The following is a 113,829-nucleotide window of genomic DNA, read 5'->3' as shown; positions in this document are numbered from 1 at the left end:
TTTATTGCTTGTTTGGGGGAAGTATAGGGGCTGCCTAATGCACCGTGCGCGGCGATTCCTGCATCATCAGACCGCTGGTGTCCGGCGCCGGTGAAGTGTGGTGTACCAACAGTTGCCAGCCACGTGGGCCGCGGGTGTAAACGTTGGTCGTGATCAAAGGCGGGGTCATGGTGTCATCCCCCTCCACGCTGACATGCTGGAGCAGGCTGTGTACTGCTACCAGGGCTGAGTGGGTCTTCACCACGCTGCTGGTACGTACCTGGAATTTCATGCCGGTTTCGAAGAGCTGCTTCCAGGATTCGCGGATGGCAGCCAGGCCGGTGAAGCGCGAGCCACCCGGATGCACGCAGACGGTTTCTTCGTCTTCGCTCCAGACACTCATCATCGCCTCCAGATCGCTGTGCGCGAAGGCGTCGTAGAACGCCTGTTCGGCGTCGTCCGGACTCGGGTAGGTGGAGGTTGGCGCGCTCATGGTCGGGGTGGTCATGGAATGCGCAATCCTACACCGTCAGGGCGACGAACACGCCATCCAGACGAGCGGCGACAACTCCGCCGCTGAGCACCTCGACCTGCAGGCTCAGCTTGGCACGGCCGCGTTCGGCAAGTCGGGCCTGAAAAGCAGGCCAATCGGCATCTGCCGGGAAATGCACCCGGGCCGAAAAAGCGCCCGGGATCGGCCGCATGAACTCCATGGTGTTGCGCTGGATCACAAGATGAGGCAAGGGTTCCATGCCATCGAGGCGTACGCGTAGCAGGCTCCAGCCGGCCAGGGTGGCGAGCGTGGCGATGCTGCCGCCGAAGGCGGTGCCGCGATGATTCACGTTGGGCGCGAGCGGCGCATGCAACTCGATGTATCCCGGCGTGGCTTCGCGCACTTCGACTTGCATGGCGGCCGAGAGCGGAATATGGGCGTGCAGGTAGGCCTGCAGTTCGGTGTTGTTCATCGCAGCGTACTGGCCACGCGTTCGGGCGTGATCTTGTTAAGGCAGTCGAGGTGGCCCAGCGGGCATTCGCGCTGGAAGCAGGGGCTGCATTCGAGTCCGAGGGAAATGACCTGCGCCTTCTCCGACAGTGGCGGCGTATAGCCGGGGCTGGAAGAGCCGAACAAGGCGGTGAGCGGCGTGCCCAGTGCGGCAGCCACATGCATCAGCCCGGAGTCGTTGGTGACGACGTGACGGGCGATCGAGATCAGTTCCACTGCCTCGGCAAGATTGGTGACGCCGCACAGATTGCGGGCTGCACCTGCCGACAGGCGCAAGATCTCCTCGCCGACGGCCGCGTCCTTCTTCGAGCCCAGCAGCCACACCGGGATGCCTTGCTCGAACAGGCTGCGGGCCAGTGCGGCAAAGTGTTTTTCAGGCCAGCGCTTGGCAGGACCAAATTCGGCGCCGGGGCAAAACACCACGGGGGCCGGTACCGCACTCAGGTCTAGGCGTTGCAGCGTGGCGGCGACGGAACCGGCGCGGAGTCGGGGTAAGGGATAGGGGCGGGGCAGGGGTTTGCCTGGCGGCTCGGCGAGGATGGCGTAGCGTTCGACCTGCAGCGGTGTGGCAATGCTATCCAGTGTGTGGCGAACATTGATCAGGCCATAGCGCGACTCACCGGTGAAACCCACGCGCTGGGGGATTCCGGCAAAGAAGGGGATCAACGCGGATTTGAGCGAGTTGGGCAGTACGTAAGCCGCGTCATAAGCGCGCTGCTTGAGCTCTCGTGCCAGCCGCCAGCGCTCCTTCAGCCGCAATTGGCCGTGGGCGAAGGGGTTGTCGATGATCGCGCCATTGATCTCGGGCATGGCACGCAGCACGGCGGCCACCCAAGGCGGCGCCAGCACGTCGATCACTGCGTACTGGTGGTGCTCGCGCAGGCGCATGAAGAGAGTCTGGGCGGCGACGGTATCGCCGATCCACGATGGAGCAATGATCAGGATGCGCATGAGGCGATCAAATGAAAACGGGCCCGGAGGCCCGTTGAGGGAAAGGCTCAGTGGCCCTTGGGGGCTTCGCCGTGCAGCACGTAATGGGCTCCGCAGTAGGGGCACTTGGCTTCGCCACTGTGGGCTACGTCGAGGAACACGCGCGGATGGCGTGCCCACAGCGGGGCATCCGGCTGCGGGCAATGCAGCGGCAGATCTTTCGCTTCGACGGCGATGGGCTGGTCTTTGTGGGTGTTCTCGGCCATGGGGCTTCTCCTTTGGGGTAGGGCGGAGTGCCAACTCCGCCATCTCGATCATTGGCCCGGAGCGTGGTGCGGTTTGCACCGCACCCTACCCGGCTACATCAAACGTAGTGCAGCCAGTTGTCGTGTTCGGGCAGCTTGCCGCCGACCAGATCAAAGAAGCGGGCCTGCACGGCGGCCGTGACCGGGCCGCGCTTGCCTTCGCCGATGGCGCGATTGTCCAGCTCGCGTACCGGAGTAATTTCGGCGGCGGTGCCGGTGAAGAAGGCTTCGTCGGCGATGTAGATGTCGTCGCGGGTCATGCGGCGGGTGCGCACTTCATAACCCAGCTCACGCGCCAGGGTATGCACCGTATCGCGGGTGATGCCGGTCAGCGCCGAGGCGATCTCGGGTTCGTAGATCACGCCGTTCTTCACGATGAAGAGGTTCTCACCGGCGCCTTCGGCCACGAAGCCTTCGGTGTCCAGCAGCAGGGCTTCGTCGTAGCCGTCCTGGGTGGCTTCGAGGTTGGCGAGGATCGAGTTGGCGTAGGTGCTAGCAACCTTGGCGCGGGCCATGGTCACGTTCACGTGGTGGCGAGCGAAGGAGGACGTCTTGACGCGGATGCCCTTTTCAAGACCTTCGGCGCCGAGGTAAGCGCCCCAGGGCCAGGCAGCGATCGCCACATGCACGGTGGCGCCGCGCGTGGAGATGCCCATCTTTTCGGAGCCGTAGAAAGCGATCGGGCGCAGGTAGCAGGATTCGAGCTTGTTGGCGCGCACGACTTCCTTCTGGGCTTCGTTGATCGTTTCCTTGTCGTACGGCATCTTCATCATGTAGATGTGAGCCGAGGTGAACAGACGATCAGTGTGCTCCTTGAGGCGGAAGATCGCGGTACCGCGATCAGTCTTGTAGGCGCGCACGCCTTCGAAGACGGACACGCCGTAGTGCAGGGAATGGGTCAGCACATGGGTGGTGGCATCGCGCCAGGGCACCAGCTTGCCATCCATCCAGATGAATCCGTCGCGATCAGCCATCGACATGTCAGGAACTCCGAAAACCGTTAGGGGAAGCGACTGATTTTAGCTTAAGCCGCTCTTGCTGCCCACCGCCCTCCGGATGGTGCTGCGTTGATCCGGGCTACAATCCGCCCTTTGTTGCACTGCATTGGCTGCCATGTCGATCTGGAAACCGCACGTTACCGTTGCCGCCATCGTGGAGCGCGAAGGGCGCTTCCTGCTGGTGGAAGAGCACACCGCTGATGGCGTGCGTCTGAATCAGCCGGCCGGTCATCTTGATGAAGGTGAATCGCTGGAAGCAGCTTGCGTTCGTGAGGCGCTGGAGGAGACGGCCCACCATGTTGCCGTTGACGCGCTGGTGGGCATCTATCAATGGACGCGCCCGAGTGGCGATATTACCTATCTGCGCTTTGCGTTTGCCGCGCAGGCGAGTGGTTTCGAGGATGGACGCAAGCTGGACGAGGGCATCATCCGCGCTGTGTGGCTGACGCCCGAGGAACTGGCGGCTCAGCCCGAGCGCTGGCGCAGTCCGCTGGTGATGCAGTGCATTCAGGATTATCTGGCCGGCCAGCGCTATCCGCTGGGCGTGATCCGGCATTACGGTTGAAGGATTGGAATCCATGAAGATCGATGGAGAAGGCATGAAGGTTGTCGTCGGCATGTCCGGCGGGGTGGACTCGGCGGTGGCGGCCCTGCTCTTGAAGCAGCAAGGGTATGAGGTGACCGGCCTGTTCATGAAGAACTGGGAAGACGATGACGACGACGAGTACTGCTCGACGCGGCAGGATCTCATCGACGTGGTATCGGTATGCGATGTGCTGGGCATCGACCTGGAGGTCGTGAATTTCAGCAAGGAGTACAAGGATCGGGTGTTCGCGGATTTCCTGCGCGAATACGAGGCTGGTCGCACGCCGAACCCGGACATCCTGTGCAACAGCGAGATCAAGTTCAAGGCCTTCCTGGATCACGCGGTTGATCTGGGCGCGGACAAGATCGCCACCGGTCACTATGCCGGCGTGCGCGCTTTCGAGAACGACGGGCGTACCGAGTTTCAGCTCCTGAAGGCTGATGACGGCACCAAGGATCAGAGCTACTTCCTGTATCGCCTCAATCAGTCGCAGTTGTCGAAGGCGATTTTCCCGCTGGGCAACATCTACAAGCGCGAGGTGCGCGAAATTGCCGAGCGTGCCGGCCTGCATGTGGCCACCAAGAAGGATTCCACCGGCATCTGCTTCATCGGTGAGCGCCCGTTCCGTGAATTCCTGATGCGCTACCTGCCGACCAAACCGGGCGAGATCCGTGCGCTGGATGACAATCGCCTTATCGGCGAGCATCAGGGCCTGATGTACCACACCATCGGCCAGCGCAAGGGTCTCAACATCGGTGGCATCAAGGGCAATGACGTGGCGGGCGAACATGAGGCCTGGTACGTGGCCGGCAAGGACATGGCCAGCAACGTGCTCTACGCCGTGCAGGGCCACGCCCACCCGGCGTTGCAGCGGGAGCGTCTGATCGCTGCGGATCTGAACTGGATTTCCGGTCGTGATCCTCACACCCACTGGGTGTATGCCGCCAAGCCGCGTTATCGCACTTCGGATCAACCCTGTGAGATCGACGCGCTGACGGATGGCCGCGCCGAGATAGCCTTCGCCGCGCCGCAATGGGCGGTGACGCCGGGGCAGTCGGTGGTGGTGTATGAGAGCCGCGTCTGCCTGGGCGGAGGGATCATTTTGTAATTGATCATTCCCATGCTCTGCGTGGGAATGATCGAAAGCAAAGTTGAAGGGTTTGAGGCTGGGCTCTGCCGCAGGCTTCGACTTCTTCACTTTGCTCCTGCAGCCTGTTCTGAGCTTGCAAAAGGGCTCAGTACGAACGGCTTGAGAGGTAAGTAGCTCCATGCACACCCGTTTCTTTACCCGTCGCTCCGTCGTCTTCGCATTGGCTACCCTGTGTTGCCTGCTGTGGGGGAGTGCCTATCCAGCGATCAAGAATGGCTACGCCCTGCTGCACATCGCGGCGGATGACATCCCCGGCAAGCTGCTGTTTGCGGGCTGGCGTTTTTTATGGGCCGGCCTGCTGTTGCTGGTGTTTGCGCATTTCTCGGGCAAGTCGCTGCGCCTAGCTTCCGCCCGCGCGGCGGGCGAGGTGTGTCTGCTGGGGCTGACCCAGACTGCGCTGCAATATGTGTTCTTCTACCTCGGGCTGGCCTACACCACTGGCGTGAAGGGGTCGATCATGAATGCCACCGGCACCTTTTTCTCAGTGCTGCTGGCGCACTTCATCTATCACAACGACAAGCTCAGCGCGCCGCGCATCACCGGCTGCCTGATCGGTTTCGCCGGTGTGCTGGTGGTGAATTTCAGCCCCGAACTGCTGGACTTCCATTTCAGCTTGCTGGGCGAGGGCAGCGTGGTGCTGGCGGCCTTCATCCTCTCGGCCGCCTCGATCTACGGCAAAAAACTCTCGCAGCGTATCGATTCGGTGGTGCTGACCGGCTGGCAGCTCTTCATTGGCGGGCTGGCCCTGCTGGCAGGGGGCTGGGCGCTGGGCGGGCAACTGGAGACCTTCTCGCCGGCGGCGTTGGCCCTGATGGCCTACATGGTGCTGCTGTCGTCGGTGGCCTTTGCGCTGTGGACCATCCTGCTCAAGTACAACCGTGTCGGTCTGGTGACGGTGTTCAACTTTCTGGTGCCGATCTTTGGCGCAGGCCTGTCGGCGCTGTTCCTTGACGAGCGCATCCTCGAGTGGAAGAACCTGCTGGCCTTGCTGCTGGTATGCGGCGGGATCTGGCTGGTGACCCGCGAAGCATCAGCCAGCAAGGCTTGATTCGCTGAGGATGGTTTGAACGCTGCAGCTAACCTCACTCGCCAGTAATCAGCGCCACGATGCGGGCCTCTTCGGCCTGCCACCATGGCAGCACGGCTTCGCCCGGCATCGGCCTGCCAAGCAGAAAGCCTTGTACCTGCTGGCAGGACAGGCTTTGCAGCAGACGGAGCTGCTCTACGGTTTCCACGCCTTCGGCTAGCGTGCTGAGCCCCAGATCCAGACTCATGCTGATCATTGAGGCGAGGATGGTGCGCAAGCTGGGTTTGCCCGGCGCATCGGCCACGAAGGAGCGATCGATCTTCAGTTCGGTGAGGGGCAGGCGCGAGAGTTGCTGGGCGGTGGAAAATCCGGTGCCGTAATCGTCCATCGACAGGCGGAATCCCTTCAAACGCAAGCGCCCAAGGGCGCCGAGGCCGGCGCCCAGATCGCTCATCAGGGAGGACTCGGTGATTTCCAGAATCAGGCGATCGGGTGGAATGCCTGCGCTCTGGGTACGGCGGATCAGGTCATCACAGAAGTAGCGGTCTGCCAGGGAGCGGGTAGAGAGGTTAACCGCCACATGCGGATGGAAGCCTTCTGCCTGCCATTGCTGCATGCGGGTCAGCACGGCATCGAACATCGCGCGGGTGAGGTCATCAATCAGGCCATGCGCTTCGGCCACCGGGATGAAGGCCACCGGTGGGATCGGCCCGAAGTGTGGGCTGGTCCAGCGGGCGAGCGATTCGAAGCCTTCCAGCTTGCCGCTCACGAGATTGAGCTTGGGCTGGAAGTGCGGAAGGATTTCCTGGTGGGCGAGTGCGTCAGCGAGGACTTCTGGTGAAACCTTGAGGCCCGCATCGACCGCTGGATGCTCGCGGACCTCGACCATTCGGCTGAAGCCTTCCAGCCCCTGCTGAAGCTGGATTCGGGTGAGCGGCTTGGAGAAGGCGCCGAGAATCGGCAGGCCCAGTTCCTGGCACATGGTTTCGATCGAGCTGAGCAGGTTCGGCTGCTGGCCGCTGACAATCAGGAAGGGCGGGCGATAGTTCTCGTTGGCCAGAGCCTGCAGCATTTCGATGCCGTCCATGCCGGGCATTTCGAGGTCGACGATGAGAAAAGCGGGGGGTGGCGTCTGGTTGCGGATCAGATCGAGCCCGGCGTGACCATCCGCTGCTTCGAGCACCCGCGGCACACCGGCGCTCTGCAGCAGGTCCACGGCGTTCATGCGCTGCACGCTGCTGTCATCGACAACCAGTGCGCCGTAGAGCTTGATTGGGCGGGGCAGGCCGTTGCGCATGGGAGCTGTTCAGCGTCCGAAAGACTGCATCACGGTGGGGAGGGCTTCGAGACCCATCACGTCGCGCGCGCCGCCGTGCTTGATGGCTTCCTTGGGCATGCCGAACACCACGCAGCTGGCTTCATCCTGGGCAATGGTGCGGGCGCCGGCATCGAACATTTCCTTCAGGCCGCGTGCGCCATCGTCTCCCATGCCGGTCATGATGATGCCAAGGGCATTGGCGCCGGCCGACTTCGCGACTGAGCGGAAGAGCACGTCCACTGAAGGGCGGTGGCGAGACACGAGCGGTCCGTCGACGACCTCCACATCGTATTGCGCGCCATTACGCCGCACCACCAGATGCTTGCCGCCCGGGGCGATCAGGGCGTGGCCGGCGAGGATGCGATCACCCGTTTCGGCTTCCTTGATCTTCATCGGCGAGCGTTCGTTGAGCCGGGCCGCGAAGCTCTTGGTGTACATCGGCGGCATGTGCTGCACTACAACGATACCGGGGGTGGTGGCCGGAAGGCAGCCAAAGAGGTATTCGAGGGCCTGGGTGCCGCCGGTGGAGGTACCTACGGCGATGAACTGGTCGGTGGTGCGGGCCATGGCGCTGCGCCCGGAGGGCGGCGCCAGCACGGCATCGGCTGTGAGTTTTTCGTTGGCACGCTCGGCGCTCAGACTGGCCCGTGCAGCCGGGGTGCTGAAAGGCGGCGTGGGCGGTGGCGGAGGGCGGCGCAGGGCTTGGGGGCGCAGGCGGGCGCCGGCGGCTTCGCGGATTGCGGTGAGAAACTCGTCTTCGTAATCGCGCAGGAATTCGGTGAGTTTTACCGTGGGCTTGGTGATGATGCTCACCGCGCCGGCTTCCATGGCCTGGATGGTGGTTTCGGCCCCGGCTTCGGTGAGCGAGGAGCAAATCACGGTGGGCGTGGGGTGCTCGGCCATGATCTTCTTCAGGAAGGTGATGCCGTCCATGCGTGGCATTTCCACGTCCAGCACGATCACGTCGGGCCACTGTGTCTGCATGCGTTGCAGGGCGAAGATAGGGTCAGGCGCGGCGCCGATGACCTGGATGCCGTGATGCTTCTGCAGGATTTCCTGCAGTACCGAGCGGACGACCGCCGAGTCGTCGATGATCATGACTTTGATCACAGTGCTCTCCTCATTTTGTGGGCTGGGTGCGACGGAAGACTGCGGTACCGGTCTGTTGCATGCCGGCTGGCAGGGCGGTAAGGGTTTCGGATTCGCCCAGATAGAGGTATCCGCCGGGCTGCAGGCAGGCGACGACATGGGCGAGGATGCGGCTACGCCGGGGGGCGTCGAAGTAGATCAGTACGTTGCGCAGAAACACGACATCAAATTCGCCCAGGGCGCTGGCAGGCTCCAGCAGGTTGTGCTGCTGGAAGCGCACGCGCTGGCGCAAGGCGGGGGCGATCAGGAACTGCCCGTGGTAACGTTCCAGACCCTTGCGACACCAACGGTGCAGCGTGCGCTCGGGCATGTTCTGCAGGCGCTCGAGCGGATACAGGCCGCGCGCGGCGTGCTCCAGTACCTGGGTGGAAATGTCGCTACCGGTGAGCTCCCAGCCATGCAGGCCGAAGTGCTCAGCCAGCTGCATGGCCAGGCTCCAGGTTTCTTCGCCGCTGGAGCAGGCGGCACTCCACACCTTCACCGGCTTGCGCTTGAAGCCGGGCAGGGCGGTCTGTGCAAAGTGCTCGTGCTGGCGTGGCTCGCGGAAGAAATAGGTTTCGTGGGTGGTGAGTGCGTCGAGCATTTTTTGCCGCTCGGCTTCTTCGGCGGGGTCGCGCAGCAGTGCGCAGTAGGCATCGAAACCCGGCAAGCGACGGGCTTCGAGGCGTTTCTGCAGCCGGCTGATGACCAGCATCTTCTTTTCGGGGCGCAGCCGGATGCCGCTGGCTTGTTCGAAGTAGGCCTGCAGCCAGGCAAAGCTCTGGTCGGAGAGCGGGTGGGGAAGCCGGGGCATGTGCATGTCCACGCGCTTCTCCCGCTCAGACGCTGGCAGGCTCGGCTTGCGGGTTCATCTCGGTCTGGTCGATGAGGCGGCGCAACTCGTGCGAGTTGAGCACCTTGTCGATATCCAGCACCACCACGAACTTGCCGTTGCGGTTGATCATGCCGGCCACGAATTCTGTGCGCAGCACGGTACCAAATTCGGGGCGTGGCTCAACCTGGGCGGGGTCAACGTCCAGGACGTCGTGCACCGTGTCGACCATGATGCCGAGAAGCTGATGGAGGCTGTCTTCGCTGCTCGCTTCGAACACGATCACGCAGGTGCGCCAGGTGATCTCCGAGGGGCCGCGGCCGAAGCGCGCGGCGATGTCGATGAGGGGCACCACCGAGCCGCGCAGGTTGATCACGCCGCGCAGGAATTCGGGGGCCAGCGGGATTTCGGTGACGGCCGGATACTCGATGATTTCGCGGATCGGCCCCACCGGCACCGCGAACACCTCCTTGTGTAGCGTGAAGGTGAGGTAGCGGCGCGGACTCTGGTCATTGCTGCTCATGATGCACCTCAGAATCCGGTGAACAGGGATTCATCGACTTCGCCGGGCTTGACTCTCTTGCTGAGGTTCTCGCTGGCGCCGCGCGGTATGTCGATGCTCGATTCCGGTTCGATGAAGCTTGAGGCGTCGTGGCGCAGCTTGAAGAACTTCACCGCCTGCTGCAGCTCGACGGCCTGGCTGCTCATCTCTTCGGCTGTCGAGGAGAGCTGCTCGGAAGCGGCCGCGTTGGCCTGGGTAATCTGGGTGAGCTGGTTCATGGCCATGTTGACCTGGGCCACGCCATTTTGCTGCTCGCCCGAGGCAGCGGAGATTTCCCTGACCAGATCGGAGGTGCGGGCGATCTCGGGCACCATTTCGCCCAGCAGATGGCCGGCGCGTTCGGCGAGGCCGACGCTGTTGCTGGCGAGCGAGCTGATTTCCTCGGCGGCGGCCTGGCTGCGATCAGCCAGCTTGCCGACTTCGGAGGCCACCACGGCGAAGCCCTTGCCATAGTCACCGGCGCGGCCGGCTTCGATGGCGGCGTTCAGCGCCAGCAGATTGGTCTTGTAAGCGATGCTGTTGACGATGCTGATCTTCTCGGCGATCTGGCGCATTGCCGCAACGGTATCGGCGACCGCATCGCCACTGAGCTTGGCGCCATCGGCGGACTTGGCGGCAATGGTGTCGGTGACCTTGGCGTTCTCGGCGTTCTGCGACACGGTGGCGGAGATTTCTTCCATCGAAGCGCTGGTTTCCTCGACACTGGCGGCCTGGTTGCCGGAGTTCTGTGCCAGCGAGGAGGAAGAGGCTGCCAGCTCTTCGGAAGCCGAAGCCAGGGCGTCAGCCGAGGAGCGTACTTTCTGCATGATCACCGAGAGGCGATCAACCATCAGTTTCATGGCCCCGAGGGCGCTGTTCTTGTTCTTGGCATTGACCTCTACGGCGAGATTGCCTTGGGCCACCTGGCGCGCGATTTCGGCCACGTAAGCGGGTTCGCCACCGAGCGAGCGGAGGGTGCTGATGGTGACGAAGGCGCCAATGCCGAAAACGGCCAGCAGGCAGATGCCGGTTACCAGGATGGAGATGTTCTGTGCGCTTTCGCGCACCTTGAGCGCTTCGGCCGCCATTTCCTTGCCGGTCTGGGCGTTGTCGTTGAGGATCTCTTCAAAGGCCTTGGACAGTTTGGCGGTGTAGGTGGCGTGCTCCTTCATCAGGGTGACGAGCTTGTCAGTCTTGTTCAGGGTGTCGGCATTGGTGGTCTTGACCTGCTCGACAACCTTGTTCTTGAAGCCGAAGTATTCGTCGAAGGCGTCTTTCAGAGCCTTGTGCAGCCTGGCATCGTCGTCGTTGGAAATGACTTTCTCGTAGTCAGCCAGTGCCTTGTGGATCTGTTTTTCGTTGGTGAGCATGTCGCTCTGCAGTTTTTCACGATCCTTGGGTTCGGTGGAGATGGCCAGGCGCCACAGCAATACGCGGTTCTTGGCATAGGGATCGATGGCGTCGTTCAGGATCAGTAGCGAGGGCACCGTGTTTTCGTTGGCGAAGTTGGCGCTCTCGAAGACTTTGGTGGTCTCCTTGCCGGCGAACCAGGCGAGGAAGACGAGGCCTGCAAGGGCCGCGACGACCAGAAGCAACATCTTGTGGATCAGTTTCATGGCAAATCTCCTGGTTCAGGACAGCTGGATGGTGCGGGGGGCGCGCTCGCCACCCTGTTCGGCCAGACGCACGCGGCTGGCTTCGACCTGCGAGGTGCGGTCGAAGAGGGCCGGTACATCGAGAATCAGGGCGACCTTGCCGTCGCCCAGGATGGTGGCGCCTCCGAGTCCGTGAATACCGGACAGGAGGTAGCCCAAAGGTTTGATCACCGCTTGCAGTTCGCCGACAAGGCGGTCGACCAGGATGCCGGCGCGGCGTCGCCCGCTCTGCACGATCAGCATCGAGCGGTATTCGCCGCTGCTGTGAGCGGGAATGCCGAACACATCGGAGAGCTTCACGAAGGGCAGCGGCTCGCCGCGCAGGTTGATGATGTCCTGTGCGTCCGGTTCGTCCTCGATCTCGATGCACTCGAGAACCAGTTCTAGCGGAATCACGAAGTTGCGCTCGCCCACCATCACGCGGAAGCAATCGATGATGGCAAGGGTGAGGGGCAGGCGGATGCGGAAAGTGCTGCCCTGACCGAGCACCGACTCGATCTCGATGGCGCCGTGCAGTTCGTCGATATTGCGGCGCACGACATCCATGCCCACGCCGCGTCCGGAAAGATCGGTGACCTGTTCGGCGGTAGAGAAGCCGGGCTTGAAGATCAGGCCGAAGGTCGCCTGTTCGTCGAGCTGGGCATCGGGCGCAATCAGGCCGTTCTCGATGGCCTTGGCACGGATCCTGGCCGGGTTGAGGCCACGGCCGTCGTCGCGCACCTCGATCACGATGCCACCCGAATCCTGGAAGGCATTCAGGCTCAGCCGGCCCTCGGCGGGCTTGCCGGCTTCGAGGCGCTGCTCGATCGGCTCGATGCCGTGGTCGATGGCATTGCGCACGATGTGCAGCAGCGGATCGGCGAGTTTCTCGATCATGGATTTATCCAGCTCGGCTTCGGCGCCGCTGATCGAGAGCTCGATCTTCTTGCCCAGATCCTTGGAGACGTCGCGCACGATACGCGGGAAGCGCTGGAAGATTTCCCCGATTGGCGTCATGCGTAGATTGAGGCTCTTGTTGCGGATCTGCTCGACGAGCTTTTCGATCTCGCCCATCACTTCACCCACGGCCGAGAACTGCTGCTGGCGCACGAAGAGCTGGCCGCTGGCGGCGGCAATCACCAGCTCGCCGACGGTATTGATGAGTTCATCGAGCTTGCGTGCCTCGACCTTGACGAAGGTCTGCTCGCCCGCGGCACGACGCGGTGCACGCGGGGCACTGGCGCCGGGGGCGGCGGGCTGGGCGGTGGTTTCGCTGGGGCCGGGCTGTGGTGCCGGCGCCTCGATGCGCTCGATGCGGATGTCGCTGCCCTCCGCCACGAAATCGAAAGTGGCGGAAATTTCCTGTTGGCTGGCAATCGAATCGAGCAGGATCGAGAAGCGCAGGTAACAGCATTCAGGATCCATGTCGGCAAGTGCCGGCAGGCTGTCGCTGTCGGTATGGATGGCCACGATCTCGCCTAGGCGCGCGAGGTAGTGGATGAAGGACAGAGGATCCATGCCATCGCGCAGCACTTCGGGATAGAAGCTGAGGCTGATGCGCCAGTGGTGCAGTGCGTTGGCGGAGCTGACCGGGGCGTTGCCGGTGGCCGGGCTGGCGCTGGCGGCCGGTTTGCCGAGGCAGGTGTTGAGGGCTGTGAGCAGATGCGCGCGCTGGGCCGGGTCCGGCTCGCTGTGCTCATGGCCTTGTTCGAGTTCGTCGATCAGGCGGCTGATGTAGCTGCCGCAGTCGAACATCAGCGAGAGCAGTGCGGCATCGGCATGCAGCGTGCCCTGACGGACCTGCACCAGCACGCTTTCCATCACGTGGGTGAAATCCACGATCAGTTCGAGGCCGAAGAGGCCCGCCGAACCCTTGATGGTGTGCGCTGCACGGAAGACGGCGTTGATGTCCTCCGGGTCCGGTCCTTCCTGCTCCATGCGCAGGAGTGCCGCATCCATGGCGGCCAGAAGTTCGCGCGATTCTTCGATGAGCGCGGCGCGGGCGCGGTCCAGATCGATCATGCGAGGGCCTCCTGTTGGCAGGCGCTGCGCAGCGGTTCGAGCTGCAGCAGTTCAACGGTCTGCACGAAAGCTTCCGAGGGGGCCGTGATGCGCACCGGATGGGATTCATGCAGCAGGGCGGTGAGGATCTGCAGGCCGGCTACGTCAATGCTCTCCAGGCCGGAGAGATCCAACTCCAGTTGTTCGGAGGTGGTGAGTGCCAGCGCCAGGGCGTCGCGCAGTTCGGCGGCGTCGGCGATGCTGACTTCGTCGGCCAGCGCGATGCGCCGCTGCGGGCCCGGATCAAGAATCGTGAGTTCCATCGGGGCTTCTCCGGTCAGGGGGCGATCAGTTTGGAGACGGCATCGAGCAGGGCCGGCGGCTGGAAGGGCTTGACCACCCAGGCCCGCACGCCGGCAGCCTTGCCATCGGCCATCTTGGCCGGATCGCTCTCGGTGGTGAGCATGATGATCGGGGTGAATTTGTAGGCGGGCAGTTGCTTGGCGGCTTTCACGAAGGTGAGGCCGTCCATGTTCGGCATGTTCACGTCGGAAACGATCAGGTTGTATTTGCGACCGTCGAGCTTGGTGAGCGCATCCTTGCCGTCGCAGGCTTCCACCACTTCGTAGCCGGCACCCTTGAGGGCGATGGCGAGCGTGATGCGCAGGCTGGAGGAGTCGTCGACAATCAGGATGGTTTTGGCCATAAGCAGGGGTCCTCAGAAAAATGTGATCGCCGGCGCGGCAGTGGCGGCTGCCGGGCTGGCCTCGCCGCGGTGCACGCGGTGTTGATCGAGCATGGTGTAACTCTTGGAGAGCTCGGCCTGCCACTCCTCCAGCGAAGGCATGTCGACGGCCTGGAATCCGCGTGCGGCGATGTCTTGCGAGACTTCGTCGAAGCGGCTCATATCGATGCACACGTGATCCATCACCTGGTTGATGCGGTCATGCGTCTGCATGCGCACCAGCACTTCTTCAACATGTCTGCGCACGGTGTTGCGCTCTTCCTGCAGGGCCTGCATGGAAGCCTGCATGCGCGAGGTGACGGCGTTGAATTCCTCGACGATGTCGTGCGCGGTGGCCGCAGATTCCTTGCGCATCAGCTCTTCCTGAGTCGCGGCCTGTTCGGAGAGCTGCATCGCGGTACTCATGGCATCGTTGATGGTCTGCACGGTGCCGGCAATCGATTTTCCGGTGTCGGCCGATTGGGTCGACAGCTTGCGCACTTCGTCGGCCACCACTGCAAAACCGCGCCCGGCTTCACCCGCGCGTGCGGCTTCGATGGCTGCATTGAGGGCGAGCAGATTGGTCTGGTTGGCAATTGCGCCGACCTGGGCGGCCATCGAGCGCAGCCCTTCCATATGGCTGGCTACGCTGGCGATTTGGTTGATGAGGGCAGTGGTGATTTCGTGTTCTCGATCGATGGTGCTGCTGATCTGTCGCAGGCCGCTCTCGGCGCGCTGCACGGCGGCAATTGCGGCCTGGCTGTCGTCTGCGCCGCTGACCTGGCCCAGCAACTGGCTGATACCGGAGAACTGACTGGCGAGCTGGGCGGAGGCTTCATCGAGTTGCTGGCGCACCGACTGGATATGACGCAGCCACAGCGGCACTACGCCATGGGCGACGGCGAAATAGCGCTCGCGCACATGCTGCTCGGGCTCGCTGCGTGGGCTGCTGACGAGCGGCTCACTGAAGCTCAGTGGCTGGGCGGGGCTGGTTTGATCGGCGCCGGCGAGCAGCCACAGCATCAGTGCGCCCATCACCAGGCCGACCATGAGGCCCAGCCACCAGCTGCTGGCAAGCAATGTCATGGCCAGCAGATTGGCGCCGGCAAGGGCGCGGACGCGCATACTGGCTGTTGGAGCGGACATGCTTTCCCCCGATCAGATCAAGTCCGCACGCGGCAGAAAGAGTCCGCCCGTGCAGGAGCCATAACGGTTTTCCTGCCTTGTGGCTTGATGGACCATGTACTTTTGGGCGGGGCTTTTGCCTGGCCTGTATCAGTCTTTTACGAAGTGGCGTCTGAAGCGCTTTGTGGCGGCGCAGAAGTGTTTTCGGCAGGGCCAGAAAACATAAGCCGGGCCGGCAGATTTGATCGGGCAGAATCCCGCCTGCCAATGAATGGCAGGGGGAGACCACTATGAAAAAACTGAATCCATTGCACGCTTGGCAGCGCGTGGCGGCAGGCTTGCTGATTACCACCGGAATGGGGGCCGGGGTGGCCCGGGCGGGCGAGGCGCCGGAGCTGGCTGCACAGGTGGCAGCGGGGAAGTTGCCGGCGCTGGCCCAGCGTTTGCCTGAGAAGCCGGAAGTGATCAGCCAGGGCAAGCCCGGCCAGTACGGCGGAACGATTCGCTCGGCCCTGCGCGGCAATGGGGATGGCAACGCGATCCTGCGCATGATCGGGGTGCAGGGGCTCGCCCGCTGGAAGCTGGATTTCTCCGGCGTGGTACCGAATCTGGCCGAAAGCTGGAGCACCAACGCCGATGTTTCCGAATACATCTTCAAGTTGCGCCGTGGCCTGCGCTGGTCGGATGGCGCACCTTTCACCAGCGACGACATCCTGTTTGCGGTGAACGATCTCCTGGCCAACAAGCAGTTTCTCAACGCGATGCCGGCGCAATACCAGATCAACGACAAGCCGATGCAGGTCGACAAGATCGACGAGCAGACTGTGCGCTTCAGGTTTTCCGGCACCTATCGTCAGTTCATCGAGCAACTGGCAACGCCCTTGGGCCAGCATCCGGTGATGTTCCCCAAGCACTACTGCAGCCAGTTCCACCCGAAATACAACCCGAAGGTGGATGAGCTCATCAAGGCGGCCAGTGCCAAGGACTGGAGCCAGCTTTTGCGCATCAAGTGTGGTGAGCCCGAGGCGCCCACGCGCTGGGGCAATCCCGACAAGCCAACGCTGGATCCCTGGGTGATCAAGGAGCCCTACAGCGGCGGAGCAACCAAGGTGCTGATGCAGCGAAATCCGTACTTCTGGCAGGTGGATAGCAAGGGCCAGCAATTGCCTTATGTGGACAAGGTCCAGTTCCAGGTGATCTCCGAGATTGAAACCATCGTGCTGGCCGCGATCAATGGCCAGCTGGACTTTCAGGTGCGCCATATCGACGCGATCCAGAATCGGCCGCTGCTCTCCGAGAACGCCGCAAAGGGCAAGTACGCGATCATGAATCTGGTACCCACGCCGACCAATTCGGGTGCCCTGTTCCTGAACTACACGACGAAGAACGCCAAGCTGCGCGAGCTGATCCGCACCCGGGATTTCCGCGTCGCCTTGTCGCTGGCGCTCAATCGCAAGGAGATCAACGACATCGTCTATCTGGGCCAGGGCGAGCCCTGGCAGATCGGGCCGCTGCGCCAGCATCGGCTCTACAACGAGAAGCTGGCCAAGCAATACACCGACTATGACCCCAAACAGGCCAACGCCCTGCTCGACAAGCTGGGCCTCGCCAAGCGGGATGGCGATGGTTTCCGTCAGTACGCCTCGGGCGGGCGGGTGAGCCTGTACCACTCGGTCATGGTGTCTTCCAGCCAGGCCATGGAAAATTCGGAGCTGATCCGCAAGCACTTCAAGGATGTAGGCATCGAACTGGTGATCCGCCCGGCCGAGCGCACCCTGCATTACGACCGCGCCAAGACCAATGATTACGATACGGTGATCGAAGGACTCAACGGCGGCATGGATCCGACGCTCGACCCGCGTGGTTACGTGGCCGTGCATGCCACCGAATCACGCCAGGGCCTGCCCTGGGTGCGCTGGTACGAAACCAATGGCAAGGAAGGCGAAGCGCCGACCGAAAACATGCAGAAGCGCCTCAAGCTCTACGACCAGTGGATTGGTGCCCGATCGGATCGCGAGGCTGACGAGCTGTTCCGCCAGATCCTGGCCTTGTGTCAGGAGGAGTTCGAGATCATCGGCACGGTGCGCAATCCGCCCACCACCGGTATCCGCAACGCGAAGCTGATGAATGTGCCCGAGCGCTTCCCTTACGGTTGGACCTACGCTTCACCGGGCGCCACTCTGCCGCAGCAGTTCTATTACGTGAAATAGGGCCGGGCAGCGCACATGAAAATGGCGACCTGCGGGTCGCCATTTTTGTCGCTCAGGTGTGCAGGGCGTTGTGCAGGCGTCGCCCTGGTCGCAAGCCTGCTGGCTCAGCCCGGCAGATCCGCCAGATACAGCCCCGGTTTGCCTTCGCGGTCGCTGCCGAAGAGCACCTGCTTCTCGTCTGGCGTGAAGGAGGGGTGCGGATGGGTGGCCTGGGTGTTGCCCTTGTATTCGGCCCAAGTGCTGTCGTGGCGACAGATCTTGCGGTGGCTGCGACTGGCCATGTCGAAGAGGTGGATGTAAGGATCGGCCTCGAAGGCGTGGCCGTCCTTGTCGGCCACGTCACCGAGCTGGCCGGCGCCGTCGCCCACCAGCAGGCTGCCGTTGAAATTGCTCATCAGGTGCGCGCAGGGCGGCATCGCCATGATGTTCTCATTGACGAGCGTCACCGGGTCGGCGGCGCCGATGAAGCGATCCTGATCGCCCTTGGTGTAGCTCACATACATGAGCCTGGAGCCATCCGGCACCCAGAATTCGTGCATGCAGGATTCGTGCGGCGCGTGCTCCTTCACCTTGCGCAGGTTCGTGCCGTCGGAATTGATGAACCACATGCGCGCATCGACCAGATCGTGCGGGCCTTCGTGGCAGAAGCCCATGATGCTGTCGTCGAAGGGGCGGAACATCGGATGCCCCATGTGGCGGCGCTGGTCCAGCACCACGCGGGCTTCGCCGGTGGCGATATCGATATCCATCAGGCGCTGGCGCGGATTGACCTCGAACTGCTTGCGAAAACGCTCCCAGCCACTCACGCCGGTCACCACATCGGCTTGCAGGATTTCCATTGCTGCGATGTGCGTACAGGCGGAATTGGGCACCCAAGTGCCGGCGCCTTTCCACTCCGGCGGCACGGTATAGATGATTTTCTCTTCGAGGGTGGCGAGATCCACGCGGCGATGCTCGCGCCCGCTCTTTGTGTAGAAGAGATACTGATCGTCGGGCGAGAGATAGGCGCCGTGATAGTTATCGCCCGTGCCCTCGGTGATCTGGCGGGCGAGGCCCGTATCCAGATCCAGCATCCAGATGTTGAACACCCCGTCGAACTCGCCACCGAAGTGCAGTTTGCGACCATCGTTGGTGAAGCACTTCTGATAGAAGTAGTTGCGCGGGCAGGCTACGTCGGGCGGTGAGAGGCGGGTCACGCGTACGCCGGTGTCGGGGTCGCGGAATTCGTGGAAGTGAAACTGGATGCTGCGGCCTTTAGGCATGAAAGACTTCCTCCAGAGATGAAGGGGGCATTCTACCCTTGTCTGCCAAGCTGTTTTTTGAGCGGGGCTGCTACGGAATTTTCTGTACTGCCATGAAGAACGGGCGGTTCTCCGTAAGGAGACCCGCCCGCTCTGAATGTGTGAAGTGATCGATCTACATCATGCCCAGCGTTTTCGGCAGCCATAGCGTCAGTGGCGGCCAGTAAGTCACCAATACCAGGAAGCCAAGCATGGTCAGCAGCCACGGCCATACGGCGACTGTGAGCTCAGTGATGCCCATCTTGGTGATCCCGGAAGCTACATACATGTTCAGGCCTACCGGCGGATGGCACATGCCGACTTCCATGTTCACCGTGATCAGGATGCCGAAGTGGATCGGATCGATGCCCAGTTTGGTTGCGACCGGGAACAGGATTGGCGCCATGATCAGCACGATGGAGGAAGGCTCCATCACGTTGCCGGCGACCAGCAGCAAGACGTTGACTGCGAGCAAAAAGGCTACCGGGCCAAGGCCCTGGGCGAGCAGCCAGTCCGCCAGCTGTTGCGGGATGTTCTGGTCGGTCATGATGAAGCTGAACATCACTGCGTTGGTGATGATGTAGAGCAACATCGCGCTCATGTTTGCGGAGGAGAGCAGCACGCGCGGCACATCCTTGAGGCCCATGTCCTTGTACACGAACACTGCCACGAAGAAGGCATACACCGCGCTCATGGCGGCGGCTTCGGTCGGTGTGAAGATGCCCGAGTAGATGCCGCCCATCACCACGATGATCAGCAGCAGACCCCAGATGCTGTTCCAGTAGGCGCGCCAGACTTCGAGTGCCTCCCACATCAGTTCGAACTTGAAGGTGGGTGCGATCTTCGTATAGCTGCCGCAGGCCTGGATCAGGCTGAGCCAGCCGAGCATCACGGCCACGGGGATGAAGCTTGCGTAGAGGGTGGGCAGGCTGCCGAAGGCTTCGATCAACTGGACGCTGACGAATACGGGTACGCCCAGCACGATCAGGCCGATATAGACGAAGCGCGTCACCCACTTGTTCTTCGTGCTCCAGGGTGCCAGCGCCAGCCAGAAGACGCCGGCCAGGAAGTAGGCAAAGCCGGCATTGGGAAGAACCTTCGCGAGCAAGGTGCCAACAATCACGGGGGGGATGGCCGTGAACATTAGTGCGTAGAAGGCACCGAAGAGACCGCCAATGGAGGCTTGCAGGCTGTTACGGTCCTTGAACAGCATCACGCGCGGATAGTTGTACTTGCGGGCGCGATACCAGGTCGTAAGGCCCAGCAGGAAAGCCAGCAAGAGGCCCGGGATCACACCGGCCATGAACAGCGATCCGACCGAGGTGTTGGTGGCCACTGAGTACATCACCATGACGATGCTGGGCGGGATCAGGATGCCCAGAGCGCCGGAGGTCGTAATCACGCCGGCACCGAAGCGGTTCGGGAAGCCTGCCTTGACCATAGCCGGCATCAGGATCGAGCCGATCGCCACTACCGTGGCCGGGCTGGAGCCGGAGAGTGCTGCAAACAGTGCGCAGGCCATCACGCCTGCCAGACCCAGGCCGCCGTGCCAGTGGCCGACCAGGGAGGTGGCAAAGTTGATCATGCGCTTGGCCACGCCGCCGTGAGTCAGGAAGTTGCCGGCCAGGATGAAGAAGGGAATGGCCATGATCTCGAACTTCTCAATGCCGGTGAACAGCTTCATCGCCACGGATTCGATCGGCACCTGGGTCATGGTGTAGAGGAAGGTCAGCACCGTGAGGCCCAGCGAGATCGAGATCGGCATCCCGGTGAGCATCAGGGCCAGCAGCAGGCCGAAAATGATGGCGGCGTTCATGCGCGGCTCCCTTCAGCGCGGGGTGCGGTTTCTTCGTCGTCCAGGCCGTCGACCGCAGCGTGATCGTGATGCGGCAATTCGCCTGTGTGCCAGAAATTCCAGGCCACTTGCAGGAAGCGGAAACACATCAGCGCCGATCCGAGCGGCACAGCGAGGAAAACCGCCCAGGTTGGCCATTCCAGATCTGGGGTGACAGGCCCCTCCGGCACGAATTCGGTACTGCCGATGAGCAAGTTGTATTCATGGTGCAAGCCGTTGCCCCATACGAGCATCCAGCCCAGGGTACACACGATGGCAGTGAAGCTGGCGCCGGCCAGCAGGCCGAAGAGCACAAAGCGCGCACGGATGCGATCAGGCATCTGGTTGATGGCAACGTCGACGCCGACGTGGATCCCGGTGCGCACGCCGTAAGCGGCACCGAATTTGGCCATCCATACGAAGAGGATGATGGTCAGCTCCTGAGCCCAGCCCAGATGCAGGCCCAGCAACCAGTCCTGCAAGCCGGGAATTTCCAGTCCGGCGAGATAGCGGTGGACCACCGCGACAAAGATGATGAGGGTGGCTGCACCGATCAGACTGGCGATCAGCCACTCTTCAAGATGATCGAGGATTTTCATGCGAGGCTCCTGAGCAGGGGCGAAGGGAAAAGCACGAAGGGGGCTTGCGCCCCCTTCGTACTATGCGGCTTGATCAGGGCTTGGCCGGATCGAAACCGGTTTCCTTGTAGACCGACTTGATCAGCTCGGTGCCGATGCGCGATTCCTGCTCTTTGTGCACCTTCACCATGACCTTCTTCAGTTCGCTGCGCTCGGCTGGCGAGAGGGCCACGACCTGAGTCTTGCCAGAGGCCTTCACCGCATCAGTGGCGTCGGCGTTTTCCTTCAGGGCAATCGCGTTGGCATAGCGGGTGGATTCATCCATGGCGCTGGAGACAATCTTCTTCAGATCAGGCGAGAGTTCGTCCCAGAATTTCTTGTTGATGATCACCGCGTAGCCCAGGTAGCCGTGGTGCGATTGCACCATGTACTTCTGCACCTCGTGCATCTTCTGGGTGTAGAAGTTCGACGGCGGGTTCTCCGTGCCATCCACCACGCCGGTCTGCAGTGCCTGATAGACCTCGGAGAAAGCCATCACCTGCGGGATCACGCCGAGGCTGCGCATCTGCGATTCGAGCACCTTCGAGGACTGGATGCGCATTTTCAGCCCTTTGAAGTCCTCGGGCTTCTTGGTCAGCCTGTTGGCCGAGAAATCCTTGAAGCCGTTGTCCCAGTAGGCGAGGCCGACGATGCCCTTGGGCTCGAGCTTCTTGAGCAGACTGGCACCTACCGGGCCGTTGGTGATGCGGTGCAGCGCGTTGTAGTCATCGAAGATGAAGGGTAGGTCGAAGAGTTCGAACTCGCGTACACCCAGCGGGCCGAACTTGGCCAGCGACGGAGCCAGCATCTGCACAGCGCCAAGCTGGATGGCGTTCATCTCCTCGCCGTCCTTGTAGAGCTGGCTGTTGGGATAGACCTCGACCTTGAGTTTGCCGGCGGCGCGTTCATTGACGAGCTTGGCGAACTGGTCGGCCGCCTTGCCCTTGGGCGTGTCTTTGGCCACGACGTGGCTGAACTTGATGACGATGGGTTGCTGTGCGAGGACCAGCGGACTGGCGGCAAGAGCCATGAGGCCCAGCAACAGGGTGCGGCGGATGTTCATGGTGTAGTTCTCCTCTGTGGGGCAGGCTAAGAGCCTTCCCTTGTTTATATGCAATGCGGGCAGACTTGCATAACGCAGCTGCAGCAAGGCCTGCCGTGGGGGTGACACAAGGCTTGATGGCAAGGATGGCTGCCAGCCCGCTTGTGCGCGGCACTTCGGACGTTGAGCGTACGAATGCGCGCAGTGTGCTCTGTGACAGATGCCGCGTGGCATCGGGGTTTTCCTGACGTGTCCCTGGTGTCACGTACGCGCGCCAGGCGAGGTGGGCACAGAACTGCCTGTTCAAGCGGCGGGCCAGGAAGAGTGAGTGGCAAGCGCACAGGCTGCGCAGGAGCCGGGCTGCCAAGCGGGCTGCTGGGACGGCTTGGTGACAAAGGGCAGGGGGCGCTGAAAGCCTTTCCGTCAGGGCTGTTTGCGCGCTTTTCCGGTAGCCTGGAAAACATCCTGGGCCATGCTCAGCGCGGAGCGCCGCGCTCGTTCGAAAATGCTTTTGTCCTGAGTGTGGCTGCCCTTCTGGCCCGATTCTGGTGGCCTGTTGAGCGCCGTATCGGAAGCGGGCGGGAGCCGACTGTGCGTGGGGCCGCAACATTTGTTGACGAATCTTGCCGAGTACGAGTGCGCGTGCAGGACGAGAAGGCTGCCTGCCAAGCACCTCGCAGGGGGCGGGTGTCTTCTATGTCCTTTCGCAACGAGACCTTGATCGAGGCCTTGCAGGAAGTAATGGTCGAGCGTCGTCTGTAAGACCGACTCTTACGTACAGCTTCTGGTTTTCTCCCCAAGCCGGTGCGTGGATGCACCGTTGAGGGGTGAAAAACGCCCATTGGTGGCGTGTAAATCGCCGTCTGGCAAGGTTTGTGGCGTCCGGGCCTGAAATTTGCACTGTCCCGGTGCCGGCACAGCTGGCCATAAACGGAGACAGAACAATGCAAACCCCCAAACGCGCCGAGAGCCTTCTCGGCAAGTACCGCGAAATCGTGCTCGCGGTCGCTTTCTTTCTTGTGTTCGACCTCGCAGTTCTGGTCCTCAATTTCTACACCTCCTATCAGATCGCGGCGGATGCCGTGGCCATCAACCTTGCTGGCCGCCAGCGCATGCTTTCGCAACGCATGGCCAAGTCCGCCCTGATGCTGGAGGCCGGGCGTCGCGAGCAGAGCATGGAGGTGGCCGTGGCGCGCGAACTGGGCGATGCGGTGGCGCTCTTCGAGCAGAGCCTGAACGCCTTCGCTGCAGGTGGTGCGGTGAAGGGGGCGGATGGCAAGACGGTGCGCCTCGATAAGGTGAGCGATATCGATGGTCAGCGCATTCTGGGTGAGGCCAGGGCGCTGTGGCAGCCATATAGCCAGGTGCTGCGCACGGCGGCCGATACCTTGGGCGAGACGAGCGTGATCGCCGCTGCCAGTCAGGCCCGCATCCACAATGCCCGTCTGCTGGGCCTGATGAACGAGCTCACGGTACGCCTCGAAGCCGTGGCCTCGCAGAAGGCCCAGTGGCTGCGTGAGGTGCAGACGGCCGGCATCATCCTGGCCCTGCTCAACTTCGCCTTCATCCTGGTGAAATTCATCCGCCGCCTGCGCGAGAGTGATGCGCGCTCTGCAGCGGCCGAGCGCGAAACCGCTGAAATCCTTGGCACAGTGCGCGAAGGCCTGATCCTGATTGACCGCGAATTCCGCATCGGCGGCCAGTTTTCGGCCTCTGTTTCGGGCCTGCTAGGGCGCACGGTGAGCGAGGGCGATGACTTCCGCATGATCCTGCGCGACATCCTCAGCGTGGATGACCATGAGCAGGCCATTCAGTACGCCCGCCTGCTGCTCGGGGATCGCGTCAAGGAAGCCTTGGTGCGCGAGCTCAATCCGCTGCGCGAAGTCGGGGTACTCACCGACAAGGGGGCGCGCTACCTGAACTTTGAATTCACGCGCGTGATGGTTGATGGCAAGCTGATCCATCTGCTCGTGACGGTGGCCGATGTGTCCGAGTTGGTGGCGCTGCGCGGCGAGCTCTCCACCGCGCGTAGCCATGCCAACGAGCAGCTCAATGTGATGCTGCGCCTGGTGCAGATGCAGCCAGCCACCTTGATGGGATTCATTACAGAGGCGGAGGGGGGGCTGCTCGAGATCAACGATCGCCTCAAGGCCGTAAATGGCGGCCCCGGTGACTATCGCAAGCTCACCGCGCAGATCTTCCGCGTGGTGCATTCGATCAAGGGCAATGCCTCGATGCTGGGGCTCGATTTTGTGGTGCGGGATGCCGATCAGTTCGAAGACTTGCTCGCTCGTCTGAGGGGGCGCGACGAGCTGTCTGGTGATGAACTGATCGGCATCTCCGTCGCCCTGCAAAAGCTCTTCGAACGCATGGGCTGGCTGCGCGGCATGGCGTCCAAATACGCCGAACAGCCCGAGCAGCCACCGGCCGACTTCTGCGCCACCATCGAGGATCTGTGTAAGCGCGTGGCCAATGCTTACAGCAAGGCCGTACAAGCGCGCGTTCATCTCGATCCGCTGGACATGCTGCCTCAGCAGGCGGCCAGCGCGCTGCGCGTGATTGCCGCGCAGCTGGTGCGCAACGCGGTGGTGCACGGCATCGAAAGCCCGTCTGAGCGCGCGGGTGCCGGCAAGCCCACCGCCGGTGAGATCCGCATTGAGCTTTCCACCAATGGTTCCGAGCAATTCACTCTCTCGGTGCGTGACGATGGCCGCGGCCTGTGTGCCAAGCGCCTGCGCGAGCAGCTCGAATCCAGCGGCCAGCTATCTTCTGCCGAGCTCGCCGAACTCTCCGACAAGCAGGTCATCATGGCCATCTTCCGGCGCGGTTTTTCTACTGCTGACAAGGTCGATTCGCATGCCGGGCGAGGCATTGGCCTGGATGTCGTCAATCATGCCGTGCAGCGTATCGGCGGACGCCTGCGCCTGCTCACCCAGCCCGGGCGTTACACCGAGTTCCGTGTGGAGTTCGCCGCATGATGAAACTGCTCGTCGTGGATGATTCTTCAGTGATCCGCAACCGCATCGCCCAGCTCGCCACCCATCCGGATCTGCCGCGCCTCGAACTTGTGGGTACTGCCCGCCATGGCGTCGAAGCCCTGGAGCTGGCGCGCAAGCACCTGCCGGACGTGGTCACCATGGATCTGACCATGCCCAATATGGATGGCGTCACCTGCATCAAGGGGCTCGTCAAGCTCTCGCCCGAAATGCGCATCCTCGTCGTGTCTGCCCTGGGGGATCGCAAGACGGCGCTACAGGCCATGACCAACGGTGCGCACGGCTATCTGCACAAACCCTTCACCAGCGAAGAGCTGGTCGAGGGGCTCAAGGAATTGTTAAGGGACTGAACATGCGTGCCATCCAGGAACAGGAACTCAAGGCTTTCGTCGAGTCCGTCGCCCACTACTTCAAGCACTCTACCGGCGACCGCGCCGAGGTGCGCTCGGCCTTTCTGGCAGATACCGATCAGTACCTGCCTTTCTTCGACTATGCCGGCATCGTCGACGTGAGCGGTGACTGGAGCGGTAGCCTGTGCTTTGCCGCCCCGCGCGGCATGCTCTCGCACCTTCTGGTGGCGAGCGGCATGGATACCATCACGGATGCCGATCACCTCGATCTGGTGGGCGAGATCGCCAACATGTTCTCCGGTCGTGCCCGCAAGGAGCTGGGGGAGGGTTTGGAAATCTCGGTGCCGCGCCGGGCGGCCGGCATTGCCTTCAAGCCGTCCAGCGAGCCGCGTCCTTATGTGGTGCCGCTCTCCTGGCATGGTTTTGACGCGATGGTGGTGGTGGATCTGAAGACCGGGCGTCAATGAATTGACGTCGCCTCAAAGGGCAAGGGTAATCCCGATGCTTTAAAAGCAGCGCGTGTGTCCGTTAAAGCAGAAAGGTGCTCCGCCGAGCGCTGATCTGACAAGGACGCTTTTCATGCCCGATGCCCCATGTGCAAATCCAAGCTCGCCGGTATGGGTCCGTCTGGTCGGTTGTATTGGCCTGATGATCCTGTTTGCTTGGGCAGTGAGCATCTACTGGACGCATGCCGAGCAGCAGGCCATGGCTCAGCGGCAGGCCGAGAAGTTTGCCGAAAGCGTGCATCAGATGACCATGGCGGCACTCACTGCCATGATGATTACCGGCACCGTGGGGGAGCGTGCGGCTTATCTCGATCAGGTTGCCAATGCGCGAGATGTGAGCCGTCTGCGTGTTATCCGGGCGGATGCGGTGGCCCGGCAGTTCGGGCCCGGCACTGCTACACCCCTCAAGCCTGACGCAGATGAGGCAGCCGTTCTTGCTAGTGCTCAGCCGCTCTACCGTCACGATCCGGCGGCGGAGGAGCTGGTGGCAGTGCTGCCCGCCATTGCGCAGCCTGATTATCTGGGCAAGAACTGCCTGAGCTGTCATGCATTGGCCAAGCAGGGGGAGGTGCTTGGGGTGGTGAGCATGCGCATTTCTCTTAAAGAGGCTGGGCATACCGCGAATCTCTTCACCGCCAAGCTGATTGGGCTCGCTCTTTTGCTGGGTATTCCCGTTCTGGGGTTCGTCTATTACTTTGTACGGCGCGTGGTGAGTCTTCCGCTCGCGGCCATGACCCAAGGCCTGAACACCATCGCCAGTGGGGATGCTGATTTGCGGGCACGCCTGCCGGTAGGGCGAGAAGATGAAATCGGCCGGGCCGCACTGGCTTTCAATCAGCTCATGGAAACTTTTCAGGGCTTGATCCGCTGCACCGGAGAGGTCGCCGGGAAGGTCTCGCAGGCGTCGCGTGACTTGGCTAGTCACGCTTCAGACCTGATGGATGCGGCGCATGCCCAGAACGAGCGCTCTCAGGAGGCGGCCAACTCGGTCGAGCAGATCACGACCCAGGTCGAAGTCGTGTCTGCCAGCGCGGATCGTGTGAGGCAGGATTCGTTGGCGAGCCAGACCGAATCCCGTCAGGGCAATCAGAGGGTCCGTACCCTGGTTCAGGATATTCGTACCGTTGAGCATGCGGTGAGCCAGATAGCCTCTGCTGCAGATGAGTTCGTGACCAGTACTGATGCAATCACCCATCTCTCAGGTGAGGTCAAGGAAATTGCCGAGCAGACCAACATGCTCGCCCTCAATGCTGCGATCGAAGCGGCACGCGCCGGGGAGCAGGGGCGCGGCTTTGCTGTGGTGGCCGATGAAGTGCGCAAGCTGGCCGAGAAATCGGCCCATGCGGCTTTTCAGATCAACAAGGTGGCAGGCGGGATTGCTGAGCGTTCAGGCACGGTGCGTGGCTCCATCCGTGACGGAGGCGCGCGCCTGGCCAGCAGCGTGCAGGCTCTGGATCAGGTGGCTGCGGCGCTGGCTACCGCGAGTGAAGGGGTGGATCGTGTGTGCTCGGGGCTGAACGAGATCTCCGCCGCATCCCATGAGCAGCTTGCCGCATCGCAAGCCATCAACCAGGTCATGGATGAGATCGCCTCAAGTGCCCGCAACAACGATCAGTCCATCGCGGATACGCTGCGCGAGACCCGGACACTGGAAGTTCTGGCGGGCCAACTGCAAGGCGAAATCGGGCGCTTCCGGTACTGAGCGGTCATCACGAGCAGCTCTGCCGGATTGCCGGGCCAGCCTTCCGGGCTACAATCGGCAGCCTGATTCACCCCCTGCTGCGCTGTGCCATGAGCCTCCCCATCGACCAAGAACCCGACATGTTTGCAGACGAGCCTGTTCAGGCGCCTCATGCTGAGGCCCCGGCCGAGCCCGCCGCACCGCCTCCGCCGCCAGCCCTGCCGACACTCGCCGAGTTGCCGGACGATCACCTGCCGATCGCGGCCTTTGCCGAGCGTGCCTATCTGGCTTACGCCATGAGTGTGGTGCGTGGCCGTGCCTTGCCGCAGGTGGAAGATGGTTTGAAGCCGGTGCAGCGGCGCATCCTCTACACCATGCACCGCATGCGTTTGGCTCCCGGCTCCAAGCCGGTGAAGTCCGCCCGCGTGGTGGGGGATGTGATGGGTAAATTGCACCCGCACGGCGATTCCTCGATCTACGACGCTTCGGTGCGCCTGGCACAGGATTTCTCGCTGCGTTATCCGCTGATCGATGGTCAGGGCAACTTCGGCTCGCGCGATGGCGATGGCGCGGCAGCGATGCGCTACACCGAAATGCGTCTGACGCCGCTGGCCGAGCTGCTGCTCTCCGAGATCGAGATGGGTACGGTGGATTTCGTGCCCAACTACGATGGCGGCGACGAGGAGCCCAAGCTCCTGCCGGCACGCCTGCCGATGCTGCTGCTCAATGGCTCCTCCGGCATTGCGGTGGGCATGGCCACTGAGTGCCCGCCGCACAACCTGCGTGAAGTGGCCGCGGCCGCCCAGCTGCTGATCAAGAAACCTGAAGCGACGCTGGACGAGATCCGCGCCGTGCTGCCAGCGCCGGATTTTCCCGGCGGCGGCCAGATCATCTCGCCGGATTCGGTCATCCGCGATGCCTACGAATCCGGTCGCGGCTCGATCCGCATGCGCGCGCGCTGGCGCGTCGAAACCCTGGCGCGTGGCGCCTGGCGCGTGATCGTTGAAGAGCTGCCGCATGGTGTGTCGAGCTCGAAGATCCTGTCCGAGATCGAAGCGGTCACCAATCCGCAGCCTAAGGCTGGCAAGAAGGAAGTCAGTCAGGACGAGAAGAACAACAAGGCGCTGCTGCTCGGTGTGCTCGATGCCGCGCGCGACGAGAGTTCCGATCTCGCCCCGGTGCGCCTCGTGCTGGAGCCGAAGACGCGCACCCAGACGCCCGAGGAAATGATGCGTGTGCTGCTCGCGCATACCAGCCTCGAAGCCTCTGTGTCGATGAACTTCACGGTCATCGGGCTGGATGGCCGCCCGGCGCAGAAGGGGCTGCGCACCCTGATCCGCGAGTGGATCGAGTTCCGCTTCACCACCGTCGAGCGCCGCACGCAACACCGCCTGGGGCAGGTCGAGCGCCGCATCCACATCCTCGAAGGCCGCCAGATCGCCTGGCTGCACATCGATGAAGTGATCAAGGTGATCCGCGAAGCGGACGAGCCTAAGGCCGAGCTGATCGCGCGTTTCGGCCTCTCCGAGATGCAGGCTGAGGACATTCTCGAAATTCGCCTGCGTCAGCTCGCCAAGCTCGAATACATCGCTATCGAGAAAGAGCTCGCCGGTCTGCGTGATGAAAGCGCCGGTCTGCGCGAGATTCTCGAGAACCGCAGCGTCATGACCCGCCTGATCCTCAAGGAGATCAGCGAGGACACCAAGAAGCATGGCGACGAGCGTCGCACCCTGGTTGAAGCTGCCCTCTCCGTGGCCGCTGTCGAAGCCCCGGTGCTGGATGAGCCGGTCACCGTGCTGTTGTCGAAAAACGGCTGGGTGCGTACCCGTCAGGGTCACGGCATTGATCCGCAGACGCTCTCCTGGAAGAGTGGCGATTCTGCCTTCCTGGTGGCCGAAGCGCGCACCCCCTGGCCCTTGATCCTGATCGACACGACCGGCCGGGCCTATTCTGTGCGCATCAGTGATCTGCCTGGCGGACGGGGGGACGGCGTGCCGCTTACCACCCTGATCGAGCTCCAGCCTGGCGCCCGCGTGGCTCAGGCGATTGCTGCCGATCCGGCGAGCGACTGGTTCTTCGCCAACTCCGGCAGCTACGGCTTCATTGCCAGACTTGAAGATCTTGTCACCCGCCAGAGGGCGGGCAAGGCCTTCATGACGCTCGAGGACAAGGAAAGTGTGCTCGTTCCGGCACGCGTCGAAGGCGACTGGCTGGCCGCTGCTTCCGGCAATGGCCGGCTGCTGTATTTCCCGCGTGCCGAGATGAAGGTGATGCCGCGCGGGCGCGGCATGATCGTGATGGGGCTGGATGAGAAGGAAGAGCTCTGCGCCATCGCCTGCCCGCCGACCGACGCCGTTGTCGTGATCGGCTCCGGTCGCGGTGGCAAGGATGTCGAGCTGTTGGTCAAGGGCGTGGCGCTCGAGGCCTGTCGTGGCAAGCGTGCGAGGAAGGGTGGCACGCTCACGCCGAAGGTCAAACCGGTCGCGCTCAAGAACCCCGCCTGAAGCCGCTTGTGCGTCACCGTGCCGCTCGCAGCTCCCGGTTTCTTGCAGGGGGCTGCGGGCGGTTTTTGCTGGAGTGGCCCGGTCTTGCGCTCACGCCATCCGGGGATGGCGCGCGGCTTTCACATCTCCTGGCAATGTGCCAGCCGCAGGCAGTTACGGCCTGCTTGTTTGGCGCGGTAGAGGGCGGCATCGGCCAGTTTGATCAGGTCTTCCTGCGAATTCTGGCGTGAGGCCCTGAGACTGACGAGCCCCAGACTGACCGTGACGATGCCGGTCGGCATGCCGACATGGGGCAACGCCAGCGTCTGGATGGCGGGCTGGATGCGCTGGGCGATCTGGGTGGCTTCATGCTCTTGGGTGTTCGGTAACAGTACGACGAATTCTTCACCCCCGTAGCGGGCGACGAGATCGCCGGCACGCTGCACGGTTTCGGCCAGGGCATGGGCCAGCGCTTGCAGGCAGGTATCTCCGGCTTGATGGCCGTAGTGATCGTTGAATTGCTTGAAGTGATCCACGTCCAGCATGATCAGGGCCAGCGGTGTATTCGCACGCTGAGCGCGATGCCATTCCTGCTCGAGCGTACGGTCGAAGCTGCGGCGGTTGGCTATGCCGGTCAGCCCATCGGTGTAGCTCAGCGCTTCGAGCTTGTTGTTGGCTTCTTCAAGCGCCAGGGTGCGCTCTTCGACGAGTGCCATCAATTCACGGTTGCGTTCGCCGAGCCCCTGCAGCGGGTAGACCTCGCCGTCCTGAACCAGATGGTAGGGGATGGATATGCTGCTATGCACGATCTTCCAGTCGCGGTCTTCCTGCCGGAAAACCAGCGTCAGCCGGGCAGTTTTGCTCGACAGGATGTGCTCCGCGAAGGGCAGGTGGATGTGGAAGAAGGCAGTCACGGTGACGACCTCGGGGGCCAGATCCTGCAGGCTGAGGTCGAGCATTTCGATGCGGATGCGGCCGGGAACCTGGGCGAAATCCTGCAGCGTGATCCTGACCCATTCGGCCTTGTCGGTCACGAGCTCGTCGCCTCCCCCGGTGTAGCCGCTGAAGTTGTCACTGAAGCGGGTGATCAGGCGTTCGTCGCGGGCCGCGTACAGTTCGATGTACTCATCGAAGAGTGCGCGGATCAGTTTTTGGCGAGCTGCAGGCATGAGGCATGGGTTTAGCGGGGTAACCTTTTCGATGCTAGGGCTTTTTGTCGCAATGACAAGGCTGCTTACGGGTAGTTGCGGCATTCCGATCGTGATGCGTCGTTTCTGCGCGGTGTCTGCCAGCGAGGGATGCAGCGTTGCCATGCGGCGGGGCTGGCGTGTGGGAAAAAGCGCTCGCCCGCTGTCCTTGAATGTCTGCTTGCCAAAGTCTGATGGACCGCTCAGAGTCGGTCCTATCCTTCCTGCATAGCCGATCTTTCGCCATGACTCTCGCCATCGCCATCTACCTGTTTGCGGACGCTGAAGTGCTGGACTTCGCCGGGCCATATGAAGTGTTCACGACTGCCAGCCGCGTGCACAAGCGCCGTGTGCCGGAGGCTGAAGAGTTGTTCCGGGTATTCACGGTGGCGGCCACGCCGGGCCTGGTGCGGGCGCGGGCCGGCATGGAAGTGAAGGCGGATTTTGGGTTAGACACCCATCCGCCGCTGGATCTTCTGATCGTGCCGGGTGGCGTGGTGACGCAGGAGCTGGAGCGCCCCGGTCTCACCGAATGGATCCAGCGCAACCATGCCACGACCCGGATTACCGCTTCGGTGTGTACCGGGGCCTTCCTGCTCGCCCAGGCCGGCTTGCTTGAAGGCTTGCAGGTGACGACGCACTGGGAGGATGTAGCCGATCTGCGTGCGATGTTCCCGGCGCTGCAGGTGCTGGAAGGGCCGCGCTGGGTGGATCAGGGGCGGGTGGTGACTTCAGCCGGCATTTCGGCCGGCATCGACATGAGTCTGCATCTGGTCGAGCGCCTGGCGGGGCGTGAGCTGGCCCTGGCGACGGCGCGGCAGATGGAGGTGGATTGGTCTCAAAACTGAGTCTTCGGGTTTTACCGGATAACCCGTATGGGTATGGTTCCCGGTAACACCTTAGTTCGGACAGGCTTTGCCCGACCAGTGGTGCGTATGGGCCTGTTGGCTCCCGACGAACTGCGGCTGACAGGCTGATCTGCCTTGCTAGGATGCAGGGCCGCTTTTTCTCCGGCAACGAAGTGGAGGGCGAAGTGGCGCAGCACAACAAGACTGAGCATCAGCTTCCGCATTTCTTCAGGAGACAAACCATGCACGTTTCAAAACTTGCGCTGGGCTTCGCTGCCTTTGCGCTCATCGGTACGGCTTCGGCCGCCAATCGCCCGAGTGGCTATGTCACGATCTGTTCCGAGGGCAAGACCTGTTCCGTGGACACGACGACAAACGTGGCTTTCGGCCGCGCGGACAAGTTCTTCTACAAATCCATCAGCGGCAGTTTCGCGTGTAACGAGGCCACTTTTGGCGGCCGTATTGCGGGCGGCGTGAATGAGTGCTCGGTACCCTCCGGCTCCGCCTCCAGTTCGAGCAAGTCGAGCGCAGCTTCGTCAGCCAGCTCATCTGTCGCTTCCAGTGCCGCCTCTTCGGCCGCTTCGAGCAAGTCCAGCGTCGCTTCGTCGGCAGCCAGTTCCGCCACTTCGAGCAACGCTTCGGTGCCGATCCCGGGCTGGACCGGCCCGGTCAACGTCTGTGAGCCGGGGGCGCTGGTCTACAACACCACCCTGGATTGCGGCGGCAAGCGCATCGGCCTCGCCTGTGCCGGCAGCAGTGAGACTCAGCCGGCGGTGATGACCGTGATCAATGCCACCCTGAAGAATGTGGTGATCCCGGCAGGCGGCGGCTCGGACGGTATTCACTGCGGTTGGGGCAGCCTGGGCAATGGCCGTGGCACCAACGTTCAGGGCGGTACCTGCAACCTCGAGAATGTGGTGTGGGAAGCGGTGTGTGAGGATGCAGCTTCGATCGGCAATGGTCAGAAGGGCACCGTAATGAACATCAAGGGGGGCAGTGCGGCCAATGCGAGCGACAAGGTGTTCCAGAACAATGGCATCAACTCGACGCTGAACGTGGATAACTTCACCACCACCGGTTCGATCGGCAAGCTATCGCGCGCTTGCGGTGATTGCACCGATAATGGCGGCCCGCGTTTCTTCAACATCAACAACGTGAAGATGGAAAAGGTCTCCACCGTGATCGGGGTGAACAGCAACTATGGCGACAAGGCCACGCTGCGCAACATCCAGATCAAGGGCTACAAGGCTGGCAGCCCGAAGGTGTGCGTGACCTATGTGGGTGTGCAGAAGGGCAATGGTTCGTCCTCAAGCATCGGTGAAGAGTGGAACAGCGCTTCCTGCGATGTCTCCAAGACCGATGTGACCTCCTACTGAGCCTTGCCGCGTGCGGGTGATCCGCTCACCCGTTTGCAGACAACCCCCGGCTCATGTGAGACGGGGGTTTTTCTTTGAGGGGAAGGCTTGATGATCTGTTTGCGTGTTGCACTGGCCATGTTGATGGGCTGTTTGCTGGCACCTGGCATCGCGCAGGCCGAAGCCGTCTTCAACAGTCGCCCGGTGCTCAATCCGTCCTTGTTCACCGGCTTGCCGCTGGTGCGGAGTGGCAGCCTGCTGATTGCCGGCAGCGATGGCAGCCTCCTGCGCAGTGCCGATGGTGGTCAGCACTGGCAGGCAGCGCAGCGTCCGCCACTGAGCGAGGCCATCGTCAGGATCGCGCAGGACAAGGCTTCTGCAATCCTGATCGCGGCGGGCGCGGCCAGTGGCATGTTGCGCTCGACGGATGATGGCCGCAGCTGGGCCTTGCAAGCGGTGGCGCTGCCGGCGCGCATGCGTGCCCTCGCGCAATCGCCCCGCACCGGAAGCTGGATTGCGGTAGGCGAGGGCGGGGCGATCCGTTCTGCCGATGGCGGCCTCCACTGGCAGCGTCTGCCTTTGCCTCGGCCGGAAAAACTCGGTGAGGTGCTAGCCTTGCCGGAGGGCAGCTATCTCGCAGGGGGCGAGAACGGAGTGCTGCTGCGCTCGGTAGATGATGGCCTGAACTGGCAACTGGTGCGGGGGGGAGGTCAGGCGGCGGTGGTGAGCCTGCAGCATGTGCCGGCCTTGCGCACTACCCTGGCCCTGCTGGCCGATGGCAGCGTGCTGCTGAGCCGTGACGGGGGCCGTCGCTGGGTGCAGGCCCGGAGTGGTGTCACCGACTATCTTTCCGGCTTTGCCTGGGATCCCGCCCGCAAGCGTCTGCTGATTGCCACTGCGGCAGGCAGCGTGTTGCGCTCGGACGATGCGGGCCGCACCTGGCAACAGGCGGCGACCGGTGCCGGGCTCTATATCAATCATCTGGTGCATGTGCCGGCCAATGGCGTCTTGCTGGCAAGCGGTGAGGCGGGCGCGCTGCGCCGCTCGGAGGATGGCGGCGTCAGCTGGCAGCAGGTGATGTTGCCGACCCGTGATCGCCTGAACCATATTCTGGTGGCGGATCAGGTCCTGATCGGGCTGGGCGAGTTTGGCGCCGTGCTTCGCTCGGCAGATGCCGGGGTCAGCTGGCAGGAACTGCAGCCGCCGCTGCGCATGTATGTGCACGATGTGCAGCGCTCGGCCGATGGCCGTGCCCTGGTGGGGGTCGGCCCGCAAGGCTGGGTCATCCGTTCGGAAGACGATGGGCGCAGCTGGCAGCCCTTGCCGCTGGGGCTGGGGCTGGATGTCTATCTGCTGAGCATGGCGCGGGATCTGGCTTCCGGCGCGCTGATCGCCGGCGGGCCTCCGGGCAGCCTGATCCGTGCCGAGGGCGATGGCCGTGATTGGCAGCCGGTACTGGCCATCAATAGTGCAGCACGCGGCTCTTTCCAGAAGCTGCTGGCTCATCCACAGGATGGCAGCCTGTTGGCGCTGGCCAGCCCCGGCACTGTGATGCGCTCGGCGGACGGCGGGCGCAGCTGGCAGGCGACGGACGCGCGCACCGAACCACATCTGTACGACGTGGCGGCCTCCGCGCTGGATCGCAGTTGGGTGGCCGTGGGGCGTGCCGGCAGCATTCAGTACAGCCGCGATGGGGGCCAGCATTGGCAGGCAGGGGACAGCGGGGTGAGCACATCACTCTTTGCCGTGGCTTTCGTTGCCGGCCCGCCAGGGCGTGAGGGCGAAGGGTTTTTCCTCGCCGCAGGTGCCGATGGTCGCTTGCTGCGCTCGGCGGATGCGGGCGTCAGCTGGCAGGCGCTGGCATCGGTCAGCCCGGCTGCATTGCGTTACATCCTCCACGATCGTGCCCGTGACCTGCTGATCGTGAGTGGGGATCAGGGCACGCTGTTGCGCTCGGCCGATCGCGGTATCACCTGGACACAAATCGCCAGCGGAACCGATCAGGCCTTGCGCCAGCCTGTGCTGGATCGCAGGGGCGAAATCCATGTGCCGGGGCGGGGGGGCGTGCTCTTGAGCTCGGCGGATGCGGGTCTTGGCTGGCGCCGGATCCCGACCTCGACGGCCGCACACCTGAAGGGCGTATTCGAATTACCGGGCGGGGAGGGGCTGCTGGTCTATGGTGACCGACTGCTCCTGATCGAACCCTGAGAGGCTGTTCACGATCTGTAGCGAGAGGCCGTCAGCGGGGTGAAGAGCAGCGCAGGGACCGGAGTTTATGTCGATAAATGAGGATTCCGAGCAGCGCATGAGCCCCGATCACGGCCTCGCAGTAAGATCATGAACAGCGCTCTGAGCGCTGCGGGGCGATCTGTCGTCTCATCCCTGGCGGCATGAAAACGCTGGGGCATGAGCGGGTGCTCAGAAGGGCCCGCGCAGCGGGTGTTCGGTCCTGGGCAGTGCGTCCAGATGGGCACGCTCCTCGCGGCAAGCCAATCCGCCCATTTCGTATTCGCGACACACATCCGGCCGGCGCTCGTAGATCGTGCATAGCAGCGTGTCGCGGTTGAGCGCCACGCACCAGCCATCCTCCAGCCGGCGCATCACTTCGCCCCCCCATTCGTCTTCATGGGTTAGGTGGCGTGGCACGGAGTCGTCCCCCATCAGGATGACTTCGAGCTGGCAACAGCAGGCCCGGCAGGTGGCGCAGGTGATTTCCGGCGTGGCATTCATGGCCGGCATTGTCCCATGCAAGGCGGGGCGTCGCCGCGCTGTGGCGGATGAAACTCAGAAAGGGCTGGCGCAAGGCTGTTTACTGTATAAAATTACAGCTATTCATCCTTCGCCTGTCTGCCGCCGCCGTCTTTGTGAGGGCGGGATTTGTCGCCATGTCCATGCCCGTTCCGCTCGATGAAGTCCTGCTACGCCCCGATGTCTGGCGGGGCGATCGCTTCGCGCCCAACGAGGCCGGCGAGGTGGCCAGCGGCTTTGCAGCGCTGGATGCCGAGTTGCCCGGCGGCGGCTGGCCGCGCGGCGCGCTCACCGAGTTGTTGCCAGCGCAGCGTGGCATTGGCGAGCTGGCTCTGCTGCAGCCGGCTCTGCGGCACTGCGCCGAGGTCGCGCCGGTAGCGCTGGTGGCAGCTCCTTTTCTGCCGCATGCGCCGGCCTGGGCGGCAGCGCTGCCGCTGGAGCGCCTGCTGCTGGTGGAGGCGAGCGGGCGCGAGGCCGCCTGGGCCGCCGAGGCCTTGTTGGCCAGCGGTGCGCTGGGTGCGCTGCTGTTGTGGCTGCCGGCTCAGGTCGATGCGCGCAGCCTGCGCCGCCTGCAATTGGCGGCCGAAGGGCATCGTGCGCCGGCCTTTGTGTTCCGCCCGCCGGCACTGGCGCGCAGTGCTTCGCCGGCACCGCTGCGCTTGGCCCTGAGCGCAGCGCCGCAAGGCTTGCAGGTCGATCTTCTGAAGCGGCGCGGGCCGCCGTGCAGCAAAGCGCTGTTGCTTCCGGTGGCACGTCCGGTGGCGCAGCGCCCGCAGCCGCAGGCTGCGCCGCTTCCACTGCGGCCGCAAAGGGTGCAGGTGTGAGCCATGCTGTGGCTGTGTCTGCGTTTCCCCTGCCTCGCGCTGGAGGTATTCCCTCCCGAGTCTGAACCCGCCGTGGTCGTGGCGCTGCAGCGGGTACAGGCCGCCAACGAGGCCGCGCAGGCGGCCGGCATCCAGCCCGGTCTGCGTCTCGCCGCGGCACTGGCCCTGGCGCCGGGCGTGCTGGTGCATGAGCGCCAGCCGGCGCGTGAGGCCGCCTGGCTGCACATGCTGGCCTGCTGGAGCGAGGCCTTCACGCCGCAGGTGAGTCTGGCGGCGGAGGGTGAGCTGTTGCTGGAGATCGGCGGCTGTCTGCGTCTCTTCGGCGGCTTGCCAGCTTTGCGCGAACGCGTGCGGGCCGGGCTGGCGGAGCAGGGCAGTTTCGCCGTGCAGGGGCTGGCGCCCACGCCGCGTGCCGCGCAGTGGCTGGCACGGGCCGGGGTGGAAGAGGCTTGCCTTGAAGTGGAAGCTTTGCCGGCTGCGCTGGCGCCCTTGCCGGTACAGGTCGTCGAAGGCTTCACGCCGGCGCAGCAGCGCACGCTGGCCGCGCTGGGTGTGCGTAGTCTGGGCGATCTACTGGTTTTGCCGGCGGCCGGGCTGCAGCGCCGCTTCGGAGCCGGCCTGCCGCTGCAACTGGCGCAGGCGCTGGGTGAGCGGCCTGACCCGCGCGCGGCCTTCATCTTTCCCGAGCATTTTGCCGAGCGTCTGGAGCTGCCGGCCAAGGTCAGTGAGGCCGCCATGCTGCTCTTCGCCCTGCGCCGCCTGCTGGCTGCGCTGGCCGGCTGGCTCGCTGCCCGGGCATCAGGCCTGAGCAGCTGCCGGATCCTGCTGGAGCATGAGGACGGCCTGCCAGCGAGCGAATTGCCGCTGAATTTCGCTGAGCCCACGGCCGATCTCGCGCGTTTCGAGCGCGTGCTGCGCGAGCGGCTGGAGCATTACCGGCTGACGGCGCCGGTGTGGCGCGTGCAAGTGCTGGCGGACGAGGCGCAGCCGCTCGCCGGGCGCAGCCTGGGGCTCTTCGGGCAGGAGGCCGCACAGGCGCTGGCGCCGGTGATCGAGCGCCTGCGTGCGCGACTGGGTGAGGCGGCCGTACATGGTCTGGCCTGCGTGGCCGATCACCGCCCGGAATGCGCCAGCCGCGCCGTGCCCGAGGCGCAGGCCGGCGTTAGGCCCGCGGTGGCCGGCACGCGTCCGCTGTGGCTGCTGCCACGCCCGCAAGCGCTGGGCGAGCGCGCCGGCGTGCCGCAGCACGAGGGCGCTATCCTGCGTCTCGCCGGGCCGGAGCGCATCGAGAGCGGCTGGTGGTCTGAGGTCGGGCAAGGTGGCGATGTGACGCGGGACTACTTCGTGGCCAGCAATCCGCGCGGTGAATGGCTGTGGGTGTTCCGCGACGCGCAAGGCTGGTGGCTGCATGGGCTGTTCGCATGAAGCTGCCGGATTACGCTGAGCTGCACTGCCTGACGAACTTCAGCTTCCTGCGCGGCGCTTCGCATCCGGCCGAGCTGGTGGCGCAGGCGCGCGCACGTGGCTATGCGGCGCTGGCGATCACGGATGAATGTTCGGTGGCGGGCGTGGTGCAGGCCTGGCAGGCCATGCGCGAGCTGCAGGCGGAAGACGCGCGTCTGGCGCGGGAGGCGGCGGAGGCCGGCTTGGCCGCGCCGCCCGTGTTGCCGATGCCGAAGTTGATCGTGGGCAGTGAGTTCCGCCTCGCCTGTGGTCTGCGTCTGGTGCTGCTGGCGCAGAACCGCGAGGGCTACGGCAATCTGGGTGCGCTGATCACGCTGGCGCGGCGGCGTGCCGATAAGGGGGCTTATCACCTGACGCGGGGTGATCTGGCGGGGCTCACGCCGCGCGGCGCCTTGCCGGATTGTCTGGCGCTATGGCTGCCGGGCGATGCGCCTGACGAAGCGGATGCGCGCTGGCTGGCCGGACGCTTTCCGGGGCGGCTGTGGATTGCCGCCGAGCTGCTGTGTGGGCCGGACGATGCCGCGCAGCTGGCCCGCCTGCAGGCCATCGGCGAAGCCTGTGAGCTGCCGCTGGTGGCCGCAGGCGATGTGCACATGCATGTGCGCGGGCGCCGCCCGCTGCAGGACACGCTGACCGCGATTCGCCTGCGCAGCACCCTGTTTGAGGCCGGGCTGGCCCTGTTCCCGAACGGCGAGCGCCATCTGCGCACCCGGATGCGCCTCGCGCGCCTGCATCCGCCCGCGCTGCTGGCCGAAACCCTGCGCGTGGCGGCACTGTGCAATTTCGAGCTGGGAGAGTTGCGCTATGAGTATCCGGACGAGATCGTGCCGTCGGGCCATACGCTGGCGAGCTATCTGCGCCAGGAAACCGAGGCCGGCCTGCTGCGCCGCTACCCGGACGGCATTCCGGACAAGGTACGCGCCGATGTGGAGAAAGAACTCGCCCTGATCGGCGAGAAGGCTTACGAGGCCTTCTTCCTGACCGTCTACGACATCGTGCTGTTTGCGCGCAGCCAGGGCATCCTGTGCCAGGGGCGTGGTTCGGCCGCCAATTCGGTGGTGTGCTATGCGCTGGGCATTACGGCGGTGGATCCGATGCGGGCGAGCCTGCTCTTCGAGCGGTTTTTGTCGCGCGAGCGCGATGAGCCGCCGGACATCGATGTCGACTTCGAGCATGAGCGGCGCGAGGAAGTCATTCAGTACATCTACGCCAAGTATGGCCGCAGCCGCGCCGCGCTCGCCGCCACGGTGATCCGCTATCGGCGAAAAAGTGCGCTGCGCGACGTGGGCCTAGCGCTGGGCTTCGGTGAAGAGCAGATCACCGCGCTGAGTGCCTCGCTGGCCTGGTGGGATGCGCGTGACACCCTGCCCGAGCGGCTCGCCGCCATCGGCATGCGGCTGGAGAGCCCGCGGGTGCACAAGTGGCTGGCGCTGGCCGAGGCGATCCATGGTTTTCCGCGCCACCTCTCGCAACACGTGGGCGGCTTCGTGATCTCGCAGGGGCCGTTGGCGCGTCTGGTGCCGGTGGAGAACGCGGCCATGGCGGACCGCTCGGTGATCCAGTGGGACAAGGATGACCTCGAAGCTCTGGGCCTGCTGAAGGTGGATGTGCTGGCCCTGGGCATGCTCACGGTGATCCGCAAGACGCTGGCGCTGGTGTCTGAACGGCAAGGCAGGCTGCTGACGATGAACGATATTCCGCCCAAGGATGCTGCCACCTTCGACATGATCTGCCGGGCCGACACCATCGGAGTGTTCCAGATCGAGTCGCGCGCGCAGATGAGCATGCTGCCGCGCCTGCGGCCCCGCGAGTTCTACGACCTGGTGGTGCAGGTGGCGATCGTGCGGCCCGGGCCGATCCAGGGCGGCATGGTCCATCCCTTTCTCAAGGGGCACGCCGAGAAGAAGCCGGTACAGCAGATCAGTACAGAGGTGGACGCGGTGCTGGCGCGCACCTGGGGTGTGCCGATCTTTCAGGAGCAGGTGATGCAGCTCGCGGTGGTGGCGGCCGGCTTCACGCCGGGCGAGGCGGACCAGTTACGCCGGGCCATGGCCTCGTGGAAGCAGAAGGGCCATCTGGAGCGCTTCAAGGACAAGCTACGCGCCGGCATGGCAGCCAAGGGATTGAGCGCGTTCGCCGAGGCCTTGTGCCGGCAGATCGAGGGCTTTGGCGAATACGGTTTTCCCGAGTCGCACGCGGCGAGCTTCGCGCTGCTGGCCTATGTGTCGGCCTGGCTCAAATGTCATGAGCCGGAGGCCTTCCTGTGCGCGCTGCTCGACAGTCAGCCGATGGGCTTCTATGCGCCGGCCCAGTTGCTGCAGGACGCACGTCGGCATGGCGTGGAGGTGTTGCCGGTGGATGTCGAGACCAGTGCATTGCGCTGTACCTTGCTGCCGCGCGCGGGCCGCCGGCCGCAGGTGCGCTTGGGGCTGCTACAGGTGAATGGCCTTTCCGCCGAGGCTGCGGAGGCCATCGTGGCAGCGCGGGCGCTGGCTCCGTTCCGCGATGCGCAGGACCTTGCCGCCCGGGCCGGGCTGGAGAGCGCCGTGCTGCGCCGACTCGCCGAGGCGGATGCCCTGCGCTCGCTGGCCGGCCATCGGCGCCAGGCGACCTGGCAGGTCAGCGGGGTACAGCGTCCGTCTTCATCCTCGGGCCGGTGCGGGCAGGGCGATCTTTTCGTGCAGCAGGCTGCGCCGGAGACCGCCGTGCAACTAGCCGCGCCAGCGCTGGGCGAGGAGCTGGTCGCCGATTACGCCAGCCTTGGCATGAGTCTGCGCCCGCACCCCCTGAGTCTCTTGCGTGAGCGCCTGGCTGCGCGCCGTTTCCTCAGCGCCGCTGCCATTCGCCGGGCTGGCGACCGGGCACTGGCCCGCGCCGCCGGCATCGTCATCAGCCGCCAGCGGCCGGGATCGTCCAAGAGCGTGTTTGTGACCCTGGAGGACGAGAGCGGCATGGTGAACGTGATCGTCCACTCGGCACTGGCCGAGCGTCAGCGCCGCGAGCTGCTCGGCGCCCGTCTGCTGGGCGTTTATGGCCAGTTGCAGGTGGAGAGCGGGGTGGTGCACCTGATTGCCCAGCGCCTGGTGGATCTTTCCCTCTGGCTCGGGCGCCTGGATACGGTGAGCCGGGATTTTCACTGAGTGGATATTGCATTGCGGCATTCCACCCCGCTTGCACTGTGTCAAACGTCCGTCACGCCCTGCGTGGCATGATCCGACGGCTTTTTTCGGGTTTACCCGGGAAGATTCCCCCTTTGCGGCCAGCCTTTACCTTGATAGTTGGCCGCTATTGCGGGAAAATCGCCGGCTAGCTGGACCACGCGCCGCCATCCCTCTGCGGCGTTTTCATAATTTCTCAGGAGATTTGCAATGGCTGCAAAAGACCGTATGGCCGTTCTGGCCGCGATGATGGACCAGGCTGTGATCCCGGTGTTCTACGATCCGGACGTCGAAGTTTGCAAGAGCGTGATCCAGGCTTGTGCCAACGGTGGCGCCAAGTGCATCGAGTTCACCAACCGCGGCGATTTCGCTTCGCACGTGTTCTTTGAAGTCACCAAGTATTTCGCCAAGGCTGACCCGTCCGTGATCATGGGCGTGGGCTCCATCGTTGAAGCCCCCACCGCCGGCATCTACATCGCCAACGGCGCCAAGTTCATCGTCGGCCCGCTGCTGAACGCCGATGTGGCCAAGGTCTGTAACCGTCGCGGCATCCCCTACAGCCCCGGCTGTGGCTCCGCCACCGAAATCGGTGATGCACAAGAGCTGGGCTGCGAAATCGTCAAGGTGTTCCCGGGTTCCTCCGTGGGCGGCCCCGAGTTCGTCAAGAGCGTCATGGGCCCGATGCCCTGGACGCGCATCATGCCCACCGGCGGTGTCGAGCCGACCGAAGAGTCCCTGCGCAAGTGGTATGGCGCCGGCATCGTGGCTTGCGGTATCGGTAGCAACCTGATCACCAAGAAGCTGCTCGACGCCAAGGATTACAAGGGCATCGAAGAAAACGTTCGCAAGACCGTTCAGCTGGTCAAGACCATCAAGGCCGAACTGGCTGCGAAGTAATCAAATTTGAATCCTGCCGGGCCGCTCAGCGCAAGCTGTGCGGCCCGCAGTGCAAGATCCACTCCAAATCATTTACAGGATAAAAAATGTCGTCTGAACTGATCATCAAGTCTGCCGCCGAAACCAAGTGGGACTGCGTGTCCTTCGGTGAAGTCATGTTGCGTTTCGACCCGGGTTTTGGCCGCGTGCGCAACTCCCGCCAGTTCCAGGTGTGGGAAGGCGGCGGCGAGTACAACGTCGCTCGCGCCATGAAGAAGTGCTGGGGCAAGCGCGCTGCCGTCGTGACCGCTCTGCCGAAGAACGATCTGGGCTGGCTGGTTGAAGACTTCATCATGCAGGGCGGCGTGGACATGTCCCACGTCATCTGGCGCGATTTCGATGGCCTGGGCAAGAACACCCGCGTCGGCCTGAACTTCACCGAAAAGGGCTTCGGCATCCGTCCGGCGCTGGGTTGTTCCGATCGTGGCCACTCGGCTGCCTCGCAAATCCGCCCGGGTGAAGTGAACTGGGAAAAGCTGTTCGGCGAAGAAGGCGTGCGTTGGTTCCAGACCGGCGGTATCTTTGCTGCGCTGGCCTCGAACACTGCTGAAGCCGTGATCGAAGCCGTGGAAGTCGCCAACAAGTATGGCACCGTCGTGGCCTATGACCTGAACTACCGCGCTTCCCTGTGGAAGAGCCAGGGTGGCAAGGAAGGCGCACAGAAGATCAACCGCAACATCGCCAAGTACTGCGATGTGATGATCGGTAACGAAGAAGACTTCACCGCCTGCCTGGGCTTCGAAGTGGAAGGCGCCGACGAGCACCTGACCAACATCGAAACCGAGAGCTTCAAGAAGATGATTCAGGCTGCTGTGGCTGAATTCCCGAACTTCAAGGTGGCTGCCACCACCCTGCGCAACGCCAAGACCGCGACGATCAACGACTGGTCCGCACTGTGCTACTACCAGGGCGAGCTGTATCAGTCCATGAAGCGCGAAAACCTGGAAATCTATGACCGCGTCGGCGGTGGTGACGGTTTCGCTTCCGGTCTGGCCTATGGCTTCCTGGAAGGCAAGGGCCCGCAAGCTGCCGTCGAATACGGCGCAGCTCACGGCGCGCTGGCCATGTCCACCCCGGGTGACACCTCCATGGTGCGCGTGGAAGAAGTTGAAGCTGCAATGAAGGGCAAGGGCGCTCGCGTCATTCGCTAAATTTGCGCAGGGTGTTACTGCGCGGGAAAAGCTTGTACCAAGCCTGATTCCGCTCACTACGCGCCCAGCACAAATCTGTTGTTTGAGTACAGAAAATAAAAAGCCCGCAGGTCGCAAGCCTGCGGGCTTTTTGCTTTTCGGGCCTTGAATGAGTGATGCGTAAAAAAGCCCGCAGCGAAAACGCTGCGGGCTTGTTCTTTACAGGCAGGAGACTCAGAGCGCCTGTTGCTGGAGCGGGTTCTCGACCGGGGCCAGCATTGCCTCGCGCGAGGGCGGGGCGGAGACACGGCGTGGGATCAGCTCAGCGTCGAGCAGGCGTTCGATGCGGGCAAACACTTCATAGCGGGAGAAAGGCTTCTTCATGAAGTCGTCAGCGCCGATGCGGGTGCCGAAGAATTGCTCGGTCGCTTGCTCGTTGCCACTGATCATGATCACTGGAATCTCGCGTGTGAGCGGGTCACGCCGCAGATGGCGCAGGGCTGCGAAGCCGTTCATGCCCGGCAGCACAATATCCAGAAAGATCAGCTCCGGTTTGTCCTGGCGGGCGATCTCGAGGCCTTGCTCGGCATCCAGAGCCTCCAGCACCACGTAGCCAGCGGTGCGCAGGATCTTGCGGAACACGGCAACGATGGTCGGTGAGTCATCAATGATCAGCACTTTGGTACCGTCACGGGCATTCACGCGCGGGCGGGAGCGGCGCTCAAGCGGCAATGGCAGGATCTCGGCGCCGCCGCTGTTGCTTTCGGCCTCCGGCGTAGCCGGTGCCGGAGTTTTGGCGAGGATGGATTTGAGGGTGTCGAGAATGCCCATGGTGGTGTTCCGTTTCAGTCTGCAGTCGGTGTCTTGTCCGCGGTCTTCGGGTCGATGACCCGGATGACCGGAGAACTGTTGCCCACCCCGCGCAGCTCGGGGCGGTACATGTCTTCAGCGAAGCTTGCGGGGACGCCGTAAGTGCCCGGTGTCACCACGCGCAACAGATAGAAGAGCGTTAGCTTGTTGGCGCCCAGCTTCACGGCGGCGACGAAACGGTCATCGCGGAACTCGCGGTGACGGATGCGCTCGTCGCTCATGGCCTCGGCCACGTTCACACCGCCCACGCTGAATTCGGAAGCCTGCGGCCCTTGTGACAGGTTCAGGTTCTCGATTTCCAGCCCGGCCGGGATGTGGTCGATGATCATGCCGTCCTCGATCGTCTGCCAGGCCGTGGCGGTGATCCGCGCGATGAGCATGTCACCGGTGCGTAGCGGACCACCCTTCCAGGCGCTGCCGTCGGTATTGAACCACTCACGGCTGAGCTTGATCTGGTCGTCCTTCGGAGTGGGCGGCTTGAGCGGATAGCCGGCGGCCTCGATTTCGATGAAGAGCGGTGCGCTGCCCTTGTTCTCGATCGCAATGCCTTTGGCCAGCGCGGCGATATCCACGTTGCGCATTTCGTCGCGCTTCGAGCTGAGGGTGTCCGTGCGCTCGCCCTGCCTGAGCAGTGCTGTCCATTCGCCACTGCCTTCCGCCGTGCCCTGGGACTGGGCGGCGAGGAATAGCGCGAGGCGTTCCTGCGTCGACAAATAGGAACGGCTGCCAAGGCTGTCGGCCAGATCGAAGAGCAGGTTTTCGCGACGTGGATGGGCTACTTTATGGCGCACCAGCAGGGCGTAGCTCAGGGCCAGGTCGCGGCTACGACTGCCATAGTCGCCGAGCCAGGGGCTGTAGTTCTCGGGCTGGATGCCGTAGCGGCGATTCACGGCTTCATCCAGCGCCACCTTGGCCCTTGCGGCGTCACCCATCTGCTGCAGGGCCAGCGCAAGGTGGATCAGGGGCAGGGGGGACTTGGCGCGATCGCGGTACTGGTCGTGCAGGATGCGCAGGGTGGCCAGCGGCGCTTTCTGCTCACGTGCCAGCATGTAGGCTAGGTGGGCCATCTCGGCAAAGCGCTGGTGGCTGTTGCGCAAGAGCTCGTAGTCCTGACGCTTGTAGCGGCCATTCTCATCCGGCTTGAGTGTGGCAGGCAGGCTCGGGAAGTTGTTCGGTGCGCTTTGCAGGGTGGTGAGCATCCAGTCCTGTGCGTTCTTGAGCATCGCGTCGGGCACCGTGAAGCCCTGGGCGCGGGCGTCCAGCAGGAAGCCGCTGACATAGGCGGTGAGCCAGGTTTCGTAGGGACCGCTACCCCACAGATTGAAGCCGCCCTTGGCGCCCTGCATGCCGGCGATGCGGCCGATGGCGCCCTCGATGAAACGGGCGCGCTCTTCACGGCTGCGCGGCTCAATGCCAAAAGCCTTGCCTGCCACTTCGTCGATGAAGACATGAGGATAGGCCGCACTGGTCGTCTGCTCCAGGCAGCCGTAGGGGTAGTTCAGCAGACCCTTGACGATGCTATTCACGTTCAGCGGCGGCTTGGCGGAAACGGTGACCGAGAGCGTGCTGGAGCCGCGGAAATACTTCTCGACCAGGGCCGGGTCGAGCTTGAAGTTGCCGTCTGGCTCGATCTTCGCGCGCCGTACTTCGCGCATCAGCGGCAGCGGAGGCTGCACCTGCAGGGCGGCTTCACGCACGATGCTGATGGGCTTGGCACCACTGCCCTTCACTTCGAGGCGGATACGGGCTAGACCGATCGCGTCGGTGGGCTCGGCGGTGAAGCGCAAGGTCTGGCGCTGCTTGTCGCGCAGGCTCAGCTTGCGTTCGCCGTCGCGGATCGCCAGCGGGCTGGCGGCGGACAGGCGGATGCTGATGTCCTGAACGCTGCCAGAGAGGTTGGTGACATCCAGCGCGATGGTGGCCTGATCGCCCGGCGCGATGAAGCGTGGCATGGCGAGTTCGGCCACGATGGGCGCGGCAACGATCATTTCGCGCTCGGCGGCGCCGTAGTTGTCAGCGGTGGAGGCTACCGCCATCAGGCGCAGGGTTCCGTTGAAGTCCGGAATGTCCATCGTGATGCTGGCCTCACCCTTGGCATCGAGCAGCACCGGCCCGGAGAAGAGATCCACCAGCTTGACCTTCTTGGGCATGCTCTGGGTGTCGCGCTTGCCGGCGTCACCGCCCCATTTGAGCTTGCCGCGATCGCCATCCATCTTCTCGATCAGCTTGCCGTAGAGGTCCAGCAGATCGGGCGCGTAGCGATGCTTGCCGAAGAAGAAGTCAAAGGGGGCGGGCGTCTTGAAGTTGGTGATGTTTAGGATGCCGACATCCACGGCCGAGAGTGTGACCATGGCCTGCTTGCCGGCGGCGCCGTCGACCTTTACCTTCACTGTGGTTTTCTGCTCGGGCAGGACTTTGGCCGGCGCCGTCAGGGCCACTTTCAGGCGCCGCTCCTCACGCTGTAGAGGCAGGTGGATCAGGCCCAGCGCGCGCGCCGGGGTGACGCGGTCGCCCTGGCTGCCGGGGCGGAAGGCGAGCACCGAGATGTAGAGGTCGTGGCGGCTCCAGCTCTTGTCGACCGGGATCGTGAGGCTGCTGCCGCTGGCCGAGACGCTGATGCGGCGGCTCCACAGCACCTTGTCCGCTTCGACCGTGACCAGCGCTTCGCCATCGTGCGGTGGCACGATGTTGAGCTTCACGCTGTCACCTTCCTTGACCGGTGCACCTTCGAGCTTGAGCTGGACGCGGTCCGGCCGGTTGCCGAGATCCTCGGCTTCCTGAGCACCCCAGCCGGCGTAGAAGCGATAGCGCAGCGTCATGCCGGTGCTGGCGTCCGTCACTTCCAGCCGATAGCGGCCATAGCCGACCGGCAGGGAAAGCTTGCCAGGCTGCTTGAGCACCAGCTTGCCGGCCTGTTCGAGTTCTTCGGTTTCGGTAAAGCCGGAGTGCCAGCCTTTCTGGTCATCAAAGCGCCAGTAGTACTGGCGATCCTCGCGGTAGAGACGGAAGGCGGCCTCGTTGAGCGGGGCGAACTTGCCATCCGTGCCGACGCGGATCAGCTCGAACTCGGCCGGGCTGCTCTCGCGGGCTACGTTGCGATCGAAGGCCGGGCGCACGCCGATGAGCTGGGCGGCCGGCCACCAGGTGCGCTCGATCGAGCGCACAACCGGGCGGCCACCGGATTCGAGCAGGCTGAAGCTGGCGCGCACGGTGAGTGGCGAGCGCGCGCCGCTGGCATCGAAGGGCACCTCGACGCGGGCCTTGCCCTGCTCGTCGAGGGCGCTTTCGTCGAGCTCGGCACGGCGTTTGCGGCTATCGTCAGCAAAGTCACCGAAGATGAAGTTGGGCCACTTGGCAGCCAGCGGATTGAGCTCGCGTTCGGTGGCCACGCTGCCGAGCAGGCGGTTGCCGGCGGCCGGCGCACCGAAGAGGTAATCCCCCTGCACGGCGACGCTGAAGTCCGCGTCTGCCAGCAGCAGGGGCTGGTCGTTACGCAGCTGGAGCTTCATGCGCTCGGGCAGGAATTCCTCTACCTGGAAGCTCCACACCTTGTCGGCCGCCTTGGCGGCTGGGTCGCTGCGCAGCGCGAGGCTCCAGCTGCCGGTCTGGGCGTCAGCCGGCAGGCTGATGCGCTGGCGGAAGTAACCGGGCAGCTTGCTGTCTGGCTGCCAGCTCTGGGTCAGCACGCTCTTCCCATCCGGGCGTTGCAGGGTGGCCTGCAAGGGCTGGGGCGGCTGCACATGGCCGTCTGCGTCGCGGGCCAGGATGGAGACTTCGAAGCTCTCGCCGGGGCGGTAGAGATCGCGTCCGGCATACACGAAGAGCTTGTTGCGGTTGGGCTGATGGCCGCCGGTATCGAACTCCGAGAGATCCAGCGCCGGCTCCTGCAGGGCGACCAGCGACATTTCCTTGCCACGACGCGCCAGCAGCAGGCGCGCATCGCTCGGTACGCCGGCCAGGGCTGCGTGACCATCGCCGTTAACGCGGCCATTGGCGACGCGTTTGCCATTGGCGTCGAGCACTTCCACTTCAATGTCCCCGAGCGCCTTGCCGCTGGCCAGCGAGGTAGTGAAGACGTCCAGCTGCTGCGCATTGCGGCGCGCGTGCAGGCCGATGTCGCTGACGTAGAAGTAGGTCGTCTGGTAGTCGTCACGGAAGCGGCCGGGCTGGCTCATCACCGCGATGTAGATGCCGGGCTCCTGCAGCTCCTTGATGGTCTCGACCGGCAGGTGGGTCACCTTGCGCGCGTTGGGTTTGTCGCTGGTCAGAAAGCGGCCCATGTACACGCTGCTGGACACCTCGCGCAGGCGGTCGAGCTGGTAACTCCAGCTGCGGCCCTTGAGCTTGCTGTTGTCGCCCTCATAGCCATAGCAGTCGTAGCACTCGCCTTCCTCGTCACCATCGTAGCTCGGACCCTGATGGCGTACGCCCAGCACGGTTTCGATGAAGCGTGGCATCTGCGCCGGTTCCACGCGCAGGAACTGCACGTCCACCTCCGGCACGTTCACTGTCACCACCGGCAGGCCGCCGTTCTGTTTTGCGGGCAGTACCGTTCCCTTGCTGGCGAAGAAGAAGGAGGGCGGCATTTCCTCGCTGGCAACGTCACACTCCTTGGCTGCCACGAGTTTGGCGCCGGCGGCGGCCTTGAACTCGGCTGCGATGCGGATGCGGTAATTGCGTTGCGGCTTGATGTAGGGGAAGAACAGTACGCGCGGGTTGCTGCCGATCACCCAGCTGCCGGGTAGGATTTTCTCGTTGCTGCTGGCCTTGCCGTTCTGGGCCGGACCCTGGCTGGAGGTTTGTTCGCTGCTGTTGTCTGCTGCGCCATCAATGCGGCCCAGATCCACCACCTGCAGCAGCTTGTCGAAGGATTGGCCGCTTGCTACCGGCTCTGAAAAAACGACGGCCAGGGCGGGCTGGTCTTCGAACAGGCGGGATTGGCAGGTATTAGCTTCAAAGGGGCCATCAGCCTGGGCGATCACGGCATCGCCACCGATCATCTGAGGGGTACGCTGCGTCTTCCACCACCAGCCGGCCATCGCGGCAAGGGCAATGAATGCGGCCGCAATTGCGGCGAGAAGTTTGTGCCTGGTCATGCTGGAATCCCCGGGGATGAGCGCCGGATACCGCGCGGGCGGGCTGGCGTGCTTGGAATAGGGCAATTTTGCCACCGCCCTTCCTGTGCGAGCCGGGGCCTGAAGGGCAGGGCAGAACAGTCTGCGACGGACGGCAGTGGGGGGGCGCTTGCGTTTGTTGCATGCAGCGACGTCTGGTCGCTTGCGCCGCGCTGCGGCATGTGTTCAAAGCAGGTGGCTGGTAGTATGGGCAGCCTTCTGGAAAGGCCTTCTGGCGCCGTGTTGATCAACGGCGCCGGGCACACATAACAAGCGGGGAGACGGATCTTGGCAGTGCAGGCAATGCAGGCGGGCGAGAGCAGGCCCGGAAATGTGGCAGGGCAGTGGAGCAGCTGGACGGCCGGAATCTGCATCCTGATCGGAGCAGTGTTCGGTCTGGCTCTGGTGGGCACCCAGGCCGGCCTGTTGTCCGACGAAGGTTTTCACGGCGCGCAGATCTGGCACATGTATGCCGGCAACTGGGAGATCCTTGACAACATCACCATGATCCCGACCTACCACGCCGTGCTGGCGCTGGTGGCGCAAGCGTTGCATTTCTATCACGACCAGATGCACCGGACGGTGACCCTGGTGGGGGCCCTGAGCCTGCCTTGGATCGGCTGGTACATGCTGGTCCGGCAGATGCCGGCGGAAGCGGGCAGGAGGGTCTTGCAGCTGTGGTACTTCCCGCTGCTCTTCCCCTTCTATTTCATGATGTACACCGATGCCTGGGCGGCGGCAGCCGTGCTCGCCACGGCCATGTGTGCGCTGAGCGGGCGCCTGCTGTGGGCCGGTGTGGCCGGCGCCATTGCCTTCGTGCTGCGTCAGGACACCATCATCTGGTCGGCGCTGATGTTGTGGCTGGTGATGCTGGATGGGGTGAAGCTCGAACACTGGCGCGCGATGCTGCGTCGCCTGCTGCTGAATACCTTGTGCAAGGCCTGGCCGCTGCTGTTGCTGCTCGGCGTGGTGGTGGCCTTCGTGATCTGGAACAAGGGCGTGGCAGTGGGCGATCGATCCTTCCATCAGGAAGGGGTTAATCCCGGCAACATCTACAGCTTCCTGATCTGGAGCTGGGTGATTTTTCTGCCCCACAACCTGCAGGCCGTGCCGCGCATTCTCGATCTGATGGCACGCCGCCCGGCCGTGGTGCTGATGCTGCTGGCGGGCTTTCTGCTCTACATGGGCACCTACACCAACCCGCATCCCTACAATCAGGAACACCTGCGCTGGTGGTTGCACAACGAGTTGCTGTACTGGCTGACCCAGAGCTTCACCTTCCGTGTGCTGGCCTTCCTGCCGGTGGCCTGGATGGTGCTGACCGCATGTGTGACGCGCATGCCGGACGCACGTTTGAACTGGCTGTATCCGGCCGCCATCGCCTCGGCGGCGATGCATCCGCTGATCGAGCCGCGCTACTACGTGCCGGCGCTGTTGCTGTTCGTGCTGTGGCGGCCGCTGATGAGTGAGCGCTGGGAGAACTTTGCGCTGATCTATGGGATCCTGATGTCGGCCTTCATGTTGTTCGGCTCGGTGACGCGCCTGTTCTTCATCTGAGCCGCACGGCCCCGCAACACGGCTGCCAGCGCTTGCCTGGCGGCCTTTTTTTCAGGATGCAGATGGCGTGTCGGCGTCGAGCTGGACGCGCAGAAAGTCCAGCGCATCCTTGAGCATGGCCGGGCTGATGGTGTGGCCGGCATGGTAGCTCTTGAAACCTTGTTTGACGCCGAGCTCGGCGAAGAGCTGGCAGGCCAGCGCAGACTCGGCATGCGGCACCAGATCATCCTGGCTGCCGTGTTGCAGCAGGACGCTCAGGTGGGCTAGCGCCGAGGGTGGCGCGGCCAGCGGTGCACAGGCGCGCAACAGACGTCCGGCGATGCTCACCACACTACGCACATGTTGCGGCGAGGTCAGCGCCATGGCCAGAGCCATGGCGGCACCCTGGCTGAAGCCGAACAGATGTACCTGGCGCCGATCCGCGCCCAGCCCCATGACCAGGTCATTCACGGCCTGCACCAGCCAGATGCGGCTGGCCTCGATCTCGGCTTCGTCGAACACGCTGCCTTGCGGTGTGCCAGTGCGCTCGTACCAGCGGTAGTAGCCGGGCGCCATCTCGTGCGGCGCACGCAGGCTGGCGACCACGAAGCGCGGATCGGTATGGCGGGCGATGCTGAACAGGTCTTCCTCGTTGGCGCCCTTGCCGTGCAGCAGAACCAGCAGCGGCGGGCGATGCTGCGGCGGAGTTTCCGGGCGGCGGATCAGGCAGGGAAAGTCCATCTTCAGTGGCGGAATACGAACAGGCGGTTGAGGATGTAGCCGCTGACCGCCACCAGCAGCACCGAGCCCACTACGCCGAACAGGTAATGCAGGCCGGCGAGCATGGCCAGTTCAACACTGGCCCAGGAAATCGCCAGGCCGACCAGCGACACGGCCAGAAAACGCGGATAGCGGGAGGCGTCGCCCTTCATCGTGGCGAAGGTCCAGCGGCTGTTGAGGATGTAGGAGAACAGGTTAGCGCCTAAAAATGCCATGGCGTTGGCCAGGGGGGGCGGCCAGTGCAGCAGCTCGGCCAGCGTCAGCACGATGAGCATGTGCACGCCTGTATTGGCGACCCCGACCGCACAGAAACGCAGGAAGCGCGGGAATTCGGCGCGGATCATGCGGATTTCCGGCCGCGCTGCTCCACCGAGCGGATCACGAAGGGCGGGCGGCGCTTGCTTTCCAGATAGACGCGGCCGACATATTCGCCGATCACCCCGAGGCCGATCAGTTGCAGGCCGGACATGAACAGCATCACGGTCAGCAAGGAGGCATAGCCGGGCACATCGATGCCGAAGAACAGGGTGCGCGCGATCACCACGCTGCCGTAGAGGAAGGCGCCCAGTGCGACGAGGAAACCGACATAGGTCCAGATCTTCAGCGGCGCAATCGAGAAGGAGGTAATGCCTTCCACGGCGAGGTTCCACAGCTTCCAGCCGGAGAACTTGGTTTCGCCGAATTCGCGCTCGGGGCGGATGTAATCAATGCTGGTGGTGCGGAAACCGGCCCAGGCGAACAGGCCCTTCATGAAGCGGCGGCTCTCGGGCAGGTTGGCGACGACTTCGACCACGCGGCGGTCCATCAGGCGGAAGTCGCCGACGTTATCCGGAATCTTCACTTCCGAGAGGCGGTTCATCACGCGGTAGAAACCTTCGGCGGACTGGCGCTTGAGGAAGCCGTCGCTGCTGCGGTCCGAGCGGCGGGCGAGCACCACTTCGAAGCCCTGTTCCCATTTTTCCAGCATCGCCGCGATCATCTCGGGCGGATCCTGCAGGTCTGCGTCGAGCGGGATCACGGCGTCGCCGGAGGCTTGCGACAGGCCGGCGGAAAGCGCGGCCTCCTTGCCGAAGTTGCGCGACAGATCCACCACCACCAGCTCGAAGTTTTCCGGATTGGCGGCATGCAGCTTGGCCAGGGTCTGGTCGCGACTGCCGTCATTGATGGCGACCAGTTCCCAGTCGTAGCGGGTGCTGTCGATCACCTTGCCGATCACGGCCAGCGTGTTGTCGACGTTTTCTTCTTCGTTGTAGAAGGGGATGACGAGGGAGATGCGGCGACGGGTGTTCATGCTGGCTATCCGGGCAAGTCTAGTGTGGGGCAGATCATAGCGAGCTGGCCAGACCTTGGGGCAGGCGTGCGCTGCAGCATCGCTTCCGCCCGACCAAGGGCCGTTGTTTTTTTGCACGCGGGCTTGAGACCGTCAAAAAAAGGGCCCGGCGGCGTTGAGCCACCGGGCCAATCAACTGCACTTAGGCAGGAGGAGTCAAGCGGTGGAAGGCGGCTCAGTTGCCGCTGCCGGTTCCGGAATTGTTGTATTCCCAGAAACGGGCGGTTGAGCTGGAATAGGCTGCGCCATTGGTGCCGGCCGCCCAGGGATCGGTGATGCGGACATGCGCGCCGATGGCTGTGTCACGTATCACCAGTTGGCCTTTGGCGCCCGATTGCGCCCAGTTTCGACCCAGATAAGTCTTGCCGGTGCCCGCGCTGCCGGTGGAGTTCAGCGTGCTGTTGGTGACCAGGAAGCCGTAGCTGTTGGTCGACTGGGTGCTGGGGGCAAAAATGTAGCTGGTGGCCGAGGCGCCCAGACGCGCGCCGGTGTACTGGATCGTGCAGCCGTAGAAAGCAGCGGTACCGTGGCCAAAGATGAAGTCCACATCCCCCTGCACGAAGCTCGACTTGAAGAAGGCGCGGATTACCGTGCTGTAGCTGGTTGAGCCAATGAACAGGGTGTCCTGATTGCCGATCACCTGCACGTTCTCGAAGATCGCCTTGTCGCCGCGCACCGATAAGGCCAGGGCGGATTGGTTGCTGCCGCTGTAGCTGCCCTCGGTGTAGCTGTTCTTGAAAGTCAGGTTGCGGGCGCGGAAGTCTTTGGACATCACCGTGAAGCTGGCACTGTCACTGGTGCCGACGGTGGTGGCCGAGGCATTGCTGGCGCACTTGGAGGTGGCGGTGCCGGTGGATTTTGGCGTCAGGTTGGAATTGTTGTAGTGAAGCACTGTGTTGCCAGCGCTGGCGTCCAGACCGTAGAGCGTGATCGGTGGGGCGGAAGACGGGATGCACACTACTTCCTTGTAGGTGCCGGCCTTCACGCTGATGTACTTGCGGCTCGTGCCGCCCGCCGATACGGCGGCGTTGATGGCGGCCTGGATGGTGGTGTAGCTGGCGCTGCCGTCGGCGGCGACCTTGTAGTTGGCAGTGAAGCCACTGATGGCGCCAACGCCGCCAGTGGGATCCCAGTTATCCGTCGTGAGCGAGCCGATGGTGCCGGCCTGGGCCATGTACTTCGAGATCGTGTAGCCGGCCGCTGCCGTACTGCTCAGTTGCGGGCGGGCGGTGGTGGAGCTGACGGCGAGGGCACCCGGGCTGGCCAGCAGGCTGGCAGCCACGAGCGCCAGCGCGCCGGTAAGGCGGTGGCTTGATTGCATGTTTGTCTCCAAAAGTCCGTTGTGAAACGTGATTGGCCTTTTTCAGGCTCTGGGCCGGATGTTTCCGGTCACGCGATTATAGTTCTGATATCGGTAACAAATGGAGTCTTTATCGGTTTTTGCAGGCTTGCGGGGGCCAGCGGGCTCAGGCGCCGGGCAGGCGGATGTGGAACTGGCTGCCGGCGCCGGGCGTGCTGTGTACTTCGATCTGGCCGCCCAGCGTGTCTTCGACGATGTTGCGCACGATATCGAGACCGAGTCCGGTACCACCCTGGCCGGCACGCGTTGTGAAGAAGGGTTCGAAGATGCGCGCCTGGACTTCGGGGCTCATGCCACTGCCGTTGTCGCTGATCTGCAGGCAGGCGCAGCCAGTTTCATCCCGCTTGGCTTCGATGCGGATCTGCTGCGTGTCATCGCCGGCATTGCCGGCTGGAAAGGCATGGGTGAGGGCATTGCTGACCAGATTGGTGATGACCTGGGCCAGCGGGCCGGGGCTGGTGTCGAGCTCCAGATCTGGCGGGATGTTGAATTCAAGACGTGTGCCACGTCCCTTGAACATGGGGGAGAGGGTGTAGCCAAGCTGCTCCAGCCAGCTGCGCAGCATGATCTGGCGGCGCATCGAGGTGGCTTGATCCAGCGCCATGTCCTTGAAGCCTTCGAGCAACTCATGGGCACGCTCGAGATTGCGGTCGAGCAGTTTGCGGGCTTCGCTGACGGTATCGAGGAAATCGCTGAGATCGCGCTGGCGCAGGGTGCCCTCTGCCTGCTTGCGGCGGACGCTGGCGAGGTTTTCATCCAGGATGCCGCTGGCCATCCAGCTGTTGCTGATCGGGTTGCTGATGTCATGAGCGAAGAGCGCCACCAGCTTGCCGAGGGTGGCGAGCTTCTCGCTCTGCGCGAGCTGAAGGTGCGTGGACTCTAGGCGTGAGAGCGTCTCCCGCAGAGACTGGTTGGCGGCTTCGAGCTCGCGCGTGCGCTCGGCCACGCGCTGGCTCAGCGAGGCATTGGCCGTGGAGAGCATGCGGGCGTTTTCGGCATGGGCTTCAAGCAGGGCCTGCTCGGCTTGCTTGCGCTCGGTGATGTCCTGATGCGTGCCGGAGAGGCGGCGTGCCGTGCCGTCGGCTGAGCGCGCGGTGACTTCGCCGCAGCTCTGGATCCAGCGGTATTCGCCACTCTTGCAGCGCATGCGCATGTCCACGCGGTATTGTTCGATCTTGCCTGAGGTGAGGGCCTGTGCTGCCGTCATGAGGCGGGGCAGGTCGTCCCGGTGGACCAATGCGGTAAACGTGTCGAGCGACTCCTCCAGCTCCGTATCGACGTAGCCGAGCATCTGTTTCCAGCGCGCATCGAAACGGTTGCGGCCCGAGTCCAGCTCCCATTCCCAGCAGCCCAGGCGCCCCGCGGCCAGGCTCAGCTCCAGACGTTGCTTGGCTTCGCTGAGCTCCTGGGTGCGTCGGCCGACTTCGTTTTCGAGACCGGTATTCAGCGTGGCCAGCGCCTGCAGGCTGGTATCGAGACGGCTGCGCGCCTCGGCAAAAGCGGCCAGCAGACTGCCCAGTTCATCACGGTGTGGATATGCGGGCTGGGCCATTTCACCTGCCGCGCCCTTGCGCCAGTGGCGCAAGGCTTCGGCCATGGCGGCCAGTGGCTGCGACAGCTCGCGGTGGATGATCCAGTAGAAGAGGGCCCACAGCGCGGCTGCCATGACGAAGGAGTTGAGCAGGGTGGCCAGCAGGCTGTAACGCATCTGCGCGAGCACCAGGGCGTGACTGGAGTACAGCTCGAAGTGACCGACCGTGATGGCGTCCGCGCCGGGCACTGCGTGCTCCAGCGCTACGCGCAGTGGCGTCATTCCAGCAGGTTGGCGGGCATCGAGATTCCCTGCCCAGATCAGCACGCGGCCGGCTTCGTCGCTGATGCGGATGGCGCTGACCACTGGCGAGCGTTCGATGCCGGCGGCGAGATCGGCCAGCTGGCGTCGGTCCATGGCCCACAGCGCTTCGCCCAGACTGGGTGAGAAAGCGCGTGCGAGGTAGTTGAGTTCGCCATCAATGGCCTGGCGGGTGGAGCCGTACAGGGTGAACAGTTGCAGCGCGGTGAGCGCCGCTGCCAGGAGCAGATAGGCCGGCAGAAGCTGGCGGAACAGGCGGCGGGCGAGTAGATGCGGCGAGCGCATGCGGAGTCCAGAAGTGGCGATGCTCCAGTCTAGCCGCGGTTTTTACCTGCCTGATTTGACAGATATGGCAAATACGTCAAATTTCGCAATTCATTTGCGAGGTCTGTGACTTTTTACCGCACTTCCCGGGCGCTGAGGTGCTTTGCCGGGCCCTGGGCGCTGAAGCATGGCGCTGGCGCGCGGCACCAGCTGGTGCGGGCTGCTGCCGATCAGATCACGGCGATTGATGTCGACGAGAAATTCGCGGATCAGCTCATGGTTGTCCGGGTCGTGATAACGCAGCAGCGCCTTGTGCAGCTTGCGTTGTTTGGCCAGACGCGGGGTTTCCACGTCTTCCGAATCCTGGGAGACTTTCCTCAGCGGATTCTTGCGCGAGTAATACATGGCTGTGGCCATCGCCAGTGGCGTGGGCGTGAAGGCCTGCACCTGATCCGGGCGGAAATTGTTCTGCTTAAGCCACAGGGCGAGGTTCAGCATGTCCTCGTCCGCGGTGCCGGGGTGGGCGGCGATGAAGTAGGGCACCAGATGCTGGGTCTTGCCGGCTTCCTTGGAATACTTGTCGAACATCTTACGGAAACGTTCGAACGTGCCGATGCCCGGCTTCATCATCTTGGAAAGCGGGCCTTCCTCTGTGTGCTCGGGGGCGATCTTCAGGAGGCCCGAGACGTGGTGGGTCACTAGTTCCTTGACGTATTCCGGCGAGCGCACCGCGAGGTCGTATCTCAACCCCGAACCGATGGTGATCTTCTTCACCCCGGGAATCGCGCGCGCCTTGCGGTACAGCTCGATCAGCGAGTCGTGGCTGGTGTTGAGGTTCTCGCAGATGCCTGGATACACGCATGAGAGGCGCCGACAGGAAGTCTCGATCTTCGGATCCTTGCAGGCCATGCGGTACATGTTGGCGGTCGGCCCACCGAGGTCCGAGATATGCCCGCGGAATTCAGGAATCTTGTCGCGGATCTCCTCGATCTCTTTCAGGATCGATTCGTGCGAGCGGCTCTGGATGATGCGCCCTTCGTGCTCGGTGATCGAGCAGAAGGTGCAGCCGCCGAAGCAGCCGCGCATGATGTTGATCGAGAAGCGGATCATCTCCCAGGCCGGGATGCGCGCCTTGCCGTAGCTCGGGTGCGGCGCACGGGCGAAGGGCGCGTCGAAGACGTAGTCCATCTCCTCTGTGGTGAGCGGAATTGGCGGCGGATTGAGCCACACATCGCGCTCGCCATGGGTCTGGCGCAGCGCGCGGGCGTTACCCGGATTGGATTCCAGATGGAACACACGTGAGTTGTGGGCGTAGAGCACGCGGTCGTCACAGATGGCTTCATAGCTTGCCAGGCGCACCACCGTCTTGGCGCGGGCGGCCTTACGCGCCGCGACGCGTGCGGCGGCGGGCACGATCTGCACCGGCAGCGAGCCATCGGCATTCGGCGCCGTCGCGGTCTGTTGCGGCTCCATCGCGTAAGGATCAGGATGCGGATCAACGCGGCCCGGCTTGTCCAGACTCAGCGAATCGATCTCGCTCCATTCCTCGTCCGGCAGCCAGTTCTTCTTGACCATGAAGGCGGTGCCGCGCAGATCGCGGATCGAGTCGATGGACTCGCCTGCTGCCAGACGATGCGAGAGCTCGACTAGCGCGCGCTCGGCGCTGCCGAAGATCAGCATGTCGGCCTTGGAGTCCGGCAGCACGGAGCGGCGCACCTTGTCGCTCCAGTAATCGTAATGGGCGATGCGGCGCAGGCTGGCCTCGATGCTGCCGATGATCACCGGCACGCCGGGGAAGGCTTCGCGGGCGCGCTGGGCATACACGGTGACTGCGCGATCCGGCCGCTTGCCGGCGGCGGCGTCCGGCGTGTAGGCGTCGTCCGAGCGCGGCTTGCGGTCCGCCGTGTAGCGGTTGATCATCGAATCCATGTTGCCGGCGGTGACGCCGAAATACAGATTCGGTTTCCCAAGGGCACGGAAGGGCTCGGCCGAGAGCCAGTCCGGCTGGCTGATGATGCCGACGCGAAAGCCCTGCGTCTCGAGCAGACGCCCGATCAGCGCCATGCCGAAGCTGGGGTGATCGAGGTAGGCGTCGCCGGTGACGAGGATGATGTCGCAGCTGTCCCAGCCGAGCGCGTCCATCTCCTTGCGACTCATCGGAAAGAAGGGGGCGGGCTTCAGTTTTGGGCGGTGGCGCGGCCAGCTGGCGAGGGGGCGGGGATCGGTTTGCATCAGGCCGCGATTCTACCCGTGAAAGCCTTGCAGGAAGCCCTGCGCAAGGTGTGGACTCTTGTCACGCCGGCGCCTGGCAGCACGGGGCTCAGCCCCGTGGCGCCGGATGATTCCTTGAGGGGCGCTTCAGCGTGTGCGCACGCGGAAGTTTGCAACGGAACGCAGCAACTCGTCGGCGAGCTTGTTGAGCTCGCTTGCGGTACGGGCCGCTTCGCTGACCTCGGCATATACGTGCTCGGACATGCGGGCGATGTGTTCCACGTTCTGGGCCACGCTTTCGTTGGTGCTGCGGTGCTCGCGCAGGGCCGTGTTGATCTCGGCAACTGAAGCCAGCACGCGATCCGCGCTGCTGCATACGGCCAGCATGCGTTCCCCTGAGGCTGCGCTGAGCTGGCTGCCCTGCTGCACGCGGGCGACGCCCTGTTCCATGCCTGCCGCGGCGGCGGCCGTATCCTGGCGGATAGCATTGACTGTACGGACGATCTCGTTGGAAGCCTGGGTGGTGCGTTCGGCGAGCTTGCGTACCTCGTCGGCCACCACCGCGAAGCCACGCCCTTGCTCTCCCGCACGGGCAGCTTCGATGGCGGCATTGAGGGCCAGAAGATTGGTCTGGTCGGCGATTTCGCGGATCACCGAGATCATGTGAGCGATCTCTTCGGAGCGTTCGCCCAGCTTGCGGATCGAGGCCGCCGAGCCTTCGACCACGCTGGCGATACTGCTCATTTCAGTGACGACCTGGCTCACCATCTGATTGCTTTCGGTGGCTCGCTGGCGTGATTCGGAGGAGGCCGATTCGGTATCCCCGGCGTAGTGTGAAATCTCGCCCAGACTGACCGACATCTGCTCCACCGCAGCGGCCATGGCGGATGCCGAGCTGGACTGCTGTTCCGCGTCATCGCTGACCTTGGCCGCGCCTGCAGTGAGCGCAGCTGCGGCCGTCTGCAAGTGTTGGGCGTCGTTTTGCACCATTCGCAGCACATCTTCTACCCGGTCGCACATGGTGTTGAAGCCAGTGGCCACGCAGCCCAGCTCGTCGCGGCTATCGAGTGCCATGCGCTGGGTGAAGTCGCCCTGGCTCATGGCTTGGGTGCCTGCCGAGAGTTCGTCCAGCCCTTCACGCAGGCTGTGATAGAGCGTGGCCAGCCCGAGTAGCAGCAGCAAGGCGCCGGCCCCGCTGCCGCCGATCACCAGCAGCATCATGCGGCCTGCTGAACTGGCCCGCGCGTCGAGCTGCTCGCGCAGGCGCGGCAGGTAATAACCCTTGCCGTCCTTCACCAGTAGCCCGATCGAGTCGGTCAGGCGCTTCCACCACTCGGCTGGTTCGATGCCGAAACGTGCGCTGAGCACCTCTTCGCGGGTGAGTTTGCGGGCTTCTGCCACTTCTGTGTCCATCTGCGCAGAGAAGGTCTCGAAGTGCTTGCGCGCGTCAGCATCCTGCTGGCTTGCGAAGTGCAGCGCGGAGCGCATCTGTTGCCACATCAGTGCGAGCTCGCCCGACAGGGCCGAGAGGGCTTCGCGCTGGTTGTCGTTGATCTGCTTGGCGGCGAGGATGCCGTTGGCGGCGCCACGCAGCTTGCCCAGGCGTTCGGTGACTTCCGGCATGTACATGGTCAGCGCGGCAATCGCGTAGTAGGTGTGCGCTTCCGGATCGAGCGCTAGACCGGATACGTCATTGAGTTGTTGCACCAGCTTGATCAGGGCGTTGATGGTCTGGGTGTGGGCAGCAAAATTCTGTGGGCCGGGCAGGGCAATGCCGCCTTCACGCAGCTTCTGCCAGTCGTCCATGATGGTTCTGGCCGGTTGTTGTAGCGCCCATGCTGCCGGGGTGGCCTGGGCCGCGCTGGCAAAGGCACGTGCGGCTTGCTCGACTTCCGGGGTTTTCTTGTCGAGCCCTGCGCGCATGGCGGCATTGCCGCCGAGCGCGCCGGCGCTCATGCCGCGGTGTTGCTGCAGCAGGAGCAGGAATTCCAGGGTGGGCTCGAACATCGCGAGGCCTTCTCGCTCGGCCTTGGCGGTTTGCCATGTACGGAACTCATGGCTGCTGGAAAGGCTCACCAGCAGAACCATCACGATCAGGGCAAAGCTGCCCACGATGGCGAACTTGAGATTCCAGTTCAGGTGCTTAAACAGGCGCAGCAGTGGCGCGAGCAGGGTTTTCATGCGCAGGGCTCCGGCAGCAAACAGGGATACGTCTGCTTTAACGGCCGTTGTGGGAAAACCCTGAGCCAGCGGTTCGGGCAGAAATTTTATGGCTTGGAGTCCTGTTTTGGGGCACTCCGCAATTTTCATCAAGCCGCAGCCGGCTGGTCTGAGGCATCATTCGCGATCATCTTCTTTAGCGCCCTGCCGGAGGAAACCTCATGAAGTCCATGAATGCCTGCCGTACCGCCCGTGCCAGCCTGCTGGCCACGGCCCTGCTTGCTCTGGCCGGCTGCGCCGGAATGGGTTTGCAGAAGCTCTCCGGTACCGTTGTGCAGGGCGTGGTGTCGCAAGGCGGACCACTCGCCAAGGCCCGGATCGTGGTGACTGATGCGCTGGGCCAGAAGAAAACCGCCAGTGCTGATGCTCAGGGGCACTACGCCTTGAACGTGGACGGGATGCAAGCTCCGCTGATGCTGCTGGCAGTGGAGCCCGGCAACAACAACTGCACCGATAGCACCAAGCCCTGGGCCAAGTGTTTCGGCGCCTTGCTGCCGGAGCTCAAGGCCAATGCGAGCAATACCGCCAACATCAACGCCCTTTCTGATCGTGCCGTGAGCAGTGTGGCCAGTGCGCTCAAGCTCAAGGGGCCACAGGAATTGCTCGAAAAAGGCAGCACAGAAGGAATCGAGGCAGCATTGATCCGCGATCGCAGTGCTGGTGGACGCAAGGCCGTGCTGCAGGCGCTCAAGGATGCAGGAGTGCCTGATGCCGAGAATTTCGATCCGGTGACGACGCCGATGCTAGCCGATGGCAAGGGTGTGGATGCCGTACTCAGTGCGCTGGTGCATAACCGGGGCTACGACAATGACACCGGTGTGCCCGGCGGTACTGCGATACTGGATGCTGACTATCGCTACGTCGGCAACGAAGAGCCGCTGAACCTGGCGCGCGCCCAGGCGGCGCTGGCACGTGCCAAGGATCCGGCCTACACCCGCGTGATCATCGTGGGCGATTCCACTGCCAGCACTTACGAGGGCTTCCGCCTGCCGCGCATGGGCTGGGGACAGGTTTTCGAAGAGCTTTTCAAACCCGAGGCCAAGGTCAAGGTGCTCAACAATGCCAAATCCGGCCGCAGCTCGCGCAACTTCTACAATCAGGGCTATTTCCGCCAGATGATGCAGTACGTGCGCCCCGGCGATTACGTGATCATCCACCATGGTCACAACGATCAGAACTGTGATGCTGCCAAGGCCAAGCGCGGAGCGGCTGATGTGGCCAATGCCTGCACCTATCCGAACGATGCGCAGGGCCGCAAGCAGTTTCCGCAGGGCAAGCCGGAGCTGAGCTTCCAGAACTCGCTAGAGGTCTATGTCAAGGAAGCGCGTGCCAAGGGGGCTATCCCGATCATCATGACGCCTACCACCCGCGTCTGGAACAAGGATCGCAAGGAAGGCTTCCCGGTGGTGCCGAATCACTTCACCTCGGCCGGCCAGGGCAACGGTTTCGCCTTTGTTGGCGATTACAGCCAGACCATTCGTGATACGGCGCGGGCCAGCAAGCTGCCGCTAATCGACATCGAGGCCAAGACCATTGCCTTCGTCAACGCCCATCAGGATGACTGGAAGAAGTACTGGCTGGCGGTAGATCCGGCGCTGTACCCCTTCTATGCCAAGGAATCCAGCGGCACCCTGGCCAAGCCGGATACCACCCACTTCCAGGAAGCGGGCGCACGTGCCGTGGCCCAGATGGTGGCGCAGGGCATCAAGGAAACGCCGGAGCTGAAGGCGCTGGCTGACAAGCTGAAGTAAGCGGCGGGGATCACACAGCAAAACGCCCACCTTCCGGTGGGCGTTTTGCCTTGTGGCGTGGGCGCTTTTAACGCCAGCGGCTGCGTGCCCAGCGCTCCATGTCGGCTGTGCTGTAGAAGCTCCAGGCCACGGCGCGGCTGATTTTCTGGCCTTGGGCCATGTCCAGCGTGCGCATGTTGCGGGCGCCGATGCGTTCGATCTGGGCGTAGATCTGCGGCAGGTTGTCCTGTTTCGAGACGAGCGTGCTGAACCACAGGATGTTGTCGGCCAGCGGCCGGCTCTGGCTGATCATCTGGCGAATGAACTCGCGCTCGCCGCCGTCGCACCACAGTTCATGGCCGAGACCTTCGAAATTCAGCAGCGGTTTTTCGGTGACTTCCTTGCCGATGTTGCGCAGCTTGCGCTGGCTGCCGGCGGCCGCTTCTTCGGCTGAGGCGTGGAAGGGCGGGTTGCACAGGGTAAATTCGAAGTACTCGTTCGAGTTGATGGCGCCAGCGAGGATGTCGTCCGGATGTGTCTGCTGGCGCATCTCGAGCGCACCGGCGAGATTGGCGTTGTCCGCGAAGATCTTCTCGGCGTTCAGGAGGGCCGTCTGGTCGATTTCGGTGCCGACGAAACTCCAGCCGTAGAGCGTGTGGCCCAGCATCGGGTAGATGGCGTTGGCTCCGCAGCCGATATCCAGTCCGCGTACCTTTTCGCCGCGCGGGATCGTGCCACGGTTGCTGGTTGCGAGCAGGTCGGCCAGGTTGTGGAGGTAGTCGGCGCGGCCCGGGATCGGCGGACACAGATAGCCTGGCGGCAGATCCCACTCGCGGATGGCGTAAAAGTGGGCCAGCAGCGCCGCGTTGAGCGTCTTGACGGCTGCCGGGTCGGCAAAGTCGACGCTCAGATCGCCGTGCGGGTTGGGGCGCACGAAGGCTTGCAGCGCCGGGTGGCTGGCGATCAGGGCGGGGAAGTCGTAGCGCTCGCGGTGCAGGTTGCGCGGATGCAGGCCGCTCTTGGCCGCCGGAAAGGTCTTTTTATGAGGCATGGCGAAGCTTAGCAGGAAGCCCCCGGATTACGCGCCGCGGATGCAGGCCGCGAGGGTGGCCAGCCCGCGTTCCATTTCTTCGGGCGTTGAGCGGCTGTAATTGAGGCGCAGATACTGGCGGCCTTGCAGCGGGTCCGGAAAGAAGGCTTCGCCGGGCATGAAGGCCACGCCTTGTGCCAGAGCCTTGTCCAGCGTCGCGCGGGTGGCGCTGAGTTCGCCGCGCAGGCGCAGCCAGAAGAAGAGGCCGCCGCGTGGCGTCTGCCAGTCCGCGATGTCGCCAAAGTGCCGCGCCAACGCGGCCTGCATGGCGTTGCGGCGTAGCCGGTAGCCACTGCACAGCTTGCCGAGATCGCTGGCTTGGGTGCCGCCAGCCAGCCAGTGCGCCACGGCGGCCTGGCCCGGGCGCTGGGTGTGCAGGTCGGCGGCCTGCTTGAGGCGTACCAGATGCGGCAGCAAGGCCGGGTGGGCGGCGAGGTAAGCGATGCGCAGACCCGGCCAGAGGATCTTGGAAAAGCTGCCCAGATAGATCCAGGAGGCGCGGTGGAGCAGGGCGCAGATCGGTGTCATCGGGTGCTCGACGTCCAGCGCCACGCTGCGATAGGGCTCGTCTTCGATCAGGGGCACGTTGTAGCGGTCCAACAGTTCGGCGATGCCGGCGCGGGCGGCCGGGCTGTAGCAGGTTCCGGATGGATTCTGGAAGCAGGGGATCAGATACACACAGCGCGGTTTGCGTGTGGCCAGCAGCGCTTCGAAGGCGGCGAGGTCCGGCCCTTCGGCGGTGAGCGGCACGCTGGCGATATCAGCACCGAAGAGTTCGAATACCTGCAGCGCGGCGACATAGGTGGGCCCCTCGACGAGCACAGGGCTGTCCTCGTCGATGAAAAGCTTGGCGGCAAAATCCAGCCCTTGCTGTGAGCCGGACAGGGCTAGCACCTGCTCTGCGCTCACTTCCAGACCCATGCTGCCTATCCACTCGGCTACTGCGGAGCGATAAGCCGGTTCGCCTTCGCTCGTGCCGTACTGGTGGAGGGCCGAGTTGGCAAAGGCCTCCAGCGGCAGGGGGGGCATCAGGTCCGCCGCCGGCAGGCCGCCTGCGAAGGAGATCATGCCGGGCTGCGCAGCCGCGGCGAGGATGTCGCGCACCAGCGAGGATTTGAGGCGGGCTGTGCGGTGGGCCAGTTCGAATTCGGGCTGAGTGGGGGCAAGGGGCACGGCAGACTCCAGATAAGTCATGTATATTGACCAATATCCTTGAGTGTCGAATTAAAGTCAATATGCTTGACGTAAATTCTCCCGAGCGGGAAGCTGAGCTGTTTGCCGCCATCGAGTTGTTCTTCTATGCCTTCCGGGCCTTCACGGCCAAGCCGGATGCGATTCTCGCCGAGCGCGGATTGGCGCGTCTGCATCACCGCATCCTGTACTTCGTGGCGCGGCGCCCGGGTCAGCGCGTCAGCGATCTATTGGCCACCCTCGGGGTCAGCAAACAGGCCCTGCACGGGCCACTCAAGCAGTTGGTGGAACTGGGGCTGGTGCAGGTGGCGGCCGATGCCAGCGATGGCCGCGCGCGTTGTCTGTCGCTGAGTGCAGCGGGGGCCGAACTGGAGGCACGCCTGTCGCAGACCCAGCGCGAGCTGATGGCCGGGATCTTTGCTGCGCAGGGCAGGGCCGCCGAGCAAGCCTGGCGCGAGGTGATGGCAGGGCTCGCGGAGCAGGTTTGAGGGCAGGATTTCCGGCCTGGATCAAGGCAAGTCCAGCCGCTTGGGTTAGGATGCTGCGGCGGATGGCGCGTGCCTTCGCCGGTTCAACAGGAGCAAGTGGATGCGTGGTTTGAGGGTGGTGCTGGCGCTGCTGGTCGTGTGTGCTTTGAGTGCCTGTGGCGACAGCGACAAAATCCGCATCGGTTTTCTCGGCGGCCTCTCTGGCCGCTATCAGGATCTGGGTAATGCTGGCCGTGATGGCGCGACCCTGGCCGTGGAAATGCGCAATGCGCAGGGTGGGGTGGGCGGGCGTCTGGTCGAGCTGGTAGCGCGCGATGACGAACAGGATGCGACCCAGGCACGCCGTGCGCTGGATGATCTGGTGGCCATGCAGGTTGCGGCCGTGGTCGGGCCGATGACCAGCAGCGTGGCGGTGGCGGTGGCGCCGCGTCTGGCCCAGACCGGCACCGTGATGCTGGGCGTGCATACCACCACGACCGAACTCACCGGCAAGGACGACATGTTCTTCCGCGTCATCGACGACACCAACAAGTATGCTTCCGAGGTCGCACGCTTTCACTACCAGCGCCGCAACGTTCGCCAGGTGGCGATCCTCTACGATCTGGCCAATGTCGATTACTCGGCAAGCTGGGTAGCGGACTACAAGCGCACCATTGAGGGCCTTGGCGGTGCCGTGGTGCGCTCGATCAGCTTCGATTCGCACTACGAGCGCAAATACGACGACATGGCCCGCACCCTGCTCGACGTGGCGCCGGACATGGTGGTGATCGTGGCCAACGCGGTGGATACCGCCGAAATCGTCGGCAAGCTGCGCGGGCAAAACGAGCGGGTGCAACTCGCCGGCTGTGGCTGGGCCAATACCGAGCGTTTGCTGGAAAACGGCGGCAAGCAGATCGAGGGCCTGCTGCTCGAGGAATACGTTGATCTGGAGGACTTCTCCCGTGTCTATCAGGATTTCCGCGAGGCCTACGTCCAGCGTTTCAAGAAAGAACCCAGTTACGGTGCCTCGATGGCTTATGAGGCAGCCAACATCGTGATGGATGCCCTGAGCCATAACCCGGACCCACGCCAGCTCAAGCAAACCCTGCTGTCCGTTGGCAGCTTCCGTGGCGTGCAGGGCAATATCCGTTTTGATCCCTATGGCGATGTGCAGCGCTCGGTTTTCTTTGCCGAAGTGCGCGATGGCCGTTTTCAGCGTTTGCGCTGAGTTCCCCCGAAGAGGAGTCTTTTTTCATGCCGGTCATTGCCGTCAAACACCCCCTGGTTCAACACAAGATCGGTCTCATGCGTGAGGCCGATATCTCGACCAAGAAATTCCGCGAGCTCACCGCTGAACTCGCGCGCCTGCTGGCCTACGAGGCCACCGCCGATTTCGAGCTGGCCCCGGTCGAGATCGACTGCTGGAGCGGCCCGACCGTGGTGCAGCAGATCAAGGGCAAGAAGGTTACCGTGGTGCCCATCCTGCGTGCCGGCCTTGGCATGCTCGATGGCGTGCTGGACATGATCCCCAGCGCCAAGATCAGCGTGGTGGGCCTTGCGCGTAACGAAGAAACCCTGCAGCCCGAGCATTACTTTGAGAAATTCGTCGGTAATCTCACCGAACGCACGGCCCTGATCATCGATCCGATGCTGGCCACCGCTGGCTCCATGATTGCCACCATCGACCTGCTCAAGCGCCGCGGCTGCAAGGATGTGCGTGCGCTGGTGCTGGTGGCCGCGCCAGAAGGCATTGCGGCGATCGATAAAGCCCATCCGGACGTACGTTGCTGGACGGCCTCGATTGACAGTCACCTGAATGAAAACGGTTACATCATTCCGGGCCTGGGTGACGCGGGCGACAAGATTTTCGGTACCACTTCCAAGTAATCCTGGTCGCGCAGCCGAGGGCTGTGCGGCTTTCATTCCCCCGCAAGAGAGACAGACATGAGCAATTCCATCACCACGGCCAGCGGCCTGATCTATGAAGACCTCATCGCCGGCAGCGGCGAAGCCGCTCAGGCCGGCCGTTCGGTGCGCGTGCACTACACCGGCTGGCTGATCACCGGCGAAAAGTTCGATTCCAGCGTGGATCGCAACGAGCCCTTCGGTTTCCCGCTGGGGGCCGGCCATGTGATTCCGGGTTGGGACGAAGGCGTGCAAGGCATGCTGCCGGGTGGCAAGCGCAAGCTCACGATCCCGCCCCATCTGGCCTATGGCGAAGATGGCGCAGGCGGCGTGATTCCGCCGAATGCCACCCTGGTCTTCGAAGTTGAACTGCTCGAAGTGGAGCCGGGGCTCGACATGACGATGCGTGACCCGATCACCACGGCCTCCGGCCTCACTTACGACGACAGCATCCTCGGCACGGGCGCCGAAGCCAAGGCCGGCAAGTATGTGTCGGTGCACTACACCGGCTGGCTCACCACCGGCGAGAAGTTCGATTCGAGCAAGGACCGTGGAGACCCTTTCAGCTTCCCGCTCGGTGGCCGTCGTGTCATCGCAGGTTGGGATGAGGGTGTGCAGGGCATGAAGGTGGGCGGCACGCGCAAGCTGCTGATCCCGGCCGAGCTGGGCTATGGTGCGCGCGGCGCAGGCGGCGTGATTCCTCCGAATGCCACGCTGGTGTTTGAGGTCGAACTTCTGGACGTTCAATAAGGCTTTGAATGGGCGTCATCCCCGCGAAGGCCGGGATCCAGTGGCTTGCGAGTGTCGCTGGGTTCCGGCTTTCGCCGGAATGACTGGAAAATGACATGAAAGACAGCAAAGCCCCCGTTACCGCCGCGATCCGCGTGCTGCGCCAGCACCAGGCCGAGTGGTCCGACCATCTCTACGACTACGAGGAGAAGGGCGGTACAGCGGTCAGCAGCCGTGAGCTGGGCGTCGATGAGCATGCCGTGATCAAGACCCTGATCATGGAGGATGACGCGAAGCGCCCCTTGATCGTGCTGATGCATGGTGATCGCGAAGTCTCCACCAAGAATCTCGCCCGTCATCTCGGGGTGAAGGGCATCACACCCTGCACGCCTGAAGTGGCCAATCGCCACTCGGGTTATATGGTGGGCGGCACCAGTCCCTTCGGTACCAAACGTGCGATGCCGGTCTATCTGCAGCAAAGCATCTGCGCGCTGCCGCAGATCTATCTGAACGGTGGCAAGCGTGGCTATCTGATCGGCATTTCGCCGCAGGCGGTTGTGGCTATACTCAAGCCCGAACTTGTCGATGTAATGGCCTGAACGAGCAGGCCGCTTTAGGAGGAGTGTCGGGGTGCATCTTCTGCTTGGTCTGCTGTTTCTGGGGGTTTTGGCCTATTTGTTTCACCGGATCTTTCTTGCGCCAGCGGCTGTTCAGACTGCGCTGCAGCAGGCTGAGGCGGGGCGCAGCGAGCGTGGTTTTGCTTTCCTTTCGAACGGCCTGTTGTTCCTGCGCCCGCACGGTGGCGAACTGCAGCAACTGCACAGCCCCTATGTGCAGGAGGCGATTGATCGCCGCGAACGGGCACGTGATCGCCACAGCTGGAAGCAGGGCACCAGCTTCGGGATCTCGGCGGGTGGCAACATGCGCAACTTCGAGGCGGGCGACAAACCTGTGCTGGCCACGACTGCGGCTTTCGAGGCGAATGGCGATCTGCTGTATTTCCTGAAGGATGAGGGCATTGGCGGCCTGTTCCGGCGCGAAGCTGCCAGCGGCAACGAGCTGCGGGTGCTGCTGCGTCAGCATCTGCATCTGGAAGACCTGAGCCTGTCGCCCGACGGTTCCACACTGGCGGCGTCTTCACGCCAGTCCGCCGGCATTGCCAATCTCGCATTGTTCAATCGCGACGGCAGCGCTTTCCGCGAGGTCTCCGGGGGCGATACCGTGGATGCGGCGCCGGCCTGGATTCCGGATGCGCCGCGGCGCCTGCTGTTCCAGTCCTCAGGGCTGGCACGCGACGAGAATGGTTACATCGTGGCGCAGGGCAATGCGAGCATCCAGATGCTGGATATGGATACCGGCAGCGTCGCGCCCATTCTCGAGAATCCGCGTTTCGATTTTCTCAAGCCTCGTGTGAGCCCGGCGGGTGACCTGCTCTTCATCCGTCGCCCCTATGAGCTGCCGCGCTACGGCAGTGCGAGCATGTTTGTGGATACCTTGCTGTTCCCTTTCCGCCTGTTGCGGGCGGTATTTCACTACCTGAACTTCTTCTCGCTGATGTACACCCGCAAGCCGCTGACCAGTGCATCCGGGCCGGCGGTGCAGGCCGATCTGAAGAGCATCCTATTGCAAGGGCGGCGCATCGATGCGGAGAAGGCCCTGCGCAGCGAGCGACCGGTGCAGGGCGTGGCGTCGCTGGTGCCAAGCAGCTGGGAGCTGGTGAGCCGTACCCGGGCGGGACTGGAAACCGTACTGGCCACCAATGTGGCCTCTTACGATCTCGGCACGGATGGCAGCATCGTCTATTCCAATGGCCGCGGAGTGTTTGTCATCGGGCCCGATGGCCGGGCCGGGCTGGCCCTGCGGGATCAGCTGGTGGCCGAGGTGTTTGCCAGCGCCTGAGGCTCAGTGGCGGGTCGGGCGGCTGGCTGACCGACCCTGGCGCGAGCTTCGCACCGAGGCCATGAAGCCATCGAGAACCCGCTGGCGCTGCTCGATGCTGGCGGCCCCGAGGAGCGGCATGGCTTCGTCCGGCAGACGTACGCTGGCGCGGCGGTCATTGCGCACCGGGATCACCCGCCAGCCGGCCAGGAGCAGCCAATCCCACAGTTCCACACTGCAGGGCTGGGTAACCTTGATCTTGTAACCGTTGCGGGTGATGTAGGCGCCCACCTGGGGTGCCGGGGTGACCGGCAAAGCCCTGCGCTTGGTGCGAATCCCGAACAACGTCCTGAAAAAGCTCTTCATTTTTATCCCCTTGGCCTGTTTTTTCGCGACCCTAACGAGAGCAAGGGGGCGCCGCCAAGTGCTTTCTTCCTGACGTGATCCTGCGCGCGTCGAACGGCGCGCGAACAGCCGGAGGCTATTTGCCGAACCAGCCCTTGAGGGTCTCGCCCAGCCCGCCTCCCGAGCTGCTGCTGCCGGAGTTGCTGCCCAGGCCGATCAGCTTCAGCGCGGCCAGCCCGCCTTGGGCATAGATTGCTTCGTTCAACGAGAAACGCGCATCGTCCAGATTGCCTTGCAGGGTGAAGTCCATGTCGACAGGTCGCCGGGTATCCGCGTCCAGCCCCTTGGCGCGGGCAAAGGCGGCTGCAGCTTCACGGGTGAGGCCGGCAAGGCCGCCGATTTCGAGCTGGCTCAGGACCATATGGCCGGGTGCCTTGAGCTGGCGCTGCGCCACTTTTGAGTGCAGATCCAGGGCCAGGCTGCCGCGCTTGATCTCGCCGGCCTTGCCCTTGAAGAGATAGGGCTCGACGAGCTTGAGCGGCACGTTCGCGAGTTTGAGTCTCAGGTCCGAGTCCATATTGGCGGGTACCAGATCGCCTTCGAGTGCCAGGCTGCCCTGGCCTGCGACACGGGCCTGCAGATGCAGCCGGGCGCGCTCGTCCATGGCCGGCAGAAGCAGGTCTTCGAGTGACAGCTCGATCTGGTCGAGCGGGATGTGCAGGGGCTTGGCGGCGACCGTGGCATCAAAGAAATCGACACGGCTGTTGGCGAGCGTGATGCGTTCGATGCGGATCTTCGGCCCGCTCGTGCTGGCAGCGGGCGCTGCTTCCGGCTTTGCGGCGGGTTTGGCGGGTGCCTCGAGCAGGGCCGGCAGGATCTTGAGGCCGGCGCGGCTGCGCAGCACGCTCAGGGCGGCATCCTCGATTGCGATCGAGCGGACCACGATGGTGGACGAGAGCAGGCTGCGTAGTGCCGGGGTGACGCTCACACGTTCGGCGCGTAACTCGTCGGCAGCTGGCCAGCCGGGGCGGCTGGCCTTGATGCGCAGCCCTTCGATCTCGATATGGGCGAGGCTGATGCGGATCTCGCGCACTTCACCGGTGGTGCCCAGCGCGGCGACAATCTGCTGCTTGAGGATGTGCAGCGCGGCAAAGTAGCCGGCCACGAGCAGCACGGCCAGCAGTGGCAGACCGATCAGCAGGGAGAGGCGGAGTTTGCGGGATTTCATGATTTCTGTTCCTGATCAGAAGGAGTAAAGCCTGGCGTTTTTGGCGTGATCATTTCCATAGCACCTCTACTCGGTTGGGCATCTCAGGCAGAACTCGAACCTGAAGAATGCTGCCGATGCTGATCTTGTGCCGCCTGACTTGCGGCCCGGACTCACAGATTGTCGTGACAAAGGGTGGCACGCCGTCATTGCACTGGATCTCGACGCACAGATTTACCCATGTGGTGTCGCCACTGAGGTTTCCTGTTTCATAGAGACTCAATACCCTGGCGCTCGCTGCTTGCGCGTTGGCCTCGAATTTCATGCGCTGCCTGAGACTGCGGAGCCCCGTTTTCAGAAGATAAAGGGCTATGAGTACGCCGATTGCAGGGCCGATCCAGGGCGTGATCTGCTGGATGATTTCAGGGATGTCTGCCCATGAAGTCATGCTTGCGTATCTCCTGCCAGGGCTTGCAGCCAGTGCGAAAAACCGGGGTCGGAAATTTCATATTGCCCGCGCTCGCGGCGGGTGATGATTTCGTCGCGCAGCAGGCGTTCGGCGGCGGACTGTACGGCCGTCGTGCTCGGGGTGGCGGCGCCGAGGGTGGTGCCCATGCGCGCCCGGGTGTCTTCGGCGAACAGCGGCGCGCTGGCGAGCACGGCCTGCAGCACCAGCCGGTCGAGGATGGGCAGCGCCTTGAGAATCTTGGCGTACTGAGCTTCGTCGTGTACGTCGTGCAGTTTCAGGGCTACCGCTTCGGCCAGGCTCAGATCAGCGTTCAGCACCATGGCTTCGACCACTGCGCGCAAGCGCCCCGGCACATGGCCGGTGGCCTGGAACTCTTCCCACAGACGCGATTCATCCAGCGCTCGGCCCGTGGAGCGCGTGAAAGCGGCGGCCAGATGGCTGCAGAAACCACGATCCAGGGTTGGCAGCTCGATATTGGTGCCGAAGTGGAAGAAGGGCGCGCGCGCTTCCGAGAACATGCGCCGCAGGCCTTCGCGTGAGGAGCCGGTGAACAGCACCTTGAGCTGATCCTTGTTGATGTCGAGGCCGGTGCGCAGGCCGCCGAGCAATTCCTCGTTGCGCGGCAGGCGGGTGAGGATCTGGGCTTCGTCCAGCAGCAGCAGGCAGCGCCCGCCACTGGCCAATGCCTGCACGACCTCGGTCAGCGAGTGCGGTGCGCTGGTGGGCTGGCTGCCGAGTTCTGCTTTCACGCCCAGCAGTTCGGCCGAGACGCGGGCGGTGAGCGGTTTGAGCCAGCGCTTGAGGCGGCCTGCTGCGAATTCGGCAAGAGAGAGGCGGAAAACTTCGCCGGCCTCGTCGCCATCGGTCATGAAGGAGTGGTAGAAAACCCGCCAGCCGTGCTCCTCGGCGCGCGGCGCGAGATCCTGCAGGAGGAATTCGGTCTTGCCCATGCGGCGTGGGGCAAACATTGTCAGGGCATGGGAGAGGCCGCTGTCGAAAGCCATCAGCACCGAGTCGGCCAGTGCGCTGCGAGGATAGTGCCAGTAATCAGGAGAGGCCATGTCGAGCCCGCTTTATGATCAATTATGTGGATTGATCATAATTACGCGCGCGCCCGAAATCCAGCCTGAAGCATCGGCTCAAGCCGGCCTTCCGTCGTTTTCGCAAAGAAAAAGCCTCTCCCGGCGCATACCGGGAGAGGCTTCTGGCTGAGGCGCGTTCAGTGCTGGCCGCGTAGCTGATACCAGGCGCTATAGGCCCAGCAGGCCACGCAGAAGGAGAAGGCCCATTCCAGGAAGGAGAACACGGCCAGGACGGTGACCGGCACGATCCACATTCCGCTGCCGGCCAGATAGAGGCCCGTTGCCACCGTACTGGCGATGAACAGCAGTTTGTTGGCAAACATCTTGGCGCCCGCATTTTCCTTCTTGCCAGCCTTGCCGAGCTTTTCGAGCAGGGCTGCGTAGAGCCGGTGCGAGGGGCACTTGTAGTGGCCGATGAAGCCTCGTACCAGACCTTGTACGATCAGCAGCGGCACCAGATAGGGGAAGCCGGCCAGGGCGATGACGGCGATGATGAAGGTGGTGAGGCCATCGAGGCGGGCGGCGTTGGACCACACCGGCGGTACGTCGAAGCGCAGCATGGGGAGCTCCTGAAAAGCGTGAGTGGGATATAAATATATAACTACATAGCGATATAGTCAATGCGGTTGTCTGGGAAAAAAAACGGGCCCGTCTTGCAGGACGGGCCCGTTGTACTGCCGACGTGATGACTTACTTCTGATATGCGCACTTATTGGGGTTGCCGCCCGGGTTGCTGCCGAAAGCGGCGACGCTGCAGGCAATGCTCTTGCCGACACCGACATTTCTGGCTACCCATTTGCCTTTGCGGCCGAACGCGACCCAGCCGGTGCCGGTGGGGACCGTGCAGGTGGCGTTCTCAGCCGAGCACTTGGAAAAGCCGGTGGGGTAGTCGCCGGTGCCGAGCAGGGCGGGCGTGGCGCTGGCCGAAGAGGTGGCTGAGGAGGCTGCTTTGGAGGAACTGGCAACGGACGAAGCCGCGGCAGAGGAGGTGCTGGCTGCCGAGGAGGCTTTGGATGAGCTGCTTGCTGCGCTGCTGGAGGCTGCCGCCTTGGATGAACTGGCCGCCGATGCGGCAGCACTCGAACTGGCACCGCTCATCGTGGAAGCGCCCTGCATGATGGCGGTGACGATTTCCGGATAGGTCCAGCTGAGCGTGCTGCGATTGAGCAGACCAAAGGCTTCGCCGCCGGTGTTGAAAACATTGTTGTCCCACACGATGACCGGGATGCCCAGTTTAGCGGCGGCTTTTACGTAGTACTCAGCGTGCTTCACGCGTTCGGTGTAATTGCCCTTGTTCGTCGTACCCCATTCGCCCATCACCACCGGAATGCCCTTGGCAATGAAACGGGTGTTGAGGCCGGCGAACACGGAATCGACCAGCGCCGTATCGGTGAAGCTGCTGCTGCCCGGATATTCCATCGCGAAGGCGTACGGGATGTAAGCATGGATGGAGGCGGCCAGCATGTTGTCTGCCGGCAGGCTCAGGGCATTGATCTGCACGTCCCACGGACCGGCCACATAGCTCGGCAGCATGACCAGGCGGCTGGCATTGTTGCCTCCGGTGGCGCGGATGGTGCTCAGCGCTGCGGCGTTGAGTGTATTGACCACGGCGTAGTTCTCGGCTGTGCCGGTCCAGTCCTCGCCGCTGCGCGGTTCGTTCATGACTTCGAAGATCAGGTGTTCGTCGTAGCCCTTGAAGCGGGTGGCAATCTGTTGCCATAGCTTGCCGAGGCGATCCTTGGCCGTGCTCTGGTTGGCATAGGTGGGGGCTTCCCAGCCATTGTGGTGATGCACGTTGATGATCACGTACATGCCATTGGCAAGGCCGTAGTTCACGACCTCCTCAACCCGGTCCAGGCGGGTGCTGGCAATGCTGTAGCTGCTGCCGGAGGTGTAGTCATCCCAGCTCACCGGTACGCGCAGGCTCTTGAAACCGGCGCTGCGGACCTTGTCAATCATGGCCCGGGTGGTCTTGGGGTTGCCCCAGTTGGTTTCACCGCCGATGGCATCGAGCGCGTTGCCGAGATTCCAGCCCGGCATCATGCTGCGGGTGATCTCGGAGGCACTGGCGGCGTGGGCCAGCGACGAGGCGAGGGTGCAGCTGGCGAGCAGCAGGCTGCCAAGGATTTTGTGCATGAAAATACCCGCTCAGGAATGGCTCCGCCGAGCGGAGCAAAACGTCGAGTATTCAGGCTCTGGCAGGCGGCGTAAATCCTTCAGGTAGATGCCCTTCCGGACGGCTTGTGCGCCGGCGCTGGCGGTCGCCCGGGAGGGTTGAACGGCGCAGCCTATTCCGAGTCTTCAAGCCAGGTACGGCCGTCGCGCTCGATCAGGGCGATGGCTGCAGAGGGTCCCCAGGTCCCGCCAGCGTAGGTGTGCATGCGTTGGTCATTGTGTGCCCAGGCAGCGTGGATCGGATCCACCCACTGCCAGGCGGCTGCGACTTCGTCGGCGCGCATGAACAGGGTCTGGTTGCCACGGATCACGTCCATCAGCAGGCGCTCGTAGGCATCCGGATTGGAGACGCCGAAGGTCTCCACAAAGCTCATGTCCAGCGGGATGCGGCGCAGGCGCATGCCGCCCGGACCCGGGTCCTTGATGGTGACTTCCAGCGTGACGCCTTCATCGGGCTGCAAACGCAGGATCAGGCGATTCTGGCTCAGCCGCCCGGCGGTCGCGTCGAAGATGTTGTGCGAGATCGGGCGGAAATTCACCACGATTTCCGAAGTGCGCTTGGTCAGGCGCTTGCCGGTGCGCAGGTAGAAGGGCACGCCGGCCCAGCGCCAGTTGGCAATTTCGGCACGGATGGCGACGAAGGTCTCGGTCGAACTCGTGTCATTGCCCAGATCCTCGAGATAGCCCGCAGAGGGCTGACCGCCGACCGAGCCCGCACGGTACTGGGCGCGCACGGTCATATGCTCGGCATTGCGCTCGTCGATGCGCTTCAGCGCCTTGAGCACCTTGAGCTTCTCGTCGCGCACGGCGTCCGCCTCAAAGGCGTCCGGCGGCTCCATCGCAGTGAGGCACAGCAACTGCATGATGTGGTTCTGCAGCATGTCGCGCATCGCGCCGGAAGTGTCGTAGTAGCCGCCGCGATCGCCCACGCCGATGTCTTCGGCGACGGTGATCTGCACATGATCGATGTGAGTGCTGTTCCACAGTGGCTCGAAGAGGCGGTTGGCAAAGCGTAGGGCCATCAGGTTCTGTACCGTCTCCTTGCCCAGGTAGTGATCGATGCGGTAGATCTGGTGTTCATTGAAGACCTTGCCCACGGCTTCATTTACTGCGTGGGCGCTCTCGCCGTTCTTGCCGAGCGGTTTTTCCAGCACTACGCGGCTGTGATCGGTGATCAGGCCGAACTGGCCGATGCGCTCCGAGATCGGTGCGAAGAGATCGGGCGAGACCGCGAAATAGAAGCAGCGCACTGCTTCATTGCCGCTGGCCAGCAAGCTTGCGAGCTCAGGCCAGCCCGATTCGCCGGTGACGTCTACGGGGACGAAATGGACGCGGGCGAGGAAGCGTTTGAGCGCCTCGGGCTCCAGTTCCGAAGCCTTCACGTAGGTGCTCAGCGACTTTTTCACGAAATCCAGATAGCCGTCATGTCCCAGTGCCCGGCGTGATACGCCGATGATGCGTCCTTCATCCGGCAGCTGACCGGCGCGATCGCGCTGGAACATCGCAGGCAAGAGCTTGCGGGCGGCCAGATCGCCGGTGCCACCAAAGACGACGAGATCAAAAGCGCTGACCTGGATGGTGCGGGAGGACATGGTGAAAACTCCGGGCGAGTGTGCAATGCACAAAGTGTAGCGCCGAACGCCGTGGGCCAGCAGCCGCTTGCTATGCTTGGGCAAAGTTCACAAGGATGAGGCGGAAAAATGAGCAGTCTGATCGTGGTGGAGCGCGCCCTCTCCGAGGTGCGCAAAACCGAGCTGGGCGTGGCTCGTTGGCCGGTTTGGGAGAAGGATGTCTCGCGTTTTCCGTGGACTTACGACAGCTCTGAAACCTGCCTGCTGGTGGCTGGCGAGGTGGTCGTGACACCCGTTGGCGGCGAGCCGCTTACCCTGCGGGCGGGCGATCTGGCCACCTTTCCGGCGGGCATGGCCTGCGAGTGGAACATTACCCGGGCGCTGCGCAAGCATTATCGCTTCGGCTGAGCGCTGGGCGTTTGCCCAAGGCTGCTTCAGCTGCGCCCGAGGCGTGAAGCGCGCTTGCGCTGATACATGTCGTGATCGCAGTGGGCGATCAGTTCATCCGCGCTCTGCCCATGTTCTGGATAGCAGGCAAGACCCACTGCCGCACCGCCGGCCGTGCCACCGGGCAGGCTGGCGAGGTCAATGCTTTCTAGAGGTGCTCGCATGAGCTCTTCGATATGCGTGCGCAGGCGCTCGAGCTCCTGGCGCAGAACCGTCGACTGAACCAGGATCACGAATTCGTCACCGGCGTAGCGGGCCACGCGGTCCGTTGCGTGGAGGCTGTTGCGCAGGCGGGTGGCGAATTCAACCAGAACGCGGTCGCCGGCATCATGGCCGAAATGGTCATTGATCTGTTTGAAGTTGTTCAGATCCACAAACAGCACGGCAAAGGGCAGCGGGTTGCCGGTGCGGTGTTCGAATTCGATGCGCCGGCTGATGGCGCGCAGCATCTCGTCGCGGTTGGCGAGCCCGGTCATGCCGTCGGTGCGTAGGGCGTGCTGCATCTCGCGGAAGGTGTTGGCGAGCACGCCGATCTCGTCATTGCGGTGAATATCCAGCGGAGCTTCGAGATGGCCTTCACCGGCGGCTTGTGCGGCTTCGGTGAGGCGCTTCAGATCGCCACCGATCCAGCCCACGATGGATAGTCCCAGCACCACGGCCACCAGTGCGCCAAGCAGGCCGATCAGGGCCGAGCGTTTGACGTTGGCCGTCACGCCCTGCATGAAATCGCTGCGTGGCACCGCCACGGCGATGATCCAGTCCAGTCCGGCCTCGTCGCGCACCCGGTCGAAGGCCAGTTCCACGGCGCCCCCCTCCGGCCCGGTGAAGCGCTGGGTGACGGCGCCCACACTCACGGTGCCGGCGGCGATAAGCGCCTGCACCTGGGCGTAGGCAGCGCGCTGCAGGGCGTCGTGACTCTCGGCGGCACTGATGCGGGCGTTGCTGCCATCGGGCTGGCGCGCCACGTTGGGGCTGCGCGAAGAGGCGATCAGCTTGCCGTCCGGTTCAATGATGAAGGCGACGGCATTGCGGCTGATCGTGAGCTTGCGCACGAAATCATTGAGGCGCTTGAGGGACAAGTCGGTGGCGACCACGCCCTGCAGCTGGCCGTTGTTGTCCAGTACGCGGCGGGCGCGGGTGGCGACCAGCTCCGAGTTGCGGAAATCGATATAGATCGAGGTCCAGGTGTGCGAGGGACTGCCTTCACCGGCCTTGTACCAGGGGCGCTGGCGTGGCTCGAACATCTTCTGCTCCACTACCGGGCTGCCGGGCTGGCCGTTGATGCCGGTGAAGCGCGAGATCTCGCGCGGGCGCTCGGCTTGCAGCTTCACGCGCAGTTCGGCGTCCTCCTGATTGAAGCGCCACAGGCCGAAGAACTGGCCCTGCTGGTTGCCGTAGTAAACGTAGTTGTTCGGATCGATATGCAGCGAGGTGGCGATCCAGAAGCGGGTGCGCAGCGCGGGCAGATCCTTGTCCAGGCGGGGCGGAGCCGCCATGCCGTTCGGAAAGGCGGCTTCCAGGACGGCAGCCGAGCCGAATACATGCCGGTCCACCGCCTGGCCGATCCGCGCAACGGTTTCCTGTAGCAGATGCTGGGCCACCGTGTCGACGGCCTGGCTGCCGGTGCGATAGGAGAGGGCTCCGATCAGGATGGCCACACCCAGCACAAGGGCGAGGTAGGGCAGGGTCAGCCATTGGCGCAGGGAAAGGCGGGCGGTAAGTTTCACAGGTGTCGAATGTGAACAGCGAGGTCAGGCGTTGCGTGACGGCAGTAACGGGTGGTTTAAGTGCCGATACTCATTGTGGCACAGACTTACGGGCGGGCGTTCGGCCAGCGCTTGCGTGTGCCAAGCTGGTCAGGCCGCGGCGGAAAAGCTGCCTGCCGATTGTTTTGAACAAATCCGGCTATCCTGCTGTCTTCCTCCCTGTTCCTTTTGCCTGACTGCCCATGTCGAGTCTCCGCCTTGCCCTACAGATGCTCCGCCGCGATCTTCGCGCGGGTGAACTCAGCCTGCTCGGGATGGCGCTGTTGCTTGCGGTGGCCAGCCTGACCAGCGTCGGTTTCCTGACTGACCGGGTGCGCCAGGCGCTGGACCAGAATGCCACCCAGTTGCTCGGTGGCGATCTGCTGATCTCGGCTGATCGCGAGATACCGCCCGGTTTTCTGCAGGAAGCGCAGCGACGGGGGCTGCAAAGTACCCGCACCATTACCTTCAACAGCATGGCCACCAGCGAAGAGGGCGCGCAGATGGTGGCGGTGAAGGCGGTTGAAGCGGGCTATCCCCTGCGTGGCGAGTTGCGTGTGGGGGATTTTTCCGGTGCGCCGGCCAAACAGGCCCGCAGCGCTGTTTTGCCGGGTGAGGCCTGGGTGGATGAGGCTTTGTTGCCGGCGCTGCAGAAGCAGCCGGGCGATGTTTTCCAGCTCGGCTACGCCAAGCTGAAGATTGCTGCGCGGGTTGAATTCGAATCGGACCGCGGGGTGGGCTTTTCCAGTTTCGCGCCGCGCGTGCTGATCAATGCCGCCGATCTGCCGGCCAGTGGTTTGCTGGTCGAGGGCAGCCGGGCGCGTTACCGCCTCTTGGTGGCGGGTGAGCGTGAGGCCGTGCGCAGTTATGAGAAATGGCTTACGCCGCGGCTCGAGCGCGGTCAGCAGATAGAGAGTCTGGACAATGCCCGTCCCGAAATCCGCGCCAATCTCGATCGCGCCGGCCGCTTCCTGCGCATGGCGGCGATGCTTGCTGTGGTGCTGGCGGCGGTGGCCATCGGTCTTTCAGCACGGCGTTATCTGGATCGTCACCTTGATGGTTGTGCCGTGATGCGTTGCTTTGGCGCTCAGCGTGGCCAACTGCTGAGCTTGTACATGGGGGAGTTCCTGCTCTTTGGCTTCTTCGTGGCGGTGGCCGGCTGCCTGCTCGGATATGGCGTACAGGCCGCGCTGGGCGGGCTGGCGGCCGCGCTGGTGCAGAGCGAGTTGCCGGCCCCCGGCCTGGTGCCTGTGGCGCAGGGTCTGGCCATCGGCGTGCTGCTGATGGCGGGTTTCGTCGCGCCACAGCTGTTGCGCCTGACGGCCGTGCCGCCGATCCGGGCGATCCGTCGCGAATGGGGCCAGCTGGGGGGCGGCAGTATCGCTGCCTGGGCCTTTGGTGCGCTGGCGCTGGCCGGGCTGATGTTATGGATTGCGGGCGAGTGGAAGCTGGGCAGCATCGTGGTGGGCGGTTTCGCGGCAGCGCTGGCCTTGTTCGCAGCGTTGGCCTGGGGGTTGCTGGCGCTGTTTGGTCGGGCACGCCATGCCGCGGGCGGCCAGGGCCGCTGGGGTTTGCGTTACGGGCTGGCGGCGCTGTATCGCCGGCGCATCTCCAGCGTGATCCAGGTGGTGGCGCTGGCGCTGGGGCTGACTGCGATCCTCTTGCTGACCCTGATCTCGAACGATCTGCTGGCCGGCTGGCGCGCCAAGCAGCCGGCGGATGCGCCAAACCGCTTCATCATCGGGATCCAGCCCGAGCAGCGTCAGCCGATTGCTGATTTCCTTGCTGCGCATGAGATTGCCGTGCCGCTGCAGCCCATGATTCGGGGCCGTCTGGTGGCGATCAATGATCACGCCGTGAAGGGGAGTGATTACGAGGAGGAGCGCACGCGCAATCTTGCCGAGCGGGAATTCAATCTCTCATTTGGCAGCGAGCTGCAGGCTGGTAACCGCGTGATTGCCGGCGCCTGGCACGGTGCGCAACAGGCTCCACTGTTCTCGATGGAGGAGGGGATCGGCAAACGCCTCGGTGTGAAGCTGGGTGACAGCGTGACTTTCGATATCGCTGGCCAGCGCGTCACCGGCAAGGTTTCCAGCGTACGCAAGCTGGACTGGGATTCGATGCGGGTGAATTTCTTCTTTACGGCGGCCCCGGGCTTGCTCGACAAGATGCCGGCGAGCTACATCACCAGCTTCCATCTGCCGGAGGGCAAATCGCCGCTGGTGCGCGAGCTGGTCGCCCAGTATCCCAACATTACCGTGATCGACGTGGCCATGGTGCTGGAGCAGGTGGCCAGCCTCACCGAGCGGCTGGCGCAGGTGGTGCGCTTTGTTTTCAGCTTCGCGCTGGCGGCCGGCATTCTGGTGTTGCTGGCGGCACAGCGCAATACGCATGACGAACGCGGCTACGAGGTGTCCGTGCTGCGTGCCTTGGGCGCACGCCGGCATCAGGTACGCTCGGCCTTGCTGGCCGAGTTCGCGGCCCTGGGCGTGATTGCGGCGCTGCTGGCGGTGGGGGCCTCGACGGCTATCGGTTACCTGCTGGCTGAATATGCACTGGAGCTGGACTTTCAGCCCTCCGTCGCTGCGCTGAGCGGTGCTGGCCTGCTGGCGGTGCTGACCATCGTGGTCTTTGGCTGGCTCGGTGTGCGCCGCCTGCTGGCACAAACCGTGATCGAAGGCATCCGCGAGACGACCTAGGAGTTTTCATGCAACGCATCCTCCTCGCCGCCGGGCGGGCTCTGCGCAGCCTCGCCGAGCCCGGCATGCTCTGGCATCTGCTGTGGCCGACCCTTGTCGCCCTCCTGCTGTGGGGCGGGCTGGCCATCGGATACTGGAGTGAGGCTGCACAGGCCTTGTTGCAGCTGATGCGCGGCTGGCCACTGGTGGGGGGCTGGTTCGGTAACGGCCACGAGATCGCCAGTGGCCTGTTGAGCTTCGCCCTGCAGGTGGTGATGCTCCTGCTGATGCTGCCGCTGGTATATGTCACGGCTGCCATGCTGGTGTCGGTGTTCGCCATCGGCTTCATGCTCGAGCGGGTGGCGGCGCGGGATTATCGCGAGCTCGAACAGCGCCGTGGCGGCAGCCTGATCGGCAGTGTGACGAACTCGGCCGGCGCTTTTGTCATCTTCCTGTTGGTTGCACTGGCTACGCTGCCGCTGTGGTTTGTGCCGGGCCTCGGCCTGCTACTGTCGCTCACGCTGGGTGCCTGGCTCAACAAACAGTGTTACGCCTATGACGCTTTGATGAATCATGCGGATGAGACTGAGCTTGCCCGCCTGCCGCGCGAGCGCCGCAATGAAATGTGGCTGCTGGCGCTGGGGTGTGGCCTGCTTGGTTTCGTGCCCTTGCTGAATCTGCTGGCGCCAGCTTTTACGGGGCTGTGCTGTGTGCATTATCTGCTTGAAGCCTTGCGTCAGGAACGTGGGCGGCCGATCAAAGACATTTCTGCGGAGTAAGACATGGCATTTGGCGTACTCATCATCGGTGATGAAATCCTCTCTGGCAGGCGGCAAGACAAGCATCTCGCCAAGGCCATCGAATTGCTCGCTGCACGCGGCCTGCAACTGGCGTGGGCGCGCTATTGCGGTGATGATCGCCCGCTGCTGACCGAAACCATCCGCCAGACTTTTGCGACCGGCGACATCGTGTTTTCCTTCGGCGGTATCGGTGCCACGCCAGACGATCACACCCGTCAGTCCGCAGCCGCAGCCGCCGGTGTGGCGCTCGCCCTGCATCCGGAAGCCGAGGCCGCCATGCGTGAGCGCTTCGGCGCGGAACTTACGCCGCAGCGCCTGAAGCTGGGCGAATTTCCACTGGGCAGCCGCTGCATTCCGAACCCCTACAACCGGGTGCCGGGTTTTGCCTTTGGTACGCATCACTTCCTGCCGGGCTTTCCGGAGATGTCCTGGCCGATGATGGAATGGGTGCTGGATAACTGGTTTGCCGGGCTGCATCACCAGCGTGCGCATGCCGAGCAATCGATCCTGGTGTTCGGGGCTCGTGAGGGCAATCTGATCTCCTTCATGGAGGCGCTGGAAGCGCGCCACGGGGTCACCATCTTCAGCCTGCCGCATCTGGGCAGCGAGAGCCTGCGCCAGCATATCGAGCTGGGCGCGAAAGGTGAGCCGGCTGCCGTGCTGGCTGCGCTGGACGAGATCCGCGCTGAGATGACGCGCCAGCGCTTCGAGTGGCTGCCGGCCGAGGATACGCGCCCGGCAGCCTGAGCTTAGTTCCCCGGAGAGGGGGCTACGCCGCGTTGCAGTGCATGTTGCTGCGTTTGCCCGGCCGCGAATTCGGTGCTCAGCGCAGCCATCAGGTGATGCGCGCGCGCCGAGTTGTCGGCGCCGAAATTGCACACATATACGTCCAGCGTCACGGCCCGCTGTTCGGGCCAGGTGTGGATCGCGAGATGGGATTCGGCCAGCAGCAATACGCCGGTTACCCCGCCTTGCCCGAGCACGCCCGGGAAGGCGTGCCAGACCTCATTCACGATCGTCAGCCCGGCCGCCTCGACATGCGCGCGGCAACGCGCGGCCAGCAGTTCTGCCCGGGTGAGCAGTTCGTCGGCACAGCAGCATTGATGCAGGTCGGCAGTGAGGTGAAGGCCTTGCATGGGAGTGTGGGTCAGCTTGATGTATTCATTCTGCCAGCGCTTTTTCCAGCGCGCTCAGGGTGCGCGCGCCGAGCCAGGCGCACTGCGCCTCATCCAGCACATAGGGCGGCATCCAGTACACCGTGTTTCCAATCGGCCGCAGCAGCAGGCCCTCGGCCAGCGCATGGGCGTGGAAGCGGCGGGCGAAGCCGGGCGTGGCGTCCACATCGAAGGCGAGGATCATGCCCTGCTGACGCAGGTGGCGTACCGCCGGATGCGCCGCGATCGGCTCGGCGGCGCGGGCGAGCCAGCGGGCGCGCTGCTCGTTAGCGGCCAGCACATCGTCATCACGGAAAATTTCGAGCGTGGCCAGTGCTGCCGTGCAGGCCAGTGCGTTGCCGGTGTAGGAGTGCGAATGCAGGAAGCCGCGTGCCACCTCGTCGGCATAGAAAGCCTGATAGACCGTGTCGGTCGTGAGCACCAGCGAGAGCGGCAGGTAGCCGCCGGAGATGCCCTTGGAGAGACACAGGAAGTCCGGCCAGGTGCCTGAATGCTCCATGGCGAAAAACTTGCCGGTGCGTCCGCAGCCCACGGCGATCTCGTCAGCGATCAGATGCACTTCATATTGATCGCACAGGACGCGGGCGCGGCGCAGGTATTCCGGGTCGTACATGGCCATGCCGGTGGCGCATTGCACCAGCGGCTCGACGATCAGCGCCGCCGTTTCGGTGTGGTGTTCGGCAAGGAAGGCTTCGAGCGCGGCGGCGGCGCGGATGGCCACGTTTCGCGCCGACTCGCCCGACTCGACCGCACGCGCGTCCGGCGAGACGACGGTGGCGGCGGCGCGTACCAGCGGCGCATAGGCTTCGCGGAACAGGGCGATGTCGGTGACGGCCAGCGCCCCGACCGTTTCGCCGTGATAGCTGCCGGCGAGGCTCACGAAGCGGGTCTTGGCGGGGCGGCCGCAGTTGCGCCAGTAATGCACGCTCATCTTCAGCGCGATCTCGGTGGCCGAGGCGCCGTCTGAAGCGTAGAAGGCGTGGCCCAGCGCGTGGCCGGTCAGTGCGGCAAGCTCTTCGGAGAGGCGCACTACCGGTTCGTGTGTGAAGCCGGCGAGGATCACGTGCTCCAGCGTCTCCATCTGCTCACGCAGGCGTTGATTGATATGCGCGTTGCAGTGACCGAAAAGATTCACCCACCAGGAGCTGACCGCGTCGAGATAGCGCTGCCCGCCTTCGGCAAGGAGCCAAGGCCCTTCTCCGCGCGTGATGGCGATCAGGGGCAGGGTTTCGTGCTGCTTCATCTGCGTGCAGGGATGCCACACGGCAGAGAGCGAGCGCTGGAGCAGGGAGGCGGACATGGCGGGGCAGGGCGGCGGCAAAGCGCGCAGTCTACCCGCGAAGCAGTGCGGCCGCTTCAGCTTGCCAGGTGGTCGTGCAGGGCGACGAACTCCTGGGTCAGCTTGTGGCGTGCATCCAGATGGATCATCGGGCGTGCCAGCTGATGGCTCTCGCGGATCTTCACCGAGGCCGAGAGGAAAGTCGGCAGGATAGGCAGGCCTTCGTCGACGAGTTCCTGCACTAGGCGCTGCGGCAGGCTGGCGCGCGGCTGGAACTGGTTCACCACGATGCCTTCGACCTGCAGGTCGCGGTTGTGGTCGGCACGGATTTCCTCGACGTTTTCGAGCAGGGCGTAGAGCGCGCGGCGCGAGAAATCGTCGCAGTCGAAGGGGATTAGGCAGCCGTCGGCGGCAATCAGAGCGGACAGCGTGAAGAAATTGAGCGCCGGCGGCGTGTCGATGTAGATGCAGTCGAAGTCATCTGCCAGCTCGGCCAGCGCCTCACGCAGCTTGTAGATCTTGTGGCGCGATTCGAGCTTGCTCATGAGTTCTTCGAGGCGCGGCGAGGAGGCCATCACGCTGAGGTTCTCGAAGGGGCTGGCAAGCGCATAGTCCGCCGTGGCGCGGGTTTCGAAGCGGATGGTGAGGGTCTGCTCGAAAAAGTCCGCGAGGCTGTGCTCGACGGCGTCGGCCGCATCGCCGAGCAGGTAATGCGTGGAGTTGCCTTGCGGATCGAGATCGATCACCAGGGTGCGCTGGCCTTGCGCGGCCGAGATGGCCGCGAGGTTGCAGGTGATGGTGGATTTGCCGACGCCGCCCTTCTGGTTAAACACCACGCGCTTCATGTTCCGCCTCCGTAGCCTGGATTGCTGCACCGCACACATTGTGCCAAAAAGCCGCAGGAAGTGGCGGGGCGTGTCCATTTCGCCACGCCGCAAGCCCGGCTTCACAGGCCTCGCGGCTACAATGCGACTTCTTGCAGAGAGGACAAAATGAAAGCACGCAAGCTGTGGGTGGCCCTGCTGGCCGCATCGGGTTTCGCCATGCCGGCCGGGGCCGCTGAATTCATTTCGGTAGGGGGATTCTCCTACCATTTCGAGCGCGATTTGGGCCACAACGAGTTCAATTACGGACTCGGTTATGAGCGCGACGTGAATGAGGAATGGACCTGGTCTGCCGGCGTGTACAAGAACAGCCTGCGCCGTGCGAGTTTCTATGGTCTGGCGAACTGGTATCCGCTGAATCTGGGAGCCGGTTTTCGCGCTGGCCTCACCGGTGGCTTGATGACCGGCTATCACGAGTCGCCGGTGATCGCGACCCTGATGCCCACCCTCGAGTGGCGCGGTGAGGTGCTGGCCCTGCAAAGCTATGTGGTGCCGACCATCAAGCCTTATGTGGACGGTGCCGTGGTGCTGCAGTTCAAGTTCGCCTTCAGGTAGGCGGGTTTTCGTTCAGCGCCTGCTGCAGGGCAACGGCTGCTCCGGTGAGAGCCGGGTTGCCGGCCGTAATGACCCAGGTCGGAATCGCGGCCAGGTAGGTGGCAAACCGCCCCTTGGCTTCAAAGCGCGCGCGGAAGGCTGAGCGGGCGAAGTAATCACCCAGCTGTGGCACGATGCCGCCACCGATGAAGACGCCGCCTTGGGCACCGAGGGTCAGAGCCAGATTGCCGGCTGTGCTGCCGAGCAAGGCACAGAACATGGCCAGGGTGTCAGCACAGAGGACATCGCTGTTGTCCAGCGCCTGGCGCGTGATGGTGGCGCCATCGAGTTGTGGCTCGGCCAGGCCGCGCACCCGGGCAAGGGCCCGGTGCAGGGTCAGCAAGCCGGGACCGGACAGCACCCGCTCGGCCGACACATGGCCGTATTCACGCAGGAGTGCTGCGGTGACGGCGAACTCTTCATCCGTGTATGGCGCGAGGCTGACATGACCGCCCTCGCCACCGATCGGAGCGTACTGTCCCTTGACCGGCACCAGCCCGGAAACCCCTAGCCCGGTTCCCGGGCCGATCACGCCGATGGCCGCACCGCGCAAGGCCTGACCGGGACCAATCTGCTGCAGTCCGGCCGCGTCCAGATGCGGCAGGGACAAAGCCAGCGCGGTGAAATCATTCACGAACACCAGCTCACCCAGGCCCAGCGCTTCACGCAGTGCGCGGATCGAAAACTGCCAGGGGTTGTTGGTCAGGCGCAGCTCGTCCCCGGTAATCGGATTGGCGATACCGATGGCGGCGTGGCGCGGCTGGATGCCTCCTTGGGCCGCAAGGTAGCTGCGGATCGCTTCGAGCGGGCCCGCATGCTCGGCGCAACGCAGGGTGACGATCTGGCTGATGGCTGCACCGGGAGCCGTGATCAGGCCAAAGCGGGCATGGGTGCCGCCGATGTCGCCGACCAGGCGGGGATGGCTTTCAGCGTGTCCAGAAAACATGTTTCTCCGGTCCTTGGGCGTGCAGGATATGGCTCACCGGCAGGGCCGGATCCGTGTGTTGCAGGGCTTCACCGAGAACCTGCCATTTGCGCTGACCCGTGATATGCAGGATCAGATTGCGGGTCGCCAGCAGGCGCGCGGCGGTCAGCGTGATGCGCTCGCGCACTGGCGCTGCACCGATCACATCCAGGCTGGCGCGGCCCGTCGCATCGTACAGTGCGGCTTCACGTTGCGGGCTGTGCGGAAATATCGAGGCCGTGTGGCCATCTTCCCCCATGCCCAGCACCACCACATCAAATTGAGCAGGCAGGGCGGCGAGGCGCGCGTTGCGTTGTGGCGGGGTTTCGTCCGCCAGATACAGCGGCAGGAAGCGCGCTGCGGCTGCAGGCCCTTGCAATAGATGAGTGGCCAGGCTGGCGGCGTTGTTGTGGGGGCTCGCAGGCTCGCAGCAGCGCTCGTCCGCGAGGGTCACGAAAATGCTTGACCAATCCAGAGGGGCCGCACTTAGTGCGCGGAAGAATCCGGCCGGTGTGCGTCCACCTGAGAGCGCGAGGGCGGCCTGGCCGCGTTCGGCAAGGCCGGCACGCAGGCAGCCAGCGACCAAGGTGGCCTGGGCCTGATCCAGCTCGGTGGCGCTGGCGAAGGTGTGGAGCGACAGGTTCACGGGTAGGCGGATACGGAAAGCGGGTTCTCGAGTGTAGGAAATTGGCGTGAGGAAGGCCAGCGCTTGCGAGGGCGGCGAGCGGCACGAATTTTCATGGCGGGCATTGTGAAGTCCGATGCTTGTGTGTGAAGCAGCATTGGACTACTTTCTGAAACTCGACCCCCGCCAGAAAATACCATCATGCCGATTCATCCGATTCTCGACGCGGTGACTCACCGCATCGTTGCCCGCAGCGCCGAAACCCGAGGCCGTTACCTGGCCCGCATCGAGGCCGCTATTCCTGGTGCCCCCTATCGCGGACAGCTCGGCTGTACCAATCTGGCGCACGGTTTTGCGGCCAGTCCGGCGGAAGACAAGCTGCGCATCAAGACCATCAAGGTGCCGAACATCGGCATCGTGACTGCTTACAACGACATGCTGTCGGCTCACCAACCCTACGGCGTCTATCCTGACATCATTAAAACGGCCGCGCGCACTGCCGGAGCCACGGCTCAGGTGGCTGGCGGCGTGCCCGCCATGTGTGACGGCATTACCCAGGGTCAGGACGGCATGGATCTGTCGCTGTTCTCGCGCGACGTGATCGCCATGAGTACCGCGATTGCACTGTCCCACAACATGTTCGATGCCGGTCTGTGCCTCGGCGTGTGCGACAAGATCGTGCCCGGGCTGTTCATGGGCGCGCTGCGTTTCGGCCATCTGCCCTTCATCTTCGTGCCTGCCGGGCCGATGCCCACCGGCATCTCGAACGATCAGAAGGCCAAGGTGCGGCAGAAGTACGCCGCTGGTGAAGTCGGGCAGGAGGCGCTGCTGGAGAGCGAATCACAGTCCTACCATGCACCGGGGACCTGTACTTTCTACGGCACCGCCAACAGCAACCAGATGATGATGGAGATGCTGGGCCTGCATCTTCCGGGGGCGGCCTTTGTGCCGCCAGGCACGCCTTTGCGTGAGGCGCTGACGCGGGCCGCTGCGACCCGCGTGCTGGAACTCACCTCCAGCCGCGCAGAATTTACGCCGCTGGGCCGCATGATCGACGAGCGCAGCATCGTCAATGCACTCGTTGGCCTGCTGGCTACCGGCGGCTCCACCAATCACACCCTGCACCTGGTGGCGATGGCGCGTATGGCAGGGATCCTGATTGACTGGAGCGATTTCGAATCACTCTCCAAAGCGGTGCCATTGATTGCGCGCGTCTATCCGAATGGTGCGGCCGATGTGAACCAGTTCCATGCGGCGGGCGGCATGGCCTGGGTGGTGCGCGAGTTGCTGGCGGGGGGGCTCTTGCACGAGGATGTGCAGACGGTGTTCGGCAAGGGGCTGGCGGCCTATGCCAAAGCTCCGGCTCTCGACGAAAGCGGGGCGCTGGTGTGGCGCGAAATTCCCGCCGAGAGCGGTGATCCGGCGGTACTGAGCAGCGTGGCCGAGCCTTTCAGTGAGGATGGTGGTCTGCGCCTGCTGACCGGCAACCTCGGTCGGGCGGTGATCAAGGTGTCGGCAGTGAAGCCTGCGCAGCGTGTGATCCGTGCTCCGGCCATCGTTTTCGAAAGCCAGGATGCACTGCTGGCCGCGGCCAAGGCCGGGCGTCTGGAGTGTGATTTCGTGGCGGTGCTGCGTTTTCAGGGGCCGCAGGCGATCGGTATGCCGGAGCTGCATCAGCTCACCCCTACGCTGGCCAACCTGCAGGACAAGGGTTTCAAGGTCGCACTGGTGACCGATGGGCGCATGTCTGGCGCTTCCGGCAAGGTACCAGCGGCGATCCACGTCACGCCGGAGGCGTTGGCGGGTGGCCCGCTGGCACGCGTGCAGGATGGTGATGTCATCGAGCTGGATGCCGAGGCCGGCATCCTGAGGCTGGAAACGGCCGGGACAGATTTTGCCGGACGTACCCCGGCTAAATTCCGTGGCACGGGTCAGAGCGGTATGGGGCGTGAGCTGTTTGCACCAATGCGAGCGGCCGTGAATGGTGCCGAGCAGGGCGCGACTGTGTTCTCGTTTGAGGAGTGAGAGGTAGCAGGCGCGCGGCTTAGCCCGCGTGATGCCGCCAGGTGATCGCCCAGGCATACAGGGCGCTCACGCACAGGATGTCGAAGGCTGGGCCGAAGACCAGGAACAGGGTCGGCATGGCGAGCGGACTCATGAATTGCAGCAGGGCGGCGTGGGCCAGCAGCTTCAGTGGCAGGCTCAGTACGAGGAAGGCCGCAATCATCAGTGTGGCCAGCAGGCGGCGCTCATGGCTGCGCTCCACGATGTAATGGGTGGCAGCCATCACCAGCGGCAGACTCAGCAGCAGGCCGATGCTGATGACTGCTAGGTGGTGGGTGTGCTGGGCTACGTCGTAGTCGAGCGGGCTTGCCGCCTGCAGCAGCAGGGTGGCGAGATGAAAGCCTGCCAGCGCGCGCACGACCGAGCGCAGGGCCGGGCGCAGCAGGCTGGCCAGCAGGAACAGCAAGGCCGCACCTCCCAGATTGCCAAGCCAGGCCTGGGAATCCGCAGCGGCCAGCCAGAGCTGGATCGCAGGTGTTTCGAACTCTCCCCATAGCGGCAATTCCAGGCTCATGCGGCCGGCCATCGCGTCGCTCAGTGGCAGCCAGCTCAGCAGATGCAGCAGGGCTGCGTCCCAGAAACGCAGCAAGGCTGGCAGCAGTCGGAAACTCAGCCAGGTGAGGCCGGCGGCCATCAACAAGGCGACCAGTGCTTGGCCGAAGCGACTTGCAGCAAAACGTTGCAACAGGCTCGGAGGCGTGGTCGGACTGGTGGTGAGTGCCGCATCAGGCAGATTCATGCGCTGATCCTCGTATCGATGACTTCGCCGCGCCGACCTGCTCGGACCGTACCGTATGCCACACAGCCCTCGCTGACGAGGAGTTCATCCGCCGCCAGGGTAGAGGGTTCGTCCGGTTTGCCGACCCGGCTGCAGGGCCCCAGGCGCAGGCTGGAGGCTGAGATCAGCGGGCCGCTGACTAGGCAGTTGGCGCCTGTGCTGATCGGGCCGTCGGCATACACGGCGCCTTCGATCTGCACATCCTGACCCAGCACGATGCCTTTGTCGGCACGTAGCTGGCCGAAAATCCGGCAGCCATCGCCGATCTCCAGCAAGCCGGCCACGATCAGATCACCACGTACGGTATGGCCGGGCGGGATGACGAGATTGCGTCCGTTGCCGAGCTGCTCACCGCGCCGTGAGGGCGGATCGAAGCGGGCTACCGGGTCTTCAAGGGCCGGACGGGCTGGGCTATCCGGTTGGCGTCCGAAGCTGATGCGTGGGGCCTCGAGCTGCTCGAAGCGGGTGCGGCGGGCCAGTGCGATCTCGATGCCGGCACTGGCAAAGCCCTTTACGCTGCCGCCCTCGGCCACATCCAGGCGGCGATCACTGCGTACCCAGCGGGTGACCCGGGCACGGATGCCGATGGCGATGTCGCGGTGGGACAGTACGGATTTGACGACGGCATTGTGGGCAACGTTGATGCGGCCTTCGGCGAAAATCTCGCGGTCACACACCAGTTCGCCAGGGATGTCGAGGTGCCCGGCCGAGAGCACCAGGCTGCGCAGGCGTCGGGTTGCGGGTGGGATGCACTCGGCCAGATGCTTGTTGAAGCCCAGTACGATGAAAGGCCGGCCGCTTTCGTTGGCGCCCTGGATCGGTTCGCTTTCGCGCACGACTTGCAGCAGTTGCGCAAACTGCTGCGCCACCATGCCACGGAAAGCTTCGATCCGCGCCGGCGCATCCTTTTCGGCCTCCGGTGCTGGATTGCGGGCTTCGGGCCGGCGCAGGGTCCGCAGTGCCGGCAGGAAAGGTAGCAACAGGCCGAAGGCGCACAGCGCAACGAAAGCCAGCCAGGCTTGCAGGGGACTCAAGCGACCGCTCCTTCACTGGCGGGCGCTTCGATGGGTTGAGCATGCTCGCGGCGTCGTGGTGTCCGCGTGGTGGCCAGCAGAATGATGCCGCCGAGCAGGCGATGGGCGAAGCCCACCCAGCTCAACGGCAGCAGGCGGATTTCTTCGCGGACTCCGGCCATGCGTGCAGCGGCCGCGATGCGGAAGGCCGGGCCCGGATTGCCGTGCGGGTCGAAACTGCAGGCGGTGCACAGCAGGATGGCCAGCCCGGCAAGCAGCGGAGCGCCGGTGAAATAGAGCGCAATGCCGCAGGCGAGGCTGATGAGCCACACCAGGGGAAGGGCAGCTGTGAAGAAAGCTGCTGCGCCCTGGCGACGAGCCCCCGCAGGCAGGCGCGGGTCCACCAGCAGGCTGGCCAGTCTCAGGCTCTGCAGAACCAGCGCCGGATGCAGGCGCGGTGAGCGGATCTGGTCGAGCAGATCTTCGCTGTGGTAGCGGGTGATTTCGCCGAGCAGGCTGGATTGCCAACCCAGCCGGGTGAGATCGAGGATCAGACTGGCGCCATCGGGGGCGTGCAGGAGATCGGGCGCGTGCAGGCTCTTCACGGCCTGGCGGCGCACTGCGCGGATGCGCGCCTTGCCACATAGCAGCAGGTTCAGTGCATCGTTCTGGCTGGCCAGCAGCGTGTCGGCCTGATCGGCAAGCAGGTCCAAGCGGGCGGAGAGTGCTCCGTCTTGCGGGGTGAACACGGCCCGGGTGAGCACGCAGCCGATGGCCGGATCAAGAAGCGGGGTGACCGACTGACGCAGCCAGTTGCGGGCCAGCGGCAACTCCTGATCGAGCACCACCAGTGCGGTGCCGATGGAGTTGGCGACTGCTGCGTGCAGCGCCGTGGCCAGCGTGGTATTGGGGCCGGCCATCATCGGCAGGGGGTGGACCCGGCCCGGGCAGGCTCGCTCAAATGCCGCGACCGCTTCGACAAGCCCGGTTTCGGCGGGGTCGAACATCAGCACGAAATGGATGCATTCGGCGGGGTAATCGAAATCCATGCTGGCCAGGGCTGTCAGGCGTTCGATCTGTTGTGCGGTTTTGCCGTGTGACGGCACCAGGATCGAGATGGTGGGCCAGCGGGCATGGCTCAGGGCCAGCGGACGTGGCGGGCGCAACACGCGCAGGCGCAGCACGCGTAGCCATTCGCGTAGCAGATGCAGACCCAGCAGGGTTGAGGTGAGCAGCCAGAGTCCCTGCAGGGCGGACTGCGGCAGCTTGCTGTGGGCAGGCGCTTCTGTAGGCGCTGGAGAGGTCGTTTCGGTCGGGGGTGTGAGTTGCAGATCGGGTGGGGTGCTAAGAATCTGCGGACTGAGATTCAGCGGACGCTCGTTCTCATCCGCCGAGCCCTGTGGTGCGGGAGTGGCCGGGCGTGCGATCTGAGTCGAACCGATATACGGATCAAGCTGCAGGTAGGGGTCGGGGCGCGACGCTGACGTGGCTGTGCTGCATGCGAAAAGCATGAGCAGGGCAGCGCATGACGAGCGGAACGACGGGATCGACTGCATTCTTGTAGGTATGTCGCCTGGGTTCAGAAGGCCGTCTGTTGCGCCGTCATGTCTCCCCCGGCCGGCCTCATGTGCAGGGATTCTAGCCCGGTTTGCTGCGCTTGCGCGCGCTGTGGGGCCTCCTCAGTTGATCTCCATATTGTCAATCAGGCGGGTGCTGCCCAAGCGGGCAGCAGCCACCACGACAAGCGGCTGATTGCCCTGTGGCGCCTGCAGGTCGGATTGCTGACGGATGGCAATGTAATCGGGCTGCCAGCCATGCGCGCGCAGCTGCTCTGCGGCTTCTGTTTCGAGGACTGCGTAGTCCTGACGGCCGGCTTTCACGGCTGCCGCCAGTTGCTGCAGGCAAGCGGCGAGGCGAGGTGCCTCGGCACGCTGTTCGGCCGTCAGGTAACCATTGCGGGACGACAAGGCGAGCCCGTCCGGTGCGCGCACGGTGTCGCAGCCGATGATGGTGATCGGCAGATTCAGCTCGCGCACCATGTTGCGAATCACGATCAGCTGTTGGTAATCCTTCTTGCCAAAGAGTGCGATCTGCGGCTGGACGATATTGAAGAGTTTGGTGACGATGGTGGCAACGCCACGAAAATGCCCCGGACGGGATGCGCCTTCAAGGATCTCGTCATGGCGTGCGGCAGGCTGGACGAAATAGCTTTGAGCCTGCGGATATAGCTCTGCTTCATCCGGGGCAAACAGGTGGTCGACTCCGACCGCAGCCAGTTGCTCACAGTCGGCCTTGAAGGTGCGTGGATAGCGGTCGAAGTCTTCGTTTGGGCCGAACTGGGTGCGATTGACAAAAATGCTGCTGACCACGGCATCGCCATGTGCACGTGCAGTTTGCATGAGGCTCAGGTGGCCGGCGTGCAGGTTGCCCATGGTGGGGGCAAAGGCGATGCGGGTGGCGGAGGCAAGGGCTGCGCGCAGGCTTTCGATGCGAGTATGGATCTGCATGAGGGGAGGGCGGCGGGAGGCGGGCTAAAAACAAGTCGGGCAGGATGCACCAAGCGCCTCGCGCAGGCAATCTTTGCAGTTCAGCCGGTCTGCCCCGACGGGCAGAGCCAGGGCCGCATCCTGCCTAGACGAGCATGGGCTGGGGCGGCTCTGCCGAACTGACCTACAAACACGATGACTGGCCGTTTCGGATGGTCGGCAACGGTGGTAGAGGGACAGGAATGCAAGGCTTCAGGCAGTTTTTCCGCTCAGCTTCCCTTCACTACGCCTTGCGGGTGGTCGCGGCGTATTTCGTGATTGCCGCGCTGTGGCTGGGTTTGCTGGATCATCTGGTGGCCTGGTCGCAGGTCAGCCCGGCATTGCGCGCGGAGATCCTGCGCTGGCAGGGCTGGGCCTTTGTGCTGTTCAGCGCAGTTTGTCTGTTTCTGGCGCTGTGGTGGAGTCGCGGGCGGGTGGAGCATCGTCTGGAACAGTTGCGGGCCAGCGAATTGCGTTTCCGCTCTCTGTTTGAACGTCTGCCCGCCATCGCGGTACAAGGCTACGCCGCGAATCATGAGGTGATTTTCTGGAATGCGGCCAGTGAGCGTCTGTATGGTTATCGCGCCGAGGAGGCGCGCGGACGCTTGCTCGAAGAGCTGATCGTGCCGGTGGAGTGGCGTGAGGCGGTGCGCAAGCAGATTACAGACTGGTTGGAGAAGGGGCAGGCCATTCCGCCGGGCGAACTGCTGTTGATGCGCAAGGATGGTTCGCGGGTGCCGGTTTATTCAAGCCATGTGCTGATCGAGAATGTTCGTGGCGAGCAGGAAATGTACTGTCTGGACGTTGATCTTTCGGCGCTCAAGCAGGCTGAGGCCAAGGTCCGTTTGTCCGAGGCCGTATTCAACGACTCAGCAGAAGGCATCCTGGTTACCGATGCGGATAACCGGATCGTGTCGGCCAACGATGCTTTCTGCCGCATCAGTGGTTACAGTCCAGAAGAGGTGGTGGGGCAGACGCCCAATATGTTTAGCTCCGGCCGCCACGACTATGGTTTCTACGCATCAATGTGGCGCAACTTGCTGGAGAAGGGGCGCTGGCACGGCGAAATCCTCAACCGCAAGAAGAATGGTGATGTTTATCCGGCCTGGCTGGCGATCAGCGCGGTGGAGGATGAAGAAGGCAGCATCTCGCATTTTGTGGCCATCCTGTCCGACTTCTCCGAACGCCGTGCTTTCGAGGAGCGCCTTGAGTTCGTCGCCAATCATGACGCGCTGACCGGTTTGCCTAATCGCGTGTTGCTGCGCGACCGCGCCGAACGTGCGCTGATGCTGGCCGCTCGCGATGGTTTCAGCTTGGCCATGGTGGTGCTGGATCTGGACCACTTCAAGATCGTTAACGATTCGCTCGGGCATGCCAGCGGAGATCGCCTGCTGCTGGCCGTGGTTGATCGTCTTCAGTCCTGTCTGGCCGAGGCCGACACCTTCTGTCGGCAAGGGGGGGACGAATTCATTCTGCTGATTCCTGCGGATGCCGGGCGTGAGCAGTTGGGTAGCAAATTGCAGCACATGCTGGCGAGTCTGGCCCAGCCGTTCGATATCGAGGGGCATTCCTTGATCATCACGGCTTCGATGGGCGTGGCACAGTTCCCGGATGATGCGCACAGCGTCGATGAATTGCTGCTCAAGGCCGAAACCGCGATGTATCACGCCAAGCAGGCTGGCCGGAACGCCTACCGTTTCTTCTCCGAGCAGATGAACGCGGATGCTCACGAGCGGTTGGCCCTGCAATCGCGTTTGAGTCAGGCTGTTGAGCGTGGCGAGTTGCTGTTGCATTACCAGCCTCAGATTGATCTGCGTACGCGGCGCATCATCGGTGCCGAAGCACTGGTGCGCTGGCGTGATCGTGAGCTTGGCTTGGTCTCTCCAGCCAAATTCATCCCGGTCGCGGAAGAGAGCGGACTCATCATTCCGATCGGTGAGTGGGTGCTGCGCGAAGCTTGTCGTCAGGTGCAACTCTGGCGCGAGCAGGGGTTGCCGGAGTTATTGATCGCCGTAAACATGTCTGCCTTGCAGTTCAAACGCAGCGATCCGGTTGAAACCGTACGCCAGATTCTGGAAGAGACCGGGCTGCCCGGTCACTGTCTGGAGCTTGAACTGACGGAGTCAATCCTGATTGACGACGCCAACCTGATTCTCGAAACACTCCGGCGTCTCAAGGCGTTGGGGGTACAACTGGCGATCGACGATTTCGGTACTGGCTATTCAAGCCTGGCCTATCTCAAGCGCTTCCCGATCGACAAATTGAAGATCGATCAGTCCTTCGTCAGAGATATCGTTGATGATGCCGACGAGGCCGCCATCGTGCACACGATCATTCAGCTAGGTCGCAACCTCAAGATGCGTACCCTGGCTGAAGGGGTGGAAACCGAGTCGCAGCTGGCCTTCCTGCGCGTCGAGGGCTGTCGTGAGGCGCAGGGTTATCTGTTCAGTAAGCCCTTACCGGCAGATGACTTTCTTGCCTTGTTCAGACAGGGGCGCGCACTGGCGGGGGGCTCAATTCAGTCAGTGCCAAGCGCAGTGCCAGTGCAATGAAAAACACGCCGCTGAATCCTTGTAGCCAGTTATGCAAGCGTGGATGAGCGTGCAGCAGGCGTCCTAGGCTGCCCGCGCTCAGCGCAATCATGCTAAAGACAGCGCCTGCAGCTAGCGTGAAGATCAGGCCGAATATGGCGATCTGAGTGGCACTGCTCCAGTTGCCGGGGCGTACGAACTGCGGCAGGAAAGCAAGGAAGAAGAGTGCAACCTTCGGGTTGATCGCGTTGGCGATCAGGCCTCGCCTGAAGTGCGCCAGGAAAGTTGTTTCGCTCTGCGCAGTACTGGTCAGGGCGCTGCTCTTGGTGCATTGGCGCAGGCTTTGCAAGCCGATCCAGCCCAGATAGGCGGCGCCGAGTCCCTGCAGCAGTTGCAAGGCTAGTGGCGAGGTTGCGAGCAGGGCCGTAATGCCCAGTACGGCTAGCAGGGTGTGGTTCAGACAGCCCGCCGCACAACCTAATGCAAACCCGAGGCTGGCGCGGCGGCCGGTGGACAAACCCAGCGCCAGCACACCCAGGTTGTCTGGCCCGGGCGTGGCGGCGATCAGCAGGGCCGTGGGTACAAACAGCAGTAATTGCCCTGCGTCCATCCCCATGATTTTTACTTGCTGGCCAGGTAGCGGCTGTTCGGATAGTTCTGGCGCAGGACGCGTTCAGTGTCCAGGCGCAGAGTTTCAAGTTGTAGCTCACGATAGCTCTGGATCATCAGGCCCAGCGCATCTTCAACCGACTTCGAAGTGGAGTAGGTTTTCACCACGGCTTGCGCCCGATTGGCTGCAGCCAGCGGTGCCCGACGTTGCAGGTAGTAGCGGGCTGCATTCAACTCATGGGTGGCCAGCGCTTCAAGCAGGATGTTCATGCGCAGGTGAGCATCTGCGGCATAACGGCTGTCTGGAAAGCGCTGATAGAGCTGCTTGAAGGTTTCAAACGCGTTCTGTACGCCTTTCTTGTCCCGCTCCGAGAGTGGTTGCTGGGGCAGGAAGGGAAGCCATTCATCGCGTTTGGTGTTCTCGTAAGCGAGGCCCTTCAGATAGTAGGCGTAGTCAACATTCGGATGATTCGGGTGAAGCCGGCTGAAACGCTCGGCGGCACCAATCACGGCATCCATTTCGCCCATCTTGTAGTGCGCATAGGCGGTATCGAGCTGCGCTTGCTGGGCGTGACGACCGTATGGGAAGCGGGCTTCGAGCTGCTCGTAAGCCGTGATGGCAGATTCGTAAGAACCGGCATCCAGAAACTCCTTGGCCTCGGCATACGCAGACTGCGGGTCTTTCGCAGTGGAACCCGGCTTGGGTGCGGTTGCACAGGCGGTGAGCAAGCACAGCAGAGCGACTGCCGGTAAACTACTGAGGGTGAACTTGAACATTCCGACACCATCCGAAAGCAATGCTGCTGATTATAGCGGAAGCCCTGCGGCCGACTGCCGCATTCTGCATGTGCCGGCCGAACTGGCTGGGCAGCGGCTCGACGCTGCACTCGCGCAGCTCATCAGCGAATACTCGCGCAGTCGCCTGCAGAGCTGGATTCGCGATGGTCTGGTAAGTTGCGAAGGGCGTTTGCTGGCGGACCCCAAAATGCGCCTGAATGGTGGTGAAAGCCTGCGAGTTGAGCTGGCCCCGCCGCCCGAGGCGCTCGCTGATGTGCCGGAAGATATTCCGCTGGACGTGATCTTCGAAGACGAGCACATCCTCGTTCTGAACAAGCCAGCCGGCCTCGTGGTACATCCGGGCAGTGGCAACTGGAGTGGAACCCTGCTCAACGCGCTGCTGGCACATGCCCCAGCATTGGCCGAGGTCCCACGAGCCGGCATCGTTCATCGTCTTGATAAAGATACCTCTGGCTTGATGGTGGTGGCCAAGACTTTGGCGGCGCAGACTGATCTGGTGCGCCAGTTGCAGGCGCGCACCGTAAAGCGGCACTACGCGGCCGTTGTGATGGGTACCCCACCGGCACGTGGCACTGTGGATGAGCCGATTGACCGGCATCCCGTGCAGCGCACGCGCATGGCCGTGGTGCCGGGCGGGCGCGAAGCGCGCACACATTTCCGGGTGATCGAGAAACTGCAGGGTGCGTGTTGGGTGGAATGTGTGCTGGATACCGGACGTACTCACCAGATCCGGGTCCACATGGCGCATCTGGGGCACCCGCTGGTGGGGGACCCCGTCTATGGCGGGCGTAAGATTCTGGCGCCAGCATCGGGCTTCAAACGCCAGGCGCTGCATGCTTTCCAGCTTGGCTTGCGGCATCCGGCCAGTGGTCAGGAAATGCTCTGGCAGGTACCCCTTGCAGATGATCTGCAGACACTGATTGCCGCCCTAAGAACTGCCTCCTGATCTGTTTTCCGGGTGATCGCCCTTGCCGCTGGCAGGGCTGGTCTCGTTCCTGCTTTGTGTTTCGCGCTTGCGGCGCAATCTTGCGGGGGTGCCGATGAGCCATAGCAGCAGGCAAAGTGGCAGCAGACCCCAGAAGAAAAAGCTCAGCAAACCAGCGATCCAAGAGGCTTGGCTGATGGCAATCAGGCTGGCTGTAAACAGCCATGCAATGGCGACGATGTACATTGGGGCAGCGCCTTGACGTGCGGTTTTGTGCAGGGCAACAATGCCTCGCAAGCCCCTATTGTCGCGGCAGCCCGGCCCGTGCTGCAATCTGTTTGAGGCTGTTTCGCTGAACCGCAACCCCGTTTCCAGGAGAGAGTTTCAATGATGACCCCCGAGCAGTCACGTGCAGCCGTAGAGGGCTGGATGCGCGCCAGTCAGGATTTCATGCAGGGCTTCATGCAGCAGGTGAGCCAGGTTCAGGCGTCTCAGCCGGGTTTGCCGCCTTTTGCGGCCTTGCCTGCATTGCCCGGTCTGGAAAACGAGAAAATGGCCGCGCTCCACCGTGAGCACGCGGAATTGCACGCGAAGCTGTGGAGCTCGCTGGCTCAGCGCAAACCCGGTGATGAAAGTGAGCCGATCATGGCTCCGCCGCCTGGCGATCGTCGTTTCAATGCGCCGGAGTGGAGTAGCAGCCCCCTGCACGACTACATGCGTCAGGCCTATCTGATCAATGCCCGCTTTCTCAATGAGGTGGCTGAAAATCTCCCGATCACTGACAAGCTAGCGCGCAGCAAGCTGCAGTTCGTGATGCGCCAGTATGTGGATGCGATGGCGCCTTCGAACTTTGCAGCCACCAATCCTGAAGTCGTTCAGAAGGCACTCGACACAAAGGGTGAAAGCCTGACTCAGGGCCTGCTGAATCTTATTGCGGATGTGGAAAAAGGCCGCATCTCGATGACCGACGACTCCGCTTTCGAAGTTGGCGGCAATCTGGCCACTACCGAGGGCGCGGTGATCTTCGAGAACGAGTTGATGCAGCTGATCCAGTACGCGCCGTTGACCGAAAAGGTCTGCAAACGCCCCTTGCTGATCGTGCCGCCCTGCATCAACAAGTACTACATCCTAGATCTGCAACCGGAGAACTCCTTCGTGCGCTATGCGGTGGAGCAAGGGCTGACGGTTTTCCTGGTTTCGTGGCGAAATCCCAAGGCTGAGCAGAATCATCTGGGTTGGGACGACTATCTAGGTGAGGGTGTGCTGCGCGCACTGGAGGTAGTGCGTGCGGTAAGCAAACAGGATAAACCCAATGTCATGGGTTTTTGCATTGGTGGCACCTTGTTGGCTTCAGCCTTGGCGGTGGCGTATGCGCGCGGGGAAGACCCGGTCGAAAGCGTGACTTTCCTGACGTCCATGCTCGATTTTGCCGACACCGGCGAGATCGCCTGTTATATCGACGAGACTTCAGTAGCGTCGAGCGAAGCCACCATAGGCAAGGGCGGCCTGATGGCCGGCAAGGAGCTCTCGCGCGTCTTCTCCAGCCTGCGTCCGAACGACCTGATCTGGAATTACGTGGTCGATAACTACCTCAAGGGCAACAAGCCACCAGCCTTTGATCTCCTCTACTGGAATTCGGACAGCACCAATCTGCCCGGCCCGTTTGCCGCCTATTACCTTCGCAACACTTATCTCGAAAACAATTTGCGCGTGCCGGGCAAGCTCACCATGTTGGGCGAAGCGGTTGATCTGGGGCGGATCTCCTGCCCGGCCTATTTCCTTGCCACTCGCGAGGATCACATCGTGCCCTGGCAGACGTCCTATCTCGGGCGCCGCTTGTTGGGCGGGGAGTCCACCTTCGTGCTGGGCGCCAGCGGCCATATCGCGGGGGTCATCAATCCTGCCGCCAAGAACAAACGCAGCTTCTGGACCAATGTAGCACCCGCCTCCACCAGTGGTGACTGGATGGACAGTGCTACCGAGCACCGCGGCAGTTGGTGGCCGCACTGGGTTGATTGGCTCAAGACGCGCAGCGGTGAACTCGTTGCGGCCCGCGGCAAGCTTGGCGCCAAGGATTACAAGGTATTGGAGGCCGCCCCCGGCCGTTACGTGAAAGAACGTGCCTGACCTGACAGAGAAGTGGCAGCAAGCGGCTGGCGCCACTGCCCGGAAGCGCCCGCCTTGATAACGACCGGGTATGCCTGATGACAAAAGGAGAACTGAATGCCTCACGTAGCACTGATCACCGGCGGTATGGGCGGCTTGGGTGAAGCCATCTGCATGAAGATGGCGGCCCTCGGCTACCGGGTGGTGACCACCTACTCCCCCAACAACACCTCGGCAGAAGAGTGGCTGACCAAGATGCATCACTTGGGCTATGGCTTTATCGGAGTGCCCTGCGATGTCACCGATTTCGATTCCTGCAAGGCTTGTGTGGCCCAGGTGGAGAAGGAGGTCGGTCTGGTTGATGTGTTGGTCAACAACGCCGGCATTACGCGCGACATGACCTTCAAGAAAATGACCAAGTCGGACTGGGATGCTGTGCTGCACACCAACCTGGATTCAGTTTTCAACATGACCAAGCAGGTCATGGACGGCATGATGGCCCGCAAGTGGGGGCGCGTGATCAACGTGTCTTCGGTCAACGGCCAGAAAGGCGCTTTCGGCCAGACCAACTACTCCGCAGCCAAGGCCGGCATGCATGGATTCACCAAGGCACTGGCGCTCGAAGTGGCCAAGCACGGCGTGACGGTGAATACCATTTCGCCGGGCTACATCGGCACCAAGATGGTGACGGCGATTCCCAATGAAATTCTTGAGTCCAAGATTCTGCCGCAGATTCCGGTGACTCGTCTGGGAAAGCCGGAAGAGGTCGCAGGGCTGGTGGCCTATCTGGCCTCTGATGAAGCGGCTTTCCTGACCGGAGCCAACATTTCGATCAACGGTGGTCAGCACATGTATTGATGTCGTGCCGCGGCGGCTGCCACGGTGCAATGGAGTTGGGGCGCGAATTCCTCGCGCCTCCCTGGCTTTCAACTAGAGAGGTGAATGCAAATGGCTAAGAACGTGGCTCTGGTAACCGGTGGCATGGGTGGTCTGGGAACAGCAATCTGCAAATCGCTGGCAAATGATGGCTGGAAAGTGGTCGCCAACTGTCTGCCAGCTTTTCCACCTGCCGCTGAGTGGGTCGCCAAGTGCAAATCCGAAGGCTATGACTTCCAGATCGCAGAGGCTGATGTAACTGACTACGATCAGTGCGCCGCGATGATCAAGAAGATCGAAGCCGAGATCGGCCAGATCGATGTATTGGTCAACAACGCCGGTATCACCCGCGATGCCATGTTCCGCAAGATGGACAAGGGCCAGTGGGATGCCGTGATGTCCACCAATCTAGATTCAGTGTTCAATGTGACCCATCCCTTGCTGCCGCTGATGGCCGAGCGTGGTTTCGGGCGTGTGGTCAATATCTCATCTGTGAATGGCGTAAAGGGGCAGTTTGGTCAGGCCAACTACTCCGCCGCCAAGGCTGGCATCCTCGGCATTACCAAGGCGCTGGCGCAGGAGGTGGCCAAGAAGGGCGTGACGGTGAATGCGATTGCCCCGGGCTACATCGGTACCGAGATGGTTATGGCCATCAAGGAAGAAGTACGCGAACAGATCGTTGCCACGATCCCGGTGGGGCGCCTTGGCCGCCCGGATGAAATCGGTGATCTGTGTGCCTACCTGGCTTCCGACAAAGCCGGTTTCATCACCGGCGCGACGATCAATATCAACGGCGGCCTGCACATGTGTTGAGCGGTGTGTGGCATTGCGCACAACAACCCCGCAGCTTCAGGCGGGGTTGTTTTTGTGCGCTGCTATAATCCAGCGCAAGGTTCCGGTGCCGGAAGTGGAACCTTCTGCCCATACACATACAAGCAGGGGACAACGCAACATGGCCGAACAGCTTCGACTGATCAAGAAATATCCCAACCGTCGTCTCTACGATACGGCTTCCAGTTGTTACATCACCCTCGCAGATGTGCGCGATCTGGTACTCGGCCAGGAAACCTTTCAGGTTGTGGATGCCAAGTCCGGCGAAGACATTACCCGCAGCATCCTGCTGCAGATCATTCTTGAAGAGGAAAGTGGCGGGGCGCCGATGTTTACCAGCGATCTGCTGGCCCAGATGATCCGTTTCTATGGCAATGCCATGCAGGGTTTCATGGGCCGCTATCTGGAAAACAACATCAAGTCCTTCTCCGACATGCAGGCCAAGCTGCAGGAGCAGACCAAGGGCCTGTATGGTGAAAACAGCCCGATGAGCAAGGATATGTGGACTCAGTTCCTGAATTTCCAGGGTCCGGCCATGCAGAGCATGATGGGGACCTACATGGAGCAGAGCAAGCGCATGTTCTCGCAGATGCAGGAGCAGATCGAGAGCCAGACGCGCAGCATGTTCACCACCTTTCCGTTCCCGGGGAACGAAGCAGACAAGAAATAAACTGCGCAAGCTGTTGCGTACTTGTGACTGCCGGTCTCTGTGAGGAGCCCGGCAGTTTGCGTTTACAGCATTGTCGTTGCGACAGCGTCAGGCATTGGTGCGCACCCACCAGCGCCGCCAGAAGAGGGCCAGGATCAGGCCGGCGCCGGCGACCGCGATCATGATGAGCACTATCAGCCAGCCTTCGTGGTCTTCCAGCAGCGGCAGGTAGTGAAAATTCATGCCGAAGAAGCCTGTCAGCAGGGTGGCGGGAGCGAACAGGGTGGTGATTACGGTGAGCATGCGTACTTCCGCATTCAGCCGGTTGCTGACCGAGGACAGGTGAATGTCCATCAAGCCACCGATCAGTTCGCGCAGTGAATCGAGCTGCTCAATGACGTGCACGGCGTGATCGTAGACATCACGGAAGTACAACTCCGTGTCCTTGTTCAGAACTGCGCCGGGCATCCGCAACAGGCTGCCCAGCACTTCGCGCAAGGGCCACACGGCACGGCGGATTTCGAGGGTTTCTCGCTTGAAATGGTTGATGTCTTCGATCGAGTGCTTGCCGGTCCCGGCGATCAGGCTGTCTTCAAGATCCTCGATATCGTTGGCGAGCGATTCGACGACCACGAAATACTGGTCGACCACAGCATCGATGAGGGCATGCAACAAGGCGTCCGGGCCGCCGCTACGCAAGGAACCGATGCTCTTGCGCAGGCGGTTGCGGATCGGATCGAAGAGGCCGGACGAGCGCTCCTGGAAGCTCAGGACGAAATCCTCACCCACGATCAGGCTGACCTGGTCGGAACAGGCGTCGTGCTGTGTTTCGTCGTAGCGGAAGCTGCGTAGCACTATGAAGGCATAGTGTTCGTAATCGTCGAGCTTGGGGCGCTGGTGGGTATTGGCGATGTCTTCCAGCACCAGCGGGTGCAGATTGAAGCGGCGCCCGATCTCCTCCATCACCGCCGGCTCGTGCACGCCGTGCACGTTGAGCCAGATCCACCTGTTTTCACGCTTCTGCTGGCGGGACTCGTCCAGTGTGGAAAATGAGATTTCGCGCAAGGCGCTGGCGTCGTAGTCGAAGACGCAGAAGCTGGTCTGATCAACCTTGACGTCACCGATATGAACGATACTGCCCGGCGCCAGCCCGATCTTGCTGGCGTAAGGCGTACGACGGCGTCTGGTTTTGCGTTCGCTCTGTTTGTGCATGGCATCATCCGGATTCGGCATTGCACAGTATCATGCACGCCTTGCAGCCCTCTTAGCATCAGGGGTTTTTTGGGAGTTTTCAAGAAGGGTTTGGCAGGCTGGCGGGAAGACTGAGGCGCTGACTTTACTGGGCTGAGTATGCACGCCAAGAGTGAAGCTTAAAAACCCTCGTCTCCAAGGCACTGCATCTTGAATGTAATGGCGTCGCAGCCAAGAGTTGGAACAAGCATGGCCTGAGTTTTGCCTTCGTTCAGCATTGTCTAAAAGCTTGGTTTGACGATCCGCTGGCAAAACAGGCGAGTACATCGACTTTGTGGTGTGGGTGCGGATTGCCGCATGCCCGCCCAGTCGCCAAGGTGAACGGGTTTATTTTCTATCTGGACGTTAACGGAGAACAGAGCATGTCACTGCTTATAGGGGTGCCTCGGGAAGTTTTTGCAGGGGAGAAACGCGTCGCGACTGTTCCAGATGTCGTAGAAAAGCTGATCAAGCTGGGCTTCAGGGTTGTTGTTGAATCAGGCGCCGGTGAGCTGGCGAACTTCAGCGATGATGCCTACCGTGTCGCGGGTGCCGAAATCGCCGGAAGTGCTGCGCAGTTGTGGTCAGAGGCCGATATCGTGTTCAAGGTGCGTGGCCCGAGCGATGCAGAAGTCGAGCTGATGCGCGCAGGCAGCACGCTGATTTCCTTCATCTGGCCGGCGCAGAACCCCGAGCTGATGCAGAAGCTTGCCGCCAAGAAGGTCACCGTACTGGCGATTGATGCTTTGCCGCGCCAACTCTCCCGCGCGCAGAAGATGGATGCGCTGACCTCACAGGCCGGCGTCGCGGGTTATCGTGCAGTCATCGAAGCCGCCAACGGTTTCGGTCGCTTCTTCAATGGTCAGATCACCGCCGCCGGCAAGGTGCCGCCCGCCAAGGTCTTCATCGCCGGTGCCGGCGTGGCCGGTCTGGCCGCCATCGGTACCGCGGCAGGTCTGGGCGCCATCGTGCGCGCCAACGACACACGTGCCGAAGTGGCCGATCAGGTGAAATCGCTCGGTGGTGAGTTCGTCAAGGTCGATTACGAGGAAGAAGGCTCGGGCGGTGGCGGCTACGCCAAAGTCATGTCCGAAGGCTTCCAGCAGGCGCAGCGCGAGATGTATGCCAAGCAGGCGCGTGAAGTCGACATCATCATCACCACTGCGCTGATTCCGGGCAAGCCAGCCCCCAAGCTCATTACTGCCGAGATGGTGCAGTCAATGAAGCCGGGCAGCGTGATCGTCGACATGGCGGCCGAGCAGGGCGGCAACTGTGAGCTGACTGTGCCGGGCGAAGCCGTGGTGCGTCATGGCGTGACCATCATCGGTTACACCGATCTGGTGAGCCGCTTGTCCCGCCAGTCTTCGACGCTGTACGCGACCAACCTGTTCCGCCTGACCGAAGAACTGTGCAAGACCAAGGACGGCCTCATCAACGTCAACTTCGAAGACGACGCCATCCGCGGCCTCACCGTCATCAAGGATGGCGAAATTACCTGGCCGGCGCCCGCACCGAAGATTCCCGCCGCAGCGGCCAAGCCGGCGGCTGCGGTGGCTCCGGTGGCGAAGAAGTCCTCACATGGTCACGGCGAGCCGTCCGAGCCGATGTCGCATCAGAAGATGGCGGTCATGTTCGGTATCGCGGCCGCCCTGTTCTGGATCATTGGCGCCAATGCACCGGCAGCCTTTCTGGGCCACTTCACCGTCTTCGTGCTGGCCTGCTTTGTCGGTTACATGGTGGTGTGGAACGTGAAGCCGGCGCTGCATACGCCGCTGATGAGCGTGACCAATGCGGTCTCCAGCATCATCGCGATTGGCGCCCTGGTGCAGATCGCGCCGCCGCTGACGGCGGATATTTCGCGCCCGGATGAAGTGATCCGCTGGCTCGCCGTGGGTGCCATCGTGCTTGCCACCATCAATATGTTCGGCGGCTTCGCCGTGACCCAGCGCATGCTGGCGATGTTCCGCAAATAAGGAGAATTGAAGAATGTCTGCAAGTCTGGCTACGGTCTCCTACCTCGGAGCAACCATTCTCTTCATCCTGTGTCTGGGCGGCCTGTCCAACCAGGAAACCGCACGTCGCGGCAATCTCTACGGCATGATCGGCATGACCATCGCGGTGCTGGCAACAGTGTTCGGCCCGCGTGTGGCTTCGCTGGGCCTGCCCTGGATCATTGGCGCGATGGCCCTCGGTGGCGTGATCGGGGTTTATCTGGCGCGCGTCGTCAAGATGACGCAAATGCCCGAACTCGTCGCGTTCATGCACAGTCTGGTCGGTCTGGCAGCCTGTCTCGTGGGTTTTGCCAGCTATATCGACACCTCGATTGCCTTCACCGGTGCCGAGAAGGCCATCCACGAGATCGAGATCTATGTTGGCATCCTGATCGGCGCGGTGACCTTCTCGGGGTCGGTGATCGCCTTCGGCAAGCTCTCCGGCAAGGTCGGTGGCAAGCCGCTGCTGCTGCCGGGGCGTCACTTCATCAACCTGATCGGCCTCCTGGTCGTGATCTATTTCGGCTACGCCTTCCTGCATGCCGAAACCGTGGAAGCCGGCATGCTGCCGCTGATCGTGATGACGGTGGTGGCCTTGCTGTTCGGCATCCATATGGTGATGGCCATTGGTGGCGCCGACATGCCTGTTGTGGTGTCGATGCTCAACAGCTACTCGGGTTGGGCGGCTGCGGCCACCGGCTTCATGCTGAGCAACGATCTCTTGATCGTGACCGGCGCGCTGGTGGGCTCCTCCGGAGCGATCCTGTCGTACATCATGTGTTCGGCCATGAACCGCAACTTCATCAGCGTGATCGCGGGTGGTTTCGGTTCCGATGGCGGTTCGCCCGCTCCCAAGGCCGCTGGTGCCAGCGCCGAGCCGGTGGGTGAGGTGAGCCCGATCCTGGCAGGCGAAACGGCTGAACTGCTGCGCGAAGCCAAGAACGTGGTGATCGTGCCGGGCTACGGCATGGCCGTGGCGCAGGCCCAGCACACTGTGTTCGAGATTACTTCGCACCTGCGTGAAAAGGGTGTCAACGTGCGCTTTGCGATTCATCCGGTGGCGGGCCGCATGCCAGGCCACATGAATGTGCTGCTGGCTGAAGCCAAGGTGCCCTACGACATCGTGATGGAAATGGATGAGATCAACGAGGACTTCCCGGAAACCGACGTGGCCATGGTGATTGGCGCCAACGACATCGTGAACCCGGCTGCGCAAGAGGACCCGACGAGCCCGATCGCCGGCATGCCGGTGCTGGAAGTATGGAAAGCCAAGACCAGCATCGTGATGAAGCGTTCGATGGCTTCCGGTTACGCTGGCGTGGATAACCCGCTCTTCTACAAGGACAACAACCGCATGCTGTTCGGTGACGCCAAGAAGATGCTGGATGAAGTTCTGGTTAGCCTGAAGTCCTGATCCGCATCTGCATGACTCACGGAAAGCCGGCCTTGTGCCGGCTTTCTGCTTTTTTTGGGGTATGGAGTGGGTAGCCTTGATGCAGGCGCAGCCGGAGTCTGGGGCGGGCCTCGCGTCGCAGTTCCCGGATTCCGCTGCGCTGCATCCAGGCTATGGTGTTCGAAGGGCCGGCTTTATGCTTTTGGGCGCGCAGCAGGAGCGGTATAGTTCTGCCCTGATTCCACGCTGATCTTCACCGAAAATGACTCTTCGAATCGCCGTCGCCCAGCTCAACTGCACCGTGGGTGATCTGCCCGGTAATGTGGCCCTGATCCGCGAGGCGGCCTTGTCCGCGCGGGCTGCCGGCGCACATCTAGTGCTCACGCCGGAGCTGGCACTATGTGGCTATCCGCCGGAAGACCTGCTGCTGCGCGAAGACTTCTACTTCGCCTGCGAACGCGAGCTGAGTGCCCTGGCCGAAGCTTGTGCCGGAATCGACGTGCTGGTCGGCCATCCGCTGTTTGCAGATGGCGAGGCGTATAACGCAGCCTCCCTGTTGCGCGACGGCAAGGTGTTGACGAGCTACCGCAAGAACCGCCTGCCGAATTACGAAGTGTTCGACGAAGTGCGCTACTTCGCCCCTGGTGAGGACGCCTGCGTGATCGAGGTGCAGGGTGTGAAGGTGGGCATCAACATCTGTGCAGACGTGTGGGAAGCTGGCACCGCAGCTGCCGCCCGGGCCGCTGGCGCCGAAGTGCTGCTGGTGCTCAACGCATCGCCCTACCACATGGAGAAGCAGGCTCAGCGCCACGAGGTGCTGCGCGAGCGGGTGCAGGAGGCTGGCATCGGCGTGCTGTACTGCAACCTGGTCGGCGGGCAGGACGAACTGGTCTTCGACGGTGGCTCCTTCGCGCTGGATGCGAATGGCGCGCTGAGCTATCAGGCGCCGGCCTTCGAGGCGCGCGTGGATATCGTCGACTTCGCGGGTGGCAAGTTCGCGAGCAGTGTGAAGGTGGCACGTGCTTCGGTGGAAGCCGAGGTCTATGCGGCGCTCAAGCTTGGCGTGCGCGACTACATCGGCAAGAACCGTTTCCCGGGCGCGCTGCTGGGTCTCTCCGGCGGCGTGGATTCGGCCCTGACGCTGGCCATTGCGGTGGATGCACTGGGGGCCGACAAGGTGCGCGCGGTGATGATGCCGTCTCCCTACACGGCACAGATGAGTCTCGACGATTCGCGCGAGATGGTGAAACTCCTGGGTGTGCGCTACGACGAACTGGCGATCCAGCCGGCGATGGATACTTTCGAGAGCATGCTGACGCCCTTGTTCGAGGGGCGCGGCGCGGATACCACTGAAGAGAACCTGCAGGCGCGCATCCGTGGCATGAGTCTGATGGCACTGTCCAACAAGTTCGGCAGCATTGTGCTGACCACTGGCAACAAGAGCGAGATGGCGGTGGGCTATGCCACGCTGTATGGCGACATGGCCGGCGGTTTTGCGGTCATCAAGGACATCCTCAAGACCTTCGTCTATCGCCTGTGCGCCTATCGCAACAGCCTGTCATACGTGATTCCGCAGAACATCCTCACCCGCGCGCCCTCGGCCGAGCTCAAACCTGATCAGAAGGATCAGGACTCGCTGCCGCCGTATGAAGTGCTCGACGCGATCATCGAGGCCTACATGGAGCGCAACGAATCGCCACGCGAAATCATCGCCGCTGGTTACAGCGAGCATGACGTGCGCCGGGTGATCGGAATGCTGCGCCGGAACGAGTACAAGCGCCGTCAGGCGCCGGTTGGCATCCGTGTGACCCAGCGCGGCTTCGGGCGCGACTGGCGCTGCCCGATCACCAATCGCTACGCCGACGAGTTCTGAGCCCAGACCCTGGCCAGCTCCTCGCACAGCTTTGAGAGGAGCGGGTTCCAGCTGCCTTCGGCGCTGTCTTTCCAGTGCAGGCGAGCGCTCGGGTAGAGCTCGCTGTGTGGACTGCCGGGCTTGCCCCAACGCCATTCGAGGCCTGGTGCGAGCAGGATGTGCAGCGAGCAGCCCAAGGCGCCTGCGGCGTGCGCCACCGAGGTGTCCACCGCGATGATCAGATCCAGCTCGCAGGCCAGCGCGGCGGTATCGGAGAAGTCCTGCTGCATGTCGCCGAGCGGGATGATGCCGCCGCGGCAGAGCTGGTCCAGTTCGCCCGAGCTGGCGTCATCCTTCTGCAGGCTGAAGAACATGGCCTGTGCGCCGAGCCGGCGCGGTAGTTCGAGGATTTCTTCCGTGGCGATGGAGCGCATGCGGTTGCTGGCATTGCCCGCCGCACCGCGCCAGGCCACGCCGATCTTTTTCTTCTGCCCGGCCCATTCGGCAAGCTGTTTGCGCCAGTGCTGGCGCTTTCCCGCGTCTGCCTGCAGATAGGGGTATTGCCAGGTTCGCAGCGGGTTCTTGTCGTCCAGATGAAGGGGCAGGCTCAGCAGTGGCGACCAGTAGTCGAAGTGCTCGGCCATGGGGGCTTCGGCATGACAGGCTTGCAGTCCCGGCGCGCTGCCCAGCAGGCAGCGCAGGCCGGCGCGGCAGACCAGCTCAACGTGTGCGCCGCTGGCCGCCAGCGGTTCGATGAAGCGGGCGAACTGGATCTGGTCGCCCAGCCCCTGTTCACCCATCAGCAGGATGCGCTTGCCTGCCAGTGCTTCGCCTTGCCAGCGTGGCCATGGATATTCGGTAAAGCGCACGGCGTCATGAGCCAGCAGGCTGCTGTCATGACGGGCTTCGTAATAAGGCCAGGCTTCATCGAAGCGGCCCTGGGCGAGCAGGGTCATGGCCAGGTTGGCACGCGCCCGGGCGGAGCCTTCTATCTCCAGTGCCCGACGGTAGGCGGCTTCGGCGGCCTCGGGCTGATTCTGGTAGAGCCGGGCGTTGCCCACGACCTGCCAGAGGCCGGCTTCCTCCGGCGAGCTGGCGCAGGCCGTCTCGGCTTCCGCGCAGGCCTGCTGCAGGCGTCCTGCGGTCACGAGCTGCTGCAATCGTTCGACCTGCAGGGCAGGGCTGGCTTCCTGTGCCAAGGCCTGACGGTAGTGCATGTCGGCTTCATCGGGCCGGCCAAGCTGAGCCAGCGTACGGGCCAGGTTCAGGCGTGCCGGGCGGAAGCCGGGTTGGTGACTCAGGGCCTGCGTGTAGAAATTGAGGGCTTCCTCGGGCTGGCCGGCGCGCACGCAGATGGCGCCTAGATTGCTGAGTGCTTCGACGCAGTCAGGTTGCTGTTCAAGTACATTTGCATATGCCGCCACTGCGGCTTCGAGATCGCCGCGCTCTTCGGCCTGCACGGCGGCGAGCAGGTCGGCGCGGCTCACAGGCGCGGCCCGCTGCTGCGCTGAGACGGCTTCTCGCCCAGCGCCAGGCTGACCAGCCAGGTCAGCAGGCTATAGACCAGCGCGCCCCACATCGCGGACCAGAAGCCCCCAACCTGGAAACCGCCGACGAGCTCGGAAGCGAGCCAGAACAGCAGGGCGTTGATGACCAGAATGAAGAAGCCCAGCGTCAGTGCGGTAATCGGCAGGGTCAGCACGATCAATATCGGGCGGACCAGCGCATTGAGTAGGCCAATGATGATGGCGGCGATCAGCGCTGCCGTGTAGCTGCTCACATGGATGCTGGAGACGAGCTCGGGAACGAGCATCAGGGCGACGGCGTTCAGCGCCCAGCGCAACAGGGTCATCATTGTTTGGCTCCTTGTGCCTGAGCGCAGGCCTTGCTGGCGGCGAGTGCCGCGGGAGAGGGAGTGGGCGCAGCGAGCCAGTCCTGCATGTGGCTGCGGGTGATGTTGCGCAGCGCGCCGATGAACTCCGGCTCTTCGTTCAGGCAGGGCACGTAGCGGAATTCCCTGCCGCCAGCGTTGAGGAAAGCGGCCTTGCATTCCATGGCGATTTCTTCAAGCGTTTCGAGGCAGTCGGACACGAAGCCGGGGCAAACCACGTCAACAGTCTTCACGCCTTCGCGGGCGAGTTTCTGCAGGCTGGGTTCGGTATAGGGCTGCAGCCATTCGGCGCGACCGAAGCGGGACTGGAAGGTGACGAGGTACTGCTCGGGCTTGAGCGAGAGGTATTCGGCGAGCAGGCGCGCGGTCTTGTGGCACTCGCAGTGGTAGGGGTCGCCGCGGTCCAATGAGAAGCGTGGGGTGCCGTGGAAGCTCATCACGAGCTTGTCCGGCACGCCGTGCTGCTGCCAGTGCGCAGCAATGCGCTGGCCCAGTGCACGGATGTAGTCAGGGTGGTCGTGGAAGCTGCGCACGAAGCGCAGCTCGGGCAGATTGCGGATCTTCATTGCGGCGGCGGCGACCGCGTCGAAGGCGCTGGCGGTGGTGCTGGCGGCATATTGCGGGTAGAGCGGCAGCACCAGGATGCGCGTGCAGCCGCGTGTTTTGAGGCGCATCAGCGCCCCCTCGACATCAGGCTGCCCATAGCGCATGGCCCATTCCACCTGCACATCAGGGTGGCCGGCCTGGAGCAGATAGCCGGCGAGCAGTTTGGCCTGTTTCTCGGTATGTACGCGCAGCGGCGAGCCTTCCTTGCTCCACACCGTGGCGTACTTGGCAGCTGATTTTTTGGGGCGAGTATTCAGGATGATGCCGTTGAGGATCAGCCACCACAGCGCGCGCGGAATTTCGACCACACGCGGGTCGGACAGGAACTGTTTGAGGTAGGGGCGCACTGCCTTGGCAGTCGGCGCGGCCGGAGTGCCGAGATTGATCAGCAGCACGCCGGTACGTGGTGTGCTGCCATGCGTGAATTCAGGCTCTTGCAGAAAGCGGGGCATGGTGATCCTGTGCAATCGATTGCCTTTATGCCGGCAGTTGCCGGAGTTTGGCGTTTTCGAGGGGAGTCAGGTGTTGCTCGACAGGGCGCTGGAAAGCAGTCGTGCTGTGATGTCCACAATCGGGATGACGCGTTCGTAAGCCATGCGCTGCGGGCCGATCACTGCCACGGTGCCGACGACCTGGCCGTCGACCTCGTAAGGCGCGGTGACCA

At 63.2% G+C, this 113,829-nt stretch carries 96 protein-coding genes and 1 pseudogene (1 of these 97 only partly in view); 41 read left to right on the top strand and 56 right to left on the bottom strand.

All coding sequences use genetic code 11. The annotated features are described in order from the left end of the window. Positions 1-34 precede the first annotated feature (34 nt). From HJ583_RS10775 to HJ583_RS10755, 5 genes are all read right to left on the bottom strand, one after another. Positions 35-487: a YybH family protein gene (locus tag HJ583_RS10775; RefSeq protein ID WP_235943802.1), complete on the bottom strand. Its 453-nt coding sequence runs from the start codon at positions 485-487 to the stop codon at positions 35-37. 13 nt (positions 488-500) lie between these two features. Next, entirely contained in the window at positions 501-944 is a 444-nt protein-coding gene (locus tag HJ583_RS10770; protein ID WP_170021896.1) for a YiiD C-terminal domain-containing protein, read from the bottom strand. Continuing rightward, positions 941-1,933: a lipopolysaccharide heptosyltransferase II gene (waaF, locus tag HJ583_RS10765; protein WP_170021895.1), complete on the bottom strand. Its 993-nt coding sequence runs from the start codon at positions 1,931-1,933 to the stop codon at positions 941-943. The genes HJ583_RS10770 and waaF overlap by 4 nt, the downstream gene beginning before the upstream one ends. 47 nt (positions 1,934-1,980) lie before the next feature. Beyond that, the gene (locus HJ583_RS10760; protein ID WP_170021894.1) at positions 1,981-2,178 is read right to left on the bottom strand and encodes a zinc-finger domain-containing protein; all 198 of its coding nucleotides are present in this window, start codon (positions 2,176-2,178) and stop codon (positions 1,981-1,983) included. Positions 2,179-2,276: 98 nt separating this feature from the next. After that, complete coding sequence (locus HJ583_RS10755; RefSeq protein WP_170021893.1) at positions 2,277-3,197, bottom strand: branched-chain amino acid transaminase; 921 nt, start codon at positions 3,195-3,197, stop codon at positions 2,277-2,279. Positions 3,198-3,330: 133 nt separating this feature from the next. Here HJ583_RS10755 and HJ583_RS10750 point away from each other — a divergent pair, with 133 nt between their 5' ends. From HJ583_RS10750 to HJ583_RS10740, 3 genes are all read left to right on the top strand, one after another. Further along, a complete protein-coding gene (locus HJ583_RS10750; RefSeq protein WP_170021892.1) occupies positions 3,331-3,780 on the top strand; it encodes an NUDIX hydrolase in 450 nt (149 codons plus the stop codon). Positions 3,781-3,814: 34 nt separating this feature from the next. Then, positions 3,815-4,909, top strand: coding sequence for a tRNA 2-thiouridine(34) synthase MnmA (mnmA, locus tag HJ583_RS10745; protein WP_170022024.1), 1,095 nt, complete (start codon positions 3,815-3,817; stop codon positions 4,907-4,909). Between the two features lie 160 nt (positions 4,910-5,069). Next, positions 5,070-5,999, top strand: a complete 930-nt coding sequence (locus tag HJ583_RS10740) for a DMT family transporter (RefSeq protein WP_170021891.1) — start codon at positions 5,070-5,072, stop codon at positions 5,997-5,999. Positions 6,000-6,033: 34 nt separating this feature from the next. On the opposite strand, the gene HJ583_RS10735 is transcribed toward HJ583_RS10740, so the two are convergent. From HJ583_RS10735 to HJ583_RS19090, 9 genes are read right to left on the bottom strand one after another with little or no spacing between them, the layout of a single operon-like run. Further along, positions 6,034-7,275: an EAL domain-containing response regulator gene (locus HJ583_RS10735; RefSeq protein ID WP_170021890.1), complete on the bottom strand. Its 1,242-nt coding sequence runs from the start codon at positions 7,273-7,275 to the stop codon at positions 6,034-6,036. A gap of 9 nt (positions 7,276-7,284) precedes the next feature. Beyond that, a complete protein-coding gene (locus tag HJ583_RS10730; protein ID WP_408058193.1) occupies positions 7,285-8,406 on the bottom strand; it encodes a protein-glutamate methylesterase/protein-glutamine glutaminase in 1,122 nt (373 codons plus the stop codon). Between the two features lie 10 nt (positions 8,407-8,416). Next, positions 8,417-9,238 carry a CheR family methyltransferase gene (locus tag HJ583_RS10725; RefSeq protein WP_170021889.1) on the bottom strand — a complete coding sequence of 274 codons (822 nt, stop codon included), beginning with the start codon at positions 9,236-9,238 and terminating at the stop codon, positions 8,417-8,419. A gap of 25 nt (positions 9,239-9,263) precedes the next feature. Beyond that, a complete protein-coding gene (locus HJ583_RS10720; RefSeq protein WP_170021888.1) occupies positions 9,264-9,779 on the bottom strand; it encodes a chemotaxis protein CheW in 516 nt (171 codons plus the stop codon). Positions 9,780-9,787: 8 nt separating this feature from the next. Beyond that, positions 9,788-11,413, bottom strand: a complete 1,626-nt coding sequence (locus HJ583_RS10715; RefSeq protein ID WP_235943801.1) for a methyl-accepting chemotaxis protein — start codon at positions 11,411-11,413, stop codon at positions 9,788-9,790. 15 nt (positions 11,414-11,428) lie between these two features. Next, entirely contained in the window at positions 11,429-13,453 is a 2,025-nt protein-coding gene (locus HJ583_RS10710; RefSeq protein ID WP_217423368.1) for a chemotaxis protein CheA, read from the bottom strand. Beyond that, positions 13,450-13,755 carry an STAS domain-containing protein gene (locus HJ583_RS10705; RefSeq protein WP_170021887.1) on the bottom strand — a complete coding sequence of 102 codons (306 nt, stop codon included), beginning with the start codon at positions 13,753-13,755 and terminating at the stop codon, positions 13,450-13,452. The genes HJ583_RS10710 and HJ583_RS10705 overlap by 4 nt, the downstream gene beginning before the upstream one ends. Before the next feature lie 14 nt (positions 13,756-13,769). Next, positions 13,770-14,138 carry a response regulator gene (locus HJ583_RS10700; RefSeq protein ID WP_170021886.1) on the bottom strand — a complete coding sequence of 123 codons (369 nt, stop codon included), beginning with the start codon at positions 14,136-14,138 and terminating at the stop codon, positions 13,770-13,772. A 12-nt stretch (positions 14,139-14,150) separates the two neighbouring features. Then, the gene (locus HJ583_RS19090) at positions 14,151-15,302 is read right to left on the bottom strand and encodes a methyl-accepting chemotaxis protein (RefSeq protein ID WP_235943800.1); all 1,152 of its coding nucleotides are present in this window, start codon (positions 15,300-15,302) and stop codon (positions 14,151-14,153) included. A 269-nt stretch (positions 15,303-15,571) separates the two neighbouring features. Here HJ583_RS19090 and HJ583_RS10690 point away from each other — a divergent pair, with 269 nt between their 5' ends. Continuing rightward, positions 15,572-17,491: an ABC transporter substrate-binding protein gene (locus HJ583_RS10690; RefSeq protein ID WP_170021885.1), complete on the top strand. Its 1,920-nt coding sequence runs from the start codon at positions 15,572-15,574 to the stop codon at positions 17,489-17,491. 104 nt (positions 17,492-17,595) lie between these two features. Here HJ583_RS10690 and HJ583_RS10685 read toward each other — a convergent pair whose 3' ends face one another. The 4 genes from HJ583_RS10685 to HJ583_RS10670 form a co-directional block, all read right to left on the bottom strand. After that, complete coding sequence (locus tag HJ583_RS10685; protein WP_170021884.1) at positions 17,596-18,753, bottom strand: oligogalacturonate lyase family protein; 1,158 nt, start codon at positions 18,751-18,753, stop codon at positions 17,596-17,598. Positions 18,754-18,907: 154 nt separating this feature from the next. Next, entirely contained in the window at positions 18,908-20,587 is a 1,680-nt protein-coding gene (locus tag HJ583_RS10680) for a TRAP transporter large permease (RefSeq protein ID WP_170021883.1), read from the bottom strand. Next, positions 20,584-21,204: a TRAP transporter small permease gene (locus tag HJ583_RS10675; RefSeq protein WP_170021882.1), complete on the bottom strand. Its 621-nt coding sequence runs from the start codon at positions 21,202-21,204 to the stop codon at positions 20,584-20,586. Before HJ583_RS10675 ends, HJ583_RS10680 begins: the two co-directional genes overlap by 4 nt. 73 nt (positions 21,205-21,277) lie before the next feature. Then, positions 21,278-22,285, bottom strand: coding sequence for a TRAP transporter substrate-binding protein (locus HJ583_RS10670; protein WP_170021881.1), 1,008 nt, complete (start codon positions 22,283-22,285; stop codon positions 21,278-21,280). A gap of 923 nt (positions 22,286-23,208) precedes the next feature. Here HJ583_RS10670 and HJ583_RS10665 point away from each other — a divergent pair. From HJ583_RS10665 to parC, 5 genes are all read left to right on the top strand, one after another. Then, the gene (locus tag HJ583_RS10665; protein WP_170021880.1) at positions 23,209-25,242 is read left to right on the top strand and encodes an ATP-binding protein; all 2,034 of its coding nucleotides are present in this window, start codon (positions 23,209-23,211) and stop codon (positions 25,240-25,242) included. Continuing rightward, positions 25,239-25,610 carry a response regulator gene (locus HJ583_RS10660; protein ID WP_101942359.1) on the top strand — a complete coding sequence of 124 codons (372 nt, stop codon included), beginning with the start codon at positions 25,239-25,241 and terminating at the stop codon, positions 25,608-25,610. Before HJ583_RS10665 ends, HJ583_RS10660 begins: the two co-directional genes overlap by 4 nt. Before the next feature lie 2 nt (positions 25,611-25,612). After that, positions 25,613-26,077, top strand: coding sequence for a chemotaxis protein CheX (locus HJ583_RS10655; protein WP_101942360.1), 465 nt, complete (start codon positions 25,613-25,615; stop codon positions 26,075-26,077). A 112-nt stretch (positions 26,078-26,189) separates the two neighbouring features. After that, positions 26,190-27,818 carry a methyl-accepting chemotaxis protein gene (locus HJ583_RS10650; RefSeq protein WP_170021879.1) on the top strand — a complete coding sequence of 543 codons (1,629 nt, stop codon included), beginning with the start codon at positions 26,190-26,192 and terminating at the stop codon, positions 27,816-27,818. Between the two features lie 89 nt (positions 27,819-27,907). Next, positions 27,908-30,301: a DNA topoisomerase IV subunit A gene (parC, locus tag HJ583_RS10645; RefSeq protein ID WP_101942362.1), complete on the top strand. Its 2,394-nt coding sequence runs from the start codon at positions 27,908-27,910 to the stop codon at positions 30,299-30,301. A gap of 119 nt (positions 30,302-30,420) precedes the next feature. Here the strand turns inward: parC and HJ583_RS10640 are convergent, their stop codons facing one another. Next, on the bottom strand, positions 30,421-31,449 hold the full coding sequence (locus HJ583_RS10640) for a GGDEF domain-containing protein (RefSeq protein WP_170021878.1): 1,029 nt from the start codon (positions 31,447-31,449) through the stop codon (positions 30,421-30,423). Positions 31,450-31,712: 263 nt separating this feature from the next. Between HJ583_RS10640 and HJ583_RS10635 the strand changes: the two genes are divergently transcribed. From HJ583_RS10635 to HJ583_RS10625, 3 genes are all read left to right on the top strand, one after another. Beyond that, positions 31,713-32,315 carry a DJ-1/PfpI family protein gene (locus HJ583_RS10635; protein ID WP_170021877.1) on the top strand — a complete coding sequence of 201 codons (603 nt, stop codon included), beginning with the start codon at positions 31,713-31,715 and terminating at the stop codon, positions 32,313-32,315. A gap of 242 nt (positions 32,316-32,557) precedes the next feature. Next, positions 32,558-33,691: a pectate lyase gene (locus HJ583_RS10630; RefSeq protein WP_170021876.1), complete on the top strand. Its 1,134-nt coding sequence runs from the start codon at positions 32,558-32,560 to the stop codon at positions 33,689-33,691. Between the two features lie 90 nt (positions 33,692-33,781). Next, a complete protein-coding gene (locus tag HJ583_RS10625) occupies positions 33,782-35,878 on the top strand; it encodes a WD40/YVTN/BNR-like repeat-containing protein (protein ID WP_170021875.1) in 2,097 nt (698 codons plus the stop codon). A gap of 210 nt (positions 35,879-36,088) precedes the next feature. Here the strand turns inward: HJ583_RS10625 and HJ583_RS10620 are convergent, their stop codons facing one another. Next, positions 36,089-36,400 carry a YkgJ family cysteine cluster protein gene (locus HJ583_RS10620; protein ID WP_235943799.1) on the bottom strand — a complete coding sequence of 104 codons (312 nt, stop codon included), beginning with the start codon at positions 36,398-36,400 and terminating at the stop codon, positions 36,089-36,091. Positions 36,401-36,555: 155 nt separating this feature from the next. On the opposite strand from HJ583_RS10620, the gene imuA reads away from it, so the two are divergent. The 5 genes from imuA to HJ583_RS10595 all read left to right on the top strand — a co-directional run bounded on the left by imuA (position 36,556) and on the right by HJ583_RS10595 (position 43,951). Then, positions 36,556-37,242 carry a translesion DNA synthesis-associated protein ImuA gene (gene imuA, locus HJ583_RS10615; RefSeq protein ID WP_170021873.1) on the top strand — a complete coding sequence of 229 codons (687 nt, stop codon included), beginning with the start codon at positions 36,556-36,558 and terminating at the stop codon, positions 37,240-37,242. A gap of 3 nt (positions 37,243-37,245) precedes the next feature. Next, positions 37,246-38,667, top strand: a complete 1,422-nt coding sequence (locus HJ583_RS10610) for a Y-family DNA polymerase (RefSeq protein WP_170021872.1) — start codon at positions 37,246-37,248, stop codon at positions 38,665-38,667. Then, a complete protein-coding gene (locus tag HJ583_RS10605; protein ID WP_170021871.1) occupies positions 38,664-41,846 on the top strand; it encodes an error-prone DNA polymerase in 3,183 nt (1,060 codons plus the stop codon). Before HJ583_RS10610 ends, HJ583_RS10605 begins: the two co-directional genes overlap by 4 nt. Positions 41,847-42,074: 228 nt before the next feature. After that, positions 42,075-42,761, top strand: coding sequence for a bifunctional 4-hydroxy-2-oxoglutarate aldolase/2-dehydro-3-deoxy-phosphogluconate aldolase (locus HJ583_RS10600; RefSeq protein ID WP_101942368.1), 687 nt, complete (start codon positions 42,075-42,077; stop codon positions 42,759-42,761). Positions 42,762-42,847: 86 nt separating this feature from the next. Next, positions 42,848-43,951: a sugar kinase gene (locus HJ583_RS10595; protein ID WP_170021870.1), complete on the top strand. Its 1,104-nt coding sequence runs from the start codon at positions 42,848-42,850 to the stop codon at positions 43,949-43,951. 213 nt (positions 43,952-44,164) lie between these two features. Here the strand turns inward: HJ583_RS10595 and HJ583_RS10590 are convergent, their stop codons facing one another. Together HJ583_RS10590 and HJ583_RS10585 are read right to left on the bottom strand one after the other, a co-directional pair. Continuing rightward, positions 44,165-44,761, bottom strand: coding sequence for a response regulator (locus HJ583_RS10590; protein ID WP_170021869.1), 597 nt, complete (start codon positions 44,759-44,761; stop codon positions 44,165-44,167). Positions 44,762-44,775: 14 nt separating this feature from the next. Next, on the bottom strand, positions 44,776-49,896 hold the full coding sequence (locus HJ583_RS10585; protein ID WP_170021868.1) for an alpha-2-macroglobulin family protein: 5,121 nt from the start codon (positions 49,894-49,896) through the stop codon (positions 44,776-44,778). A 312-nt stretch (positions 49,897-50,208) separates the two neighbouring features. On the opposite strand from HJ583_RS10585, the gene HJ583_RS10580 reads away from it, so the two are divergent. Continuing rightward, positions 50,209-51,471, top strand: a complete 1,263-nt coding sequence (locus HJ583_RS10580) for a Dol-P-Glc:Glc(2)Man(9)GlcNAc(2)-PP-Dol alpha-1,2-glucosyltransferase (RefSeq protein WP_328824876.1) — start codon at positions 50,209-50,211, stop codon at positions 51,469-51,471. A gap of 51 nt (positions 51,472-51,522) precedes the next feature. Here HJ583_RS10580 and HJ583_RS10575 read toward each other — a convergent pair whose 3' ends face one another. The 7 genes from HJ583_RS10575 to HJ583_RS10545 form a co-directional block, all read right to left on the bottom strand. Then, positions 51,523-52,191 (bottom strand): alpha/beta hydrolase, encoded by a 669-nt coding sequence (locus tag HJ583_RS10575; RefSeq protein WP_170021866.1) that lies wholly within the window; start codon positions 52,189-52,191, stop codon positions 51,523-51,525. Positions 52,192-52,193: 2 nt separating this feature from the next. After that, complete coding sequence (locus HJ583_RS10570) at positions 52,194-52,574, bottom strand: GtrA family protein (protein WP_170021865.1); 381 nt, start codon at positions 52,572-52,574, stop codon at positions 52,194-52,196. After that, a complete protein-coding gene (locus tag HJ583_RS10565) occupies positions 52,571-53,521 on the bottom strand; it encodes a glycosyltransferase family 2 protein (RefSeq protein WP_170021864.1) in 951 nt (316 codons plus the stop codon). Before HJ583_RS10565 ends, HJ583_RS10570 begins: the two co-directional genes overlap by 4 nt. Positions 53,522-53,735: 214 nt before the next feature. Beyond that, complete coding sequence (locus HJ583_RS10560; RefSeq protein ID WP_170021863.1) at positions 53,736-54,881, bottom strand: pectinesterase family protein; 1,146 nt, start codon at positions 54,879-54,881, stop codon at positions 53,736-53,738. 145 nt (positions 54,882-55,026) lie between these two features. Continuing rightward, positions 55,027-57,057 (bottom strand): ATP-binding protein, encoded by a 2,031-nt coding sequence (locus HJ583_RS10555; protein WP_170021862.1) that lies wholly within the window; start codon positions 57,055-57,057, stop codon positions 55,027-55,029. 90 nt (positions 57,058-57,147) lie between these two features. Beyond that, complete coding sequence (locus tag HJ583_RS10550; RefSeq protein ID WP_217423388.1) at positions 57,148-59,193, bottom strand: YgiQ family radical SAM protein; 2,046 nt, start codon at positions 59,191-59,193, stop codon at positions 57,148-57,150. Between the two features lie 201 nt (positions 59,194-59,394). Beyond that, positions 59,395-61,428, bottom strand: a complete 2,034-nt coding sequence (locus HJ583_RS10545; RefSeq protein WP_170021860.1) for a methyl-accepting chemotaxis protein — start codon at positions 61,426-61,428, stop codon at positions 59,395-59,397. 200 nt (positions 61,429-61,628) lie between these two features. On the opposite strand from HJ583_RS10545, the gene HJ583_RS10540 reads away from it, so the two are divergent. Continuing rightward, a complete protein-coding gene (locus tag HJ583_RS10540) occupies positions 61,629-63,218 on the top strand; it encodes a rhamnogalacturonan acetylesterase (protein ID WP_170021859.1) in 1,590 nt (529 codons plus the stop codon). Between the two features lie 67 nt (positions 63,219-63,285). Here the strand turns inward: HJ583_RS10540 and rlmF are convergent, their stop codons facing one another. After that, positions 63,286-64,248, bottom strand: coding sequence for a 23S rRNA (adenine(1618)-N(6))-methyltransferase RlmF (gene rlmF / locus HJ583_RS10535; RefSeq protein ID WP_170021858.1), 963 nt, complete (start codon positions 64,246-64,248; stop codon positions 63,286-63,288). Positions 64,249-64,275: 27 nt separating this feature from the next. Next, entirely contained in the window at positions 64,276-65,460 is a 1,185-nt protein-coding gene (locus HJ583_RS10530) for an aminotransferase-like domain-containing protein (RefSeq protein WP_328824869.1), read from the bottom strand. 62 nt (positions 65,461-65,522) lie between these two features. On the opposite strand from HJ583_RS10530, the gene HJ583_RS10525 reads away from it, so the two are divergent. The 7 genes and pseudogenes from HJ583_RS10525 (at position 65,523) to HJ583_RS10500 (ending at position 70,478) form a co-directional block, all read left to right on the top strand. Beyond that, positions 65,523-65,966 (top strand): MarR family winged helix-turn-helix transcriptional regulator, encoded by a 444-nt coding sequence (locus HJ583_RS10525; RefSeq protein ID WP_170021856.1) that lies wholly within the window; start codon positions 65,523-65,525, stop codon positions 65,964-65,966. Between the two features lie 100 nt (positions 65,967-66,066). Continuing rightward, entirely contained in the window at positions 66,067-67,173 is a 1,107-nt protein-coding gene (locus tag HJ583_RS10520) for an ABC transporter substrate-binding protein (RefSeq protein ID WP_170021855.1), read from the top strand. Between the two features lie 26 nt (positions 67,174-67,199). After that, complete coding sequence (upp, locus tag HJ583_RS10515) at positions 67,200-67,832, top strand: uracil phosphoribosyltransferase (protein WP_101942385.1); 633 nt, start codon at positions 67,200-67,202, stop codon at positions 67,830-67,832. A 57-nt stretch (positions 67,833-67,889) separates the two neighbouring features. Further along, positions 67,890-68,213: pseudogene (locus HJ583_RS18970) on the top strand (FKBP-type peptidyl-prolyl cis-trans isomerase); the annotation flags it as partial. 39 nt (positions 68,214-68,252) lie between these two features. Beyond that, positions 68,253-68,600 carry an FKBP-type peptidyl-prolyl cis-trans isomerase gene (locus HJ583_RS18965; RefSeq protein ID WP_216821727.1) on the top strand — a complete coding sequence of 116 codons (348 nt, stop codon included), beginning with the start codon at positions 68,253-68,255 and terminating at the stop codon, positions 68,598-68,600. Between the two features lie 95 nt (positions 68,601-68,695). Further along, a complete protein-coding gene (locus tag HJ583_RS10505) occupies positions 68,696-69,178 on the top strand; it encodes an aminoacyl-tRNA deacylase (protein WP_101942387.1) in 483 nt (160 codons plus the stop codon). A 31-nt stretch (positions 69,179-69,209) separates the two neighbouring features. Then, positions 69,210-70,478 carry a TolB family protein gene (locus HJ583_RS10500; RefSeq protein WP_170021854.1) on the top strand — a complete coding sequence of 423 codons (1,269 nt, stop codon included), beginning with the start codon at positions 69,210-69,212 and terminating at the stop codon, positions 70,476-70,478. A 3-nt stretch (positions 70,479-70,481) separates the two neighbouring features. Here HJ583_RS10500 and HJ583_RS10495 read toward each other — a convergent pair whose 3' ends face one another. The 7 genes from HJ583_RS10495 to zwf form a co-directional block, all read right to left on the bottom strand. After that, complete coding sequence (locus HJ583_RS10495) at positions 70,482-70,823, bottom strand: hypothetical protein (protein ID WP_101942389.1); 342 nt, start codon at positions 70,821-70,823, stop codon at positions 70,482-70,484. 115 nt (positions 70,824-70,938) lie between these two features. Then, positions 70,939-72,030, bottom strand: coding sequence for a DUF748 domain-containing protein (locus HJ583_RS10490; RefSeq protein ID WP_170021853.1), 1,092 nt, complete (start codon positions 72,028-72,030; stop codon positions 70,939-70,941). Between the two features lie 49 nt (positions 72,031-72,079). Then, complete coding sequence (locus HJ583_RS10485; RefSeq protein WP_170021852.1) at positions 72,080-72,457, bottom strand: hypothetical protein; 378 nt, start codon at positions 72,455-72,457, stop codon at positions 72,080-72,082. Further along, a complete protein-coding gene (locus HJ583_RS10480; protein WP_170021851.1) occupies positions 72,454-73,539 on the bottom strand; it encodes an ATP-binding protein in 1,086 nt (361 codons plus the stop codon). Before HJ583_RS10480 ends, HJ583_RS10485 begins: the two co-directional genes overlap by 4 nt. A 158-nt stretch (positions 73,540-73,697) precedes the next feature. After that, positions 73,698-74,120 carry a DUF4395 family protein gene (locus HJ583_RS10475; RefSeq protein ID WP_170021850.1) on the bottom strand — a complete coding sequence of 141 codons (423 nt, stop codon included), beginning with the start codon at positions 74,118-74,120 and terminating at the stop codon, positions 73,698-73,700. 130 nt (positions 74,121-74,250) lie between these two features. Further along, entirely contained in the window at positions 74,251-75,696 is a 1,446-nt protein-coding gene (locus HJ583_RS10470; RefSeq protein ID WP_170021849.1) for a glycoside hydrolase family 5 protein, read from the bottom strand. Positions 75,697-75,848: 152 nt separating this feature from the next. After that, the gene (zwf, locus tag HJ583_RS10465; RefSeq protein ID WP_101942395.1) at positions 75,849-77,327 is read right to left on the bottom strand and encodes a glucose-6-phosphate dehydrogenase; all 1,479 of its coding nucleotides are present in this window, start codon (positions 77,325-77,327) and stop codon (positions 75,849-75,851) included. Between the two features lie 108 nt (positions 77,328-77,435). Between zwf and HJ583_RS10460 the strand changes: the two genes are divergently transcribed. Then, positions 77,436-77,714 (top strand): cupin domain-containing protein, encoded by a 279-nt coding sequence (locus tag HJ583_RS10460; RefSeq protein WP_170021848.1) that lies wholly within the window; start codon positions 77,436-77,438, stop codon positions 77,712-77,714. 26 nt (positions 77,715-77,740) lie between these two features. Here HJ583_RS10460 and HJ583_RS10455 read toward each other — a convergent pair whose 3' ends face one another. Further along, positions 77,741-79,480, bottom strand: coding sequence for a sensor domain-containing diguanylate cyclase (locus tag HJ583_RS10455; RefSeq protein ID WP_101942397.1), 1,740 nt, complete (start codon positions 79,478-79,480; stop codon positions 77,741-77,743). Between the two features lie 221 nt (positions 79,481-79,701). Here HJ583_RS10455 and HJ583_RS10450 point away from each other — a divergent pair, with 221 nt between their 5' ends. From HJ583_RS10450 to HJ583_RS10440, 3 genes are read left to right on the top strand one after another with little or no spacing between them, the layout of a single operon-like run. Continuing rightward, positions 79,702-82,197: an ABC transporter permease gene (locus HJ583_RS10450; RefSeq protein ID WP_170021847.1), complete on the top strand. Its 2,496-nt coding sequence runs from the start codon at positions 79,702-79,704 to the stop codon at positions 82,195-82,197. A gap of 8 nt (positions 82,198-82,205) precedes the next feature. Beyond that, entirely contained in the window at positions 82,206-82,955 is a 750-nt protein-coding gene (locus HJ583_RS10445; RefSeq protein WP_170021846.1) for an EI24 domain-containing protein, read from the top strand. Positions 82,956-82,958: 3 nt separating this feature from the next. Next, complete coding sequence (locus HJ583_RS10440; RefSeq protein ID WP_170021845.1) at positions 82,959-83,723, top strand: competence/damage-inducible protein A; 765 nt, start codon at positions 82,959-82,961, stop codon at positions 83,721-83,723. 2 nt (positions 83,724-83,725) lie between these two features. On the opposite strand, the gene speD is transcribed toward HJ583_RS10440, so the two are convergent. From speD to HJ583_RS10425, 3 genes are read right to left on the bottom strand one after another with little or no spacing between them, the layout of a single operon-like run. Then, positions 83,726-84,112 carry an adenosylmethionine decarboxylase gene (gene speD, locus HJ583_RS10435; protein WP_170021844.1) on the bottom strand — a complete coding sequence of 129 codons (387 nt, stop codon included), beginning with the start codon at positions 84,110-84,112 and terminating at the stop codon, positions 83,726-83,728. Positions 84,113-84,137: 25 nt separating this feature from the next. Then, positions 84,138-85,451 (bottom strand): adenosylmethionine--8-amino-7-oxononanoate transaminase, encoded by a 1,314-nt coding sequence (gene bioA, locus HJ583_RS10430; protein ID WP_170021843.1) that lies wholly within the window; start codon positions 85,449-85,451, stop codon positions 84,138-84,140. A gap of 56 nt (positions 85,452-85,507) precedes the next feature. Beyond that, the gene (locus HJ583_RS10425) at positions 85,508-86,275 is read right to left on the bottom strand and encodes a ParA family protein (protein WP_170021842.1); all 768 of its coding nucleotides are present in this window, start codon (positions 86,273-86,275) and stop codon (positions 85,508-85,510) included. A gap of 147 nt (positions 86,276-86,422) precedes the next feature. Between HJ583_RS10425 and HJ583_RS10420 the strand changes: the two genes are divergently transcribed. After that, complete coding sequence (locus HJ583_RS10420) at positions 86,423-86,869, top strand: hypothetical protein (protein WP_170021841.1); 447 nt, start codon at positions 86,423-86,425, stop codon at positions 86,867-86,869. Here the strand turns inward: HJ583_RS10420 and HJ583_RS10415 are convergent. Together HJ583_RS10415 and pgl are read right to left on the bottom strand one after the other, a co-directional pair. Beyond that, entirely contained in the window at positions 86,862-87,854 is a 993-nt protein-coding gene (locus HJ583_RS10415; protein WP_170021840.1) for a glucokinase, read from the bottom strand. The two genes, HJ583_RS10420 and HJ583_RS10415, sit on opposite strands and share 8 nt — an antisense overlap. After that, positions 87,835-88,518, bottom strand: coding sequence for a 6-phosphogluconolactonase (pgl, locus tag HJ583_RS10410; protein ID WP_170021839.1), 684 nt, complete (start codon positions 88,516-88,518; stop codon positions 87,835-87,837). The genes HJ583_RS10415 and pgl overlap by 20 nt, the downstream gene beginning before the upstream one ends. Before the next feature lie 180 nt (positions 88,519-88,698). Here pgl and edd point away from each other — a divergent pair, with 180 nt between their 5' ends. Next, the gene (gene edd, locus HJ583_RS10405) at positions 88,699-90,522 is read left to right on the top strand and encodes a phosphogluconate dehydratase (protein ID WP_217423367.1); all 1,824 of its coding nucleotides are present in this window, start codon (positions 88,699-88,701) and stop codon (positions 90,520-90,522) included. Positions 90,523-90,541: 19 nt separating this feature from the next. On the opposite strand, the gene HJ583_RS10400 is transcribed toward edd, so the two are convergent. The 4 genes from HJ583_RS10400 to panC form a co-directional block, all read right to left on the bottom strand. After that, the gene (locus HJ583_RS10400) at positions 90,542-91,300 is read right to left on the bottom strand and encodes a hypothetical protein (protein ID WP_170021838.1); all 759 of its coding nucleotides are present in this window, start codon (positions 91,298-91,300) and stop codon (positions 90,542-90,544) included. Next, positions 91,297-92,373 carry a bactofilin family protein gene (locus HJ583_RS10395; protein ID WP_170021837.1) on the bottom strand — a complete coding sequence of 359 codons (1,077 nt, stop codon included), beginning with the start codon at positions 92,371-92,373 and terminating at the stop codon, positions 91,297-91,299. Before HJ583_RS10395 ends, HJ583_RS10400 begins: the two co-directional genes overlap by 4 nt. Beyond that, on the bottom strand, positions 92,370-93,863 hold the full coding sequence (locus HJ583_RS10390) for a glycosyltransferase (RefSeq protein ID WP_170021836.1): 1,494 nt from the start codon (positions 93,861-93,863) through the stop codon (positions 92,370-92,372). The genes HJ583_RS10395 and HJ583_RS10390 overlap by 4 nt, the downstream gene beginning before the upstream one ends. A 168-nt stretch (positions 93,864-94,031) precedes the next feature. Then, on the bottom strand, positions 94,032-94,859 hold the full coding sequence (gene panC, locus HJ583_RS10385; protein ID WP_170021835.1) for a pantoate--beta-alanine ligase: 828 nt from the start codon (positions 94,857-94,859) through the stop codon (positions 94,032-94,034). 221 nt (positions 94,860-95,080) lie between these two features. Between panC and HJ583_RS10380 the strand changes: the two genes are divergently transcribed. Continuing rightward, positions 95,081-97,429 carry a putative bifunctional diguanylate cyclase/phosphodiesterase gene (locus tag HJ583_RS10380; protein ID WP_170021834.1) on the top strand — a complete coding sequence of 783 codons (2,349 nt, stop codon included), beginning with the start codon at positions 95,081-95,083 and terminating at the stop codon, positions 97,427-97,429. Here the strand turns inward: HJ583_RS10380 and HJ583_RS10375 are convergent. Both HJ583_RS10375 and HJ583_RS10370 read right to left on the bottom strand, forming a co-directional pair. Continuing rightward, positions 97,362-98,024 carry a LysE family translocator gene (locus HJ583_RS10375; RefSeq protein WP_235943798.1) on the bottom strand — a complete coding sequence of 221 codons (663 nt, stop codon included), beginning with the start codon at positions 98,022-98,024 and terminating at the stop codon, positions 97,362-97,364. The two genes, HJ583_RS10380 and HJ583_RS10375, sit on opposite strands and share 68 nt — an antisense overlap. A gap of 5 nt (positions 98,025-98,029) precedes the next feature. Further along, positions 98,030-98,794: an outer membrane protein assembly factor BamD gene (locus tag HJ583_RS10370; RefSeq protein ID WP_101942413.1), complete on the bottom strand. Its 765-nt coding sequence runs from the start codon at positions 98,792-98,794 to the stop codon at positions 98,030-98,032. On the opposite strand from HJ583_RS10370, the gene rluD reads away from it, so the two are divergent. Beyond that, positions 98,781-99,761, top strand: coding sequence for a 23S rRNA pseudouridine(1911/1915/1917) synthase RluD (gene rluD, locus HJ583_RS10365; RefSeq protein ID WP_408058192.1), 981 nt, complete (start codon positions 98,781-98,783; stop codon positions 99,759-99,761). The two genes, HJ583_RS10370 and rluD, sit on opposite strands and share 14 nt — an antisense overlap. On the opposite strand, the gene HJ583_RS10360 is transcribed toward rluD, so the two are convergent. Then, entirely contained in the window at positions 99,744-99,986 is a 243-nt protein-coding gene (locus HJ583_RS10360) for a hypothetical protein (protein WP_101942414.1), read from the bottom strand. The genes rluD and HJ583_RS10360 overlap by 18 nt on opposite strands. Before the next feature lie 144 nt (positions 99,987-100,130). On the opposite strand from HJ583_RS10360, the gene HJ583_RS10355 reads away from it, so the two are divergent. From HJ583_RS10355 to phaR, 4 genes are all read left to right on the top strand, one after another. After that, the gene (locus tag HJ583_RS10355) at positions 100,131-101,867 is read left to right on the top strand and encodes a PHA/PHB synthase family protein (protein ID WP_170022017.1); all 1,737 of its coding nucleotides are present in this window, start codon (positions 100,131-100,133) and stop codon (positions 101,865-101,867) included. Positions 101,868-101,963: 96 nt separating this feature from the next. Then, positions 101,964-102,704, top strand: a complete 741-nt coding sequence (gene phbB / locus HJ583_RS10350) for an acetoacetyl-CoA reductase (protein ID WP_101942415.1) — start codon at positions 101,964-101,966, stop codon at positions 102,702-102,704. 90 nt (positions 102,705-102,794) lie between these two features. Then, positions 102,795-103,535 (top strand): beta-ketoacyl-ACP reductase, encoded by a 741-nt coding sequence (gene phbB, locus HJ583_RS10345; protein WP_101942770.1) that lies wholly within the window; start codon positions 102,795-102,797, stop codon positions 103,533-103,535. Between the two features lie 139 nt (positions 103,536-103,674). After that, the gene (gene phaR, locus HJ583_RS10340; RefSeq protein WP_170021833.1) at positions 103,675-104,223 is read left to right on the top strand and encodes a polyhydroxyalkanoate synthesis repressor PhaR; all 549 of its coding nucleotides are present in this window, start codon (positions 103,675-103,677) and stop codon (positions 104,221-104,223) included. Between the two features lie 87 nt (positions 104,224-104,310). On the opposite strand, the gene corA is transcribed toward phaR, so the two are convergent. Continuing rightward, positions 104,311-105,414: a magnesium/cobalt transporter CorA gene (gene corA / locus HJ583_RS10335; protein ID WP_170021832.1), complete on the bottom strand. Its 1,104-nt coding sequence runs from the start codon at positions 105,412-105,414 to the stop codon at positions 104,311-104,313. A gap of 401 nt (positions 105,415-105,815) precedes the next feature. On the opposite strand from corA, the gene HJ583_RS10330 reads away from it, so the two are divergent. The 3 genes from HJ583_RS10330 (at position 105,816) to HJ583_RS10320 (ending at position 110,689) form a co-directional block, all read left to right on the top strand. After that, positions 105,816-107,405, top strand: a complete 1,590-nt coding sequence (locus HJ583_RS10330) for a Re/Si-specific NAD(P)(+) transhydrogenase subunit alpha (protein ID WP_170021831.1) — start codon at positions 105,816-105,818, stop codon at positions 107,403-107,405. A 13-nt stretch (positions 107,406-107,418) separates the two neighbouring features. Further along, positions 107,419-108,837 carry a Re/Si-specific NAD(P)(+) transhydrogenase subunit beta gene (gene pntB / locus HJ583_RS10325; protein ID WP_170021830.1) on the top strand — a complete coding sequence of 473 codons (1,419 nt, stop codon included), beginning with the start codon at positions 107,419-107,421 and terminating at the stop codon, positions 108,835-108,837. A 241-nt stretch (positions 108,838-109,078) separates the two neighbouring features. Then, entirely contained in the window at positions 109,079-110,689 is a 1,611-nt protein-coding gene (locus HJ583_RS10320) for an NAD+ synthase (protein WP_170021829.1), read from the top strand. Here the strand turns inward: HJ583_RS10320 and HJ583_RS10315 are convergent. The 4 genes from HJ583_RS10315 to hrcA all read right to left on the bottom strand — a co-directional run. Further along, the gene (locus HJ583_RS10315) at positions 110,671-112,155 is read right to left on the bottom strand and encodes a tetratricopeptide repeat protein (protein ID WP_170021828.1); all 1,485 of its coding nucleotides are present in this window, start codon (positions 112,153-112,155) and stop codon (positions 110,671-110,673) included. The genes HJ583_RS10320 and HJ583_RS10315 overlap by 19 nt on opposite strands. Continuing rightward, positions 112,152-112,523, bottom strand: a complete 372-nt coding sequence (locus tag HJ583_RS10310) for a phage holin family protein (RefSeq protein WP_170021827.1) — start codon at positions 112,521-112,523, stop codon at positions 112,152-112,154. Before HJ583_RS10310 ends, HJ583_RS10315 begins: the two co-directional genes overlap by 4 nt. Further along, a complete protein-coding gene (hemH, locus tag HJ583_RS10305) occupies positions 112,520-113,617 on the bottom strand; it encodes a ferrochelatase (protein WP_170021826.1) in 1,098 nt (365 codons plus the stop codon). The genes HJ583_RS10310 and hemH overlap by 4 nt, the downstream gene beginning before the upstream one ends. A gap of 66 nt (positions 113,618-113,683) precedes the next feature. After that, a protein-coding gene (hrcA, locus tag HJ583_RS10300) for a heat-inducible transcriptional repressor HrcA (RefSeq protein WP_101942423.1) crosses the window boundary here: on the bottom strand, positions 113,684-113,829 show its 3' end. The gene runs 883 nt beyond the window's last position; 146 of the gene's 1,029 nt are visible here — the last part of the coding sequence; its start codon lies off the right edge, out of view; the stop codon is at positions 113,684-113,686.

Source organism: Uliginosibacterium aquaticum, assembly GCF_012972705.2.
GTDB classification, from domain to species: Bacteria; Pseudomonadota; Gammaproteobacteria; order Burkholderiales; family Rhodocyclaceae; genus Uliginosibacterium; species Uliginosibacterium aquaticum.
This window is presented reverse-complemented; position numbering and strand designations above follow the sequence as displayed.

What these genes read in the sequence shown, in the direction of transcription:
- HJ583_RS10775 (WP_235943802.1), bottom strand. Translation starts at nt 487, where the DNA reads ATGACCACCCCGACCATGAGCGCGCCAACCTCCACCTACCCGAGTCCG.
- HJ583_RS10770 (WP_170021896.1), bottom strand. Translation starts at nt 944, where the DNA reads ATGAACAACACCGAACTGCAGGCCTACCTGCACGCCCATATTCCGCTC.
- waaF (WP_170021895.1), bottom strand. Translation starts at nt 1,933, where the DNA reads ATGCGCATCCTGATCATTGCTCCATCGTGGATCGGCGATACCGTCGCC.
- HJ583_RS10760 (WP_170021894.1), bottom strand. Translation starts at nt 2,178, where the DNA reads ATGGCCGAGAACACCCACAAAGACCAGCCCATCGCCGTCGAAGCGAAA.
- HJ583_RS10755 (WP_170021893.1), bottom strand. Translation starts at nt 3,197, where the DNA reads ATGTCGATGGCTGATCGCGACGGATTCATCTGGATGGATGGCAAGCTG.
- HJ583_RS10750 (WP_170021892.1), top strand. Translation starts at nt 3,331, where the DNA reads ATGTCGATCTGGAAACCGCACGTTACCGTTGCCGCCATCGTGGAGCGC.
- mnmA (WP_170022024.1), top strand. Translation starts at nt 3,815, where the DNA reads ATGAAGGTTGTCGTCGGCATGTCCGGCGGGGTGGACTCGGCGGTGGCG.
- HJ583_RS10740 (WP_170021891.1), top strand. Translation starts at nt 5,070, where the DNA reads ATGCACACCCGTTTCTTTACCCGTCGCTCCGTCGTCTTCGCATTGGCT.
- HJ583_RS10735 (WP_170021890.1), bottom strand. Translation starts at nt 7,275, where the DNA reads ATGCGCAACGGCCTGCCCCGCCCAATCAAGCTCTACGGCGCACTGGTT.
- HJ583_RS10725 (WP_170021889.1), bottom strand. Translation starts at nt 9,238, where the DNA reads ATGCCCCGGCTTCCCCACCCGCTCTCCGACCAGAGCTTTGCCTGGCTG.
- HJ583_RS10720 (WP_170021888.1), bottom strand. Translation starts at nt 9,779, where the DNA reads ATGAGCAGCAATGACCAGAGTCCGCGCCGCTACCTCACCTTCACGCTA.
- HJ583_RS10715 (WP_235943801.1), bottom strand. Translation starts at nt 11,413, where the DNA reads ATGAAACTGATCCACAAGATGTTGCTTCTGGTCGTCGCGGCCCTTGCA.
- HJ583_RS10710 (WP_217423368.1), bottom strand. Translation starts at nt 13,453, where the DNA reads ATGATCGATCTGGACCGCGCCCGCGCCGCGCTCATCGAAGAATCGCGC.
- HJ583_RS10705 (WP_170021887.1), bottom strand. Translation starts at nt 13,755, where the DNA reads ATGGAACTCACGATTCTTGATCCGGGCCCGCAGCGGCGCATCGCGCTG.
- HJ583_RS10700 (WP_170021886.1), bottom strand. Translation starts at nt 14,138, where the DNA reads ATGGCCAAAACCATCCTGATTGTCGACGACTCCTCCAGCCTGCGCATC.
- HJ583_RS19090 (WP_235943800.1), bottom strand. Translation starts at nt 15,302, where the DNA reads ATGTCCGCTCCAACAGCCAGTATGCGCGTCCGCGCCCTTGCCGGCGCC.
- HJ583_RS10690 (WP_170021885.1), top strand. Translation starts at nt 15,572, where the DNA reads ATGAAAAAACTGAATCCATTGCACGCTTGGCAGCGCGTGGCGGCAGGC.
- HJ583_RS10685 (WP_170021884.1), bottom strand. Translation starts at nt 18,753, where the DNA reads ATGCCTAAAGGCCGCAGCATCCAGTTTCACTTCCACGAATTCCGCGAC.
- HJ583_RS10680 (WP_170021883.1), bottom strand. Translation starts at nt 20,587, where the DNA reads ATGAACGCCGCCATCATTTTCGGCCTGCTGCTGGCCCTGATGCTCACC.
- HJ583_RS10675 (WP_170021882.1), bottom strand. Translation starts at nt 21,204, where the DNA reads ATGAAAATCCTCGATCATCTTGAAGAGTGGCTGATCGCCAGTCTGATC.
- HJ583_RS10670 (WP_170021881.1), bottom strand. Translation starts at nt 22,285, where the DNA reads ATGAACATCCGCCGCACCCTGTTGCTGGGCCTCATGGCTCTTGCCGCC.
- HJ583_RS10665 (WP_170021880.1), top strand. Translation starts at nt 23,209, where the DNA reads ATGCAAACCCCCAAACGCGCCGAGAGCCTTCTCGGCAAGTACCGCGAA.
- HJ583_RS10660 (WP_101942359.1), top strand. Translation starts at nt 25,239, where the DNA reads ATGATGAAACTGCTCGTCGTGGATGATTCTTCAGTGATCCGCAACCGC.
- HJ583_RS10655 (WP_101942360.1), top strand. Translation starts at nt 25,613, where the DNA reads ATGCGTGCCATCCAGGAACAGGAACTCAAGGCTTTCGTCGAGTCCGTC.
- HJ583_RS10650 (WP_170021879.1), top strand. Translation starts at nt 26,190, where the DNA reads ATGCCCGATGCCCCATGTGCAAATCCAAGCTCGCCGGTATGGGTCCGT.
- parC (WP_101942362.1), top strand. Translation starts at nt 27,908, where the DNA reads ATGAGCCTCCCCATCGACCAAGAACCCGACATGTTTGCAGACGAGCCT.
- HJ583_RS10640 (WP_170021878.1), bottom strand. Translation starts at nt 31,449, where the DNA reads ATGCCTGCAGCTCGCCAAAAACTGATCCGCGCACTCTTCGATGAGTAC.
- HJ583_RS10635 (WP_170021877.1), top strand. Translation starts at nt 31,713, where the DNA reads ATGACTCTCGCCATCGCCATCTACCTGTTTGCGGACGCTGAAGTGCTG.
- HJ583_RS10630 (WP_170021876.1), top strand. Translation starts at nt 32,558, where the DNA reads ATGCACGTTTCAAAACTTGCGCTGGGCTTCGCTGCCTTTGCGCTCATC.
- HJ583_RS10625 (WP_170021875.1), top strand. Translation starts at nt 33,782, where the DNA reads ATGATCTGTTTGCGTGTTGCACTGGCCATGTTGATGGGCTGTTTGCTG.
- HJ583_RS10620 (WP_235943799.1), bottom strand. Translation starts at nt 36,400, where the DNA reads ATGAATGCCACGCCGGAAATCACCTGCGCCACCTGCCGGGCCTGCTGT.
- imuA (WP_170021873.1), top strand. Translation starts at nt 36,556, where the DNA reads ATGTCCATGCCCGTTCCGCTCGATGAAGTCCTGCTACGCCCCGATGTC.
- HJ583_RS10610 (WP_170021872.1), top strand. Translation starts at nt 37,246, where the DNA reads ATGCTGTGGCTGTGTCTGCGTTTCCCCTGCCTCGCGCTGGAGGTATTC.
- HJ583_RS10605 (WP_170021871.1), top strand. Translation starts at nt 38,664, where the DNA reads ATGAAGCTGCCGGATTACGCTGAGCTGCACTGCCTGACGAACTTCAGC.
- HJ583_RS10600 (WP_101942368.1), top strand. Translation starts at nt 42,075, where the DNA reads ATGGCTGCAAAAGACCGTATGGCCGTTCTGGCCGCGATGATGGACCAG.
- HJ583_RS10595 (WP_170021870.1), top strand. Translation starts at nt 42,848, where the DNA reads ATGTCGTCTGAACTGATCATCAAGTCTGCCGCCGAAACCAAGTGGGAC.
- HJ583_RS10590 (WP_170021869.1), bottom strand. Translation starts at nt 44,761, where the DNA reads ATGGGCATTCTCGACACCCTCAAATCCATCCTCGCCAAAACTCCGGCA.
- HJ583_RS10585 (WP_170021868.1), bottom strand. Translation starts at nt 49,896, where the DNA reads ATGACCAGGCACAAACTTCTCGCCGCAATTGCGGCCGCATTCATTGCC.
- HJ583_RS10575 (WP_170021866.1), bottom strand. Translation starts at nt 52,191, where the DNA reads ATGGACTTTCCCTGCCTGATCCGCCGCCCGGAAACTCCGCCGCAGCAT.
- HJ583_RS10570 (WP_170021865.1), bottom strand. Translation starts at nt 52,574, where the DNA reads ATGATCCGCGCCGAATTCCCGCGCTTCCTGCGTTTCTGTGCGGTCGGG.
- HJ583_RS10565 (WP_170021864.1), bottom strand. Translation starts at nt 53,521, where the DNA reads ATGAACACCCGTCGCCGCATCTCCCTCGTCATCCCCTTCTACAACGAA.
- HJ583_RS10560 (WP_170021863.1), bottom strand. Translation starts at nt 54,881, where the DNA reads ATGCAATCAAGCCACCGCCTTACCGGCGCGCTGGCGCTCGTGGCTGCC.
- HJ583_RS10555 (WP_170021862.1), bottom strand. Translation starts at nt 57,057, where the DNA reads ATGCGCTCGCCGCATCTACTCGCCCGCCGCCTGTTCCGCCAGCTTCTG.
- HJ583_RS10550 (WP_217423388.1), bottom strand. Translation starts at nt 59,193, where the DNA reads ATGAGTCGCAAGGAGATGGACGCGCTCGGCTGGGACAGCTGCGACATC.
- HJ583_RS10545 (WP_170021860.1), bottom strand. Translation starts at nt 61,428, where the DNA reads ATGAAAACCCTGCTCGCGCCACTGCTGCGCCTGTTTAAGCACCTGAAC.
- HJ583_RS10540 (WP_170021859.1), top strand. Translation starts at nt 61,629, where the DNA reads ATGAAGTCCATGAATGCCTGCCGTACCGCCCGTGCCAGCCTGCTGGCC.
- rlmF (WP_170021858.1), bottom strand. Translation starts at nt 64,248, where the DNA reads ATGCCTCATAAAAAGACCTTTCCGGCGGCCAAGAGCGGCCTGCATCCG.
- HJ583_RS10525 (WP_170021856.1), top strand. Translation starts at nt 65,523, where the DNA reads ATGCTTGACGTAAATTCTCCCGAGCGGGAAGCTGAGCTGTTTGCCGCC.
- HJ583_RS10520 (WP_170021855.1), top strand. Translation starts at nt 66,067, where the DNA reads ATGCGTGGTTTGAGGGTGGTGCTGGCGCTGCTGGTCGTGTGTGCTTTG.
- upp (WP_101942385.1), top strand. Translation starts at nt 67,200, where the DNA reads ATGCCGGTCATTGCCGTCAAACACCCCCTGGTTCAACACAAGATCGGT.
- HJ583_RS18965 (WP_216821727.1), top strand. Translation starts at nt 68,253, where the DNA reads ATGCGTGACCCGATCACCACGGCCTCCGGCCTCACTTACGACGACAGC.
- HJ583_RS10505 (WP_101942387.1), top strand. Translation starts at nt 68,696, where the DNA reads ATGAAAGACAGCAAAGCCCCCGTTACCGCCGCGATCCGCGTGCTGCGC.
- HJ583_RS10495 (WP_101942389.1), bottom strand. Translation starts at nt 70,823, where the DNA reads ATGAAGAGCTTTTTCAGGACGTTGTTCGGGATTCGCACCAAGCGCAGG.
- HJ583_RS10490 (WP_170021853.1), bottom strand. Translation starts at nt 72,030, where the DNA reads ATGAAATCCCGCAAACTCCGCCTCTCCCTGCTGATCGGTCTGCCACTG.
- HJ583_RS10485 (WP_170021852.1), bottom strand. Translation starts at nt 72,457, where the DNA reads ATGACTTCATGGGCAGACATCCCTGAAATCATCCAGCAGATCACGCCC.
- HJ583_RS10480 (WP_170021851.1), bottom strand. Translation starts at nt 73,539, where the DNA reads ATGGCCTCTCCTGATTACTGGCACTATCCTCGCAGCGCACTGGCCGAC.
- HJ583_RS10475 (WP_170021850.1), bottom strand. Translation starts at nt 74,120, where the DNA reads ATGCTGCGCTTCGACGTACCGCCGGTGTGGTCCAACGCCGCCCGCCTC.
- HJ583_RS10470 (WP_170021849.1), bottom strand. Translation starts at nt 75,696, where the DNA reads ATGCACAAAATCCTTGGCAGCCTGCTGCTCGCCAGCTGCACCCTCGCC.
- zwf (WP_101942395.1), bottom strand. Translation starts at nt 77,327, where the DNA reads ATGTCCTCCCGCACCATCCAGGTCAGCGCTTTTGATCTCGTCGTCTTT.
- HJ583_RS10460 (WP_170021848.1), top strand. Translation starts at nt 77,436, where the DNA reads ATGAGCAGTCTGATCGTGGTGGAGCGCGCCCTCTCCGAGGTGCGCAAA.
- HJ583_RS10450 (WP_170021847.1), top strand. Translation starts at nt 79,702, where the DNA reads ATGTCGAGTCTCCGCCTTGCCCTACAGATGCTCCGCCGCGATCTTCGC.
- HJ583_RS10445 (WP_170021846.1), top strand. Translation starts at nt 82,206, where the DNA reads ATGCAACGCATCCTCCTCGCCGCCGGGCGGGCTCTGCGCAGCCTCGCC.
- HJ583_RS10440 (WP_170021845.1), top strand. Translation starts at nt 82,959, where the DNA reads ATGGCATTTGGCGTACTCATCATCGGTGATGAAATCCTCTCTGGCAGG.
- speD (WP_170021844.1), bottom strand. Translation starts at nt 84,112, where the DNA reads ATGCAAGGCCTTCACCTCACTGCCGACCTGCATCAATGCTGCTGTGCC.
- bioA (WP_170021843.1), bottom strand. Translation starts at nt 85,451, where the DNA reads ATGTCCGCCTCCCTGCTCCAGCGCTCGCTCTCTGCCGTGTGGCATCCC.
- HJ583_RS10425 (WP_170021842.1), bottom strand. Translation starts at nt 86,275, where the DNA reads ATGAAGCGCGTGGTGTTTAACCAGAAGGGCGGCGTCGGCAAATCCACC.
- HJ583_RS10420 (WP_170021841.1), top strand. Translation starts at nt 86,423, where the DNA reads ATGAAAGCACGCAAGCTGTGGGTGGCCCTGCTGGCCGCATCGGGTTTC.
- HJ583_RS10415 (WP_170021840.1), bottom strand. Translation starts at nt 87,854, where the DNA reads ATGTTTTCTGGACACGCTGAAAGCCATCCCCGCCTGGTCGGCGACATC.
- edd (WP_217423367.1), top strand. Translation starts at nt 88,699, where the DNA reads ATGCCGATTCATCCGATTCTCGACGCGGTGACTCACCGCATCGTTGCC.
- HJ583_RS10400 (WP_170021838.1), bottom strand. Translation starts at nt 91,300, where the DNA reads ATGAATCTGCCTGATGCGGCACTCACCACCAGTCCGACCACGCCTCCG.
- HJ583_RS10390 (WP_170021836.1), bottom strand. Translation starts at nt 93,863, where the DNA reads ATGCTTTTCGCATGCAGCACAGCCACGTCAGCGTCGCGCCCCGACCCC.
- panC (WP_170021835.1), bottom strand. Translation starts at nt 94,859, where the DNA reads ATGCAGATCCATACTCGCATCGAAAGCCTGCGCGCAGCCCTTGCCTCC.
- HJ583_RS10380 (WP_170021834.1), top strand. Translation starts at nt 95,081, where the DNA reads ATGCAAGGCTTCAGGCAGTTTTTCCGCTCAGCTTCCCTTCACTACGCC.
- HJ583_RS10375 (WP_235943798.1), bottom strand. Translation starts at nt 98,024, where the DNA reads ATGGGGATGGACGCAGGGCAATTACTGCTGTTTGTACCCACGGCCCTG.
- HJ583_RS10370 (WP_101942413.1), bottom strand. Translation starts at nt 98,794, where the DNA reads ATGTTCAAGTTCACCCTCAGTAGTTTACCGGCAGTCGCTCTGCTGTGC.
- HJ583_RS10360 (WP_101942414.1), bottom strand. Translation starts at nt 99,986, where the DNA reads ATGTACATCGTCGCCATTGCATGGCTGTTTACAGCCAGCCTGATTGCC.
- HJ583_RS10355 (WP_170022017.1), top strand. Translation starts at nt 100,131, where the DNA reads ATGACCCCCGAGCAGTCACGTGCAGCCGTAGAGGGCTGGATGCGCGCC.
- phbB (WP_101942415.1), top strand. Translation starts at nt 101,964, where the DNA reads ATGCCTCACGTAGCACTGATCACCGGCGGTATGGGCGGCTTGGGTGAA.
- phbB (WP_101942770.1), top strand. Translation starts at nt 102,795, where the DNA reads ATGGCTAAGAACGTGGCTCTGGTAACCGGTGGCATGGGTGGTCTGGGA.
- phaR (WP_170021833.1), top strand. Translation starts at nt 103,675, where the DNA reads ATGGCCGAACAGCTTCGACTGATCAAGAAATATCCCAACCGTCGTCTC.
- corA (WP_170021832.1), bottom strand. Translation starts at nt 105,414, where the DNA reads ATGCACAAACAGAGCGAACGCAAAACCAGACGCCGTCGTACGCCTTAC.
- HJ583_RS10330 (WP_170021831.1), top strand. Translation starts at nt 105,816, where the DNA reads ATGTCACTGCTTATAGGGGTGCCTCGGGAAGTTTTTGCAGGGGAGAAA.
- pntB (WP_170021830.1), top strand. Translation starts at nt 107,419, where the DNA reads ATGTCTGCAAGTCTGGCTACGGTCTCCTACCTCGGAGCAACCATTCTC.
- HJ583_RS10320 (WP_170021829.1), top strand. Translation starts at nt 109,079, where the DNA reads ATGACTCTTCGAATCGCCGTCGCCCAGCTCAACTGCACCGTGGGTGAT.
- HJ583_RS10310 (WP_170021827.1), bottom strand. Translation starts at nt 112,523, where the DNA reads ATGATGACCCTGTTGCGCTGGGCGCTGAACGCCGTCGCCCTGATGCTC.
- hemH (WP_170021826.1), bottom strand. Translation starts at nt 113,617, where the DNA reads ATGCCCCGCTTTCTGCAAGAGCCTGAATTCACGCATGGCAGCACACCA.